Consider the following 98,059-nt stretch of genomic DNA (forward strand, 5'->3'; position numbering starts at 1 on the left):
CGCGTCCTCGCTCTGCTCGTGCTGGCGGAGCTGGGCGCGGATGCGCGCCAGCAGCACGGCAAACTTGAACGGTTTCGTCACATAGTCGTTCGCGCCGGCGTCGAGCCCGAGGATCTGGTCCGCATCGCTATCGTTGGCCGTCAGCATGATGATGGGGCTCTTGAAGCCGCCCTTGCGCAGGAGGCGCACCGCCTCGCGCCCGTCCATGTCGGGCAGTCCGACGTCGAACACGATGAGATCGTGATGCCCGCTCTTGGCCGCTTCGATGCCCTTGCCGGCGGTGCCGGCGACCGACACGTCGAACTCCTCGTGCAGGGCCAGTTGATCCTGCAGAGACCCACGGAGATCCTCGTCGTCGTCGACGAGAAGGATCTTGCGCGCAGTGCTCATTCTAGACGGCTCCCAATCTTAAGTCGCACCAGAGCCCGATCGTTCGGGATATGAGCTTGCCGGAGTGGCCAGTAGAAAAGCTCGCATCAAGACCGTGGCTCAGGCGCCTGGACAAAGACCTGGAGCGCGTTTACGCGGCCGGATTGGAACCCGGCAAGGAAAAGCGCTCCAGATGCATCCTCTTAGCATCTGCGTCCGGCCTGAGGTAGGGTGCCGTCCGCCGCCTGAGGGAAACCCCGTCGCCGAGGGAACTTTGCCATCATCGCCCGTAGAATAGTGGTCAGAAGCCTCAACGCCCGCAGCACCACAGGCCGGCTCACCTGCGGACATCTCGTCGTGCCATGTGCCCTTGGCCGTAGCGGGATCGGCGCCTTGAAACGCGAGGGCGACGGCAAGACACCGCGCGGCCGGTTTCGCCTCGAAAATGCGCTGTTCCGGACGGATCGGCTGATACGGCCGAAGACCGGCCTGCCGGTTAACGCCTCGGCTCCGGATGATGGCTGGTGCGATGCAGCAAGCGATCGCAATTACAACCGCCGCATCCGCCATCCCTATCCCTCGAGCGCCGAGCGCCTATGGCGGGACGACGGCCTTTACGACGCCCTCGTGGTCATCGATTACAACCGTCGCCCCCGCCGCCGCGGAGCCGGAAGCGCCATCTTCCTGCATGTTGCCGAAAAGGGCCTGAAGCCCACGGAAGGCTGCGTCGCGCTGCGGCGCAGCGATCTTCTCAAGGTGATGGCCCGCCTCGGACGGCGCACCCGCCTCGTGATTGTCTGACGCCGCGCCTAGAGTGCTTCCGGAAAAGTAGGAACCGGTTCTCCGAAAAGAAGCACGACGAAATAAGTACTTAGAGCCGTTCCCCGTTTCCACTTAAACCGGAACGGCTCTAAGAGCCTTGCGCCGCGCGGCGCCAGCGCGGCTCACCCGCCTACTGCACGACCTCGCCATGCAGGCTGATGTCGAGGCCTTCGACCTCCTCGGCCGCCGTCACGCGCAGGCCCATCACCATTTTGATGAGCATGAGGATGACGAACGTCGCCACCGCGCACCAGACCACCGTGGCCAGCACGCCGTAGATCTGGATCCACACCTGCCCCACGTTGCCCTCGATCGCGCCCGCCGTGCCGCCGACCGCAGCCCGGGCGAACACGCCGGTCAACACCGCGCCGACGATACCGCCGACGCCATGCACCCCGAACACGTCGAGGCTGTCGTCGTAGCCGAACGTCCGCTTCACCGCCGTCGCAAAAACATAGCAGATGACGCCGGCCGCGACGCCGATGACGAGCGCGCCCACCGGATCGACGAAGCCGGCTGCCGGGGTGATGGCGACAAGGCCGGCGATGGCGCCGGAGGTGGCGCCGAGCACGGTGGGCTTGCGGTGCACGATCCATTCGGCCGCGAGCCAGCCGAGCACGGCCGCGGCGGTCGCGACCTGCGTTACGAGCGCGGCCATGGCGGCCGAGCCATTCGCCGCCGCTGCCGATCCCGCATTGAAGCCGAACCAGCCGACCCACAGCAGCGAGGCGCCGATCAGCGTCAGCACGAGGTTATGCGGCGCCAGGTTCTCGGTACCGTATCCCTTGCGCTTGCCCAGCACGAGCGCCGCCACGAGCCCCGCGATACCGGCATTGATATGCACCACCGTGCCGCCGGCAAAATCGAGCACGCCATCCTTGCTGAGGAAGCCGCCGCCCCACACCCAGTGGCAAACCGGCGCGTAGACCACGAGGCTCCACAGCGCCAGGAACACGAGCAGGCTCGAAAACTTCATGCGATCGACGACGGAGCCCACGATCAGCGCCGGCGTGATGGCGAAAAAGGTCATCTGGAACATGACGAAGAGCGATTCCGGAATGGTCCCGGAAAGCGACTCCTTGGTGACGCCGGCGAGCAGAGCCTTTTCGACGCCCCCGATGTAGGACTGAAGGGGCCCGCCGTCGGAGAACGCGAGGCTGTAGCCGATCAGCATCCAGAGGACGGACTGCACCGCCACGGCGGTGAACACCATGGCCGTCGTATTGAGCACGTTCTTCTTCCGCACCATGCCCCCGTAGAACAGGGCGAGGCCGGGAATGCTCATCAAAAGCACGATCACGCTCGAGACGAGCATCCATGCGGTGTCCCCGGAATCGAGCACCACCGTGGCCGCTGCGGGTGCGGCTTCGGCGGCGACCTCCTGGGCGAGCGCCGGCAGCGTGGTGAGCAGGATCGCGGCGATGGCGGCGAGACCGGCTGTGGAGCGCATAAGCAGGCTGGGCTTCATTTCGTGAACTCCCCTTGGTTTCAGGATCAAAGCGCCGCGTCGTCGGCCTCACCCGTGCGGATGCGCAGGGTGTGCTCGATCGGAGAGACGAAAATCTTGCCGTCGCCGATCTGGCCGGTTTTCGCCGCGGTCGCGATGGCGTCCACGGCCCGTTCGGCGAGCGCGCTCGCAACGGCCACCTCGATCTTGATTTTCGGCAGGAAGCTCACGGCGTACTCGGCGCCGCGGTAGATCTCCGTATGGCCCTTTTGCCGGCCGTAACCTTTCACCTCGGTCACGGTCATGCCCTCGAGCCCCATATCGATCAGGCTGGATCGGACTTCGTCCAGCTTGAAAGGCTTGATGATGGCAGTGATCAGTTTCATGGAGCGCACCCCTTGAGCTTGGTCTCGATGTCCTTTCGGAAGCGCGAGACCGTCCGCCGACCACCGCCGGGTAGCGCCCGACAACGGTCAACGAACGAGAGTCAAAAGGTGTGCCAAGCGACGGCTTGCCACCTACTTCATTGAGATAAAAACGAATTCCTACCTATGCACTTGGAAAGCAGGCAGCGGAGCCCGGCAGAAGCGCATAGATTTCGGGCAATGCATGCAAGTTGCTGATTATTTAATCACGTAAGCCGTCTGTCGTTTGCGGATCAGTCCTTCCTGCACCGTCGAGGCCACGAGCCGCCCATCACGGGTGAAGAAACTGCCGCGGCAGAGACCTCGGGCGCCCGAGGCGCTCGGGCTATCCTGGGCGTAGAGCAGCCATTCGTCGGCCCGGAACGGCCGGTGCAGCCATAACGCGTGATCAAGGCTCGCGAGCTGGATATCGCGGTCGAACAACAGCTTTCCATGCGCGATCAGCGCCGTGTCGAGCAGCGTGAAATCGGAGGCGTAGGCCAGCACGCACTGGTGTTGGCGGAGGTCGTCCGAAAGCCGTCCGTTCGCCTTGAGCCAGATATGCTGCACGGGCGGATGCTGCGGCTCGCGGCTGAGATAGCGAGACACGTCCACGGGCCGGAGCTCGATGGGGTTCTCCCGCTGCCAATAGCTGCGCATGTCGGGAGGGAGCGCCTCGATCAGCTCCGCAACCCGCTCCGCCGCCGAAGGCAGCGCTTCGGGCGGCGGCACCTCGGGCATCTCTGTTGCGTGCTCATACCCGTCCTCGTCCTTCTGGAACGAGGCGCTCATGGCAAAGATCGCGCGGCCGTGTTGGATGGCCTTCACTCGCCGCGTGGTGAAGCTGCCGCCATCCCGGAGGCGCTCGACCTCGTAGATGATGGGATGAGCCGGATCGCCTGGCAGCAGAAAGTAGGCGTGGAGCGAATGGGCTGTGCGCGGCTCCTCCACGGTGCGCCCCGCCGCCGTCAGCGCCTGTCCAAGCACCTGCCCACCGTAAACGCGCTGCCACCCGTTCTGCGGACTGATGCCACGGAACAGATTGACCTCAAGCTGCTCGAGATCCAGCACCTCCAGCAGTCCCGCGAGCGCACGGCACGGTTGCTCTCGTCCATTGGACATGCGACGGTCTCCGGAAAAGCAGCCTCTGATCAAGGGGATGAGAGATGGGGCGCTCCGGCTGGCCGGTCAAGGCGACCGGATGCCGTCAAGCTGGCCAGAAAATTTTAGAGCGTTTCACACTACAAAGACGCGACCATCACGTGTGAACGCGCTCGAGAGACACATGGCCTAGAGCCGTTCCGCTTTAGGTGGAATCGGGGAACGGCTCTAAGTTTTTGTTCCTTCGTGCTTCTTAACGGAAAACCGGTTCCCACTTTTCCGGAAGCACTCTAGACACCTGAAACCGACACTGCGGACTGCCATGACCGACATGCGAGCAACCCAGCGCTTCGACATCGTCATCTCGGGAGCGAGCTTCGCCGGCCTCGCGCTTGCTCGTGCCCTGGCGCGGGGCTCTAACGGCGCCGTCCGCATCGCCATCGTCGATCGCGCCATCCGCAAGGAAACGGCAACGCCGGACGCCCGCGCCTTTGCGCTCTCCGCCGGCGCGCGCCGCATGCTGGACGCACTCGGCATCTGGTCCGAGATCGCCGGCGAAGCCCAGGCCGTGAGCGAGATCGAAATTACGGACTCGAGCCTCGAGGCAGGCATCCGCCCGGTCCTGCTCCGCTACGATAACCGCATCGGCGAGGCGAAGAGCCAGGGCAAGCTCGCGGAGCCCGCAAGCCATATCGTCCCGGCCTCGGCCTTCGAAGCAGCCCTTTACCGCGCCGCGACCGCGGATCCAAGCCTGACCCTGATCGCCCCTGCCGAGATCGCGCGCTTTACCGATATCGGCAGCGCCATGGCCATCACGCTCGCCGATGGGACCAGCGTCACCGCGTCGCTTCTCGTCGGCGCCGAAGGCCGCCGCTCCGCATCGCGCGACGCGGCGCGCATCAAGACGGTTGGCTGGCGTTACGGCCAGACCGCGATCGTGACCACCATCGCTCACGAGCGCCCGCACGGCGGCCGCGCCATCCAGCATTTTCTACCCGGTGGCCCGTTCGCCATCCTGCCGCTTCCAAACAACCGCGCTTGCCTTACATGGACCGAGGACGCGGAAGAGGCCAAACGCATCCTCGCCCTCGATGACGCGGGCTTTCTCGCTGAGGTGGAAACGCGCATCGCCGGCCGCCTGGGCGCGGTCGAGGTCGTCGGCCCGCGCCAGTCCTGGCCCCTCGAGATGCACCTTGCGCGCGCCTACGTCGCGCCGCGCTTTGCGCTCATCGGCGACGCCGCCCACGGCGTGCACCCGATTGCCGGCCAGGGCGTGAACCTCGCCTTCCGCGACGTCGCCGCGCTCGCGGAGGTGATCGTTGACGCCCTCCGCCTTGGCCTAGATCCCGGCAGCATGCAGAGCCTCGAACGCTACGAGCGGTGGCGCCGGTTCGACAGCTTCGCGTCTGCCGCCGTCTTCGATGGCTTGAACCGATTGTTCTCGAACGACGTCCTGCTCATTCGCGCCGCGCGTGAGTTCGGACTCGGCCTCGTCGACCGCCTGCCGAGCTTGAAGCAGCATCTGGTTGCGGAAGCCGCCGGCCTCACCGGCGAGCCGCCACGCCTGTTCCGATCCGAGCCGCTCTGACCCGACGAGGCGCCTGCAACGGAGGCGCGCTCAAGCCTCATCCGTCCCGGCCGCGGCCCGGTCACCCGCGTCCACCTCCTCTGGCGGCACCAGAACGATTATACCCTGGTCGAAATCGATGCGGCGCACGACCGCTTCCATCATCGGATAGAGCACCGTCCGCGTGGCGCCTGCGGGTCTAACTTCGAGGATATCGCCGGCCCCGAAATTGAGCACGCCGACTACGCGGCCGAGCGGCTTCGTCTCCTCCGTCACAGCGGCAAGCCCGACCAGATCCGTGTGGTAGTACTCGCCCTCCTCAGGATCCGGCAACTTATCCCTCTCGACGTAGAGCGCCGCGCCCTTGAGCGCCTCCGCCTGTGTGCGGTCTCCAACGCCGGCGACGCGGCAAATCAGCCCCTTCCCCGTCGCCCCCTCCACCTCGAGCTCGAAACGGGCACCGCCCCCTTCGTCCTCGAGCGCCCCGTAGCCGGCGATCGCTTCGGGATCTTCCGTATAGCTGCGCACGAGCACGGCGCCCTTCACGCCATGCGCGCCCACGATATGGCCGAGCAGCACCCGCCGCTTGCGTCTCTGTTCGTCCGCACCAACGTCAGTCATCGTAAAGCGCCATCATCCAGCCGTTGCTGTTCATGCCAGAGAACCGAGATACCGAAGCTCGACCATGATCATCTCTCCCCCGATCTCGACCGTCGTGGTCGAAACCGGCGGCGATGGCGAAAAGCGTGCCGAGAGGTCGAGGAGCGCGCCCTCCGGTCCCGCTTCGTGCCCGGTGAGCAACGCACCATAGGGAGGAACGGCGAGGCGCACCTCTACGATGGCCTCGCGCCTCGCGGCATCATAACTGAAGCAGCCCTTGAAGACACCTCCGTGCCGGTCCGAGCCAAGAATACGCCCCTCCCGGAGCACGGCGAGGCCATCGCTGCGCAGGCTTCCGCTCCCTCCGCCAGCCGCCTCGCCATGTGCAAACACGAGCCCATACACGCCATCGTCCAGCATCACGCAACCTATGGTATTCACAGCTCGAAGCCATCAGACTTGCGCTGGGCGAGCGTTCCGTTTTCTCGCCCGTACCGTTCTTTTTTACCCGCACGCTACCATCGATTGCACAGTCTCACCCGCCCCAGGCGGCCTGCATCCTTAAATTGTATGAAACGTTACGAATTGCGTTGGCCGCGCGTGGGACTAGCGGCGAGCCTAGCCATGCGGCTCCGCGCCTTCATCGCCGCGCCGCCTCGAAGTAGGCGGCCAAAAAGCGCTGATAGATGGCGGTCAAGCGTGTGAGGTCCTGCACCGCCACATGCTCGTCGACGGCATGGATGGTCGCATTGACGAGACCGAATTCCACCACCTCGCAGAGGTCTTTTATGAACCGCGCGTCCGAGGTGCCGCCGCCCGTGGTGAGCACAGGTGTGCGTCCCGTCTCGGCGGCAACTGCGGCGCTCAGCGTTTCGACGAGGACGCCGGGCTTGGTCAGGAACACCTCGCCGGTGCCGGAAAATGCAAGATCGTAGCTGGCGCCGCAGGCAACCGCCGCCGCATCACAGTGACCACGCACCCAGGCCTCGATCGTCGGGCGCCGCCAGGCGTCGTTGTAGCGAACGTTGAGCGTCGCGCGTGCTTCACCCGGAATGACGTTCGCCGCGTGATTTGGCACCGAAAGCACCGTCACCTGCAAGTTCGACGGCTCGAAATGCTCGGTCCCCCGATCGATCTCGGCCGATATGAGCCGGTCGAGAATGCGCACCAGCTTGGGGATCGGATTATCGGCCTTTCGCGGATACGCGGCGTGCCCCTGCTGGCCATGCACGACGATGTCCGCCGTCAGCGAGCCCCGCCGCCCGATCTTGATTTCATCACCGAGCGCAGTCGGGTTCGAGGGCTCGCCTACGAGGCAGCCATCCAGCGCTTCGCCACGGGCGTGCAGCCAGTCGAGCAGCTTCGCAGTGCCGTTAATGGACGGCCCTTCCTCATCACCGGTGATCAGGAGCGAGATCGAGCCCGCAGCCATACCATCGCCCCGCGCGAGGTAGCGGAGGGCCGCCGCCACGAAGCAGGCGATCGCCCCTTTCATGTCCGCCGCCCCGCGGCCATAGAGGCGGCCATCGCGGATGTCTCCGCCAAACGGCGGCACCGACCAGGCGCTGATATCGCCCGCCGGAACCACATCCGTGTGTCCGGCGAATGCAAGGTAAGGAGCGCTGTCACCGATCCGCGCGTAAAGGTTTTCGACATCCGGCGTGCCCGGCTCGCTGAACGTCACGCGGTGGCACGCAAAGCCTGCGCCGGCGAGCACGCCTTCGAGAAGCGTCAGCGCCCCGCCCTCCGCCGGCGTCACGCTCTCGCAGCGGATCAAAGCCTGCGCGAGCGCGATCGGATCTTGCGGGTCGAGGGCCATGTATCCGCCTTTCGGCGTATCGCTGGAATGGGCTTCAGTCTCGCAGAAGCTCGTTGATGGATGTCTTGGAGCGCGTCTTCTCGTCGACACGCTTCACGATGACGGCGCAATAAAGGTTCGGTCCCGGCTCTCCGTTGGGCAGCGATCTGCCGGCCATTGAGCCCGACACGACCACCGAATAGGGCGGCACGCGGCCGAAGTGCTTCTCGCCTGTTGTCCGGTCGACGATGGTCGTGGAAGCGCCGAGATAGACGCCCATGGAGAGCACCGAGCCCTCGCCCACGATCACGCCCTCGGCCACCTCCGCCCGGGCGCCGATGAAGCAGTTGTCCTCGATGATGACGGGTGCCGCCTGCAAGGGCTCGAGCACGCCGCCGATGCCGGCGCCGCCGGAGATGTGGCAGTTCTTGCCGATCTGAGCGCAGGATCCGACGGTCGCCCACGTGTCGACCATGGTTCCGGCATCGACGTAGGCGCCGATGTTAATGAATGACGGCAGCAGCACTGCTCCCGGCGCGATATAGGCAGAGCGGCGCACGTAGGCGCCCGGCAACACACGGAAGCCCGCGGCCTTGAAACTCTCGTCGGACCAGCCAGCGAATTTGGGCGCCACCTTGTCCCAATAGAACGAACCGGCCGGGCCACCGGAGATCCGTTCCATGTCGTTGAGGCGGAATGAGAGCAGGAGCGCTTTCTTGAGCCACTGGTTGACGATCCAGTCGCCGTCCACCTTCTCGGCGACGCGCAGCTTGCCCTTATCGAGGCGATCGAGCGCGGCCTCGACAGCATCGCGCACTTCGCCCTTGGTGGCCGAGCTGACGCCGTCGCGGCGCTCCCAGGCCTGCTCGATCGTCGTCTGGAGGTCGCTCATGCGATCACCCGGTCCTTCGCATCCGGCAGGCGTTCATGAAGGTCTTGCGAAAAGCTGTCAATGCATCACCGCGACACGTGCGCCCCCGGCGCCTGCACCGACATTTTGACGCCCGCAGCAAACCTCACGTTAACAGGATCCGGTTAATCTTAAGCTGCGCGCCCGTTCGCGATCCCATTGCGGCGTTCATGCACGATCAGTCGACAGTAATGCGTAACGGAGGTCTCCGTGGGCAGGATCCAGGAGCACGGCCCCGGCGGCGCCGTCACGGCCGGACCGTGGGGCACAAGAGACAGCTTCGTGGCGGAGACCGCCATTTCGCTCGACAGGCTCGCGGCAAAGATCGAACGCCTCGAACGGCGGGAGGAAGCGCTGCGGGCAGAAGTGGCCGAGCTTGCTGAACACGCCGCGCACGCCAACCGTCTCCACGCGCTTGCCGAGAGCCTCAGAAACTCGCGCGACTTCAAGCTCGACGAAATGAGCCGGACAATGAAAAGCGTCCGCTCGCGGCTTGACGCCATCGAAGGGCCGCGCGCGGAATTCAACGGCCTTGCCTGCAAAAGCTTCATTACCGTCGACCGCAGGCTGGCGGAGCTTGCGGCCATCGGCGCGCGGGAAGCCCGTCTCGCCTGGCGCGCCCACGCGGGCATCGCGCTCGCAGGTGTCCTCGCAATCCTGCTTCTGGCGACGGCCGGCGGCTTCACCGCTTGAACCGTCGTTTCAGTTCGAGGCCGCGGATGTTTTGAGCGCGTCCTCGATCAGCGCTTTCGCATCCGCTGAATCCCATTCCGCCGGCCCCGGCAGGCGGCCGATCTCCCGACCTTCCGGATCGATCAGGATCGTCGTCGGCAAGCCGACCGTCTTGAGCGCCGAGCCCGACCGCGTGCTCGGGTCGGCATAGAGCTTGAGCGACTTGACGCCGATCTCGTCGAGAAATTTCCGCGCTGCCTCGAGGCCGGTGCGATCCACCGCCAGAGCGACGACCTCGAAAGCATCCGACCCAAGCTCGGTCTGTAGCCGGTCGAGCGACGGCATTTCCTCCCGGCAGGGGGCGCACCAGGTGGCCCAAAGGTTGAGAAGAATGGTCTTGCCGCGGAAGCTCGACAGCGTTGTGTCTGCGCCCGCCGCATCGACGAACCCCACGTTAGCCAGCGGCTCCGGCGTGCTTTTGTAGACGAAGGCCGGCATGCCCGGGGCGCGCCGGCGCGTGGCGGATGAGCTGGCTCCAGAGTCGCTGGCTGTTGGTGCGGCAGGAAGGCCGGTGTTGTCAGGCCGGCCAAGCGTGACGTATACCGCCGCAAAGCCGGCAACGGCCGCGATCGCGGCCAGGGCAACGACGGCCGCGAAGCTTCGTCTGGGTACGGGGGGCGTAGTGTTCATTACCTGTTTTCGATCCTTCGAGGGAATGTCGTTGGCCTTTGTCGCGCTTGCGCCCTAGTCCTTGCATCCCCTAGTTCTTGCATCTTTGAGCCTCCTCATCGGAAGGCCGGCCGGTTCTTCCTCATCCGAACGCACACCAGGGTCTTGCGGAGGGCCCCTTCCGTGACAGAAAAAAAAGCCAATAAAATGTGGGGCGGCCGCTTTGCCGCCTCGCCGGCTGAGATCATGGAGGAGATTAATGCCTCCATCTCATTCGACAAGGTGCTGGCGCCGCAAGACATCCGCGGCTCGAAGGCGCACGCAGCGATGCTCTGCGAAACCGGCATCATCACCAAAAGCGACGCGCGCGAGATCCTGCACGGGCTCGATCAGGTGGCGGCCGAGATCGCCGACGGAAGCTTCAAATTCTCCCGCGCACTCGAAGACGTACATATGAACGTCGAGAGCCGCCTCAAGGACATCATCGGCGCGCCGGCTGGGCGGCTGCACACTGCGCGCTCGCGCAACGATCAGGTGGCGACGGACTTCCGGCTCTTCGTTCGCGACGCGGCCGATGCCCTGATCGATGCCATCGGCGCGCTTCAGGGCGTCCTCGTCGCCAAGGCGGAAGCGCATGCCGCCACGGTCATGCCCGGCTTCACGCATCTCCAGCCGGCCCAGCCGGTGACGTTCGGACATCATCTCCTCGCTTACGTGGAGATGCTGGGCCGCGACAAGGGCCGTTTCGCCGATGCCCGCAAGCGTCTCAACGAATGCCCGCTGGGCTCGGCGGCGCTCGCCGGCACGTCTTTCCCCATCGATCGGGCCAAGACGGCGGAAGAGCTGGGCTTCGACCGGCCTATGGCCAACTCGCTCGACGGCGTGTCAGACCGGGATTTCGCTCTCGAGGTGCTGGCCGCGGCCTCCATCACGGCCGTGCATCTGTCCCGCTTCGCCGAAGAGATCGTCATCTGGATGACGCCCCAGTTCGGGTTCATCCGTCTCTCCGACCGGTTCACGACCGGCTCGTCGATCATGCCGCAGAAGCGCAATCCGGACGCGGCCGAACTGGTCCGAGCCAAGGCGGGGCGCATCGCGGCGGCGTTCCACGGGCTGCTCATGGTCATGAAAGGGCTGCCGCTCGCCTACTCTAAGGACATGCAGGAGGATAAGGAGGCGACCTTCGACGCGCTGGCGTCCCTCCGCCTCGCGCTCCTCGCCATGACGGGTATGGTGAAAGATCTCGAGCCCGCCGAAGAGGCCATGCGCGCCGCGGCGGGCCGCGGCTACTCGACGGCCACGGATCTCGCCGACTGGCTCGTCCGCGAGCTCAAAATGCCCTTCCGCGACGCCCACCATGTGACGGGAAGCATCGTGAAGGAGGCCGAGGAGCGGGGGCTTGAGCTTGAGAGCATGCCGCTTGAGGTCATGCAGGCCGTGGAGCCGCGGATCACGAACGGCGTCTTTTCCGTGCTGTCGGTCGAAAATTCCGTCAAATCCCGCCGCAGCTATGGGGGAACTGCGCCACAGAACGTCGCGAAAATGGCCCGAGCCTGGGCGCGACGCTTGGAAAAGGAGGCGGCGGGGCGCTAAAATCGGCCTGTTTTTCCGCCTAAGCGTTGAATGCTGGCGCCGCGCCGGCCGAGGGCTAGATCGAAGGCTTGATTGAATGATGTCTTTTGCTCGCGCTGCTCTGGTTGCCTCCGCGCTCGCGTTAACGCTTGCGGGATGCGGCGTGCGTGGCGGGCTCGAGGCTCCGCCCGAGGCGAAGGCACAACCGACGGCCACGGCCCAGTCCGGCGAAGGCAAGCCCGAAGGCGCCGCGCCGAAGCCTCACAAGGGCTTCATCCTGGATGGTCTGCTCCGCTAGCGCCTGATCGTTTGAGGTGGGTGCGGACGCGCCCCCACCGAGAACGTGAATCAGTCTCTTAAACAAAGACGTAGAGAGCGCCCGCACCATAAAAAATGGGTCCATCAAGCGTGAACGCGCTCCAGGGCGTTCCAGTTTAAGCAATTATGGAACGCGTTTAAGGGTATAGGTGCGTTCGCCACTCTGTTTCGGACGACCATCGCTCATGCACCACTTTGCCTACAAGAACGGCGCGCTCCACGCCGAGGACGTCAGCCTGCCACAGCTCGCGGCCGAGATCGGGACGCCGTTCTACTGCTACTCCACGGCGACGCTCGAGCGTCATTACCGCGTGCTCGCCGAGGCCTTCGAGGGCCAGGACGCCGTCATCTGCTTTGCTGTCAAAGCCAACTCAAACCAGTCCGTCCTGGCGACGATGGCACGCCTCGGCGCCGGCATGGACGTCGTCTCCGAAGGCGAGCTTCGGCGGGCACGGGCCGCGGGTGTTGCAGCCGGCAAGATCATTTTCGCAGGCGTCGGGAAGTCGCGCGAAGAGATGGCCTATGCCCTTCGCGAGGGCATCTTCGGCTTCAATGTGGAGAGCGAGCCCGAGCTTACACTTCTCTCGGAGGTGGCCTCAGGGCTTGGCGCGACCGCGCGTGTGGCCCTGCGCGTCAACCCGGACGTCGACGCCAAGACACACGCCAAGATCTCGACCGGCAAGAGCGAGAACAAGTTCGGCATCCCCTATCTGGACGCCGTGCGGCTCTACGATGTGGCCCGTGGCCTGCCGGGCCTCGAGGTCTCCGGCATCCATATGCACATCGGCAGCCAGATCACGGACCTGGCGCCGTTCCGCGATGCGTTCCGGCTGATGCGCGATCTTGCCTTAGCGCTACGTCGTGAAGGGCACCGCATTCTCCACCTCGACATCGGCGGCGGACTGGGCATCCCCTACCGTAGTGACGAGGACGCGCCGCCGCATCCTGAAGCTTACGCCGCGCTCGTGAGAGAGGTCCTCGGCGATCTCGACGTGCGGATCTATCTCGAGCCGGGTCGGATGATCGTCGGCAACGCGGGCATCCTCGTGACGCGCGTGCTCTATGCCAAAGCCGGGGCCGGCAAGCGGTTCACCATCGTCGATGCGGCGATGAACGATCTTCTCCGCCCGACCCTCTACGAGGCTCACCATGAGATCTGGCCCGTGATGGAGGAGCGCGCCTCCGGCACCACAGGGCTGCAGGACATCGTCGGGCCCGTCTGCGAGACCGGCGACTATCTCGCCGTCGAACGCACGCTTCCCATCTTCGAGCCGGGCGATCTCCTGGCCGTGATGTCGGCCGGCGCTTACGGCGCGGTGATGTCGTCGACCTATAACACCCGGCTGCTCGTGCCCGAGATTCTCGTGCGTGGCGGCGAGCACGCGCTGGTGCGGCCGCGGCCCTCCTACGAGGCTCTCATCGGCCTCGACCGACCCGCACCCTGGCTCGCCGGGGGCTGACACTCGGCGAGCGTGGCAATCCGGTCGTCCTCGTATCGAAAGGAGCGGCCTCTCAGTTGGGCTTGCCCGTAGCCGTCGCGGCGGCAAGCTCATTCTTCCGCCGCACGAAGAGCTGCCCAAAGTCGATCGGATCGAGCAGCAGCGGCGGGAAGCCGCCCTCGCGCGTGAGATCGGCGACGAGCCGGCGCAGGAACGGGAAGATCAGCGTCGGGCAGTTGATGAGCAGGAACGGCTCGAGCGCCTGCTCGGGCATGTTCTTGAGCTGGAACAGGCCCGCATAGACGAGTTCGAGATCGTAGATGGTCCCCTCGGCGTTCGAGGCCACCGCCTTGAAATCGATGGCGCTCTCATAGAGATCCGGCTTCAGCCGCTTGGCCGCGACATTAATCTCGAGCTTGACGTTCGGCGCATCTCCCGGCTGCTCGAGCAGCTTTTCAACGTTCGGATTTTCGAACGACAGATCGCGGATGAACTGGCCGACGATCCGGGCTTCCGTCGGGGTCTGCTCCGTCTGGTTTCCGGGCTCGGCACCCTGGGCGGCAGTCTTGTTTTCGTCTGTCATCTCTGGGCTTTCGCTATGTTTAAGGGAGCGCGAACAAGGCAGAGCCCGGGCCAGCGCGGGCTTGGAAATTCGTGTGCTGGCTAACATGGCGCGCGGGGCCCTGCAATCCGCCAATGCCCCAAAAGCACGTGGCAAACCTTCCCGAGCAAGATTATTGGCTTCTCCCTCGTTGTGGCCTAAGTTGAAGCCCATGCTCTTACTCTCTGGGCGCGGCCTTACCGCCGCAGGGCGCGATACGCCTGGACGGATCTCACGAGCGATCTTACATCAGGGCAAGCTCCCCTTTCCCCTTTGGGGCCTTTTGCCGGAAAGCTGCCGATAATGAATGGCGAAATCAATCTTCTGACGCTTCTGTCTCTCATCGTCGCGGTGGTTGCGATCGTGAAGCTCAGGAGCGTCCTGGGCCGCCGCACAAGCGAGGATGACGCGCGCGTGGAAAAACGCCGGCGCGAAGCCCAGCTCCAGAAAACAGCGCCCGTCGCTCAATCGGGCAAGGTGGTAACCCTGCCGCGGCGCGAGCGCGAGCCGGAGGCCGTGGAATCCGCCGTTTCGGTGGCAGAGGTGGAGGAGCGCATCAAGTCCTTCGCCGGCACCGACACCGCGCTCGCCAACGGCTTGACCGCCATTCTGAGGCTCGATGCCAAGTTCGATCCCGAGCATTTTCTAAAGGGCGCGCGCCAAGCCTACGAGATGATCGTCACCGCCTTTGCGGAGGGCAACCGCCGCCTCCTGCGCGATCTCCTCAGCGCCGACGTTCTCGACAGTTTCAACCGCGCCATCACCGATCGCGAGCAGCGCGGCCACGTGGTGGACCAGAGCTTCGTCGGCATCAACAAGGCAGACATGATCGAAGCGGAGGTGAGCACAAAAGGCATCGCCAGCATCACCATACGCTTCGTCAGCCAGTTGATCAGCGCCACGCGCGACAAGGCAGGCAACGTCATTGACGGCGACGAGCAGCGCGTGCGGGACGTGACCGACATCTGGACCTTCTCGCGAGACATCTCCTCCAAGGAGGCGCTCCGCAACGTCAACTGGAAGCTCGTCGGCACCCAGGCGCCGAACTGATCCGCTCCCGCCAGCGAATGTTGCTCGACCATGCCGCTCGGAGCGAGCACGTCAGAGATGGCCCCGGCCGACGTAACCCTGGCCCGGATCGCCTTTGGCGAGCTTCCCGGCTGGGAGGCTGACGATCATCTGGCCGCCTTCCAGGCATTCGCGCGCTCGGCGCATGTCCTGGTGCGCTCGTCTTCCGCAGCCCTCCCGACACGGACGCAGACAGCCGATCGCGCGTTAGTACGTGCAGCCGCGCTTGCGCTGGCCTCGCCTGTCCGGGACGCTGGCGCCGCCCGCACATTCTTCGAAACGAATTTTGCGCCCCATCGCATCCGCCATACGGGAGCGGAGGGCCTGCTCACGGGATATTACGAACCCGTGCTGGCGGGACGCCGCCGGCCGGAGGCGGCATTTCGCATTCCCATCTACCGCCGGCCGCCTGATCTCGTGGCCCTCGTGCGCGAGGAGGAGCGCGGTGCCCTTGCCGATCGCCTGACGCATGCCCGCAGAACGGAGGCCGGCGTTGCCCCCTACCCGACACGCGCCGAGATCGAGAACGGCGCCCTCGCCGGCCAGAACCTCGAGCTCGTCTGGCTCGCGGACGCCATCGACGCCTTCTTCCTCCACGTCCAGGGCTCGGGCCGTATCCGCCTCCCCGACGGCGAGACGATCCGCATCTCCTACGATGGCAAAAACGGACATCCCTATACGTCGATCGGGCGCGCGCTCATCGAAGCCGGCCAGATCATGCCCGAAGCCATGACGCTCGACACATTGCGGCAGTGGCTCGCCGCGGACCCTGAGCGCGCTCGCCAGGCGATGCAGCAGAACCGCTCCTTTATCTTCTTCCGCGAACTCGAGGAGGAAGCGGATGGCCCACTCGGCGCCCAGTCGATTCCCCTTTCGGAGGGGCGCAGCCTCGCCGTCGACACGGCCTATCACGCCCTCGGAACGCCCATCTACGTCAGCGCGCCGACACTTGACCTTATGAGCAGCCCCGGCGCGCCGGGGTTTGCACGGCTGATGATCGCCCAGGACGTCGGCTCCGCCATCCGCGGCCCTGAGCGCGGCGATCTCTATTGCGGATCGGGTGCAGAGGCGGGGGCGCGTGCCGGCATCACGAAGCATCCGGGCTCGTTTGCTGTGCTTGTCGCACAAGGGGGCGGGAGCCTGCCATGAGCAAGCCGCCATCACCCCGGCGCCGGCGCCACCTGAGCGCGGAGGACGAAGCCCTTTGGTCACACACTGCGTCCACGCTCCAGCCCATCCAGGGAAAGAAGCCGCGCCATCATCCAAGCGTTGCCGGGATCGACGATGCCCCGCCCTTCGCGCCGAAAACGAAGGGGACCGGAAAGCCCACGGTGACGCCGTCACCGGGCGCCGCCGCCGCGTATCAGGCTCCTGCCACGGCGGCCCGGCCGAAACCTACTCCCGAGCTCAGCACCTTCGACCGCAAGGCCGCACGCAAGCTCCGCCACGGCCATATCGAGATCGAGGCACGCATCGATCTCCATGGCCTCCGCCAGCACGAGGCGCACAGCGCGCTCCGCCAGTTCCTGACATCCTGCTCGGGACGCGGGCTCCGATGGGTTCTTGTCATCACCGGTAAGGGCGGCGCACCCTTACACAGCGACGATGGCTTCGGCCGCTCTGAGCGCGGCGTCCTGCGCAAGAATGTGCCGATGTGGCTCGCCGCGCCCGGGCTGCGCGCCATCGTCGTGAGCTTCACCACGGCCTCCACCCCGCACGGCGGAGAAGGCGCCCTCTACATCCAGCTCCGCAAGCCGGGACGAATTTAGAACCGTTTCAGCAGGCGCTCGAGATAGTCGAGCTCGACCGGCGCGCGCCTCGCTTCACCGAGCCTCCGCCGCAGTTCCTCGAGAATCTCCCTGGCCCGCTGCACGTCGATCTGATCCGGCACCTTGACCGAGGTGCCGAGATCCGGCCCTTGCGTGCGCTGTGGCCGCCCTAGCGGGTCGCGCGGCGTGTCTCCACCGGATTGCCCATAGCGTTGCGGCATGTTGCGCATCATTTCCTGCGCCATGCTCTGCGCGCCCTGCCGCATCTGGTCGAGGGCACGGCCCTGCTGCTCGGTGGCGTCAGAGAGATCACCGCGCTCAAGCGCCTGCTCCGCGCTCTCCATAGCCGTTTCTGCGTCGCGAAGCTGCGGACTCGATGCGGCACCCTTCCCGCGCATCTCCTCCTGCAGACGGCCGAGGCGATCCTTCAGCTCGCGCTGGCGCTCGGTCAGCGAGTCGAGACCTTGGCGCCGGTTGCCCTGGCCGAGCTGATCGCCGCGGCCTTGCTGTCCCTGGCCCTGCTGGCCCGCTTGCCCGCGGCCGCTCGGAGCCCGCTCGGACTGGCCGGGAGGCGCGCCCCCCTGTCCTTCGTCGCCATCCCCGCCCATGCCCTTCATGCCGGGCGGCGCGCTCTGCCGTTCGCCGTCTCCGCCCTCTTCCTTGTCGCCCTGCTGGCGCCGCTCGCCGAAGGTTTCATCCATGAGCTGCTGCTGGTCGCCGACCATGTTGCCCAGCTCCTGCATCATCTTCATCATTTCGCGGTTGCGCTCCGCCTGGGCCGGGTCCTGGCGGCCCGCCTGCAAGCGCTCCATGAGATCCTGCATTTCGGACAAGAGCTGCTGGGCCTGCTCGCGCGAGCCGCTTTTCGCCATCTCCTCGAGATTGCGCATCATGCGCTCGAGATCATCCTGCGCCAGCATCTGCTCGTCCGGATTCTGGCCCTCCTGCTGGTCGCCCTGATTCTCCTGCGCGAGCTGGTTCAAAAATTCATTCAGTGCCTGGCGCAGCTCCTGCATGAGCTGCTTGATCTCTTCCTCGGAGGCTCCGTCCTCAAGCGCTTTGGCGAGCTTATCCTGCGCATCTCGGAGCGCCCGCTCGGCGTCGGACAGGTTTCCGTCCTCAATCCTGAGTGCGATCTGCCAGAGCTGATCGACTGCGCTCTTGAAGGCTTCGCGCGACTGATCGCTCATCAGACGGTGGCGCACCGTACGCAAGCCCAGATAAATACGCGCATCCTCGATAAACATCTCGGGCGCGAGGGTGAGCGCATCGAGCGCCGAGACGACGCTCGGCCGGTAACGGCTGTCATCGAGCAGCTTCTTGCGCTGTTCGACCACCGCGCGGGCCAACGGCTTCGAGAACTGCCGTTCCGGCAGGATCATCTCGAGCCCCGGGCTGCGGCCCACTTGCCCGGCCACGTCCGTCGCCTCGAGCGACAGGATAACCTTGCGGCCCGCCCACGGGTGGGATGCTGTCTCGAAATACGTGTGCGCCTCGACCGTCGTCGCGTTGGGCTGCGGCAGCCGCAGCGTGAGCTTGGGCGGACGCATCAACGGCGCCCGCGGACCGGTGGGACGCTCCGGCGCTGCCCAGGCCGTCTTCGGATTCTTCGGCGGATCGGGCAGCCGCTTCAGCTTCGCTTCCGCGGAGGCGACGCCATAATCGTCCTCCACCGCATAGGTGAGCTTGAGCGAGCCGCGCGGCGTGAGTTCGGGCGGGCGGGACAGCGAGATCCTGGGCGGCGCATCGGGCGTGATCGCAATCTGCCAGCGCGCAAGCTCCGATCCACCGGCGAGCGCCCGTACGCTGGCCGAGCGGGCCATTTCGTAGCGCACTTCCTGCAGATCGCTCGCCGCATCCCCATCGCGCTTTGCTTCGATGCGTTCGGCAGGGTGACCTTCGCTGCCCGGCTCCGTTGGTGTGATCTCTACGGAAAGCGGCGTCGTGCCCATTCCGCCGACACGCACGATGAGGACGCTCCTCACCGGTACGTCCGCGATCGCCGCTTTATCGGTCGCATCCGCCCCGGCAGCTGGCTGGGCCTTGGCGCCCCCAGCCCCGTCCGCCAGCATGACAGGCGGCCGCCCCGTGTACGTCGGTGGCGTGAGCCAAGCATCGAGCCGGACATCGGATGCCGACACCGACGGGCCGAACGTGAATGCTCCGCGCACGCGGTCGGCCACGCCATCTCCCAGCAAGACGGTCAAGCCGATGATGCCAAGCAGCCCTGCCGCGCGGATCGCATAGGGATCGAGCCTGTCCGTTCGCGGATGGGGTTTACCAGGCCTCAGCGTTTCGAGAAGCCGCGCCATGCGCGCGCGGTGCGCCTGCCAGATGGCGCCGGTCGCCGGGTCGGATGACGGCGCGCTCACCGTGTCCTCGTAGGAGGACGCCGGCCGATGCGGCACACCGGACGCGCGCTCGATCCGGCGGATCGCCTCGTCGCGGCTCGGCCACACGATCCGCGCCATCGAGGCTAGGGCAACGACCAGCGCGACGCCGAAAAGGGCGAGCAGCGCCACATGCGCGAAATTGGGCAAAAAGCGCCAGAGGCCCGCATAGGAGACGATGAGAAACGCCCCGAGCACGGCCAGCACCAGCCATAGCTTCCGCCATAGCTGTTCGAATGCTGCGGTCAGTCGCGCACGCAGGATCTTGTGCTCGAACGAGCGGTTTCCCGCTCCCGGTGCTTGGTCCGTCTCCATGGGCCAGAGCCTAGCATGAGCCCCTAGGGCTATTCATTACAAACCGCTAACGTTCACCCCGCCATGAGGGATCCCGCGCCGACCCCAGCGGGCGCCGCCAGTCCAGAAAACTGAGGCTACGAGCGCGGCTTGGCAAGCTCGAGCAGCATGGCGTGCACGATCTGGATCTGCGGGGCCTCGCGCGTCAGGTAATCGGAACCGGTATAGCCCCACCAGTCCCAGCACCCCTGCGGGTTGACGGCAGATGCGGCCGCTTCCGGATAAAGGATGATCAACGCGTTGGCGTCGGCCCAGTTGGCGAATCCGGATTGGCGGATGAACGCATCGCCGGCCACCGCGCGCCCCTGGGAGCAGCCATGATACGCCACGTGTACGCGGCAGGTCGCGGTTTCGGCGCAAGCGGGCGGAATATAGACAACGCCGCGCTTTTCCATGCCGTGCTCCGCGTGGCCGGCCAGAAACGGGCGCTGATCGAACTCGAGAAACGTGCCCCGGGGCTCGGCCGCGCGTGGAGAAAGCGGGCCATACATGCGCTTCAGGATCTCGCCCGCCTGGTCATAGCCGCAATTGACGACGAACGGCTTGGCAGTCGCATCGCAGGCCAGCCCCTGATGGTCGGTGACGAAAGCGTGGCCTGCCGGCAGATCCGTCACGTAGGTCAGGTTCTCCGCCGGCACGCCGAGCCGCTCGTAAAACGCGTAGGCGGCGTCCACGATGGCTGGAACGACGGTGCGGTCGTTGGAGCCTGAGAAGAGATAGACGTGATCGTCGCGCAGGCTCTCCAGCGGATCGATCCGGCCCGCGCCCGCGAGCTTACGCGTCCTCTCAGCAAGCAGATCCACATCCGGAACGCCCCAGAACGCCAAGCCGTTCAGCATGCAGCCATTGACGGCTTTGGAGAGGTTGAGGAACGCCAGTCCCGGCCCCGACATGACATCGGCGAACGCGCTCTCGGCGCACCCATAGGGGCCACCCGCAATGATGGCCGCGCCGACGACGATCTTGGAGTGGGCGATCTGAAACTGCCCCGCCATATAGGCGCCAGACGAAATACCCGAGACGGACGTGTGCGATATGTCAGCAGCGAGTGCCGGCAGCCGGGCGGCAGGCACCTCGGCCTGGGCCGGCCGCGTGAGAACGACGGCCAGCGTCGAAAAAACCGCAAACATCGCGAGCGTTACGCGCATCGACATGCCACCATCGGGATCCGGAACACCCGCCAGCTTAGCCGGCCGCATGCGCCTTTGCCATGATGCCGATACCGACACCCTCACCGCAGGCGCACCGTGACGCGATCCGCCCGGCCCTTGGCATCGATGACGGTGAGCTTGGCGAAGCCGCGCCCATCCGGCTGCCACTCCACCTCGCGGCGGCGCGGATCGGATACCATCGGGCTGCCGTCAATCAGCCAGGTCAGCGGCAGCGCGCCACCTTCGGCCTTGATGATCAGCGGCTCGTCATCGCGCTCGGCGATATCGAGCTCCGCGCGGTCAGGCGGAAACGCGATGAGAACCTGCGGCTCGAGGTAGGGGCCGGCAGCGACGGCGTCTTCGCCCGCCTCGCGGAAGCGCTTGAGCGGGGGCGGCAACGAGCCTGTAGTGGCCCGCACGACGCCATGCGGTGCCGCGCCGAACGGCGTCGGCCGCTCGGCAATGCGCTTCATGGCATGGAACAGGATCGGCGCGGCGCTGAGCCGGCCCATGAGGCCCGGCGTCGAGGTCCCATCCGGGCGGCCGACCCAGACGGCCACCACGTAGCGTCCGTCGTAGCCAATGGCCCAGGCGTCGCGATAGCCGTAGGACGTGCCCGTCTTGTAAGCGATGGCGCCGCCGCGCGCGGACGGCGGCGGCGGCGCATCCTTGAGGATGTCGGTGACGTACCACGCGGAGACCGGAGACAGCAGGCGCGCCTGCGAGCCGGATCTGGCTTTCTCCGCCGCCTCACCTTTGCGCCAAGACAACGCGATCGGCTCTCCACCGCGGGCGAGAGCGGCATAGAGCGTCGCGAGGTCCTTGAGCGTCAGGCCGGCACCACCAAGCGCCACCGCAAGCGACGGCTTCGTGTTGACAGGAAGCTCAGGCGTGACGCCAACGCGACGGAAACGTCCCATGAGGCGGCCGGGACCAACCGCCGCCAGCACCTTCACCGCCGGTACGTTGAGCGAATTGCCGAGCGCCTCCCGGATGGTCACCGTTCCGTAGAACGCCTCGTCGAAATTTTCCGGGCGATAGCTGCCGAAGCGCGTCGGCCGGTCCTCGATTAGCGTCTCAGGATGCGCGAGGCCCTGCTCGAACGCGAGGCCGTAGATGAACGGCTTCAGCGTCGAGCCCGGCGAGCGGACGGCGCCCGTCATGTCGATGGCGCCGTGACGCTCGCCATCGAGATAGCCGGCCGAACCGACATGCGCCAACACCTCGCCCGTCGCGTGCTCGACGATGAGCACCGCCGTCGAGAGCTTGGGACCGAGAAGCCTCGCCTCCTCAGCGGCGAGCTTTTCCACCGAGGTCTGGATATCGCGGTCGATAGTGAGTCGGTGCACGTGCTGCGTGGGATGCGTCACCATCTCAGCCTCGGAAAGATGAGGCGCGAGCTTCAGAACCTCCAGGCGCTCCCGCGGGACGCGTTCGCGCTTCGCACGCTCGGCTTCAGCCCTCGCAAGAACGCCTTCCTCCACGGCCCGATCGAGCACGCGGTCGCGTGCCTTGCGTGCCGCCTCGCTATGGCGATCGGGCCGGCGCCGCTCCGGAGACTGCGGCAGCGCCACCAGAAGCGCTGCCTCGCCCGCCGAAAGGTGGCGCGGCTCCTTGCCGAAATAGGCGAGCGAGGCAGCGCGCACGCCTTCGATGTTGCCGCCGAATGGGGCCAGCCTGAGATAGAGGCGCAAGATTTCAGCTTTCGAAAGCTGCGCTTCGAGCTGCAGCGCCCGCGCGATCTGGCGCAGCTTGCCGGCGCCCGTCCGTTCGTGCTTGCCGTCGAGCAGGCGCGCGACCTGCATGGTCAGCGTCGAGCCGCCGGAGAGGATCTCGCCATAGCGCACGAGAAGAAAGCTCGCCCGCGCCACCGCGAAGAGATCAACGCCGCCATGCTCGTAGAAACGCTTGTCCTCGTAAGCGAGAAGCATTTCCAGATAGCGCGGATCGACCTCGTCCACCTCCACCGGCAAACGCCAGCGTCCGTCCTTCGTCGTGAAGGCACGCAGGAGACGATGGTTGCGGTCGAGCACCGTGACCGACATCGCCTCGGCCGCTTCGAACGGCACCGGGCCGATGCTGCGCTTGGTGATCTCGAGCGTGATGCCGACGGCGGCCAGCGCGAGGATTGCGGCCGCAAGCACAAAGGCCGCGGCCCGCCACGGAAGCGAGAGCCCCAACCGCGAGGTGCGATCGGATGGAGAGAGAACAGCCTCTGCCGCGGCGCGCCGGTCTGTGAGGAACGAAAGGGACAAACGCATCTCCGTTCCTAGTTCATCGGTGTCACGACGAGCGTTCCAGCGCCTGAGCGCGCATGACGCTCCGGCCGGTACATATCTTCAACCGTCGCCGCTGGATGAACGAACGTGCCCGGCGTAACCGCACGCACGACATAGGCGACGGTCGCGGAGATGCCGGACGCAGGGCCAGCCTCGGGCGCGACGTTGCCATCCTCGTCTTGGTAGCCGGCTTCGAGCCCGTGGCTTCGCGCCGCCTCCCAAAGGTCGAAAGCCGCAACGAAGTGATCGTCACGAAACTCCGTATGCACCGGGCGGACGGTTGTCTTGAGCCAGTCGAGGGTCTTGATGTCTCCGGAGTCGACGAGGCGTGGGTTCTCGATCTCGAGACCGGCCGGAAGGCGGTCCACCAGCAGCGGCCGGCCGGCCGATTCATCGCTCTCGACTGTCAGCACGGCGACGAGCCGGTCGTTTTGGGCGATCTCGCTCTTGCCGCCATTCGCGCTTTCGAGACTGACTTCCTTGCCGTCGAGCGTGTAGTAGCGGCGCGTGACGGTAAAACCCTTGGCCACCGGAGGCTCGCCCGCAAGCGAGGCGCCGATAACAGTCACGACAGCCGTCGTCTCACTCTCGCCGTCGTTGGTGACGGTGACGCCGCGCTCCAGATCTTCCGCTGAAAACGCGTGCGCCACCGCACCCTCAACCGGTGCCCCATCAAGAGAAAGCCGTGCTGCCTTCGTCTCCTCGCCAATGGCGTGCGCCGCAAGCAACATCCACGCCTGCTCCTGTGTGGAGGTAGAGGTGCGTGCGAGATACGCCTTGGACACCACCGCGACGAGACGCGGTGTCTCGTCGTGTACGATGCCGGCTTCCGACGCGAGCGTAACGAGCGCGGCGCCGTCGCGGATCTCAGACCCGTAATCTGGCCGCGCGATGTTGAGCTTGTCCTGATCGCCGAACGCATCGAGCGCAGCGCGGAACGCACTCTCGGCACGCGCCTTGTCACCCACCATTGCGAGCGCGGCACCGAGCTGCGCTTTCGCAAGCGGCGTCGTAAAACGGTCGAGCCGCGTGTCGGCGTAGTAGCGCAACTCGCCGATTGGCGCACGCCCGTTGCGGGCCAGCACATAGAGCGCGTAGGCACGGTCCTCGCCGCCCTGCTTGAAGTCCTCGCCGTTGAGCGCGAAGTTCTGCAGACGGTCGAGCGCCTGGCCGAACGGGATCTGGCGCACCTCGTAACCGGACTCACGGGCCCGCGTCAGAAAGTCGGTGACGTAGCTCGTAAGCCAAAGGTCGCCGCCCCTCGGGCCCCAGCTTCCGAACGCACCCGAAGCGTCCTGCATCTCGAACACGCGCCCAATAGCCTGCTGCACACGCTCCTTGAGCGCCGCATCCCCGCCGATGCCGATACGGGCGGCGACCGCGTTGGCATAGAGCAGCGGCAGCGCGCGCGAGACCGTCTGCTCGGCGCATCCATAGGGATAGCGGTCGAGCGCCGTCAGCAGGCCCGGCACGTCCAGCGCAGCCGCGGGCCCAACTGAGAGATTGATGCGCGTGCGATTAGGGATCAGTCCCGCAATGAGATCGTCCGACAGCGTGAGCTTGCCGCCCGCTGCGAGCTTGGCGACGGTGGTGCGCTTGATGTCGCCCGCCGGCGGCTTCACGTCGAATTGCAGGCGGCGCGAGAAGAACAGGCCCTCCGGTCCCGTCACGCTGACATCGTAGACAAAAGTGCCGATGTCATGCGGCTTGAGGATCACGTGCTCGGACTTGCGCTCGCCAACCTCCAGCGTCACCGCCGTCTCGGCGAGCGGCACGCCATCGCCGACGATCTCGCTGAGCCGCGCCGTGTAGGTGCCGGCCGGTCCGTCGACATTGTGCAGGGAGAGATCCACGCGTGCCTCATCACCGAGCGTCATGAAGCGCGGCGCCGAGGCCGTGAGAGCGACCGCGTCGCGGACAATGACGTCGCTGGTTCCATGACCCACCTTGCTCTTGGTCCAGGCGACCGCCATCACGCGGACGGTGCCATTGAAGCTCGGTAACGCAAAGCGCACAGTCGCCGTTCCGTCTGGGCCGACGTTAACGATACCGGAAAAATAAGAGACGGTTTCTTCGACAGGCGGGCTGCCCTCTAAGCCCATCCCGTCCATGCCGTCGCCGCCGGACCGCAACGTGCCGCGTTCGGCGCGCATGCCGTCGATGAGTCGGCCGTAGAAGTCGCGCAGCTCAAGCGCCAGCTTCTGCTGCGCGTAGAAGTGCGTCTCCGGCGCCGGCGCTTGATAGCGCGTGAGGTTCAAGATGCCGACGTCCACGGCGGCGATTGTGACGCGCGCCTCCTCGCCAGGATCGAGGCCTTCAATCTGCACCGGGATCGCAAGTTCGGAGGCTCCCTTGACCTTGGCTTCCGTCGCAACCGCAACCTTGAGCGTGCGCTTCGCCTGATCGACACCGATCCAGCGGACGCCGATGGCCCGGCTCGGCATGCGCTTCGCGGTCTCGTCGAGCGGGCGATAGACGAGCGCCGTCGCGTAGGCGCCAGGTCCCCAATCATCGCCGACCGTGATCTCGACGTCGCCGCCGCCTTTTGGCAGCTCGATCTCTTCGGCCGAGATGAGATCGCGCCCGAGCACGGCGACGAGCGCCTTGCCGCCCTGCTTGGAAGCAATCCTCAGCTTCGCCGTCTCGCCGGGCTGATAAGTGGCTTTGTCGAGTGCGACGTCGAGCATTTCGGGGCTCTCCGCCGTTTCGCCGCCCGTATACCAGCCGGCGTTGAAGACGACGCTCGTGAGCGCTCCTCCCGCATCGGCCGAGCTGACCTCCAACCGATAGCGGCCATAGTCCACATCGGCAGAGACGGTGGCAGGCGCGTCGACGGCAGCATCGACAATACCGTTCGCCACCTTGCGCGTGATGGTCTGGCTCTCATAGGTCCAATAGCCGTCGCGGCGATACCACTGCCAGGAGGTATCCAGGCGCACGAGGGTCCAGTCGAGCACGCCTGCTGCTTGCTTGTCCTCGGCGTCGAGCAGCACGACATCGAACCGCGCCGTCTCCCCTTCGCCCAGCGCCGATGCGTTGAACAGCGGCTTGATGCCGATACGCGGCGTATCGAGGCTCACGGGGAGCACGATCGAGCGCTCGATGGTGCGTCCGCCGGCCTCGCGCAGCCGCACGATGACGTTGGCTTCGAGCGGTCTCGCGGTTTTTGTCACGGCAGGAAGCGCGATGGCGAGCGCGGCCTTACCGGCATCGTCCGTCGTGGGCAGGCCCTCGAGCGGCTGGCGAACGGGACTGACGCTCTCGTCAGCCTCGCCAAAGCGATAGCCCTCATAGCCTGCAAGATCCTTGGCCGACGGACGCACGATGACGTCACCTTCAATCGCCATGCCGGCAGCCGGCGGCCCGTAAAGGAAGCGCCCTGCGATATCGACGGTCTTCGTTTCCTCGGGTGCGAGGCGCCCTCTCCCCTCCGTCAGCGTCAGATCGAGGCGCTCGGGAACATAATCCTCGACCAGGAACGAAACCTGCGTGATGGCGTCCGCCTTGGGGTCGGCATGGAGCCGCGCCCGCCACGTCCCCGTCATGGCGCCACCGCCGAGTGGCAGGCGCAGCGCGTGTCCTCCGAGCTCGCTATCCGTCAAGGGAAAGCGTCCATACTCGACCCCGTCCGGACGCACGACGATCAGCGTCATGGGAAGCGTCGCGGCCGCACCCGTAGCATCGCGCGCGAGTGCGGTGACGTTGACCTCCTCCCCCAGCCGATAAACGCCGCGCTCCGTGTAGAGGAAGCCGTCGAGCGGCCCCGGAGCGTCGCGCCCTTTGACACCGCGGTCGGAGAGGTCGAACGCGTTGCTCGTCAGATCGAGGAAGGCATATTCGCCGGCGCCCGTCTCGGCGACGAGAATGGCCGGCGCGTTGCCGCCCTCCCCCTTCGCATGGCCGGCGTCGAAGCGCACGTAGCCGTTCCGATCAGACGTAGCGGTAGCAAGCACCTCGTTGTTGCGGGCGACGAGGCGGACGCTCGCGCCGCCGATCGGATTGGCGCTGGCGAGCGAACGCACGAACGCATGCACGCCGTCGTCCCCCGAGAAAGCCGTGAGGCCCAAGTCCGAGACGATGAACCATTGCGTGGCCTGCTCCCGCCAGTGATCATCCCCACCGCTCTGCTCGGCGGGCCTCGCGATCATTGCGTAGGCGCCGGGCTTGAGCTCGCCGATGGCTTCGCTGACCGGGAAGGCGACCGCCACCTCAGCGTTGAGCTTGCTCGCGACCTCGAGCGCACCCTTATAGACGAGGCTGCCCGACCGGCTCTTCAGTTCCTCGAGCTGATAGCCCTGAAGCTGGCGGTCGAGATCGCCATTGCCGAGGGCGTTGGCGAGGCTGCGGTCACCGATGCGGTAGACCTCGATATCGACGCTCTTGGTGTTGACGACGACGAGCGGAATGCCGTTCTGGCCGCGCGCCGGCAGCACGTAGCTCTTGCCGGTGAAATGCACCATCGGCTTGCGGTCGGGAACGTAGACAGCGAGCGTCACTGGTTTCTCGAGCGGCTCGTCGACGTCGGACGGCAGGCCGGCGCGCACCTGGATCTCATAGCGCTCGCCATGCTCGACACCGTCGATGCAGAGCTGGCTGCCTTCGGCGGAGACGGACTGCGGATCCCCTCCGTTGACGGACACGAACTTGGCGAAATCCACCTGGCCCCGCGATAAACTTTCCGAGAACTGGATGCAGACCCGCGGCGTCGCCGCGTCACCATCGGCCGTGTAGTCGGTCATGCGGAAGCCGTGCTCGACACGAAGCTTCTCGTAAGTATCGCGGACGCCCGCATCGTCGACGAGCGCCAGGCTCGATTTCAGCGCCTCGATCGCCGGCCGCCAGTAGGAGCGCCGCTGCATCGCCTCGCCGAGGACGGCGAGCGCGCGCGCCTTCATGGCTGGATCCTGCGCCAGCATGTAAGCCCGATAGGCGGCACCGGATGCATTGACCGGCAGGTCATAGGATTCGGATTTGTTGGGATCAGGTGCGATCGCGAGCAGCGCCTTGGCGAGGCCGATCCAGCTTTCCGGGCTCGTCGCATCGGTTGCAACGGCGATTGCGAACGTGCGCGAGGCAGCGCGTGGATCGGAGCCGAGCAGCCGCTCGCCAGCCTGGCGCACATCCGGCCCCGCGCGTCCGTCAGGCCGCCATGTGTTGCGAATGTAAGTCTCGTATCGCGCGGCGTCTGCAGCCACCCCCTTGTGCGCAAAAGGCCGCTCCGCGGCGGCCAGGGAAATATTCAGTCCGGTGATTAGGAAAAGACTTATGAGAAAATATCTGAGGGCGCACATAGCGGATCATCCCGTGAGCTCAAGGCACACCTGGCCGGCGGCCTTATTCAACCGCTGGGCATTATCAGCGTGCGGCCCAGCCGGGTGAAGCCCAACAGACCCGAATGATCAAACGTTGGCAGCAAGGTGGAACTTACCGGCAAGTTCCGCCCGATGCCGAAGCTTCACCAAAGGAGGGCGCCGCGACCGAGCGGCATAGCTGTGATGATCGCGTTGTAGAGTCATTGAGAAAATGAAAACCGGCCCGCCCCCGCTCGAGACCGAGACCGCGCATTTCCGTTTTCATCTAAAAAAATGCTGACCGCTCCCGCCCGATGAGACCATCGCCCTCTCGAACGGGCTCAGTGACGAACAGGTAGCGCCTGAACTGCCATCATGGCTTCCGCGCCGGCGATCAGAGATGGATCGAACAGGCTCGTCTGGCGCATACCCGACCACTGGCGCTCGAGCGCAAGGCTACCCCCTGGGCCCGCAGCCTTCCAGATCTGCGCGAAGGACTGGGCGGCATAGCCGGCCGTCACGGGGCTGTCGGAATAGCGCTCGTAGGCGTCGCGCTTCATGGGGTCGCGGCGCATGCAGTCGCCGATCCAGACGGTCGCCCGATCGAGCACGAGTTGCTCATGCGCATCGAGCAGGCGCACGTCGCGCACGACGCGGCAATCGAAGCCTTCGGGTAATGCGCCGGACGCACGCTGGACGAGGAGCGCTTCGACCTTGATTCCGGCCGCCGCAAGATCGGATGCGAGTTCCGCCAACGCATGGGCAACAGGGCTCTCGGCGGAAAGTGCGAGAAGCCGGTAAGTCGTGACACCGGCCGCGATTCCCGATGCCCGGTGGGCTTCCACGTGTTTCGCAACGAACGCTTTGAGCCGCGCCTCCTTCTCCTCCCTGGCAATGACGTTCGGTCGGGCATTTGAGGAGAAGCGCATTCGTATTGTCCTTGCTTGGGACCGGGCCCGACGGCCTCGGTCCAACGTCTGGTCGTGGTGGCCATTTAGGCGCCAAGACGGTTAAGCAAGTGTTTCGGTTCGTACACGTCTGATCGAGCGCGATCCCGCCGCGGCAGAGCCGCGCATTTTAGCAATCCGATAAGACGATCCCGACGCGGAGGTGGTGCACGTTCGCGCCGCGAAGACATGTCCAAGCGTAAACGTGCACTTTAGCTGCTGTTGCGTTCGCCGAACACATAGCCCGAGCCGCGCACGGTGCGGATTGGGTCGCGTTCCTTGCCACGAATCAAAGCCTTGCGCAGGCGCCCCACGTGAACGTCGACCGTGCGCTCGTCGATGTAGGCATCCCGGCCCCAAACGCCATCCAGCAGTTGCGAGCGCGACAGCACGCGGCCCGGGCTCTCCATCAGGAACTCGAGGAGTCGGAACTCGGTCGGGCCGAGATGCACCTCGCGCAGACCGCGCATCACCTTGTGAGCCGGCCGGTCGAGCTCGATATCGGCGAACCGCAGGACATCGGCCATGCGGTCCGGCGCAGAGCGGCGCAGGATCGCCTTCACCCGCGCCATCAATTCGGGCAGGGAGAAGGGCTTCACCACATAATCGTCAGCGCCGGTCGAGAGACCGCGGATGCGGTCACCCTCCTCACCCCGGGCCGTCAGCATGACGATCGGGATGGAGCGGGTCTCCATCCTAGCCCGCATGCGCCGGCAGATTTCAATTCCGGAGACACCGGGCAGCATCCAATCCAGCACGAGAAGATCCGGCTTCTCTTCTGCGACCAGGATTTCCGCCTCCTCTCCGTTCTCGGCGTGCGAGACGCGGAAGCCTTCCGCCTCCAGGTTGTAGCGCAGCATCTCTGCCAGCGGCGCCTCGTCCTCGATTACCAGTATCTTTGCCGTCATCGTTCATTTGCTCATGCAAGGAAGGCACTCAATCCCCCGAGAAGAGGGTCGAGCTGGTCTTGTCGCCCTTGGGGCGGTCGTCGGTGATGTTCACGCCCTTGACGAGAAAGTGGATCGTCTCAGCGATGTTCGTGGTGTGATCGCCGACGCGCTCGATGTTCTTGGCGCCAAACAGAAGATGGGTGGAAAGGCCGATGTTGCGCGGATCCTCCATCATGTAGGTGAGCAACTCGCGGAAGAGAGAATTGTACATCGAGTCGATCTTTTCATCCCCGAGCCAGACCGCGAGCGCGCGATCGGCGTTGCGCGCCGCATAGGCGTCGAGCACGTCCTTGAGCTGTGCCAGCGCCAGTTCGCCCATATGACGTAAGCCGGTCATGAGCGGCTTCGGATGCGATTCGTGCGCGATCGCGAGCGCGCGCTTGGCGATGTTCTTGGCGAGATCTCCGATGCGCTCGAGATCGCCGGTGATGCGCAGCGCGCCCATCACGTGACGGAGATCGATGGCTAGCGGCTGCCGCCGCGCCACCATCGAGATCACCTGCTCCTCGATATCGCGCTCGAGCTGGTCGATCTGCTTGTCGGCCTTCACAACCTGCTCGGCAAGCTGCGGATCGCGGCGTTCGAGCGCGTCGAACGATTGGCCGAGGATGTGCTCGGCAAGGCCGCCCATCTGGGCGATCTTCCGATCCAGGAGTGCAAGCTCCTCCTCATAGGACTTAACGATGTGCTCGTTCATCGGTTCTGTTGCTCCTCTCGGCCTTCCGGCCCAGGAAATTCCGGGGGCGATGTTCGTCGAAGCGGCTATCCGAAGCGGCCGGTGATGTAATCCTGCGTGCGCTTATCCTTGGGGTTGGTGAATATGTCGGTGGTCGCGCCCTCCTCGACAAGAACGCCGAGATGGAAGAACGCCGTACGCTGGGAGACGCGGGCCGCCTGCTGCATCGAGTGGGTGACGATGACGATGCAGAAGTTCTTCTTCAACTCGTCGATAAGCTCCTCGATCTTGGCGGTCGCGATCGGGTCGAGCGCCGAGCATGGCTCGTCCATCAAGATCACCTCCGGGCTCACGGCGACGGCGCGCGCGATGCAGAGGCGCTGCTGCTGCCCCCCCGAAAGGCCGGTGCCCGGCTCGTGCAGGCGATCCTTGACCTCATGCCAGAGCGCCGCCTTTTCGAGGCTCCCCTGCACGATGCCGTCCAGATCTGCCTTGCTTGCGGCAAGGCCGTGGATGCGCGGTCCGTAGGCGACATTCTCATAGATCGACTTCGGGAACGGGTTCGGCTTCTGGAACACCATGCCGACGCGAGCCCGCAACTCCACCACATCAAGCGAGGGCTCATAGATGTCCTGCTCATCGATGGTTATCGAGCCGGAAATGCGAGCAATGGGGATGGTGTCGTTCATGCGATTGAAACAGCGCAGAAACGTGGACTTGCCGCAGCCGGACGGGCCGATGAAGGCCATCACGCCCCGATCGGGAATATCGACCGTCACGTCCGTCAGCGCCCGTTTCTCGCCGTAGAAGACGTTCACGTCACGGGCCACGATCTTTGGCGGAAACACCGCGTGGGCGGAAGACGAGGCGTCGGTGCTCCTAGGCTCCATCAGCATCTCAAAGTCTCCTTGTATCAGATCCTACCAGCGCCGTTCGAAGCGGCGACGCAGGATGACGGCCAAGAGGTTCATGCAGATCAGCACCGCCACCAGCAGCAGCGCGGCACCCGACGTGCGCTCGACGAAGCCGCGCTCCGCTGACGTTGCCCACATATAGATCTGGACCGGCAGCGCCGTTGCGGGCTCGAGCGGCGTCGTCGGAATCTCGACGACGAAGGCCACCATGCCGATCATCAGAAGCGGCGCCGTTTCGCCGAGCGCCTGCGCCAGGCCGACGATGGTGCCGGTCAGGATACCGGGAACGGCAAGTGGCAGCACGTGATGTGCGATGGTCTGCATCTTCGAGGCGCCGATCCCGTAAGCCGCTTCCCGGATCGAGGGCGGCACCGCCTTGAGCGCCGCGCGGGTGGCGATGATGATGGTCGGCAGCGTCATTAGCGTCAGCACCAAGCCACCGACCACGGAGGCCGACCGGGGAAGCCCTGCCAGATTGATAAAGATGGCGAGACCCAAGAGGCCAAACACGATCGACGGCACCGCAGCCAGATTGTTGATGTTCACCTCGATAGTATCGGTCCACACATTCCGCGGCGCGAATTCCTCAAGATAGACGGCGGCCCCCACACCGAGCGGAACGGCGAGCAGCAGCACGATCAGCATCATGAACATGGAGCCGACCACGGCGACGCCGATACCCGCGGTCTCCGGGCTGCTCGAGGCCCCGTTGACGAAGAGGCCCGTGTTGAAACGCTTGGCGAGAAACCCTTCGGCAGCGGCTTTATCCAGCCAAGCGAGCTGCCGGTCCGAGACCTTGCGCACGGCGGCCGGCAAGTCGCGATCGAGCTGGCCTTTCATGAGCGAATCGACGCGGCCCTGCGCCAGCACCCAAATCGGCAGCGTCTGCCCGATCAGCGAAGGATCGGCGAGCACCACGCGCCGGATCTCGAGATCGACGTCACGCGAAAGAAGGCCGCCGATCTCGCGCATGGCCGGCCTGTCGCTCGTCTCGACGCCGAGCTGCGCCGCAAGCGCCCGTCGGGCGAGAAGCCCATAGTCCGCCGAGCGCAGCTCGCTCGCCTTGCGCTCGCCTGACGGATCAATCACAGAGGCTTCGAGCGGCACATCGAGCCGGAACGACGTCTGCAAGAACGCCGTGTAGCCGTTGGCGACGATGCTGCCGAACAGGAAGAGCAAGAACGCGATGCCGAACACAATGGCGGCGACGCCGAAGATACGGAATCGGCGCTCGGCTGCGTAGCGGCGCCGAAGGCCTTTGCGGATGAGGGCTGCGTGCGCGCCGAGGTGGCTGTCCGGAAGGGTCTCGATAGCCATTATTCGTATTGCTCCCGGTATTTCCGCACGACATAGAGCGCGTAGATGTTCAGCCCCAGCGTGATCGTGAACAGGGTCAGGCCGAGCGCGAAGGCAACCAGCGTCTGCGGCGAGTTGAACTCGAGGTCACCCGTCAGCTGGCTCACGATCTTGACCGTAATCGTCGTCACCGGCTCCATGGGGTTGATGGTCAGGTTGGCCGCGATGCCGGCTGCGAGCACCACGATCATCGTCTCACCGATGGCGCGCGAGACAGCCAGCAGGATAGCGCCGACGATGCCGGGCAGCGCCGCCGGGAACACGACGCGCTTGATGGTCTCGGACTGGGTGGCGCCAAGCCCGTAGGACCCATCGCGGAGCGACTGCGGCACGGCGTTGATGATGTCGTCCGAAAGCGATGACACGAACGGGATGATCATGACGCCCATGACGATGCCGGCGGTAAGCACGCTGTTGGCCGAGATATTGAGACCGATCGCGCCGCCAGCATCGCGCAGAAAGGGACCGAACGTAATTAGCGCGAACAGGCCGTAGACGATGGTCGGGATGCCCGCGAGAATTTCGAGGAGAGGCTTCGCCACGGTGCGCACAGGCCGGCTCGCATACTCCGACATGTAGATCGCGCTCATGAGCCCGACAGGAACGGCCACGAACATCGCAACGGCCGATATGAAGAGCGTGCCCCAGAACAGCGGCAGGAGGCCGAACTGGCCTTCGGTAGCGCCCACGGCCCCGGAGGCCGAGAAACGCGGGTCCCAGACGGTGCCGAGGAAGAACTCGAGCGGCGGAACGAAGCTGAAGAAGTGGATCGCCTCGAACAGCATCGAGAAGACGATCCCCACCGTGGTCAGAATGGCGATCGTCGAAGCGCCGATGAGTCCGCCGAGGACGACCGTTTCCACGGCATTGCGGGCCCGCAGCCTCGCCGTCATGCGCGAAAATGCGTAGACGAAGCCGCCAAACGCAAGCACGGCGGCGAGCCCCGCCATGGCGCGTCGGCTCAGAATTTCATTCCGCACCTGATCATAGGCAGCGGTGATCATGTAGGCTTCAGGCGCTGAGCCAAGGATCACGCCGCGCTCCTGCAGGACACGCTGCGCTTCCGCGATGGGAGCAAAGCCATACCGGACACGATTGAGGACTTCCAGGTCAGCATCCGAAAGGCGGGCCACGCCGCGCGTCACGGCATTGATCCTGCCGATGATCAGCGACTGCTCGGCGGGGGATAGGCTTTGCACAGTCTCCGGCAGAGATGCGCTCACGAAGCTCTGCAAGACCGGGCGTTCGGCGACGCTCCAGATCAGGGTTGCAAAGAGCGCTGGCAGCGTGACCCACGCTGCTAGATAGCCGCCGAAGTATCCCGGCCGCGAATGGAGCTTCGCCTCGCTTTTTCGCGCCAGCACTTTGGCACGCCAGATTCCGATTGCGTAGGAAACGAGGCCCGCGACGAGCAGTCCCAAGACGATGACGGACATGGACACCAAATAGCCCTCTCATCCGGCCACTGTTCGGCGCGGTCGGCTGTGTTGCGCGCGGCGCTCATCGGCGTTTTGGCCGATGGCCCGTTTGAGGATGGTCCGGACCCCTTGCAGAGCCCGGGCCATACCTTGTCTCGTCTGGCGCTGGGAAAACCAGCGACCAATTACATCGTCTTCGCGGCCTTCACAGCTTCCTGCAGCGCTTTACGCTCTGCGTCAGGGGCCGGAACCAGACCGTACTCGGCGAGCGGACCCTCCGGTCCGATGACCTTGTCGGAGACGAAGTACTCAACGTACTCCTTGAGGCCGGGGATTGTGTCCATGTGCGCCTTCTTCACGTAGAACTGAAGCGGACGCGACACCGGATACTCGCCGGAAGCGATCGTCTCAACCGAAGGCACGATGCCCGAAAGCGTAGCCACCTTCAGCTTGTCGGTGTTGTTCTCGTAGAACGACAGACCGAACACGCCAAGCCCCTGCGGGTTCGACGTCAGGCGGGCAAGCGTTTCCGTATAGTCACCATCGATATCCACCGCGGCGCCATCCTTGCGAACCTTGAGGCAGGCTTTGTCGGCGGCCTTCTTCTTGGCCGCGTCGTCACCCTCGACCTTCGCGGCCAGGAGCTTGTCGGCGCCCGTCGCGGCGCAGCCGCCATGGAGAACCTTCTCCTCGAAGACTTCGCGCGTGCCGTGTTTCTCGCCAGGGATGTAGGCGACGATCGGCCACTCGGGCAGCTTGTCGTTCACGTCCTTCCAGGTCTTGTTCGGGTTGGCGACGAGCGCGCCGTCCTTCGGCACTTCGGCCGCAAGCGCCAGGAAGAGATCCTTGGGCTCGAGCGCCCATTCGCCGGCCTTGGCATCGACTGCGAACACGATGCCGTCATAGCCGAACTGAATCTCGATGATCTCCTTCACGCCGTTCTTCTGGCATTCGGCGAGCTCGGACTCCTTGATCTTGCGCGAGGCGTTGGCGATGTCGATCGTGCCCTCACCGAGCCCTTCGCAGAAGCGCTTGATCCCCGCGCCCGATCCGCCCGACTCGATGATCGGGGTTTTCAGGTTCTCATGGGACTTGCCGAACTGCTCGGCGACGATGTTCGCATAGGGCAGGACCGTCGAGGATCCCGCAATCTGAACCTGGTCGCGCGCCAATGCCGCGCAGGCGAACGCGGCCACACCAACGGCAGCGACCGTTGTATGGGCGATGAACTTGCTGCTCACGCTGATCTCCATTGTCTCGTGGGCGATGCGCCGAGCGCGGCCCTCTGACTGCGCCCTTGTGTCCGGGGCGTGTGCCCCGGCGCCTTTCTTCTAGACCTCCGACGCTTAGGATTTATGACATTGTAGCGGATTGATAATCATCATTTTATCCATCGCCCGCGGCGTTGCCTTCCGCAGCCTGCCGATCAGGAAAAGGTGGAGACCGAAGGGTGCGAGCGGCGCCGGGCACCTTCGCGCGGTCTTACATCCCCGCCCTTCCAGGGTCTCCCGTCACAACATCGCATGGCCCTTGGTAGCCGTTGACAGCCCTGCCCTGCAGTCTCATGAACGATGTGCTCCCACGTCCCTCTTCGAACGCGAGGCATGGCATTCCATGGTTCAGCTCACGCTACCCAAGAATTCCAAAGTCAAGGCGGGAAAGACCTGGAATGCGCCGGATACGGCCTCCGGCACGTGGCGCGAGTTCCGCATCTATCGCTGGAACCCCGATGACGGCGGGAACCCGCACTTCGATACCTATTGGATCGACGAGACCCAGTGCGGGCCGATGGTGCTCGACGCGCTCATCAAGATCAAAAACGAGATCGATCCCACGCTGACCTTCCGCCGCTCGTGCCGCGAAGGCATCTGCGGTTCGTGCTCGATGAACATCGACGGCACCAACGACCTCGCCTGCCTGAAAGGCATCGAGGAGGTGCGCGGCCCGGTCAAGATCTATCCCTTGCCGCACATGAAGGTGGTGAAGGACCTCGTGCCCGACCTCACCAATTTCTACGCGCAGCACCGCTCCATCGAGCCCTGGCTCAAGACGGAGACGGCGACGCCCCCCAAGGAGTGGCGCCAATCGCACGAGGACCGCGAGAAGCTCGACGGCCTCTACGAATGCATCCTCTGCGCCTGCTGCTCGGCCTCGTGTCCGAGCTACTGGTGGAACTCCGACCGCTATCTCGGTCCGGCCGCGCTGCTGCAGGCTTACCGCTGGGTGATCGACAGCCGTGACGAGGCGACGGGCGAGCGCCTGGACAACCTCGAGGACCCGTTCCGCCTCTATCGCTGCCACACGATCATGAACTGCGTGAAAGCCTGCCCGAAGGGGCTAAAGCCCGCGCTTGCCATCGCCGAGCTCAAGAAGCTCATGGTGCAGCGGCGGGTCTAAAACAAACTTTCGGAGCGCCCGCCCGCCCAGCGCGCGAACGCGTATCGCCCTCTTCAAACAAAAAAGCAGATACCAGACGGGCGTCCGGTGTCTGCTTCGATGGATCCGGCTGATGCGGACGTGACGACGGGCTTACGCCTCGCCGCCAGCTCCGGCCTCGCCAGCTTCGGCCTGTGCGGCCTCCTCGGCAGCCTTTGCCTTTGCAGCGGCCCGCTCCTGCGCCTTCTTCTTCGGCTTCGCCTTCTCAGGATTGGTGCGCGCCTCGCGCTTCAGAAGGCCGGCCGCGTCGAACAGACGTGCCACGCGGTCCGTCGGCTGGGCGCCGACTGAAAGCCAATGCTTGCAGCGGTCCTCGATGAGGCGGACTCGCTCGGGATGGTCCTTCGGCACCATCGGGTTGAACGTGCCAACCTGCTCGATGTAGCGCCCGTCGCGCGGAGACGCGCTGTGCGCGACCACCACGTAGTAGTAGGGGCGCTTCTTCGCGCCTCCGCGTGAAAGACGGATCCTGGCTGACATACGTTAAAGTCCTTTCTCTCTTTCTGAATGCAATCGGCCCTGCCTGCCGGTTCCCGGCACGGCGTGGCCTTATTTCTTCTTCCTCGGCAGGCCGGGGAATTTTGGAAGCGGCCCGCCAAGTCCAGGCAAGCCGCCACCGCCAAGCCCGGGAAGCCGCGGCACGCCGCCGCCCCCAAGGCCGGGCAATCCTTTCGGCAGCGCGTCCTTAAGATCGGCCGGCAGCTGCTCGAGCGCTTTCGGATCGAGCTTTGCAAGCTCGCCCTGCATGTCCGCGAGCTCCGCTTCGGAGGGTCCCCCTCCACCGCCGCCCATGCCGAACATGCGCGCCATCATTCCGCGGTTCTTGCCCATGGCCCGCATCATGTCGGACATCTGGCGATGCATCTTGATGAGCCGGTTGACGTCCTCGACCTTAGTGCCCGATCCGGCCGCGATCCGCCGCTTGCGCTTGGCGTCGAGAACTTTCGGCTGGCGCCGCTCCTTTGGCGTCATCGACGAGATGATGGCGCGCTGCCGCTTCAGGATACGGTCGTCGAGATTTGCCGCGCTAATCTGGTTCTTGATCTTGCCGACGCCGGGCAGCATGCCGAGCACGCCGCCCATACCGCCGATCTTCTCCATCTGCTTCAGCTGCTCGGCCAGATCCTCGAGGTCGAACGACCCCTTCTTCATCTTCTCGGCGATGGAGCGCGCCTTATCGACATCGATCGTCTGCGCCGCTTTTTCGACGAGGCCCACGATATCGCCCATGCCGAGGATGCGGCCGGCGACACGCGTCGGATCGAAGTCCTCGAGCGCATCCCACTTCTCGCCGGTGCCGAGAAGCTTGATCGGCTTGCCGGTCACGGCGCGCATCGAGAGCGCCGCGCCCCCGCGCCCGTCGCCATCGGCCCGCGTCAGCACCGTGCCCGTGATCGCGAGCCGGCTATCGAACGCCTTCGCCGTGTTGACCGCGTCCTGACCCGTGAGGCTGTCGAGCACGAGGAGAATTTCGTGCGGATTGGTGGCCGCCTTGACCTCGGCGACCTCGGTCATCAGCTCTTCGTCGAGTGTCGTGCGGCCGGCCGTATCAAGCAGCACCACGTCATAGCCGCCGAGCCGTGCCGCCTCCATCGCCCGATTGGCGATCTGAAGCGGCGTCTGCCCGGGAACGATCGGCAGCGTCGGAACCTCTGTCTGCTCGCCGAGCACGCGAAGCTGCTCCTGCGCCGCCGGCCGCCGCGTGTCGAGCGACGCCATCAGCACTTTTTTCTTGTCGCGCGTCTTGAGCCGCCAGGCGATCTTGGCCGTGGTGGTGGTCTTGCCGGAGCCCTGCAGGCCCGCCATCAGGATGGCGACGGGCGGCGCCGCGTGCAGATCGATGGGCTCGGCCTCGGAGCCGAGCATCCTCACGAGCTCGTCGTTGACGATCTTGACGACCATCTGGCCCGGCGTCACCGACCGCAGCACTTCCTGGCCGATCGCCTTTTCTTTCACGCGATCAATGAAATCGCGCACGACGCTGAGCGCTACGTCCGCCTCGATCAGCGACCGGCGCACCTCGCGCATGGCCTCGTTGACGTCGGCTTCCGACAGCGCCCCGCGCTTGGTAAGCTTTTCGAAAACCTGACCCAGGCGATCTGTAAGCGATTGAAACATTTAGATCTTTCTACAAGCACCAAGCGCATCCGAGGGCGCGACGCGCTGTCGGATGTTGACCCCCCTGCCTCCCGGTTGCTCCGGAATGAGGATCCGGGCACCATGTGCAGGGCGGCGGCTCTGAAGGACAAAGCCGTCTGGATTTCGGCGCACAATCTCCTATCGGCCAACGCCTGTCAACGTTTTGCCCAAGAATGTGGGCGATTGGCGCATTAACGTTGCGACCCACGCAGGCGTTGCACCATAATTCGGCCGCATCGGTCTGGACCCAAGGACCGGAGGCCGGGGGGCCTCGAGGGGAGAGCAATCTGATGATCGAGTGGCGCACGCTTCGCACGTGGGCGTGCCTGGTGATTTTGCCGGGCGCTATTGCGGGCGGATGCGCGTCCTCCGGCAATCCCTTCAACAACACGTCCGACTTCGACCGAACCTTCATCGCCGCGGCCCAAACCTGGGACCTCGACAAGGACGGCACCGTGACTTGCGACGAATGGGTCCAGTATGTGACCGAGGGTTTCCGTCAGGCGGACGCCAATGGCGATGGCGCCCTTGACGCTGAGGAATGGAAGAAGCTGATGGCGAGCGACCGCCTCTTCGAGATCGCGAACCTCGCCTATTATGACGCCAACGGTGACGGCCGCGTCACGCTCGAGGAAATGACCGGCAAGCAGAACCTCGCCTTCAAGCTTCTCGACCGTAACAACGATTGCCAGATCGACCGCACGGAATCGGTCCAGGTGCATGGCGTCGATCGCACCAAGCCGAAGGATACGGGAGCCGATCAGCAGATGCCCCGGGCTGGCAGCCCCGGAGGCAGGTAGCGGCGCCCGCAGGCACCGGGTCTTCCCGCGCTGCGAATTTGCGGAAAGACCCGGCTTTGTTGTGTCCGCCTTACTTCTGCGGCGCCATGCGCACGATACGGCCCTCGTTATCGGTAACGAGGTAGACGGCCCCGTCCGGACCTTGCTTGATGTCGCGCACCCGGTCGCCGATGTCGGCGGCCAGAACCTCATGCGCGACCACCTCCCCATCCTTCATGACCAGGCGCTGCACCTGCATGAACTTGAGCGCACCGGCGAGGAAGTTGCCCTTCCACTCCGGAAAGAGATCGCCCGTGTAGAGTTCGAGCGAGGAGGCGGCAATCGAGGGATTCCAATAGTAAACCGGCTGCTCGAGGCCTTCCTTGGCCGTGATGCCCTCGCCGACCGTGGCACCCGAGTATTCCTTCCCGTAGACGATGATCGGCCAGCCGTAGTTCTTGCCCCGCTCCGGCTGGTTGAGCTCATCACCGCCTTGCGGACCGTGCTCGAGCGTCCAGAGCTTCCCCGTCGCCGCATCCAGCACCGCGCCCTGCACGTTGCGGTGGCCGATCGACCAGATGAGCGGATCCCAGCCCTCATGTGCCGGGGGCGACATCGCGGGTGATCCATCAGGCTTGATGTAGACGATCTTGCCGAGGTGATTTTTCGGGTTCTGCGCCTCGCCCCGGATCTCGGGAAGGCTCCGCTCTCCGAGCGTCACGAACAGGTTCCCCTCAGGCGTAACAACGATGCGCGAGCCGAAATGCAGATCGCTCTTGTAAGCCGGCTGCTGGCGGAAGATGACCTTGAAATCCTCCAACGCGCCGCCATCCGCCGCAAGCACGAGCTTCGCGCTGGCCACGCTGGTTCCGTTCTTGCCATCCTCCCGCGGCTCCGAGAACGAGAGGAAGATTTGGCCGCTATCCGAAAAATCATTGGCGAGCGCCACATCGAGCAGGCCACCCTGATTTTGCGCCACCACCTCGGGCACGCCCTTGATCGGCTGCCCGAGCTTGCCGTCCTTCTCGATCACCCTGAGGCGGCCTGGCCGTTCGGTCACGAGCATCCGCCCGTCGGGGAGAAACTCGAGCGCCCACGGGTTTGTGAGTCCCGTGGCCACGGTGGAGAGCGTCACCGCGGTTTTCGGCGCCTCTGGCGCGTTGGTCTGCGCTGCAAACGCCGCACCCGTCATTAGGAACAAAAGGGGGGCGGTAATTGCCATCGCCGGTCGTAAGCTCATTGGAAACCTCATCTCTTTTCGACGCGTTGCTCGCCTTATGTAAGTGTTATCCGGCATTTGCCGAGGGGCGCACGGAGCGATACCGCTTTTCAGGGTCGCAGCCGGGCCCGGCTCAATTGTTTTTTGCGCTCCGTTCGCTCATATACTCCGCTGATGAATGCCCCTGCCTGCCTCCGCTACGTGAAGATGAATGGGCTCGGAAACGAGATCCTCGTCGTCGATCTGCGCCAGGGCGGGCAGCTTCCCAGCGTCGAAGGCATCCGCCACATCGCAGGCCAGCCCGCGACATCGTTCGACCAGATGATGGTGCTCGCGCCGCCGCGCACACCGGGCACCGACGCGTGGGTGACGATTTTCAACGCCGACGGGTCGGAAGCCGCCGCCTGCGGCAATGGCACGCGCTGCATCGGATGGTTCGAGCAGGAGCGGACGGGCAAGCGTAGGCTGATCTTCGAAACACACGCCGGAATGCACACCGTGTCCGTCAAGGATATCGCAGCGATCACCGTCGACATGGGCGAGCCGCGCTTCGGCTGGGCCGACATCCCGCTTGCGGAGCCTTTTCACGACACGCGCGCCATCGAGCTGCAGATCGGCCCCATCGACAATCCCGTCCTGCATTCGCCCTCCGTCGTCAACGTCGGCAACCCGCATGTGATATTCTGGGCCGAGAAGCCGATCGCGAGCTACGATCTCGCCCGCTTCGGCCCGCTGATCGAGAACCATCCGCTTTTTCCCGAGCGGGCCAACGTTACCCTCGCCGAAGTCACCTCGCGATCCACGATGGCCATCCGCACCTGGGAGCGGGGCGCCGGCCTGACGCAGGCTTGCGGCACCGCGGCCTGCGCCGCCGCCGTCTCGGCCATGCGCAAGCGGCTCGTGGATCGGAACGTGACCGTAGCTCTTCCAGGCGGACCCCTGGCCATAGAATGGGCAGACGACAATCATATTCTCATGACCGGCCCCGTGGCGTTCGAGCACGAGGGCAGCCTGCCGGCCCTGCCCGCCGCGGCAGCGATCCCGGAAAATGAGACCGCCTTGTCCCCCAGGGCAGTTTGACCTAAGAGCCGATGACTGTTCCCGCAGAAATTCCGAATGACGCAATGCCTGAACCGCTGATCGTCACGCTTGGCTGCCGGCTCAACGCTTATGAGTCCGAGGTCATGCGCCGCCATGCCTCCGAGGCCGGTCTCACAGACTGCGTCATCGTCAACACGTGCGCGGTCACCGGCGAAGCCGTGCGCCAGGCCGAGCAGACGATCCGCAAGCTCTCCCGCGAGCGGCCCGGCGCGCGCCTCATCGTCACCGGCTGCGCGGCCCAGATCGAGCCCGGACGCTTCGCCCGCCTCGATGGCGTGGACCACGTCATCGGTAATGCCGAAAAACTGGCGCCCGGCACCTTCCGCGCCCTCGCAGACGCGACACTCGCACGCGTCGTCGTCAACGACATCATGAGCGTGCGCGAAACCGCCCCGCACATGATCGACGGCTTCGGCTCGCGCGCCCGCGCTTACGTCGAGATCCAGAACGGCTGCGATCACCGTTGCACCTTCTGCATCATTCCGATGGGCCGCGGACCATCGCGCTCGGTGCCGGCGGGCGAGGTCGTCACTCAGATCGAGAAGCTCGTCGCCGCTGGCTATCCGGAGATCGTGCTGACCGGGGTCGACATCACCTCTTATGGCGCCGATCTTCCCGGCACGGCGTCGCTCGGCCGCCTCGTGAAGCAGATCCTCCTGCGCGTGCCAGAGCTGCACCGCCTGCGGCTTTCATCGATCGACCAGGTGGAAGCCGACGAGCACCTGCTCGATGCGCTCGCCACGGAGCCGCGTCTAATGCCGCACCTGCATCTTTCCATGCAGGCCGGCGACGACATGATCCTGAAGCGCATGAAGCGGCGCCACCTGCGCGACGACGCCATCCGCTTCTGCGAGACGGCGCGTCGGCTGCGCCCCGATATCGTGTTCGGCGCCGATCTCATCGCCGGCTTTCCGACCGAGACCGAGGCCATGTTCGACAACACGCTCGATCTGGTCGACGCCTGCGGCTTGACGTACCTCCACGTCTTTCCGTTCTCGCCCCGCAAGGGCACGCCGGCGGCCCGCATGCCCCAGCTCGACCGCGCCCTCATCAAGGAGCGCGCGCGGCGCCTCCGCACCAAAGGCGAGGCCGCGCATGCGAGCTACCTGGATCGCCTCGCCGGCACCCGCATCGAGATCCTCATGGAGCGCGAGGATCTCGGCCGCACGCCGCAGTTCGCAGAAGTACGGGTCGATCGCAAGGCGGCCATCGGCACCCTGCAATGGGCCACACTCGGCCGCCACGATGGCCGCCGCCTCAATGGAATGGTCGAAGCGTGAGCAACACCGATAAGAAACGCAAAGGCTTCTTCAGCCGCATGTTCGGCGCGGGCGAGGCCTCTCCGGAGCCAAGCCCCGCCGCGCCGCCACCTTCCGACGCGCCCGTAACGCCTCCCGAAGAGCCGGAGATCGAGGCGGTTGACGCGCCGGCTCCTCCGCCCGCACCGGAGCCCGAGACCCCGGCGCCCGAGACAGCCGCGCCTGACGCCACCCCAGCGCCGGTCCGCAAGAGCTGGTTCGAGCGCCTCAAGTCCGGCCTCGCCAAGACGTCGTCGCGGCTGACGGAAGGCATTACCGGCCTCGTCGCCAAGAAGAAGCTTGACCAGGATACGATTGACGAGCTGGAGGAGCTTCTGCTCGCCGCCGACCTCGGTATCGAGACCTCCGAGCGCATCACGACAGCTCTCGCCAAGGGCCGCTTCGACAAGCAGGTCTCGGAAGAGGAAATCCGCGAGACGCTCGCCAGCGAAGTGGCTCAGGTGCTCGAGCCGCTGGCCCAACCGCTGACGATTGATCCAGCGCGCAAGCCCCACGTCGTTCTCGTGCTCGGCGTCAACGGATCGGGCAAGACGACGACCATCGGCAAGCTCGCCGCCAAGCTCTCCCGCGAAGGCCGCCGCGTGATGCTGGCCGCCGGCGACACCTTCCGCGCCGCCGCCATCGACCAACTCAAGGTCTGGGGCGAGCGCACGGGCGCGCCGGTCATCGCCCGGGATGTCGGCTCGGACGCCTCGGGCCTCGCCTTCGATGCCGTGAAGGAAGCGCAGGCCAACGGCTCGGATGTGCTCCTGATCGACACGGCCGGCCGCCTTCAGAACAAAGAGGGGCTGATGGCGGAGCTGGAGAAGGTGGTGCGCGTTATCCGCAAAGTGGACGAGACGGCGCCCCACGACGTCGTTTTGGTTCTGGATGCGACAACCGGGCAGAACGCCATGCAGCAGGTCGAGGTGTTCCGCGAGCGCGCCGGCGTCACGGGCCTGGTCATGACCAAGCTCGATGGCACCGCCCGCGGCGGCATCCTGGTGGCCATCGCGGCGCGGCATGCGCTGCCGATCCACGCCATCGGCGTCGGTGAAGGCGTCGATGATCTCGAAGCTTTTTCAGCCAAGGATTTCGCCCGCGCCATCGCAGCAACGTAAGGATACCCGCGGCGGTGAACGCATCGGCCGCGCCTGCATCAAGCCAAAACTTCAAGGTCAGCCTGAGATCATGAGCCCCCGCAGACGTCTCTATCCGTTCAACGCCGAGCAGACCGTCAACATCCTGAGCGAGTTCGGCCCGCTGGTGACGATGTTCCTCGTCAATGCGCTCTATGGCATCAACGCGGGCACATGGGCACTGATCGTCACCACCGTGGCGGCCATCATCGTCATGCTTTACATGTTCCGGCGCCCGCCGATCTTTCCCCTGATTGCCTCCACGGTGACCATCGTGTTCGGCGCTCTGACGCTGATCACGCACGACGCGATGTGGATTCAGATCAAGGTCACCATCTTCAACGCGCTGTTTGCGGCCTTCCTGTTCTCTGGCCTCTGGCTCAAGCGCAACTTTTTCCAATACGTGTTCGAGAAGACCTTCCACTACACGCAGGAGGGCTGGGATTCCTTCACCCGCAGCTTCGCCTGGTTCTTCCTGATCACCGCGGGCCTCAACGAGTTCGTGCGCCTCTACTTCAAGGACGATCACATCTACCATGTCCTTGGCTACGCCATGAACGGTGTCGACGTCTGGATCGCCTTCAAGTTGTTCATCATCCTGCCCTTGAGCGGCATCTACGCCTGGGTGCTCACGAGATGGATGAGCAGGCACCATCTTTGATGTGTTATCAGGGGCGCTCCGATGCGTCCGGCCACGGGCCCGACACGCATCAGCAGCCACGATTAGATCAGGACCGAATTCCTATGAGCGAAGCAAAAACGAACACCGGATCGAACGAAAAGAGCGCGCAGCAGCTCTTGAAGTTCGTCGTGGAGCTCGGCCCGCTCGTCGTGTTCTTTCTCGTCAATGCGCGCGCCGGCATCTTCTGGGGCACGGGCCTGTTCATCGGCGCCACGCTGATCTCGCTCGGCGCCTCGCGCCTGCTGTTCGGACGCATCGCCGTAATGCCGCTCGTCTCAGCCTTCGTGGTCGTGGTGTTCGGCGGCCTGACTCTCCTTCTGCAGGACGAGCTTTTCATCAAGCTGAAGCCCACCATCGTCAACGCCATCTTCGCCGCGATCCTGTTCGGCGGGCTATATTTCCGCAAGTCGCTCCTCAGCTATCTCTTCGGCGACGTCTTTTCGCTCACGGAAGAGGGCTGGCGGAAACTTACGTTCCGCTGGGCCTGCTTCTTCATTTTCCTGGCGCTCTTGAACGAGCTGGCCTGGCGCCTGCTCACCACCGATCAGTGGGTCACGTTCAAGGTGTTCGGCATCATGCCGGTGACGATGCTCTTCGCCATCTCGCAGGTCGGCCTCCTGCAGCGCCACGCGCTCGACAAGCCCGCGGGCGAATAGAGCCTGATCGTTTGAGGTGGATGCGGAGACGCATTCACCGAGAACGTGAATCAGTCTCTCAAATAAAAACTTAGTCGAGAGCACGCCTTCCCGTCTGCCCTATCCTCGCTGATCCAAAAGAAAGAGCCGGACGCGATGATGAGATCGCATCCGGCCCAAAACCTTCCGACATGACTCCAATTTACGCCGCGGCCTTCCCCTTGAGGAGATCGCGCTCGATCAGCGCCTCGGCGATCTGCACGGTGTTGAGCGCCGCGCCTTTGAGGAGGTTGTCCGCCACGATCCAGAGCGCGAGCCCATTCTCGACAGTGGTATCCTCACGGATGCGGGAGACATAGGTCGGATATTCGCCCGCTGCTTCCACGGGCGTGACGTAGCCGCCGGGCTCCCGCTTGTCGACGACGAGAACGCCGGGAGCGCCCCGCAGGATCTCACGCGCCTCATCGGCAGAGATTGGACGCTCGAACTCGATGTTGACGGATTCCGAATGCCCGACGAACACCGGCACGCGCACGCACGTCGCCGTCAGCTTGATCTTCGGATCGAGGATCTTCTTCGTCTCGGCGAGCATCTTCCATTCCTCTTTCGTGAAGCCGTCTTCCATGAAGACGTCGATGTGAGGAATGCAGTTGAACGCGATCTGCTTGGTGAACTTGTTGGGCTCCACCTCTTGACCCGGCACGTACTTGGCCTTGGTCTGCGCCCACAGTTCGTCCATCGCGTCCTTCCCGGCGCCGGAAACGGACTGATAGGTGGAGACGACGACGCGCTTGATGCCCGCCGCATCATGTAGCGGCTTCAATGCGACGACGAGCTGCGCCGTCGAGCAGTTCGGGTTGGCGATGATGTTCTTCTTCGTGAAGCCGGCGAGCGCGTCGCCGTTGACTTCGGGCACGATGAGCGGGACGTCCTGATCGTAGCGCCAGCACGAGGAGTTATCGATCACCACCGCGCCCATGGCCCCGACTTTCGGGCTCCAGGCTTTGGACACGGACGAGCCGGCCGACATCAGGCAGATGTCCACCTTCGAAAAATCGAATTGCTCGATATCCTGGCATTTGAGCGTCTTGTCGCCACATGAAACCTCGGTGCCGAGCGAGCGACGCGACGCAATCGCGTAGATCTCGTCCGCTGGAAAGCGCCGTTCGGTGAGCACGTTCATCATCTCGCGCCCGACATTCCCGGTCGCGCCGACGACAGCGACTTTGTAGCCCATGGTGGTTGTGTCCTTTGACAAGCGTTTGCGCGGAGGCGCCAAAACACCCTGACTGGAGCGATCTTCCAAACACGTGGAAATATCTCCAGGCGCGCTTGACTTACGCGCGCAGGGCCCTCCTTTCAAGGAGCAAATCGCCCCCTTCCGCTTATGGAAGGCGCGCCCGGCCGCGCATCGGCCAAAGCCCAGCGCCCTCTTTTGACACCGGCGCCTGTATCACTTTAGCTCGTAGCCCCCGTCTCCGGTCAAAAGGTTGCTCGTGCAAACACCAGTTCCGACCACCCTCGCGCCAGATTCTCCCGATTCCGCATGGCCGGAAGGCATCGTGCCCACCGAGGAATACCGCACCGCCCTCGACTTCATTCGCGAGGGCGACGGCCACCTGTTCGTCACTGGGCGTGCCGGCACAGGCAAGTCGACGCTCCTTCGCGCGCTTCGCTCCGCTGTCGACAGCGAACTTGCCGTCGTCGCGCCCACCGGCTTGGCCGCTGTCAATGTGGGCGGCCAGACCATCCATTCCTTTTTCGGCCTGCCACCGCGCCTGATCCGATCGGACGATATCCGCCGCTCCCGCAACGGCCAAGTCATGCGCAAGCTGTCCTTCCTCGTCATCGACGAGGTCTCGATGGTGCGCTCCGACCTGATGTGGGCCATCGACCAGTCCCTACGCGTCAATCGCGGCCGGCCGCGCGAGCCGTTCGGCGGCGTTCGCCTCGTTCTCTTCGGTGACTTGCATCAGCTTCCGCCCGTCGTTCAGGAGGCCGAGGTGGCCAGCCACCTGGAAGAGGAATTCGGCGGCCCCTTCTTCTTCTCGGTGCCGGCCTTGCGCGAAGGCGCGGGCACTTTGCGTCTCGAGCTGACGCAAGTCTTCCGCCAAAGCGACGAAGCGCTGATCACGGTCCTCAACCGCATTCGCGACGGCGAGGCTGACGCCGAAGACCTCGAGGAGCTGAACCAGCGTGTCGCCCCGATCCGCACGCTCAGCGAGGGCGAGAAATTCGTCATTCTCACCCCGACCAACGCCGCCGCCCATCGCATCAACACTGCTTATCTCGATGCGCTTCCGGGCCAGCCGCTGACCTATGAGGCCGGGATAACGGGCGATTTCACGCAGGCCGCACATCCGACCGACAGCGCGCTCACGCTCAAGGAAGGCGCCAAGGTCATTCTCCTGCGCAATGATCCGGAGCGCCGCTGGGTCAACGGCACGGTCGCCCGCATCTCGCGTCTCGAAGACAAGCGCGTTTTCATCGAAGTAGAGGGCCGTGAGCATGAGCTCGAACCCGTAAGCTGGGAGCAGCGGCGTTACGCGTACGACAACGAGCAGGAAAAAGTCGTCGGCACCGTAGCCGGCACGTTTCGCCAGTTCCCTGTCCGGCTCGCCTGGGCGCTCACCATTCACAAGGCCCAGGGTCTGACGCTCGACAATGTCTATATCGACCTCGGCCGCGGCACCTTTGCCCACGGCCAGGCCTATGTCGCTTTGTCGCGGTGCCGCTCTCTCGAGGGCCTGGCCCTCGCCCGCAAGCTCGAGCCCCGGGACATCCTCTTCGATCCCGCGGCGATGGGATACCGTAACATCTTTTCGCTTCTTCAGTCCTAAGACGATGATAGATTTGCAACTTTTTGCACGTGCGAAATAACGGAACCCTTCAGCGCTCCTTATCGGGATCGGCGATCCCGCCGAGGAAAGCTGAAAGGTCCCACAATTACTAGGTCAAACGACCCATATCGAGCGGCAATAGTTTTATATTGCACTGCAGCAAACCTTTGCTATTCTGCCTGTGAAAAGCGGCCGTCGCGGGCGTGGATAGAGCCGGGACGCCCTTTCATGCGTCCCCATATTTCGGTTTTCCCATAGGAGCCCCCCGTGAACGACTTCACTCGCCAAACTCAGGAGTTCTTCTCGGCCGCCAAGAACGCCCGCATTCCCGAGCAGGTGCAGGCCATGGCAGAGGACAGTGTCTCGAAGGCACGCGAGACCTACGACAAATTTTCCACCGTCGCCAAAGACAGCGCCAGAGCGATGGAAGAAGTGACCGCCGCCGCATTCGCCGGCGCCAAGACCATCGGCGACAAGGTTCTGAAGAACACTGAAGCAAACACCGAAGCCGCGTTTGAAGCGGCCCAGGCGTTCGCCCGCGCCAAGACGCTTCCTGAGTTGATGCAGCTTCAGACGGGATTCGTGCAGCAGCAGTTCGCCCTTGCCGGCGCACAGTCGCGGGAGCTGTTCGAGCTGTCGGCCAAGGTTGCCCAGCAGACGTTCGCGAACCTGAACAGCGCCGCCACCCGCACCTTCGAGCAGATCAAGAAGACGAACTGACCCGTTACGTCAGCTCCGCAGCGAATGCCCGGCGCTTCTCGCGTGCGGGCATTTCTTTTTTTTCAGCCGACCGCTCGGATCTGCTTTCGCGCCTCAGAATTCCAGCTATATTGGATGGATGTTGGGGTCGCGTTCCGATATCAAAATCCGCAAGGGCAAGCTGGCCGATGCCCCGGCCGTTGCCGACACCTTTCGTCAGTCCTGGCTACAGGCCTATCGCGGCATTCTTCCCCACAGCCATCTCGAGAACATGATCCGCCGGCGCGGCGCCGATTGGTGGGCAAGCGTCATTCGTAGCGGCGACAGCCTCATGGTCCTCGAGCGCGGCAACACCATCATCGGTTATGCGACGCTCGGCTTCTCACGCACGCGCGGCCCTTATCAGGGCGAGATCTACGAGCTTTATATTTCTCCCATTTATCAGGGCCTCGGCTTCGGCGAGCACCTCTTCGAGGCATGCCGTCATGGACTTGACCAGCGCCGCCTGAAGGGTCTGATCGTCTGGGCGCTTGCCGAAAATACCATTGCGACAGATTTCTACTGGCGCCGCGGCGGCCGTCCCGTGAAGCTGGGCTTCGAGACCATCGGCGGCCAAAAGCTCGAGAAGATCGCGTTCGGCTGGTCATCCTGACCTCCGGTTAGCAACGTGCTCGGCCACCGCGTTGCCACGCTTTCCTTTCCGCATCACATCGGGCTCTGCCCGTGCACCCCATCGATACGAGGCCGGTCCGGACAAGGCTCGGAACGCGCCACCGTGTCGGCGATCCTTCGCGCCCGCACGATGGCGTCCGGATTGGCGAGTGCATCGATGTAGGCGACGTGGCAGGCGTCACGTTCGGTGACCCGCATGACCACGAGCACTTCTCCGGAATTCGTCCGGCTGCGCGTGCGATAGCGCACGATGGTGGCATAGGGCACCGTCTTGCCGTCGCGCACGATGAACCGCCACTCGACCGTCGGCCGCTGACCATTCTTCTCGAAAAGAGTGTTGACCGCGCCAAGTGTCTGCTGGGCGGCCCGGCGCGCCTCCGGCTCCGGACCGACGCTGAGAAAGACTCCGCGGTCTCCCTCCGCCACATAGACAGGATAGCCCGGCAATCCCTCGCAGACCCGCGCAACGCCGCGGCCCCTGGCCGGCACTGCCCGGCATGCCGCGGGATCGAGCGCCGTGTAAAGGCTTTTCACCGGTTGCACGGCCAGCGCCCCGCCGCTGCACAGGACGGCTGCGGTCGCAATGATCCGGGCCGAAAGCATGCCCATAAGATCCCTCTCGCGCAGCCCCAAGGAGATTTCCGTCCTTTATACGGCCTCCCGAGCCAAAATTCGAAAACTTCGAAGCAGATAGCGGTATGAGAGGCCGAAGTTCTGCGGAGAAGTCTCTCAGGCGGAAGGGCCGCACTTCCTCTAAGCTGCCAGCATTGCTATATCGGCGCCCAGCTGAACCTACCTGAGGACGTGATGAGCGAAATCCGGATCGCGGTGACGGGGGCTGCGGGGCGCATGGGCCGCGAGCTCGTCCGCGTGATCTCAGCCACCTCCGGATGCACTCTTGCCGGCGGCACCGAAACGTCTGGCTCGCCTCACGTCGGCTCGGATCTGGGCGTGTTGGCGGGATTGCCGCCTCTCGGGCTCGCCGTGACGTCGGACCCTCTCGAGCTCCTAGCCCGGAGCGACGCCGTCATCGATTTCACGACGCCCGCCGCGACTGTCGAGATCGCCGGGCTGGCCGCCAACGCCCGCATCGTGCACGTCATCGGCACCACAGGGCTTTCCGAAAGCGACGAAGCGGCGATCAAAGCCGCCGCCCGCCATGCGACCATCGTCAAAGCGGGTAACATGAGCCTCGGCGTCAACCTGCTGACCGCCATCACGCGGCGCATCGCCGAAACGCTCGACGCAGACTTCGACATCGAGATTGTGGAGATGCACCATCGCCACAAGGTGGATGCGCCATCCGGCACGGCGTTGATGCTGGGCGCGGCGGCGGCCGAGGGCCGCGGCATTGACCTCAAGGCGAAAAGCGTAAGATCCCGCGACGGACACACCGGACCGCGCGAGCGTGGAGACATCGGCTTCGCAACGCTGCGCGGCGGCAGCGTGGTCGGCGACCATACGGTCGTCTTCGCCGGCGAAGGCGAGCGCATCGAGATCACGCATCGGGCCGGAGACCGGAGCATTTTCGCGCGTGGCGCCGTCAGGGCCGCGCAGTGGGGCCAGGGCAAGGAACCCGGCCTCTTCACCATGATCGATGTGCTAGGGCTTTAGATGTCAACTTTGCAGCGAACGAAACGGATTTCCGTGATGAACAACAAGCTCGTTCTCGTGCGACATGGCGAGAGCGAGTGGAACAAGAAGAACATCTTCACCGGCATCCGCAATCCGGACCTGACGGACAAGGGTGTGATCGAAGCGGTATGGGCTGGCCGCGTGCTCAAGGCAGAAGGCCTGCGCTTCGACATTGCGTTCACGAGCAAGCTGAAACGTGCCCAGCACACGCTCGACATCATCCTCGGCGAGATGGGCGGCGAGACGCCGGAGGTGATTGAGAACGCAGCGCTGAACGAGCGCGACTACGGCGAGCTTTCCGGTCTCAACAAGGATCAGGCGCGCGAGAAGTGGGGCGAAGAGCAGGTCCTGACCTGGCGTCGCAGCTTCGATACGCCGCCTCCTGGGGGCGAGAGCCTCAAGGACACGGCCGCCCGCGTTCTGCCCTTCTATCGCGACCATATCTGGCCGCATCTCGTTGCCGGAAAGGACGTCATCGTCTCGGCCCATGGCAACTCGCTGCGCGCGCTCATCATGCACCTCGAAAAGCTTTCCGGCGAGGAGATCATCGCGCGCGAGCTGGCGACGGCCGCACCGCAGGTCTACAGCCTCACCGATGACGGCGACGTCGCCGAGCGTCGCGAGCTGGTGCGCTCTGAAGGCCGCGACGACGGCATTTGAGCATCTGACTGCCTCGCCGCAAGATGCGTAATCCTCGTCTTCGATGACGGCTGGGACAGAGTGCTTCCGAGAAAGTGGGAACCGGTTTTCCGGCAGGAAGCACGAAGAAACAAAAATAGAGCCGTTCTCGGATTCCACTTAAACCGGAACGGCTCTAGGCTTTCGCCGCTTTTCCTGACACGAGAGTCCGTGCCCGGCGCCTGCGCGGCAACGAGCGCTATTCCCCCCTCGCACGTCCTCTCATGATCTGCATGGATCGCGCCGAGTAGCACAGGCATCCGCATAGCTCAACGCATCGTGTTAGCTGCCCCATTCGCGCGTGATCTGCCGCCCCGTCCCGGCCGGACCGCTTGCCCACAGTCCGTCAGCGCGCTACTACCGCGCCACGATATCCCTCCAGACGGACATCCCAGATCATGACGACGCACAAGCTGCTCCTCTTGCCGGGCGACGGCATCGGCCCCGAGACCATTGCCGAGGTCGAGCGCATCATCGCGTTCTTCAATAAGCGGAGCGGCAAAGCGACGTTCGAGACCGACCGCGATCTCGTGGGCGGCGCCGCCTATGACGCGCACGGCGTGGCCGTGACCGACGAATGCGTCGCCAAGGCCAAGGCAAGCGACGCTGTGATCTTCGGCGCCGTCGGCGGCCCGAAATGGGATCCCGTTCCCTACGATGTCCGTCCTGAAGCCGGCTTGCTGCGCCTGCGCAAGGATCTCGGCCTGTTCGCCAACCTGCGCCCGGCCGTCTGCTATCCCGCGCTTGCCGATGCGTCGTCTCTGAAGCGCGAGCTGGTCGAGGGCCTCGACATCATGATCGTGCGCGAGCTGACCGGCGGCGTCTACTTCGGCGAGCCGAAGGAAATCGTCACGCTCGAGGACGGGCAGAAGCGCGCCGTCGACACGCAGATCTACACCACGCATGAGATCGAGCGCATCGCCAAGGCGGCCTTCGACCTCGCGAGGAAACGCGGCAACAAGGTGCACTCCGCCGAAAAGCGAAACGTCATGAAGACCGGTGTGCTTTGGAATGAAGTCGTCACCGCGGTCCACAAGTCCTACGCGCCCGACATCGAGCTGCATCACATCCTCGCCGACAACTGCGCCATGCAGCTCGTCCGCAACCCGAAGCAGTTCGACATCATCGTCACCGACAACCTATTCGGCGACGTACTGTCCGACGAAGCCGCGATGGCGACAGGCTCGCTCGGCATGCTGCCGTCCGCCTCGCTGGGCACCACCGACCCGAAAACCGGCAAGCGCCTCGCGCTATACGAGCCCGTCCACGGCTCGGCTCCCGACATCGCCGGCAAGGATCTCGCCAACCCGATCGCTACGATCGCGAGCTTCGCCATGGCGCTCCGCTATTCGTGCGACATGGCTACCGAGGCGGATCTGCTTGAGAAGGCCATCGCCGGAGTCCTCGCCGAGGGCTACCGCACAGGCGACATCATGCAGGACGGCATGCGCCAGGTCGGCACGAGCGAGATGGGCGGCGCCATCCTCGCAAAGCTCGAGCAGCTCGTCGCCTGACGAGCCCGCGACGGCATCGCGCAATAGGACCGGCGTCACAGCGAAGGCTCGTGCCGAGAGCGTAGCTCCGTCCCTCGAATAACGAGCGTGCACAAAATAGAAAAGGCGGCTCCGCGAAAGAGCCGCCTATGATCGTATCCGCCCAGGGAGGCGGATGATCTGAGAGTGCTTCCGGAACCGGTTTTCCGAAAAGAAGCACGACAAAATAAATACTTAGAGCTGTTCCCGGATTCCACTTAAACCGGAACGGCTTTAGTCCTTGGTGATCACGAACACCTTGAAGTCTTTGTCGAGGCGGAAATCATACTGGCCAGCCTTGCATTTCACATCCTCGGCCTCGTAGACGCCCGTGCCTTCGGTCTCCTTCTCGTAGCTGCCGCCTTCGCAGCCCCACTCGGCAACCGCCGCCTTGATCTTTGCAACCTCGTCGTCCGTCGGCTTATCGTCGGCGAATGCCGCGCTCGTGGCGGCCCCGGCACAAAGTGCGACAGCGGCGGCGACTGCGAAAATGCGCTTCATCGATCTATCTCCTTAAAAAGAAAGGTTGCGTGGGGATCAATTCCCTATGTCGTTACCGATATGGAATACGTCCATAGGGAACTTTTCCCGATTTAATCCGGGAACGCCCAAATGGTTCTCTGTTCAGGGATATTTTTTCATTTCGCTTGGTCGTCAAAACGTCGCACGTCGAAGGCAGCCGGAAATTCGAGAACATTTTGCCTGAAATAGCACGCGTGCCGTCAAAGCTTCCGCAGCGAGACGCGACTCACGCGATGGTCCGCGTCCTTACGCAGGATGAGCCGCGCGCGAGGACGCGTCGGTAGGATGTTGTCCATGAGATTCTTCAAGTTGATGCTGCGCCAGATCTCGAGCGCACGCGTCACTGCATTGTCATGCGTCAGCATTGCGTAGCGGTGGAAGAACGCTGCTGGATCTCGGAAGGCCGTTGCCCTCAGCCGCATGAACCGCTCGACGTACCAATTCTCGATCGTCTCAGGATCGGCATCGATGAAGATCGAAAAATCGATGAAATCGGAGACGAAGTGCCCGGATTCACCCGCGCCCCCGAGCGTGGCGGGCTGCAGCACGTTGAGCCCCTCGACGATCAAGATGTCCGGGCGCTCGACGAGGCTGGTCTGCCCCGGCATGATATCATAGTGGAAATGGGAATAGACCGGCGCCTCGTTATGCTCTTTGCCGCTCTTCACATCCGCAAGGAATCGGATCAGCCGTCCGGTATCGAAGCTTTCCGGAAATCCCTTCCGGTTCATTAGGTTGCGCGCTTCGAGCTCGCGGTTAGGATAAAGGAATCCATCCGTCGTCACGAGATCCACGCGGGGGTGATCCGGCCACCGCGCAAGCAGCGCCTCGAGCACGCGCGCCGTCGTGCTCTTGCCGACAGCGACCGATCCCGCGACCCCGATGATGAAGGGCACCTTGCGATCTGTGCGTCCGAGAAAGGTCGAGCTGACGGCGTGGAGCTTCTGCGCCGCGGCCACGTAGAGATTTAAGAGCCGCGAGAGGGGGAGATAGATCATCTCCACCTCCTCGACCGAAAGCTCGTCAATAATCCCCGAGAGGGCCTCGAGCTCGTGGGGCTCGATGGTCATCGGTGTATCGGCCCGCAGCTTCGCCCACTGCTCGCGGGTGAAAACCCGATACGGAGAGAACTGAAGATCGAGGTCCTGCGTGTCCACGAGCTCAAGCCGGCGAGCTTCCCGCGCCGGCAAAGCCTTGTCCCGCATCGTCATGGGCGATCACCTGAAAGCTTTTCAGCCCTCTCCACCACTTCGGGCTGCCTTTTCCGCCAGTCCCGATTGCCCTGAGCGTTTGTCCAGAACAGCCAGCACGTCGTCGAGCGCGATGTTTCGCGCTTCGAGCAGGACCAGCAGATGATAGAGTAGATCGGCAGCTTCCGCACGCAGCGCATCGTCGCTCTGGCACGCCCCTGCAATTGCGACCTCGACCGCCTCTTCCCCCAGCTTTTTGGCGCAGCGCTCAGCTCCCGCATCGAGGAGCTGGCGCGTATAAGACTTATCCGCCGCCTCCGCCCGGCGCGCCCGGATCGTTTGCGCCAACCGGGAAAGAACGTTGTTATTCATAGACTTAGCCTTCGTTACTTAAAGCGCATGAAGCCAGGGTCATAGCAAGACCAGGGACAGGTTCGAGCGATAGCAAACCCGGCGCGACAAAAGCTTAAAGCTCTACCCTCAAAAGAGCTTAACGGGCCGCGGCGCGGCGCCCGCATCGGGTCTACGCTAAGCCCACGCTGTCAGCCTCCGGACACGCCCGTGAGGCGCATGCGGATGTAGTCAAGCTGATCGAAGTTGCCGTATTTGATGATCAGGTTTCCGCTTTCCCCGGAACCGCGCTTGACCTCGACCTTGAGCCCGAGCGTGTCTGCCAGTTCCTTTTCGAACGCCTTGGTATCGGCATCCTTCTCGCGCGCCTTGCGCCCGCCGCCCGTCGGGCCCGGCACACCGATCGGCCCGGCCTGCGTCAGCGCTTCGGCCGCGCGGACATTGAGGTTCTGCTCGATAATCTGCTGCGCCAACGCTTCCGCGTCCTCGCGTCCCACGAGTGTGCGCGCATGGCCCGCCGTAAGCTTGCCCTCCTGCACATAAACCTGGAGGGACGCCGGCAGCTTGAGCAGCCGCAGCGTATTGGCGACATGACTCCGGCTTTTGCCGATGATCTCGGAGACCTGCTCCTGGCTGTAGTCGAAACGCTCGACCAGTTCTCGGTAGCCGTTCGCCTCCTCGATGGCATTGAGATCGGCCCGCTGCACGTTCTCGATGATCGCGAGCTCCAGCACCTCCCGGTCCGAAAGCTCACGCACGATGACCGGAACCGTATGCAGGCCGGCCTTCTGCGACGCGCGCCAGCGCCGTTCGCCGGCTACAATTTCAAACGCGTGGGCCTCTTCCGGATGCGGGCGAACGACGATTGGCTGGACGAGCCCCTTAGTGCGGATGCTTTCGGCCAGCTCAGCGAGATCCTGGTCGGCAAAATCCTTGCGCGGGTTGAAGCGTCCGCTCCGAAGCTGGGCCACGGGCAGCATCCGCTGCTCGCCCTCGGTCGCCACTCTCGGTTGGCTGGCGTGCGGCGCATCCCCCATCAGCGAAGCCAAACCCCGGCCCAGCCGGCTCTTGGGTAGCGCAGAGTTCATGGACCTGACCCGTTATTCCCTGAGTTGTAGCTGTTACGCAGCCTTCGTTTGACGCTCTCGCTCGATGATTTCCGTGGCCAACCGGATGTAGGCCTGGCTGCCCGCGCAATCGTAATCGTAAAGCAGAATCGGCTTCCCATGGGACGGCGCCTCGGCCACGCGCGTGTTCCGCGGAATGACCGATTCGTAGACCTTCGAGCCGAAGAAGCCGCGCACCTCCTGCGCGACCTCGCGGGAAAGCGTCGTGCGCGCATCATGCATGGTGAGCACGACGCCCTGGATCTCGAGACTTGGATTGAGCGTGGCGCGGATCTGCTCGATGGTGTCCTTGAGCTGCGAGATACCTTCGAGCGCGAAAAACTCGCATTGCACCGGCACCAGCACGGCGTCCGCCGCGGCAAGCGCGTTGAGCGTCAGGATGTTGAGCGACGGCGGGCAGTCGATCAGCACATAGCGGAAGCTTTGGTCGGCGGGTCTCGTCTCCGCTTGCGCGGCCAACACCGCAACCGCATCCCGGAGCTTGTAGGCCCGGCTCGCATCGCCCGAAAGATCGGCCTCGAGTCCCACGAGGTCGGAATTCGCCGGCACGACGCATAAGCCCGGGATGGCCGTCTGCACGGCCGCTTCTGCGAGGCTCACGGCCCCCACCAGAGCGTCGTACATCGTTCGGTCCCGAGCCTCGGGCGGCACGCCCAACCCCGTCGAGGCGTTGCCTTGCGGATCGAGGTCGATGACAAGCACGCGCTCGCCGATCGCGGCCAGCGCGGTGCCGAGATTGATCGCCGTCGTCGTTTTGCCGACGCCGCCCTTCTGGTTGGCGATCGCCAGAGTCCTGAGCTTGGATCCTGGGCCTGTCACTGGGCTAACCCTCCGGCCTCGCGGCCAAATTCCGAACGATCACGACACGCGCGCTAGCTTCGGTCAAGCTTGGCGCCAGCGCACAAGTGAAATCGAATCGCTTCTTCGCCTCCTCTACTTCTACCTCCGCTTCACGGCCCTTTGGAAACAGGGCCACGGTGCGGGGAGAAAAAAACGGCAAAGCGAGCCCCAGAAGCTTAGGCAGCGGCGCCAGGGCGCGCGCCGTGATCACATCTCTTATCAGAGAGTTAGCCTGAGTCGCGGCCCTTTCGCTCCGCTCGGCCCGAATCTCCACAACAACCCCGGTCTTTCGGGCCACCTCCGCAAGAAACGCCGCTTTCCGCGAATCGCTTTCGACGAGGGTCATACGCGCGCCCGGGTCGCGCTCGGCCAGCATGATCGCCAGCACGAGACCGGGAAAGCCGCCGCCGGAACCGAGGTCGAGCCAGATCTTTCCCGGTCCAATCTCTTGCGCCTGGCTCTGTTGCGCCCCGCTCGGCCCGGCGGCGCCGGAAAGATTGGCTCCAGCCGGATTCTGCGAACACCCTAGCCCCGCATTCGAGCCAGCTTTCTCTCTAGTACCCGGAAGTAAAGCTTCGAGCGGCGCGAGACCCAGCCCCAGGAGCTGAGCCGAATCCGCAAAGTGCCGATGCCATATCTGGTCCAATGTGCCCGGCGAAACCAGATTGATGACCTTTTGCCACTTTTTGAGCAGCGCCTCGTAAGTCCTCAGCCGCTCGAGAGTTTCACGTGAAACGGCAAAGGCGTCCTGAAAAGCCTCAGGGGTATCGATTGGGCGGGAAAGGGCTGTCACGACGCTCGCTTTCGCGCCGGTTTTTTAACTGCCGAGAGGAGGAGCATTAAGGCCGCGGGCGTCATGCCCTCGATGCGGCCCGCCTGAGCCACCGACACAGGCCGGTGCTGCTCCAATTTCTGGCGCAGCTCCGATTTAAGTCCCGGAAGGCTTGAATAATCGAAAGTTAGCGGAATTTCAGCGCCTTCATCCCGGCGCAGCGCCGCGACGTCGATCTCCTGCCGCTTGACGTAGGCATCGTACCGAGCGTCATTTTCTACTTGCGCTGCGATCGCGTCGTCAAAAGATTTGAGTTCAGGCCAAATCTGAGCCAAATGCCCGAACGTTACGCTTGTATATGACAGAATTTCGAATGCAGTTCGCCGCCGCCCATCCTTGTTAAGTTCGATTCCGTTTCGTTCTGCTTCTTTCGGTGTGAGCGTTTTCTGAGAAAGTACATTAGCAAGTTTAGATAACGCGTTGTTTTTATTAGAATACGCAAAAGAACGAATCGTGCCCACACAGCCAAATTTCTCGCCGATCGGCGTTAAGCGCTGATCCGCGTTATCGGCGCGGAGTCGGAGCCGGAATTCGGCGCGGGACGTGAACATTCGATAGGGTTCCGTCACGCCGCGCGTCACCAGATCGTCGATCATCACGCCCAGATAAGCGTCCGCGCGGGAAACAATGAACGACTCCTGCCCCCCCGAGGCTGCCAACGCAGCATTAACCCCGGCGGCCAGGCCTTGCGCGCCGGCTTCTTCGTATCCCGTCGTCCCGTTGATCTGGCCCGCAAGAAACAGACGCTTGAGCCGCTTTGTCTCGAGGGTTGGCAGAAGCTCGCGCGGATCCACGTAATCGTATTCCACCGCGTAGCCAGGACGCTTTAAGATAACATTCTCAAGCCCTTGAATCGTCTTGAGAAAATACTCCTGAATATCAGCCGGAAGAGAGCTCGATACACCGTTTGGATAAACCGTATCGTCGCTCAGCCCTTCGGGCTCGAGAAACACCTGATGCGCCTCCCGGTCCGTGAAGCGCATCACTTTATCTTCGATGGCCGGGCAATAGCGCGGGCCGCGCGAGGCGATCTGGCCTGAATACATGGGCGCGCGGCGGATGTTTGCGCGAATGATCTCATGCGTTGCCGCATTGGTCGCCGTGATCGCGCACGAAACCTGCGGGTTCGTAATCTTTTCGGTGAGGAACGAAAACGGCACCGGCTCCGCATCCGCTTCCTGCTGCGGAAGGCGATCCCAATCGATGGAGCTGCGCGCGAGCCGTGCCGGCGTTCCCGTCTTCAAGCGGCCCATCCTGAGGCCGAGCCCATAGAGCCGCTCCGACAGCTTGAGAACTGGTGCGTCCCCAACGCGACCTGCCGGATGAGTCTGCTCGCCTATATGTATGAGACCATTGAGGAAAGTACCGGTGGTCAACACCACGGCCCCGGCCCGAATCATCGCGCCACTTTGCGTGATCACGCCTCCGACCACGCCGTCTTCGACGACGAGATCCTCAACCGATCCTTCGATCACCGTAAGACCGGCCGTGTCGCGCACCGCCTGCTGCATTGCCTCGCGATAAAGCTTTCGATCCGCCTGCGCGCGCGGGCCCTGGACCGCCGGTCCACGCGATCGGTTGAGCAGGCGAAACTGGATGCCGGCAGCATCTGCGACGCGGCCCATAAGGCCGTCGAGCGCATCGATCTCGCGCACGAGGTGACCCTTGCCGAGACCGCCGATCGCAGGATTGCAGGACATTTCACCGATGGTCTCGAACCGGTGCGTCACGAGCGCCGTGGACGCACCCATACGCGCCGCAGCCGCGGCTGCTTCCACACCCGCATGTCCGCCGCCCACGACGATCACATCGAAGATCTGCCCGGCCATCCGCCGCTCACCCAAGCTGATTTTGATCGGAGAAATACAGGACCGCCGCCGTCCGGTCAAAGCGCGGCCGAGCACTCCAACGCCTCTCGGTCATCGTTCGTCCGCTTCTGCGCCCGCGGCGCCGCGATCATGGATTCACGTGAAACGTCTGATGCCGTTTCCGGTTTCTCTCGGGCCAAGCCAAAGATCGCAACGAGCAGAAATGCACGAGCAAAAACCAAAAGACCCGCCTGGATCTCCGCACAAAAGCGGCACCAGAAGGTAATATATTTTAGCCGCGAGAGTGCGACTAGACATCGAGAAAAATCACATCGCACGGCTCGGAAGGAACTCGCGCATTCAATTCCAAAAAGGCAAAAGCCTTAGCGCCGCGATCACCGCACCTCGTTTCTTCAAATGAAGATCGACGGCAGTGCACGCCTCTGCTGCATCCCAAGTCGAGCGCGGAACCCCCTGCCGTGATTCACGTGAAACATCGCCCAACATCGCTACATCACGCCGCCCTGTCGCATGAGAAAGGATTCACGTGAAACAGCACATGCCGTTTTCGCACCCCCTGCGCGCCGAACCTGCATCACTCAAAGGGATCCAACAACCCCAGCGGCAGCCAAGATACCGCATGCATCTGAGAATGCCGCCGAAACATGGGAGCACGTCATGGCGGAACCATGCAGTGCCCGGTGCCGGCCAACACGCGCGACCGAACGCAACCCCAAACCGCTTTCAAACTTCCCCTTAAACCAGCTCAGCTCTAAACAGCGGCACGGTTACTCAGAATTGCATCCTTCAAATCCGAATAGTGTAAGGGAATGGATTCACGTGAAACACGTGATGCCACCTTTTGGAAAAAGGATTCACGTGAAACATCGGATGGTGGAAATTTCCGGCCCAGTCACTTCCCGATGCAAAAGCGGCCGAAGATGTGATCGAGCACATCCTCCACATCCACACGCCCCGTAATGCGCCCGAGCGCATCGGCCGCGAGCCGGAGGTCTTCCGCCCTGAGCTCCACATCGCGCTGTGAGCTCTTGAGAAAGGTCTCGAGACCGTCGCGGCAGGCCTCCACCAGCCGCCGGTGACGGACCTGCGTGAGCACCGTCTCTCCCGGGTGACCGATCCGCTCGCCAGCGATCACCGTCAGCCGCTTGATGAGGTCATCGAGACCCGCTCCGGTTTTCACAGAAAGCGGAACCATGTCATCCGGCAGCGTGGGCGCCCCGTTGCCGTTCGACAGAAGATCGATCTTATTGAGCACGAGCAGCGTCCGATCCGCCACCGCGGTGAGCGCCGCCGGCAGCATGGTCTGCGGTGCATTCGCGTCGGTGAGCCAGAGGACGAGATCCGCCGCTTCCGCGACGGCCTGGCTGCGCCGCATTCCTTCGCGCTCGATCACGCCTTCGGTTTCGCGGAAACCCGCCGTATCGGAAACGATCACCGGCAGCCCGCCAAGATCGAGGCGCACCTCGATCACGTCGCGCGTCGTCCCGGCCTCCTCGGAGACGATGGCCACGTTCCGCCGTGCGAGCGCGTTGAGCAGGCTCGACTTGCCCGCGTTTGGAGGTCCGGTCAGCGCCACGCGAAATCCTTCACGCAGGATCTCGCCCCGATGACCGTCTGCGAGATGATGGTTCACCGCCTGCGCCAGCACCTTCACGATGGCGGTCGCATCGGCGAACGTCTTCGCTCCAATGTCGCCTTCGTCCGCAAAATCTATTCCGGCTTCGATCAGGCCAAGGGCCTCGATCAACTGCTCGCGCCAACCATCATAGAGATCGGAGAGCGTGCCCGAGGCCTGCGCCAGCGCCTGCCGCCGCTGGGCTTCCGTCTCGGCATCGATAAGATCCGCCAGCCCCTCGACCTCCGCCAGATCGATCTTTCCCGCCTCGAAGGCGCGCCGCGCGAACTCGCCAGGCTCCGCCATGCGCAGCCCTGGCAAGAGAGAGAGCGCCGAGATCACCGCATGCACCACCGCACGCCCGCCATGAAGGTGAAGCTCCGCCACGTCCTCGCCGGTGAAGCTCTTCGGCGCGGGGAACCACAGCACGATGCCATAATCGAGCTTCTCTCCGCTTTCTGGGTGGCGGATGAAACGGCCCTCGGCACGGCGCGGCTTCGGACGGGGTGCGGCCATAAACTCAATCGCGCGCCCTGCGCCTTCTCCCGAAATCCGCACGACGGCAATGCCGGCACGCCCGGGCGCGCTCGCAAGCGCGAATATCGTAGACTTGTGATCGTGCGGCATGACGCGCCTTTAATCGGGAACACCTTCGGACGCGTTGCGGGTTATCAAAGACACGCACGCGATGGAAATATCAGCAGGACAGTAGCATGAGCCACAACCGCCTTGGCGACGAGACAAGCCCCTATCTGCTCCAGCATCGGACCAACCCGGTGCACTGGTGGTCCTGGGGTCCGGAAGCGCTCGCCGAAGCGAAACGGACCGGCAAGCCGATCCTTTTGTCCATCGGCTATTCCGCCTGCCACTGGTGCCATGTCATGGCGCACGAGAGTTTCGAGGACGAGGTGACGGCACGGGTGATGAACGATCGCTTCGTAAACATCAAGGTGGACCGCGAGGAGCGACCCGATATCGACGCCATCTACATGGGCGCGCTCCATCGGCTCGGTCAGCAAGGTGGATGGCCGCTCACCATGTTCCTTGACAGCGACGCGCACCCCTTTTGGGGCGGCACCTATTTTCCAAAAACCGCCGCCTATGGCCGCCCATCGTTCGTCGAGGTGCTGGAGCGCATTTCAAATATCTATAGGCACGAGCCCGACAAGGTCGCCGGCAACGCCAAGGCGCTGATGGCATCTCTCGCCCAGGAACCCGAGGGCGCCGGTGGCCCGCGCCTGACCGACCAGATCTTGCGCGAGGTGACGACGCGCCTCGCCCGGGCCGTCGATCCCGTGCACGGCGGTATCACTGGCGCACCGAAATTTCCGCAGTGGAGCTTCTTCTGGCTGCTCTGGCGCGGCGCCATTCGCTATCGGAATGACGCTGCGAAGGCGGCGGTGGTGAAGACGCTCGAGCGGGTGACCATGGGCGGCATCTACGATCACCTCGGTGGAGGCTTCGCCCGCTACTCGGTAGATGAGCTGTGGCTCGTCCCTCACTTCGAGAAGATGCTCTACGACAACGCGCTTCTGATCGACCTCATGACAGAGGTCTGGCGCGAGACCCAGAGCCCGCTTCTCGCCCAGCGGATCGCCGAGACGGTCGACTGGATGGAGCGGGAGATGACGGCCGCGGGCGGCGGCTTCGCATCCGCTCTCGATGCCGATTCCGAGGGCGAGGAGGGAAAGTTCTATCTCTGGACCGCCGAAGAAATCGACGAGGTCCTTGGCGCCACCGATGCGGCGATGTTCAAGGAGGCTTACGGCGTCACGCCGGAGGGGAACTTCGAGGGCCGCTCGATCCTGAACCGCCTGCATACCGACGGCCTCGCCGCCCCGGAGGAGGACACAGGGCTCGCGGGGCTCCGCGCCAAGCTGCTCGAGGCCCGCGCCCGGCGGATCCGCCCCGGATGGGATGACAAGGTTCTGGCGGATTGGAACGGTCTTGCAATAGGTGCGCTTGCCCGTGCAGGTGTGGTGTTCGATCGGTCTCACTGGGTGACGATGGCGCGCAGAGCCTTCACCTTCGTCACCGAAAAGATGACGGTATCGGGCCGCCTCCTTCACTCCGTCCGCAATGGTAGCGGACGCTCTCCCGCCACCGCCGGCGATTACGCCAACATGATCTGGGCGGCGCTGCGCCTTCACCAGGCCACCGGGGAAAGCGGCGATCTCGCCCAGGCGATCCGCTGGCTCGACGTCCTCGACAGGCACTACTGGTCGGCCACGACGGGCGGCTATTTCACCAGCGCGGATGATACGGACGACGTCATCGTGCGCCTGAAGTCCGCATCGGACGATGCGACCCCCAGCGCCAATGCGATGATGGTGAGCAATCTCGTCGCACTTGGAACACTCACCGGCGAGACGCGTTACCTTGCTCGGGCTGAAGCAATCCTCGAGGCATTCTCGGCGGACATATCCCAGCGCCTCGGTGCATACACGGGCTTGCTCGCCGCCGCCCTCGATCTCTTGTCGCCACAACTCGTCGTCCTGATCGAAAGCACGACGGAGGGGGACGAGGCTCTCAGCAAGGCGCTGAAACATCTGTCGATGCCGGGCGCCATCGAGCTCAGAGTAAAGGATATGGTGGGAGAGACCGGTCCACCAGCGGTGCGAAACAAAAAGGCGGAGGACGGACAGTCAGCCGCCTACGTTTGCGTCGGCACGCAGTGCTCGCTTCCTGTCGCCACCTCAAGCGCCCTGAGACAGCTTGTGCTCGACCAACGATCGGTTGCTTAGAGTGCTTCCGGAAAAGTAGGAACCGTTTTTCCGACAAGAAGCACGAAGAAACAAAAACTTAGAGCCGTTCCCCCGTTTCCGCTTAAATCGGAGCGGCTCTAGGATCAAGGTTTCTGCCATGAGCGATAATAAAAAACGGCGTGAATAAGGCGTTTAGCATAGCTAGACTAACAGCGAGCATACCATGCGCATATAAGCGTATGAAACATCCACGATTTAAGACGAGACGAGGTGTGTTCATGACGCCGGCCCTGATACGCAACATTGTTCGCTACTTCTATTTTCCGTTCATGTTCCTCGGACTGAACGGCGCCGCGTATTATGTCGTCGTGAACGGCCACTCCTATGCGTGGATCGGATTGCTGCTCGTGATCGCAATCGGCACGGCTTTCGCCGCCGAGCGGGTTCTTCCGTGGTATGAGGAGTGGAACCACTCGCATGGGGACGAGCATACGAATGTCGTGCATGCAATCGTCTATGAGTTGCAGAACCTCAACGGCATTCTGACCATTCCGCTCATGGGCTGGCTGTTTTCCGGCGGCCTCAACGCGGGCATTTGGCCGCGCGATTGGCCGATCTGGGCGCAGCTTCTCCTCGCCATCGTACTCGCCGATTTCGCGCTCATGTATCTTCATTACCTGAGCCACCGCTTCGCGTTCCTCTGGCGCCTGCACGCGGTGCATCATGGCGCGTCGCGCCTGTACGGGTTCAACGGTCTCGTACGCCATCCGCTGCACCAGATCATCGACATGGTTCTCGGAACGGCCCCGCTCGCCATCGCCGGCATGCCGGTGGAAGTTGCCCTCCTCCTGGGCTTTGCCATTTCCGTGCAGCTCATCATCCAGCACTCGAACGTGGCCTATGCCTTGGGGCCTTTCCGCAATCATCTGTCGATCGGCCAGATCCACCACCTGCACCATGTCAATTGGGGCAAGGAGGGCGACTGCAACTTCGGCCTGTTCCTAACGCTGTGGGATCGCCTGCTCGGCACATTCCATCCCGAGCCGCCGCGCCCCATTACAGCCGCCGATATGGGCATCGACGAGGTCCCCCAATTCCCCAAGGGCTACGTCGAGCAGCTCGTGTTCCCTATTCTCTACAAGCCCGGCCAAGGGCAGCCTAAGCCGCTGACCGCCGCTGCCAAGGCTCGCGCCATCCACGACGCGGCAGAGTAGACACAACCTAAAACGCCACGTGGCCCAGCGCGAAGTGACATCCCACCGACAAGAAAGGCCGCCTCGAAGGGCGGCCTTTTTCGTTCTGCAAACGCCAGACGCAACCGGGCGTCAGGTGTTCATCGATTGGAAGAACTCGCCGTTGGTCTTGGTCGAACGCAGCTTGTCGATGAGGAACTCGATGGCGTCCATCGTGCCCATCGGGTTGAGAATGCGCCGGAGCACATACACCTTCTTGAGCTGATCCTTCGGCACCAGGAGGTCTTCCTTGCGCGTGCCGGAGCGGGCCACGTCGATCGCCGGGAAGACGCGCTTATCGGAAACCTTGCGGTCGAGGATGATCTCGGAGTTACCGGTGCCCTTGAACTCTTCGAAGATGACCTCGTCCATGCGGCTTCCGGTATCGACCAGCGCGGTGGCGATGATCGTCAGCGAGCCGCCTTCCTCGATGTTGCGCGCCGCACCGAAGAACCGCTTCGGCCGCTGGAGAGCGTTCGAGTCGACGCCACCCGTCAGCACCTTGCCGGATGAGGGCACGACGGTGTTATAGGCGCGGCCGAGGCGCGTGATGCTGTCGAGCAGGATCACCACGTCACGCTTATGCTCGACGAGGCGCTTCGCCTTCTCGATCACCATTTCCGAGACCTGCACGTGCCGCGAGGCCGGCTCGTCGAACGTGGACGAGATCACCTCGCCCTTCACGGAGCGCTGCATGTCGGTGACTTCCTCCGGCCGCTCGTCGATGAGCAGCACAATGAGGTAGCACTCGGGATGGTTGGAGGTGATCGAGTGGGCGATGTTCTGCAAGAGCACCGTTTTACCGGTGCGCGGAGGTGCCACGATCAGCGCGCGCTGGCCTTTGCCGAGCGGGGCGACGATATCGATGACGCGCGCCGAGAGATCCTTGATGGTCGGATCCTCGATCTCCATCTTGAGCCACGACGTCGGATAAAGCGGCGTCAAGTTGTCAAAGTGGATCTTGTGCTTGACCTTCTCAGGGTCCTCGAAATTGATCCGATTGACCTTGAGCAGCGCGAAATAGCGCTCCCCTTCCTTGGGACTTCGGATCTGTCCTTCGACAGTATCGCCGGTGCGCAAAGCAAAGCGGCGGATCTGGGAGGGCGAGATGTAGATGTCATCCGGCCCCGGCAGATAGTTGGCATCAGGCGAGCGCAGGAAGCCGAACCCGTCCTGAAGGACTTCGACGACACCGACTCCGGTGATCTCGATGTCTTTCGCGGCGAGTTGTTTGAGAGTGGCGAACATCAGCTCCTGCTTGCGCATGGTGCTGGCGTTTTCGACACCGTTTTCCTCGGCAAAGCTTAGGAGCTCGGTTGGGGACTTTAGCTTAAGGTCCTCGAGCTTCATTTCGGTCATGGAACCGCTCCATGGCGGCAACGGCAAGCAAGGCGGGATGAGAAAATGCCGGGCCGGGTGGGGGATATGTGGGTGTGTGGCTGAGAGCAGCTTGGCTGAAGCGGCGATGCGCCTGCCAGCCAAGACCCCGGTCGGAGAGACCGGGGGTCGATAGGTCTCGGCCTTTTATAGCAAAGGAATCGAATCAGCGAAAGCGTCTCCAGCGTCTTCGACGAAACGCGATCCCCTTAAAACGGTTTCACGATGACGAGAACGACAATGCCGACCATGAGCACGGCGGGCACTTCGTTCCAGATCCGCCACTGCCGGGCCTCCACCGTATTGCGATCCTCGCTGAAGCGGCGCGCGGCCATGGAAAAGTAACCGTGCACGCCGGAGAGCCCAAGCACCAGGGTCAGTTTGGCATGCAGCCAGCCCGATGCGAAATACCCGCCCTGCCAAGCGAGCCACAGGCCCAGCACCCAGGTGATGATCATGGCCGGATTGATGATGATCCGGAGTAGGCGCTGCTCCATCACCTTGAAGGTCTCGCTCATCTGGGACCCCGGCGCCGCCTCGCAATGATAGATGAAAAGTCGCGGCAGATAGAGCATGCCCGCCATCCATGAGATGACCGCGATGACGTGCACCGCCTTGAGCCAGAGATAGGCGGCAGGCCCCGCCAGCACAGCGACGGCGAGGCTCAACGCCACCGTTACCGCCAGCGCGATCGCCGCCCGCTTCGCCGGCGATCCTTCGGCGCGGGCCTCAGCCATGAGCCGAGCCCTCCCGCGCCGGTGCCTTTCCTTCCACAGCGCGGGGGACGGGAGGGAAGAATTCCAGGACACCGAGAGAAAGATCTCTCAGTCCTGCCCTCTTCCCGCCAAAGCAGCCGGAAGCCCGGTCTGCCGCTGCTCTTCGCGTGCCCATCCTCTCCATCGCAAAGCTCAAGCTCCTGCACGAACCCGCGCAACCAGCTGCGCCACGTTCTCAGGTGGGGTTTGTGGCACGATTCCATGCCCCAGGTTGAATATGAATCTTTTCCCGCGCATGAGATCGAGGATTTCATCCACACGCTCGTCGAGCCGGCTTCCACCTGCGACCAGAAGCAATGGATCGAGGTTGCCCTGAACGACCACATCCTCCTCGTCGAACGCCTCACTCATGATGAACGGCGGCGTCGCCGTGTCGCAGCCGATACCGTCAACCCCCGTCTCGGAAACGTACCAGACCGCCGTCGGCCCTGCTCCGCGTGGAAAACCGATGACCGGAATGCTCGGGTGCAGCTCCCGGATGGCATCACGAATCTCACGCGTCGGCCCCACGACCCAGCGGTCGAACTCGTCATCCGGCAGCGAGCCTGCCCAGCTGTCGAAAATTTGCAGGCAATCGGCACCGGCCCGCACCTGCCGGTCGAGATAATCGATCGATGATGCAACCAGAAGATCAATCAGAGCCTGAAATCCCTCCGGATCGCGGTAGGCCCAAAGCCTGGCCTCCGTCTGGTCCGCGGAGCCCTGGCCCTGCACCATGTAGGTGGCAACCGTCCAGGGCGCGCCGCAAAACCCGATGAGCGCCGTCTCGCGAGGAAGATCCTGCTTCAGCCGCGCCACCGTCTCGGCCACGATGTCGAACTTTGCAACCGCCGCTCCGGCGTCAAGCTGCGCTAGCCCCTCAGCGGATCGGATCGGATCAAGCCGCGGCCCCTCGCCTTCCACAAACCGCACGCCCTGTCCAAGTGCGTCCGGTACGACAAGAATATCCGAGAACAGGATCGCGGCATCGAAGCCATAGCGCCGGATAGGCTGCAGCGTGACCTCCGCCGCGAGCTTCGGCGTGTAGCACAGCGTCAGGAAATCTCCCGCTTCAGCGCGCGTCGCCCGGTATTCCGGAAGGTAGCGCCCGGCCTGGCGCATGAGCCAGATCGGCGGCACGTCGAGCGCCTCGCCATGGAACGGCGCGAGGAACCTTTTCTGGCTGGCGGCCACGTCCTGTCCACGTTCACCCATCGTCTTTCCTTCAATCAAAAATTAAGAGTCACTTCGTTGTTGTTATTGTTTTTAGGCACGTGGGTAACGGGCATGACGGCCTTGTCCCGCGTCTTTCCAAAGCATCCTGAGCTCTGGGCAAGCCTCTCGCAAACCCTTGCGGCTCTTCAGAAGGCGAAGCCACTAGGCCCGCCGGAGCCGAGGAGAGTCAACCACTTGGTCGACGCACCCGCCGGACCGGCCCTGGGGACAGCATGTGGATTGGCTCCAACAGCCTGTCGATGACCGCGGCATCCACGGGGATACGGGTTTCATAAGAAAAATGGTTCACATCGGTGATATTCGGGGTATCTCGGTGGATAACCGGTACATCTTGCCCACCGCTTGCCGGGTGAGCGTCTCCATCCCGGCATAACCAGGCTCCCGATCCACAGATGGCCAACAGCCAGCCGAGCTACTTTCATCTTCACCTCGTGTCGGATTCCACCGGCGAGACGCTGACCACCATCGCCAAGGCGGCGGCGGTCCAGTACGCGCAGTTCCGGCCCATCGAGCACGTCCATCCCCTGGTACGCACACCGCGTCAGTTGAAGCGGGTGCTGCAGGAGATCGAGCAGGCCCCAGGCATCGTTCTCTATACAATCGTCAACCTGGATCTGATCGCCGAACTCGAGCTGCGCTGCAATGAGCTGAAAATTCCGAGCCTCGCGGTTCTGCAGCCCATCATGCAGGTGTTCGAATCCTACCTCGGCGCCCCCCAGACGCCGACGGTCGCCGGCCAGCATGTCTTGGACGCGGACTACTTTCGCCGCATCGATGCGCTGAATTTCACGATGGCGCATGACGATGGCCGGCTTCCGGACGACCTCAACCAGGCCGACATCATCCTGCTCGGCATCTCACGCACGTCGAAGACGCCGACGAGCATTTACCTCGCCCAGCGCGGCTACAAGACGGCCAACGTACCAATCGTGCCGTCACTGCCGTTTCCGGTGGAGATCACGGGCCCGCACTCGGCGTTTGTCGTGTGCCTGATCGCGAGCCCAGACCGCATCGCCGAAGTGCGCCGCAACCGTGCTCTGCTGCTCGGCGATCGCGATCTCGACGATTACGTCGACCGCAGCCAGATCGCGACCGAGATCGCCTACACGAGGAAGCTCTGCGCCACGTACGGCTGGCCGATCATCGACGTCACGCGCCGGTCGGTCGAGGAGACGGCTGCGGCAATCATCCGCCTGATGCAGGATCGGGACGCCGACAAGGAGGATGAAGAGGCCGACGGCCTGACGACGGATCAAGGCAATGGCGGATGAGGCTCGCCTGATCCTCGCGTCCGGCAGTGCGGTCCGGCGCGCCATGCTGGCCGCGGCAGGTGTGGACGTGGAGATCCGGCCTGCGGATATCGACGAACACGCGATCCGCGACCGGATGCTGGCAGCGGATCCCGATGTTTCACATGAATCCATCGCCGGGGCGCTTGCCGCCGAAAAAGCCCAGGCGGTGAGCCGGAATGCGCCCCGAGCTGTCGTTATCGGCGCCGATCAGGTTCTGTCGTTCGAAGGCCGGATGCTCAATAAGCCGGCGTCCATTGCGGAGGCGCGTGCGCAGCTTCTGGCATTGCGCGGAAAAGCCCATGCCCTGCATTCAGCTGTCGCGCTCGCCCGGGGCGGAACGGTGCTGTGGCGGCACACGGCCACGGCGCACCTGAGGTTTCGTGCATTCAGCGAGACGGCGCTCGAAGCTTATCTCGCCCGCGCTGGGGATGTTGTGATGACCTCGGTCGGCGCCTACCAGGTCGAGGGACCGGCGATCCAGCTCTTCGAAACGATCGACGGCGATCATACGACAATTCTCGGGATGCCGCTGCTGCCGCTCCTTGCGGAACTGAGGCGAAGGGAGGTGCTGCTCACATGAGACGAGCCTGCGTGATCGGCTGGCCGATCGAGCATTCGCGTTCGCCGGCCATCCATGGATACTGGCTGAAGCGCTATGAAATAGAGGGCAGCTATACGAAGCGCGCCGTGCCGCCGGCCGAGATCGAACGTGTCCTGAGATCGCTTTCGGCAGAGGGCTTTGCGGGCTGCAACGTCACCATCCCCCATAAGGAAGCAGCCTTCCGGCTCGCCGACGTGCGCGAGGCCTCCGCGACGGCTGTCGGCGCCGCCAACACACTCTGGCTCGATGCCGAAGGTCGGCTCTCGGCAGCCAACACCGACACCTACGGTTTCATGGCCTATCTTTCGCATAGCGCCGAGGATTGGAGCCGCCGCGACGCTCCCGTCTCGATCCTTGGAGCGGGTGGCGCAGCGCGCGCGATCGTCTATGGATTTCTCGAAGCCGGCGTTGCCGAAATTCGCCTTTTCAACCGGTCGGCATCACGGGCGGAAGCGCTCGCCCGCGATTTCGGACCGCGCGTGACCGTATTCCCCTGGGATCAGCGTTCGCGCGCCTCCACGGAAGCGGCCGTGCTCGTCAACACCACCTCCGTCGGTCTCAAGGGCGAAGGCGCGCTCGACATGGATTTCATGGACTTCCACCCTGATTGCATCGTCTCCGATATCGTCTATGTGCCGCTCGAGACGGGCCTGATCCGCGCCGCCCGCCGCCATGGTCTGCGCACGGTCGATGGCCTCGGCATGCTGCTGCATCAGGCCGTGCCCGGGTTCGAGAAATGGTTCGGCGTCCGCCCCGAGGTTACAGTCGAGCTTTATGACCTGATCGCCGCCGACATCGAGGCGGCTTGATGCTGATCGTCGGGCTCACCGGTTCCATCGGTATGGGAAAGTCCACCGTGGCGGGCATGTTGAAAGCGCGCGGCATCGATGTCTTCGATGCCGATGCCGAGGTGCACCGTCTTTACGGCGGCGCGGCTGCGCCCCTTGTCGAAGCGGCCTTTCCTGGCACGGTCGTGAACGGTGCGGTGGACCGCGCCAAGCTCGCTGCGGCGCTCGCGGGCGATGCGGAGCGATTCCGCGCGCTCGAGGCGATTGTGCATCCGTTCGTGGCCGACGCCGAGCGGCGTTTCCTGCAAGACGCGTTTCGCCGGGGCGATCGCCTCGCCGTGCTTGAGATTCCGCTGCTGCTCGAGGTTGGCCGGCATGTCCACGTCGATGTCGTTATCGTCGTCTCGGCACCGGCGGAGCATCAGCGAGCCCGCGTGCTCGCACGGCCCGGCATGACGGACGCGCGCTTCGATGCTCTGATCGAACGGCAGATGCCGGACGTGGAAAAGCGTCTTCAGGCCGACTTCGTTGTGGATACCGGCGGCTCTCTCGCCGACACCGAGGTGCAGATCGATACAATTCTGGATGAGCTCGCATCGCGTCCTGCTCAAGCCTACGCGCGCCACTGGCGCTGAGGCCCGTTCTCCAAGCTCATCGAACAGCCGGAAGACCCTGCAATGCTGCGCGAGATTGTCCTCGACACGGAAACCACGGGCCTCGATCCCCGCAAAGGCGACCGCCTGATCGAGATCGGCTGCATTGAGCTCGTGAACCGCATTCCCACCGGGCAAGAGTTCCACCGCTACATCAACCCGCAGCGTACGGTTCCGGCGGAAGCCGAGGCCGTGCACGGGCTTTCAACCCAGTTTCTGCTCGACAAACCGCTTTTCGCCGAGGTTGCGGAAGAGTTTCTCGACTTCATTGCGGGCGACACGCTGGTCATTCACAACGCGGTGTTCGACGTCGGCTTCCTCAACGCTGAGCTCGAGCGCCTGGGCCAGGGCCCGCCGATCTCCATGAGCCGCGTCGTCGATACGCTCCAGCTCGCGCGGCGCAAGCATCCTGCCGGCCCGAACAGCCTCGATGCGCTCTGCAAGCGCTACGGCATCGACAACTCGAAGCGCGTCAAGCACGGTGCGCTGATGGACTCCGTGCTCCTTGCCGATGTCTATGTCGAGCTTCTTGGCGAACGGCAGGCGAGCCTTGGCCTCGGGAGCGAACGCGCAGGCGCGGGACGCGGACGGACTATTGCGGCTGCCGCCGTGCGCGGGCCCCGGCCCGCGCCCTTGCCGGTGCGCCTGACGGAGGAGCTGATCGCGGCCCACCGCGCCTTCGTCGAGACACTGGGCCCCAAGGCGCTCTGGAAGCGCTACTTCGCGCCTGAAGACCCGGCCTGACGGGCTTTTTGGGTCAGCTCAAAGGCCCATGCTCTACGGACACTCCGTGGCGACCGCTTCGAGTGCGCGGCTGAGGCCGTTCAGCGAATAGGTGTCCGTCGTCAGGGTGCCGCGTGTCGAGGTCGCCTTGACGACCATGGTCGATCCCTTGCGCATGGCCTCGACCAGCTTCAGCTCCGCTGTCGCATCGGCCACGTACGCGCGATCCTCATCTGCGAAGAGCTCGAACTCGTCGGCCCCAATCGTCGCGGCAACCGGCCGATCGGGATTGACCGGATAGCCGAGCTTGATCGAAACCTCCGATTTGACGCCCTCTTTGGGCCACGCCGAGATATAGAGCACGATCTTGGAGCGGTTTGCGCCTGCGGGCTCCTTGGCCTTTGGCTGGGAGGCGGCGAAGCAGACCTTTGGGCCGTCTCCCGTGTTTTTGTGCACAACCCAGTCGCCGAAAGTCCCGGTCCTGACGGACTCTGTCTCCGTGGTCTGCGCCGCCGCGGTTGTGAGCGCGGCGAGGAGAAGCGGGATCGAGAGAAGGAACGGTCTCATGCGATTCTCGTCAGCCCCCTATTCCGAATCCGGCCCCTTATAGAGTCTGATGCGCCGCTCTGTCACCCGCCGGTGTCTCCCCTCCGGTGATGATCTGCGCGGACGGCACCGGCATCCCGCCCGGGCCCGCCTTCGGAAAGCGGCCGATCGGCGAACGGTGCGAGGCTTTTCACGCGATCGTACATCACGATCGCGCCGGCCATGGCGACGTTCACACAGAAGCTGGTCGGGATCTTGACCGTATAATCGCAGAGCGCCAGCAATTCGTCCGACAGCGATCCTTTTTCGGGACCGAGCACGTAGGCGGCTTGCAGCGGGTGGCGGAAGCTCGGTAGCGCGACGGCGTCGTCGAGAAGCTCGATGCCGACGAGCTTGCATCCTTTCGGCAGCACCATCTGATTCGGGTTGTCCCAATTGTAGTGCGGGAGGTGCAATTCTCCTTTCGATGTGTCGGCGCGGGCTTCGAGCGCGCGGTACTGTGCACCGATCGTGAAGGTAAAACTTGCACCGAACGCATGCGCCGAGCGCATGAGATTGCCGAGATTGAGGGCCTTTGAGGAGCGCTCGGCGCCAATGGCAAAATAGCCGCGCGCTTTCGGGGGCCAGGCTTTTGGAGGCATGGTCATGATGAATAGGCTCGCGTGAAGGCCGCCGTGCCGGTAGAGAGGCGGCGAATGTTCGATGCCGGGAGGTCACACATGAAGGCGGCGCTTTGCAAGAGCCTCGACGGTCCGGCAGCCGTGGTTGTCGAAGAGATCGACGATCCGGTGCCCAGCGCAGGCGACGTTATCGTGCGCGTCCACGCGGCGGCGCTCAACTTCTTCGATACGCTGATCACCCGCGGAGCCTATCAGACCAAGCCATCGCTGCCCTTCTCGCCGTCAGGTGAAATCGCGGGCGTCGTGGAGAGCTTCGGCCCTGGCGTCTCCGGACTCAAGATCGGAGATCGTGTGGTCGCCGCGGTCGGCTACGGCGGCGCCCGGGAGAAGATTGCGGTGCCCGCAGCGGATCTCGTTCCGGTCCCGCCGTCCGTTTCGGAGGTCGTCGCGTCCGCGGTCAGCATCACATTCGGCACGGCGATCCACGGACTGAAGGATCGCGGCAGCGTGAAGCCGGGCGAGACGGTGGCGGTGCTCGGCGCGTCTGGCGGCGCCGGCCAGGCTGCAGTCGAGATCGCAAAGCTTCTCGGCGCCCGCGTCATCGCCGCAACATCCGCGGGCAAGGCCGATGTCTGCCGCGCGCTGGGTGCGGACGAGGTGGTCGACTACGATGCGCCCGATCTGAAGCAAAGGCTGAAGGACCTGACGGGCGGCCGTGGCGTCGACGTCGTCTACGATTGTGTCGGTGGAAAATATGCCGAGCCGGCCGTGCGCGCGCTCGCATGGGAGGGGCGTTTCCTCGTGGTCGGCTTCGCGGCTGGCGAGATCCCGAAGCTGCCGCTGAACCTCCTCATGCTGAAAGGCGCGGCCGCCATCGGCGTTTACTGGGGAGAAGCCGTCCGCCGCACGCCCGACCGCCATCGCGCCAACATGATCGAGGTGCTCGACTGGATCGCAGACGGCAAGCTTACCCCGCGCATTCACGGCACCTATCCGCTCTCTGAGATCCGCGAAGCGATCAGCGTCCTCGATCGCCGCGAAGCCACCGGCAAGGTGGTGCTGACGCTGACGTAGCGGCCGTGCCTATTCGGGCACGTCCATCGCGGCTGCGTTCCTTTGCTCGACCTGATCGACATTGTATTCGGTTGTCTGCTGGCCAGAAATGCTTCGCAGATTGACCCTGTCGTCGCGCTTCGAAGGCATAGCGAGAATATCGGCTGGAGCTCCAAGGCGCAGCCATTGGGCAGCCTCAGATAACCCTGTGCTCGCTCCAAAGCCTGGATCGAAGGCTTTTCGTCCACGCATAGCACGATAGCCTTGTCAGGCAGAGCGACGTAGAGGCCGATGTGGCTTTGGCCGTGAAGTTCGAAGGCAGTTATCCCATATCGCGCCTGTCTTGGACGGCGTCTGTCTAGCCTTCGCTGCCCAATCTACGCCACGGCACAGTCAATATTCCCTGATTGGGCGAACGGCGCCGGAGGCAAACCGCACTCGGGAATGGCGCGTATTCTTATGGAGAAGGTATCACCGTCGTCGCTCGTTGAGGCTCTGAATTTTCGGGGTTGTCAGGGAACAGATAGGCGCCGGGTTCGTTACGCTCGGAGGAGCGTGAAGCTTACGCTGCCTGAGGGGAGGAGCGCGTATGAGTCATTTCCTCGATCGCCTGAGCTATTTCCGCCGTCGCCAGGACCCCTTTTCGAACGGCCACGGCATCACCACGAACGAGAGCCGCGACTGGGAGGATGCCTACCGCAAGCGCTGGGCAGCAGACAAGATCGTGCGGTCCACACACGGCGTGAACTGCACCGGCTCGTGTTCCTGGAAGATCTATGTGAAAGGCGGGATCGTCACGTGGGAAACACAGCAGACCGATTATCCGCCCACGCGCCCCGATCTGCCGAACCACGAGCCGCGTGGCTGCCCGAGAGGCGCGAGCTATAGCTGGTATCTCTATTCTGGAACGCGCATCAAATATCCGCTGATCCGCGCGCGATTGCTGCAAGCGTGGCGCGACGCACGCGCGACCATGACGCCTGTGGCCGCATGGCGCTCGATCGTTCAGGATGCGACGAAGCGCGCGAGCTGGGTGACGCGGCGCGGCCGTGGCGGGTTCGTCCGGGCGGGCTGGGACGAGGTCACCGAGATCATCGCGGCCGCCAATGCCTACACGATCCGCGAATACGGCCCCGACCGCATCGCCGGTTTCTCGCCGATTCCGGCGATGTCGATGATCTCCTATGCCGCCGGCAGCCGCTATCTGTCGCTGCTCGGCGGAACCCTCCTCAGTTTTTACGACTGGTATTGCGACCTGCCGCCGTCCTCGCCGCAGACCTGGGGCGAGCAGACCGACGTGCCCGAAAGCGCCGACTGGTACAATTCCAGCTTCCTGCTGGTCTGGGGCTCCAACATCCCTCAGACCCGCTCACCCGACGCCCATTTCTACACCGAGAGCCGATATCGCGGGACGAAAAGTGTCGTCATCTCGCCCGACTACAGCGAGGCGTGCAAATTCGCCGATCTGTGGCTGCATCCGAAACAGGGCACCGATGCCGCGCTCGCGGTCGCCCTCGGCCACGTTATCCTGCGGGAATATTACGTCGAGCGGCAGGTGCCGTATTTCACCGACTATGTTCGTCGCTACACCGATTTCCCGTTCCTGGTGAAACTGGTCGAACGCGACGGGCGGCTCGTGCCCGACCGGCTCGTGCGCGCGGCCGACTTCGAGGACGTGCTGGGGGAAGCCAACAATCCCGACTGGAAGCCGGTGGCGATCGACGAGAGCAGCGGCAAGATCGTCTGCCCGCGCGGCTCGGCGGGTTTTCGCTGGGGCGATCCCGGCAAGTGGAGCCTCGAGGAAAGAGACGGTGCGGGCAATGAGGTGCGTCTGGCGCTCAGTCTCGACGGCATAAAGGACGCGATCAGGTCGGTCGCGTTTCCGTATTTCGGCACGGTCGCTCCCGAAACATTCATCGCCACCGACCACGACGAAATTCTGCTGCGGAACGTCCCGGTCAAGGAAGTGGAATTGACCGGCGGGAAAGCCTTCGTGGCTTCGACCTTCGATCTCTTCCTCGCCAACTACGGCGTCGATCGGGGCTTCGGCGGCGAGAACGTCGCCGCGAATTACGACGACGACGTGCCGTTCACGCCCGCCTGGGCGGAGAAGGTGTGCGGCGTGCCGCGCAGCGCCATCATTCAGGTCGCGCGCGAGTTCGCCGGCAACGCTGAGAAAACCGAAGGCCGCTCGATGGTCATTCTCGGGGCCGGCATCAATCACTGGTATCACATGGACATGAGCTACCGTGGCATCATCGCGCTGCTGACGATGTGCGGCTGCGTCGGCAAGTCGGGCGGCGGCTGGTCCCACTATGTCGGGCAGGAGAAGCTGCGGCCGCAGACCGGCTGGTTGCCGCTCGCTTTCGCAACCGACTGGCTGCGGCCTGTCAGGCAAATGAACGGCACCTCGTTCTTCTACGCACACAGCGATCAGTGGCGCTACGAAACGCTCAAGGTCTCGGACATCCTGTCGCCAACCGCACCGCCCGGCGACTGGTCCGGCACGATGATCGACTACAACGTCCGTGCCGAGCGCATGGGCTGGCTTCCCTCCGCGCCGCAGATCGAAACCAATCCGCTCGATCTCGGCCGCACCATCATTGAAAGCAGCGCCGATCCGCAGAAGGCGGTGCCGGAAGGATTGAAATCGGGGGAGATCAAACTCGCCTGCCACGATCCCGACAATCCGCGGAACTGGCCCCGTAACATGTTCTTCTGGCGCTCCAACGTGCTGGGCGCGAGCGGCAAGGGCCACGAATATTTTCTGAAACATCTGATCGGCTCGCTGCACGGCGTCATCGGCACCGACGACCAGCGCGGCGGCGTCCAAAAACCCGACGACGTCGTCTGGCGCGAGAATGCGCCCGCGGGCAAGCTGGATCTGATGGTCAACATCGATTTCCGCATGTCGACCACCAGCAATTATGCCGACATCGTGCTGCCCACCGCCACCTGGTATGAGAAGCACGACCTCAACACCTCCGACATGCATCCCTTCATCCATCCGCTGACGGCGGCCGTGGACCCGGTTTGGGAATGCAAAAGCGACTGGAACATCTTCCGCGCGATCGCAAAGAAGTTCTCGGAGGTGGCCCCGGAAGTGCTCGGCGTCGAGCAGGATCTGGTGATGACCCCGCTCATGCACGACACCAAGGCCGAGCTCGCCCAGCCTTACGAGCCGCGTGACTGGAAGAAAGGCGAATGCGAGCCGATCCCCGGAAAAACGATGAGCAGCATCGCCATCGTCGAGCGGGATTATCCGGCGACCTATGCCCGATACACTTCTCTTGGACCGCTCTTGGAGAAGGCCGGCAATGGCGCCAAGGGCCTCAATTGGGATGCAAGCGAGGAAGTCCGCTCACTGGCCGCCCTCAACGGAACCGTCGAGAACGGGCCCGCGGCCGGACGGCCGAAGATCGAAACCGACATCGATGCCTGCGAGACGATCCTCATGCTCGCGCCCGAGACCAATGGCGAAGTGGCGGTGAAAGCCTGGAGAACCTTGTCGAAGGTAACTGGCCGCGAGCACGACCATCTCGCCGGGGGGAAAGAAGAGGAAAAGATACGCTTCCGCGACGTCGTCGCGCAGCCGCGCAAGATCATTTCCTCGCCGATCTGGTCGGGTCTGGAAAGCGAGCATGTCTGCTACAACGCCGGTTACACCAATGTGCATGAGCTCATTCCCTGGCGAACGCTGACAGGCCGCCAGCAACTCTACATGGATCATCGCTGGATGCTGGCTTTCGGCGAGGGCTTCGTGACGTGGCGGCCGCCGATCGACACGCGTTCGGTCAAGCAGGTGCTCGGAAAGCTTCCGAACGGCAACCCGGAGATTCAGCTCAACATTCTGACGCCGCATCAGAAGTGGGGCATCCATTCGACCTATACCGAGAACCTCATCATGCTCAGCCTCAATCGCGGCGGGCCGACCGTTTGGATCAGCGAGGTCGATGCCAGGCAAGCCGGAATAGAGGACAACGACTGGATCGAGGCATTCAACGTTAACGGCGCGCTCACCGCCCGCGCTATCGTCTCGCAGCGCATCATGCCGGGATCGGCGATCATGTATCACGCGCAGGAGAAGATGGTGAACACGGTCGGCTCCGAGATCACCGGCCAACGTGGCGGAATTCATAACTCCGTCACGCGCATCAACATGAAGCCGACCCACATGATCGGCGGCTACGTCCAGTTCGCGTACGGTTTCAACTATTACGGCACGGTCGGCGCCAACCGCGACCAGTTCGTCATCATCCGCAAGATGAGCGAGATCAACTGGTTCGATAAGCGCGTGGACGACAGCGCCAGCAAGCAGGCGACGGCGGACTGGGGCACCGGCATTGTCAAGAAGACGGGATGAGCGGAGGTGGCACGATGAAGGTTCGCGCGCAGATCGCCATGGTGCTGAATCTCGACAAGTGTATCGGCTGCCATACCTGCTCGATCACCTGCAAGAACGTCTGGACCAATCGCGAAGGCGTCGAATATGTCTGGTTCAACAATGTGGAGTCCAAGCCGGGCGTGGGCTACCCGAAGGACTGGGAGAACCAGAACCGCTGGAAGGGAGGCTGGGTCCGCAAGAAGAACGGCCGGATCGAGCCGCGACAGGGCTCGAAGTGGCGAATTCTTTCGAAGATCTTCGCCAATCCCGACCTGCCCGAGATCGACGATTTCTACGAGCCCTATACGTTCGAATATGAGTGGCTGCAGAAGGCGCCTGAGGTCGAGGCGCAGCCTTCCGCCAAGCCGCGCTCGCTTGTCACCGGCGAGGTTCTGACGAAGATCGAATGGAGCGGCAACTGGGAGGACGATCTCGGCGGCGAGTTCTCAAAGCGCTCGCGCGACTATAATTTCGAGGGCGTCGAGAAAGAGATTTATGGCCAGTTCGAACAGACCTTCCTGATGTATCTGCCGCGGCTGTGCGAGCACTGCCTCAACCCGTCGTGCCTCGCTTCCTGTCCGTCCGGGGCGATCTACAAGCGCGAGGAGGACGGCATCGTCCTGATCGATCAGGAAAAGTGCCGCGGCTGGCGCATGTGCGTGTCCGGCTGCCCCTATAAGAAGATCTATTATAACTGGTCGACCGGCAAATCCGAGAAGTGCATCTTCTGCTACCCGCGCATCGAGACCGGCCAACCCACGGTGTGCTCCGAAACTTGTGTCGGCCGCATCCGCTATCTCGGCGTGGTTCTTTACGACGCCGATCGCATTCAGGCAGCCGCCTCTGTGGAGGATCCGAAGGACCTCTACCCGGCCCAGCTCGGCGTTTTCCTCGATCCCTATGACCGCACCGTGCAGGAACAGGCCCGGCGCGGCGGCGTGCCGGAAGCATGGATCGAAGCCGCCACCCGCTCGCCGGTCTACAAGATGGCGATGGAGTGGAAGGTCGCCTTCCCGCTGCATCCCGAATACCGCACGCTGCCGATGGTCTGGTACGTGCCCCCGCTCTCGCCGATCCAGTCGGCGGCCGAGGCCGGCAAGATGTCGGTCAACAACGGCATGCCCGACGTTCGCAGCTTGCGCATCCCCGTGCGCTACCTCGCCAACCTGCTTACCGCCGGAGCCGAAGAGCCGATTGTCATCGCGCTGGAACGGATGCTGGCGATGCGCGCCTACATGCGCACCAAAACCGTGGAAGGACGTGAGGATGCACGCATCGCCGAAGGCGTCGGCCTGACGACGCGCGTGATCGAGGAGATGTACCGCTACATGGCGCTTGCATCCTACGAGGACCGCTACGTTATCCCGACGACGCATCGCGAGGTCAACGAGGACGCCTATCTGCTGCGCGGCTCGGCCGGCTTCGGCTTCAAGGAGCCGACCGACGGTTCCAGCAAGCTCAACCTGTTCGGAGGCGCAAAACGCACGCCACGCAAGCCCTACATGGACATCCCGACATGAAGCTCACGCTGCGCGCCTTGTCAGCCCTGCTGGGTTATCCTTCCGCCGATCTCAAGGACAATGTCGGCGAGATCCGCGCGGCGCTTTGCGCGGAAAAAGCCCTTTCCGCCGAGGCCCTCGCACAGCTCGAGCCATTGCTATCCTCCCTGGAAACGGAGGACCTGCTTGACCTTCAGGCTGCCTATAGCGGGCTGTTCGACAGTTCGCGCGCCTTGTCGCTGCATCTGTTCGAGCATGTTCACGGTGATAGCAGGGAACGCGGCCAGGCCATGATCGATCTCGGCCAGCAATATCTCGATCGCGGCTTCATTATGCGGGCGGGAGAATTGCCCGATTTCCTTCCAATGTTCCTCGAATTCCTGTCCTGCGCACCGGTGGAAGAAACTCGCGAATGGCTCGCGCAGCCGTCCCATGTCCTTGGCGTGCTGGAGCAACGGCTGCGCGAACACGGCTCCCCCTATTCGGCTATTTTCCATGCGCTGATCGTTCTGGTCGGAACCCGGCCCGACCCCGCGGCGATCGCCGAATTGCGCGAGCGCACCGATCCGACGCAAGGCAAATCTCTGGACGAGGAATGGGAGGAAGCTCCGGTCAATTTCGGAGCGCCGATTCCGAACAGCGGAGGGCCCGGGATCGTGGCGCGAATCCGCGCCGCACGCCGATCGGTGACGAAGCTCTCAAAATCTGAGGGACGAGGCCATGCGTGAATTCATCAACTACATGCTTTTCGGCTGGTATCCCTACATCGCCATCACGGTGCTCATCGTGGGGAGCATCATACGCTTCGACAAGGGTCAATATACATGGCGCTCGCAATCGTCTCAGTTTCTGCGACGCCGGCAGATGATGATCGGCTCCAATCTGTTTCATCTCGGCGTATTGATTCTGTTCGTAGGTCATTTCGTCGGCCTGCTCACCCCGGAAGCCGTGTTCAACTTTGTTGGTGTCAGTCATGGATTCAAACAGGTCACGGCGCTTGCCGTGGGAGGCATTGCCGGAATTTTTGCTTTTATCGGCTGCTCGCTGCTTCTGCATCGTCGGTTGTTCGAACCCCGCATCCGACGCTCCTCGTCAATCGGCGACATTCTCGTTCTCGTGCTGATCTGGTTCCAACTTGTTCTCGGACTTTCCACGACTCTCTGGACTGTGAACGCACTCGACGGACATGAGATGGTGCTCTTCATGGGATGGGCGAGCGGGCTTACTCAGCTTGATCCAGGCGCATCGGCGCTGATCATCGACACGGCGCTTGTCTATAAAATGCACATCGTGCTCGGCCTGACGCTGTTCCTGATCACGCCCTTTACACGCCTAGTTCACATCTGGAGCGCGCCCGTCTGGTATCTCATGCGTCCGGGCTACCAGATCGTGCGGTCGCGCACGAAGGTCGGCGCCAGCACGACGCCGACACGCGGTCCCGCCGGCCTTGCGCCAAGCTTCGGCGGCGACGCCTTTTCCCGATCGCACAGCGAGAGCGCGCAATGACCCATACCATTATCGATGCACGAGCGCCCGCTCATCCACGACAGACACATCCGGCTGCCTCCATGCCAGACGCTTGCCGGAGCGGAGGCTGCGGTTCTTCCTCGCCTGACCCGAGACTGCGCCCCGCGCCGCCGAGCTTCGGAATCGTCGTCGTCAACGGGACCGAGATCGAGCCCGAGGCGATCGCTCAGGAAATCCAGCACCATCCCGCGCCTGACGGCGAGACGGCCTGGAAACAGGCGGCAACAGCGTTGGCGCTGCGCGAGCTTCTTCTACAGGAGGCGCGTCGGCTGAATCTTGAGCCGGACGTGGAGCAAGACGAAAGCGGCCGGAGCGAGAGTCGCGAGGACGCCGCCATCCGCGTGTTGCTGGCGCGCTGCGCGGAGCCGGCAAAAGCCGGGGAGCAGGAATGCCGTCGCTATTATGAAAGTCGCATCGATCGCTTCCGCACGCCGGATCTGTTCGAGGCCGCACACATTCTCATCGAGCCGGAAGGGCGAGACGAAGCCGCCTGGGCGGATGCTGAAGCCGAGGCTTCCGCCATCGTCTCAGAACTGGGCGACGATCCCGAAGACTTCGCCGAAGCCGCGCGTGCATTCTCCAAATGCCCCACCGCGCATCAAGGAGGGTCGCTCGGGCAGGTGCGTCGCGGCGAACTCGTGCCGGCCGTCCAGGACGCGCTGGAACGACTTGCGGAAGGCACGACGGCCCGTAAGCCTGTGCGCTCTCGTTTCGGTTGGCATATCTTGCGTCTGCAACGCAAGATCGAGGGCCGCACGCTGCCGTTCGAGATCGTCAGACCGAAGATCGTCGACATGCTCGACGCCCGCGCATGGACCATCGCCAGCGCGCGCTATGCGGCGGAGCTGGCGAGAAAGGCCGATATCGAGGGCATTCTGATAGATCCGAATTCGATCGGGATGATCTGATGGCGACGCTCGGCGACATTCTCGGTTCGGCACGGCGCTCGACGGCGACGTTTGAAACATGGGCCACAGCCGTCGATCCCGGTTTTGCTGCGACGATGAAAACGACGGCTGCGGCCCAAGGCAGCTCCTTGAATGGCTTTCTGCGCGCAGCGGTTGCCGATTTCAGCCACTTCGCCGATGAAGAGGCCTGGGCGCAGCTTAGCAGGACCGTACGCGACAGCGAAGATCCCGGAATGGCGTGCCTGAGAGCCATGGTGCGTTGGCGGATGGCTGCTCCGGCATGCGAGGATCACGATTGTGACACTGCGACGAGGGATAGACCATGAGCAATGTTACGCCGCCTCCGGAGAGCCGCATCCCTGACGATGCGCCCCTTAATCCTGCACTCAAGCGGGTACACGACGGGACCTATAGCCAGGATCACGAAGGCACCGATCCCATGGCGACTGTTTCCGTCAAGAAAGATGAGGGACGCTATTGGCCGGCTATCTGGGCAATTGCCACGATCATCTGCGTGATCGTGGCAATTGTCCTGATAGTTTTCTGAGGCGGCGGCATGCCGGCATCCGCCAGCGAGCGCGGGGACTTCACCGTACTGTTTATCACTTCGCATGCTCGCGCGTGGCGGATATCATGGAATCCCGCCAACAGGGCGATTGTCACCCAGATCGACAATGATGATTTTGGCAGAGCGGCCGCCCTGGGGGGCCGTGTTCGCGTCGCTCGCGGAATTGCTGTTGCGACAAAATAAATGGACTCGAAGATCAACGATATCCAATGCCCATAACGTACTCACGAAGAAGATCTTCCTCATGCTCGACTTCACCGAGCAACCCTTGAAGCACGTCGCGGGCATAAAGAATGCCCACGGGTCGGCCTTCCGGATCAACGATCGGGATGTGCAAGACGCCTTTTTTCTCTATCAGACCATGCCTGATGCAATTGATCGCTCGGGCGACAGCACGCGACGTCCCGCGTCATGACGGAAGCAACCATCGTGGTGCAAGCGCTTCCCCGGCAGTGGTCGGACATGCCCGTTTGCAATTCAGGATCGTGGCCAGATTTTGCCAGGACGAATACGCCGTGAAGCACCTTGTCTATTACGAGATGCATCGCTCGATGGACGAAGCAATCCGGCGCGAGAAGCGCCTGAAGGATTGGCGCCGCGCATGGAAAGTGCGGTTGATCGAGACCATGAATCCAGAATGGTGCGACCTCTTCGATCCTGAAACCGGGGAAATCGCCATGGGCCCAGCCGATGTCGCACGAGGATCCGGCTGACGTTATGCCCGTGGAGATTGGCGTAGACCCCGACCTTCGTCGGGGTGACGTTTCCTGGGAGTGTTCGGCTTCCACAAAATAAACGTCATGCCGGCGAAGGCCGGCACCCACGCCAGTTTCCAAAAAACGCGACGTCAGCCGGATCCTCGTGCGACGTCACCCAAACGGACTCACAGCGTATCGAGAACGATGAGATGGTCGGGCAGCTCGTTGGAATCGCGCGAGCCGGGCGGAAAATGCGTCGCCAGATGGCCGCCCACCTCTTCGATGGCGACGATGAACCCATCCGTATGCTGGCCGGCGCTGAAGGCGGCGGTGAGCCGGTTCACGATCTCCTGCCACGTGCCCTTCGGAACGCGCGCCTCGATGGCCGCGTCGGCGACGATTTCCGCGTGACGCTCTGCGGCCGAGATGAAGATGAGGACGCCGGTGCGGCCGGAGGTCGTGTGCAGATTCTGAACCAGGAACTGCTCGAGCGCCCGCCGATGCGCGCGCGCCCGTTTGATCCGTCGCGGCACCAGCCAGTATCGCACCGGGCGGGGCAGCGCCAGCGCAAGCACGAACGCGAAGGTCGCGACCTGTGCCAGGTAGATCCATGCCGATGGCCACCACGTCCATAGGATGAGCGGCCAGGGCACGAGAAGCGCAATAACCGATGCCCAAAGGAACGGCGCGTAGAGATAGGTGCTGCTCTCCGGCGCCACGACGGCGACGATTTCACCCGATGTGGCGGCTTCCGCCGCTGTGATGGCCTCAGCGATACGATGCTCGTCGCTTTCCGAAAACATGAGCCGTCCCATCGCGTACACCTTCACCAGCTGCCTGAGCTGCCGCCGCCGCCGAAGCCGCCGCCGCCGCCGGACCATCCGCCACTGCCTCCCGACCATCCGCCGCCGCCCCAGGAGCCATTGCCTCCGCCGGGGAAGATCACGAAGCCATCGTCACGCGCGCGTCCGCGACGAAGTTGGCGGCGTCCGTCGCGGCTGACGGATTGTGGCGCCTGGGCAGCGTAGCGCGCCTGGGCGTAGACGATATAGACGACGATCGCGATCCAGAAGGCGATCATCACAAGCCCCATCCAATCCGGCCCGTCGCCCTTATCGAGACCGCGCGCACGCTCCTTCACGGCCTCTGCATCACCGAGCAGCGTATCCTTGAGATCGCGCACGCCGGCGCGGATTCCGGCGCCGAAATTTCCACCGCGGAACTCTGGCAGGATGGCGTTCTCGATGATGATCTTGCTCATGAGGTCGGTGACGACGGGCTCGAGGCCACGTCCAACCTCGATCCGGACCTTGCGCTCGTTGGGCGCCACGATCAGCAGCACGCCGTTGTCCTTGCCGGCTTGGCCGATGCCCCAGTGGCGTCCGAGCTGATAGCCGTAGTCCGCGATGTCGTAGCCATCGAGCGACGGCACGGTCACCACGACGAGCTGATCGGTCGACTGGGCCTCGAGCGCCTTGAGTTCGGCCTCGATGGCCATACGGTCCTCGGCGGACAGCAGGCCCGCGTTATCGACGATCTGCCCTGTGAGTGGCGGAAACGTCGGCGCGGCGATGGCAGCGGCGCAAAGGACAAGCGCTGCCGCAAGCACCGAAAGCGCCGCCGCCATGCGCATCGCCAAAGCCCGGACCGTTGCCGTTGTCACTTGCTCGTGCCGAAATCGACCTTGGGAGCCGTCTGCTCCTCGGCGGGAATCTCGAACGTCGCCATCTCCTGCGCCGACGGATAAAGCACCATCTTCCAGAGCCGGCCGGGGAACGTGGTGATCTCCGTATTGTACTGGCGCACGGACTGGATGTAGTCGCGCCGGGCAATGGCGATGCGGTTCTCGGTGCCCTCGATCTGGCTTTGCAGCGCGAGGAAGTTCTGCCCTGACTTGATGTCGGGATAGCGCTCGACGACGGCGAGAAGCTGACGCAAAGCGCCGCCCAGCGTGTTCTGCGCGTCTTGATACCGCTTCATGGCCTCGGGGTTGGTGAGGATATCGGCCGGTACCTGCACGCTCACCGCCTTGGCGCGTGCCTCCGTCACGTCGGTCAGCACCTTGCGTTCCTGGTCCGCAAAGCCCTTCACGCTCTCGACCAGGTTCGGGATGAGATCGGTGCGCCGCTTGTACTGATTCTGCACCTCGGCCCAGGCAGCCTTCGCGCTCTGCTCGTAGGTCGGGATGGTGTTGATGCCGCAGCCGCCGAGCGACAGGGCCGCGAAGGCGGCTGCAAGGAAAACGAACGGCCGAAAGGCATGCAGGGGGAGCGCGCGGAGCATGGCAGAACCTCGTCAGGATGAGACGGCGAGACGCAACGTTTAGCAGAGGACGCCGAGGCAGGAAATTGCAGGCTGTCGGCAGGGCTTTGATGCTTTCTCGAGAAAGTTATTAAAACGTCCGCTATTTCAAAGCGTTGTCCTTAACCAACGCGGGACGTTGCGAGGCCGTTCCCTGATGGTCTGGGTTAAGCTTACGGCTCCTACCTGGAGCGTTTTGCCTGATGTCCCTGCGTGGTTGTTCTGCTGCCCTCATTGCCATTCTTTCGATTGCGTACATGGCGTCACCCGCCTCGGCTTGCCGCGGCGAGTGTTACGACAAGGTACGTCTGCCCGACGTTTACCGCACCGTGGACCGGCCCGTCGTCGTGCGCTCGGGCTATCGTGAGGTGGTCGAAACCAATCCCGTCGTCGTGATGCGGGCCGAGCGCGTGCTCGTGTCGCCCCGCCGTGTCGACTATGTCATGACACCGCCCGTCACGCGCACCGTGATGCAAGAGGTGGTGGTGCGGCGCGCCGGCTGGCGCTGGGAAACGACCTATGGCCCTTATGGCGAACGCCGTTGCAAGGTGCGCGTGCCGGCCGAGGTGAAGGTCGTGCCGCGCGAGGTTGTCGTCTCGCCGGGCCGGCGGGTGCGGGTGGTTTCGCCGCCAGTCTACGCCCTGCGCGAGCGCGCTATCGCGGTGCGGCCCGCCATGCGTATGGTTTATGATTATCCGCCCGTTGTGGCGAAGGAGAGGTCACGGGTGCTCGTCCGCCGCGGCGGCACGGCCTGGGTGCGCTCCACGGGCTGGTAGCGCGGGAAATTGGCGCCGCTTCGCGAGGCTGCCACAATCCCGACGCACATCGGGAGCGGAAAGTCGCACGTCGACAAACATTGGGCGATGTTCGCGGTCTCATATGAGCTGGAACGGCCGGGCAGCAGGGGAGGTCACGCATCGTCATGCGCAACGCGATTGCCGTGATGAACACGAAGGGCGGCGTCGGCAAGTCGACGCTGGTGCTCGCCGTGGCCGAGACGCTCTCGGCGTATCATGGCAAGAACGTGCTGGTCATCGACAGCGACGCGCAGGCGTCCGTCTCCAGTATGCTGATGACGATCCCGCATTTGCATCGCCTGCAGCAGAACGGGTTGACGCTGGTCGATTTCCTGGTCGCGCGCGTGCTCCAGGATGCGCCGGCCGACTGGCTCCGCCTCGTGGTGCGCAACGTCTCCGACGTGGATGATGCGCGCAGCGTCTTCCTCATTCCGAGCGATATGCAGCTCACCCTCTTCGAGCGCGAGGTCTCGAAAGCCGCGCAGCATGGGCGTTTGCGTGCGGTGATCGGCGAGCTCCTGCGTGAGGCGCGCCGCGTGTTCGATATCATTCTGATCGATTGCCCGCCCGGCCTCTCAGTGCTCACCGAGAGCTGGCTCAGGGAAGCCGATTTCCATATTTCGCCGACCAAGGCGGATTACATTTCCGTCTGCGGGCTGGAGGTCTTCCGCCGCTTCAAGGCGCTCAATCCGGAAATGGGCTTCGCCGAAAATCTCGGCGTGCTGGTCAACATGAAAGACATCGGCTCGCCGACCGAAGAGGATTATCACGCCTGGCTCTTGGGCAATGCGGACAACCGTTGCTTCACGCAGGTGATCCCGCGTGCCATCGCCCTGCAGGAGGCGGCCTACTTCCATTCGCCTGACCGGTCTTATTTCGCCAAGTATCCGGGCGAGACGGGCCGGGCGGTCCGCCGCCTTTGCGAAGAGATCCTGGAGCGTATGGGATTGGCACCTGCGGCAACGGGCGTGCCCGCGGCGGCGCCGCAGCTTCCCGACGTGCCCGAGGGGCGGCTGGAGACACCCCTTCCCGCGCTCCGGACAGGCAAGCGGCTGGCTGATCTAGCCTAAGATAATCGCTAGGAAGGAAAAATTGGAGCGGGCGATGAGATTCGAACTCACGACCCTCACGTTGGCAACGTGATGCTCTACCCCTGAGCTACGCCCGCGTCCATCATGGGGTAATGTGCGGCGCCAAGCGGCGCGCCCGGTCTTATTGCGCAACCGCTGCGCCATTGCAAGTCTCTTCGCTGCCTCCCCCGCCGAGTTTTCCGCCCCCGCGATAAAAGGCGGCGCCACTCGTCTTTTCGCAGTCCCGGCCGCCGCCAGGCCCTCAATGGGGAAACCTCGAAAAGGGCTCGCATATTTGCGGCATGCTCACCATATTGCCACCTTGGCAGGGGCTTGCGAGGCTCCGCAGGTCGTGGTGCAGCATTTCGAGGAGTGATGGAATGGATCTGGGAGGACTGAAGCTCGGTGGGGCATCCTCAGATGCGCAGGCCCTCGTCAAGGACGCGACCTCGGCGAGCTTTGCCAAGGACGTCATCGATGCCTCCCGCGACGCGCTGATCCTCGTCGATTTCTGGGCGCCGTGGTGCGGTCCCTGCAAGCAGCTCACCCCGATCCTGGAAAAGGTGGTGACGAGCTACAAGGGGAAGGTGCGTCTGGTGAAGATCAACACCGATGAGCATCCCGCCATCGCCGGGCAGCTCCGCATCCAATCGCTACCGACGGTCTACGCCTTCCGCGACGGCCGCCCGCTGGATGGGTTCATGGGGGCGCTGCCCGAAAGCCAGATCCGCTCCTTCGTCGACCGTCTTCTGGGGGAGGACGCCGAGGCCGATATCGCGGGCGTGCTCGAGGCGGCGGAGGCTGCCCTGGCCGAGGGCGATCTGCAGACGGCTGCGGGAACGTTTGCTGCCGTGTTGCAGGAGGATCAGCAGAATGCGCAGGCCCTCGCCGGCCTAGCCCGCTGCTATCTCGCGAGCGGCGACTCGGCGCGCGCGGAGCAGACCCTGGCGCTCGTGCCACCCGATAAGCAGGCGAGCGCGCCGGTGCAGAGCGCCCGCGCCGCGCTCGAGCTGGCCAAAATGGCCGGTGAGTCCGACAACAGCGCCGAGCTCGAGCAGCGCCTTGCCGCCGATTCGGCCGATCATCAGGCCCGGTTCGACCTCGCGGTGGCGCTCGCCGCGCGCGGCAAGAAGGCCGAGGCGCTCGACCACCTTCTCGAGATCGTGCGGCGCGACCGGGGCTGGAATGACGAGGCGGCGCGCAAGCAGCTCGTCCAGCTTTTCGATGCGTGGGGGCCGAAGGACGCCAGCACGATGGATGGCCGCCGCCGCCTGTCCTCGATCCTGTTCAGCTAAAGCAGATCGCATTCGGGCGGATCCGCCCGAATGGGTGAAGATGCTCGCTCAAACAAATAACTAGAGAATTTGCAGTGAGCGCACGCGAACGGAAAATGCTCTAGTCTCGACACGCCTCGCCGCAGACGCTCACCCCCAAAAGCATAGAGGAGCCTTACGTGGCCTTTGCAGACCAATACAGGCATCCGTCCGATCTTCCGACCCGCCTGCCGCTTTTTCCGCTGAGGGGTGCGATTCTGCTGCCGGGTTCGACGCTGCCGCTCAACATCTTCGAGCCGCGCTATCTGGAGATGATCGATGACGTCATGAGCGGGACGCGTATGCTCGGCATCGTGCAGCCGGTCGGCTCGGATGACGATGAAAGCCCGCCCGGCAAGTCCGTGCCGTTGCGCCGGATCGGCGGCGCGGGGCGTGTGACGAGCTACCAGGAGCTGGACGACGGGCGCCTTGCCATCGCCCTGACCGGCATTTCCCGTTTCGAGATCGTGAACGAGGCCGAAAGCGGTCGCTCCTATCGCACGGCGACAGTGAGCTACGAGCGTTTCGCGGCCGATCTGACCCGAGGCCTCGGCGAGAATGACGTCGATCGGCCACGCCTGATCGAGGCCTTGCGCACCTACCTCGACGAGCACAATCTGAAGACCGACTGGTCCGTGATCAACCGCGCGCCGAGCGAGTTTCTCGTCAACGCGCTCTGCGTCATGTGCCCCTACGGACCGGAGGAGAAGCAGGCGCTGCTCGAGGCCGATGACCTCAAGACGCGCGCCGAGGTGCTCGTGGCCTTGGCGGAGATGGAGAGCGCGACGCGCGGCGGCTCCGGCGGCACGCTTCAGTAGGAGAACGGCCGATGAGCGACGACATGCGGCACGCGGCGGGGGAGCCCGATCCGAAACTGCTCGAGCTTCTGGTTTGCCCCGTGACCAAGGGCCCGCTGACGTACGATCGCGCGGCGCAGGAGCTGATCAGTCCCAAAGCCAACCTTGCGTTTCCGATCCGCAACGGTGTGCCGTTGATGACGGTGGAAGCGGCGCGATCGCTCGGCGATTCGTCCTCGACGCCCGGCGGTGACTGAGCATCGCATTGTCGTGAAAATGTCTCCGAATGATGCTTGAGTGCCGTTGCCCGGTTCCTGGAGTTCTTGGACATCGGTTCGGTGGTAGTGAGTGCTCGTGCTTCCGGAAAAGTGGAAACCGGTCATGGCGGAGCCGTGCAAGAGAAAGACCGGGCGGAGCCATGCAAGTTAAAGTGTCCGAGAAGAAGCGCGAGGAACCAAAAGCTTAGAGCCGTTCCTCGATTCCACTCAAATCCGAACGGCTCTAGACCGCGATCGCCAGTGTGTCGGGTCCGGAAAACCCGGATCGAGAGAGGCGCTGGTCGGCATGTGATTTCGGACGGGACCCATGAGCATCGCACGGCAGGAGAGGATGCGCCGATTGACCAAGCGCATCACGGGCCCATGGCAGGAAAATATCCTGGGCCGTGCCGTACCGGGCAGCCTTCTCGCCTTTGAAACGCCGGAGGCAAGGCTCCACAGTGGCGGGCTTCTCTCGCCGCGCCAGCCTCCCGCGAAAGTTTACGGCCGCATCGGTGATCTCGAGGTGCGGCTCGCGCAGGGGCGCAAGGACATCCTCCGCGCACAGCGGCTGCGCTATTCCGTGTTCTACGAGGAGATGAGCGCCACGCCGAGCGTGATCGCCGGCATGCGCCGCCTCGACCAGGATCCTTACGACGCCATCTGCGATCACCTCCTCGTCGAGGACCGCAGCGCCGTCCGCTCCGGCGCTGGAGCCTGGGTGCGCACACGCCGTCCCCACGTGGTGGGAACGTACCGCGTGCTCCGGCAGGAGGTGGCCCAAAGGTCGCTCGGCTTCTATACGGCGAGCGAGTACGACATCGCACCGCTGATCGCCGCCCGCTCGCCGCGGTACCGCTTCATGGAACTCGGCCGATCGTGCGTGTTGCGCCCTTACCGTACCAAGCGCTCGGTAGAGCTGCTGTGGCACGGCCTTTGGACGTACATTCGCGAGCACAAAGTCGACGTGATGATCGGCTGCGCGAGCTTCGAGGGTACGGATCCCGAGGCCCACGCCATGGCGCTGAGCTTCCTGCATCATAATGCGCTGGCCCCGCCCGAATGGCGCTGCCGCGCGCATGACCACCTCTACGTCGCCATGGACCGCCTGCCGCGGGAAAAAGTGGATGCGAGAGCAGCTTTGCGGGCGCTGCCCCCACTGATCAAGGGCTACTTGCGCCTCGGCGCGTTCGTCGGCGACGGTGCAGTGATCGACCGCCAGTTCGGCACTGTCGACGTTCTGGTCGTGCTTCCCGTGGAAAATATCGACCCCCGCTACTTCGAGCACTTCGGCGCCCCCGACGAGCTCAAAAGCCGCGTTGCCGTGGAGGCATAGATCATGGCCGCCTCGGGCCCTTGTCCGTCCGTAGCGTGACTCATCGGTCGCGTTGCAGAGCGGTGGAGGAGGGCCCACCGGGAAGCCGGCTGGATTTGTCCCTGCTTTTTCCCGCCTTGATGACCCGAGGATTTCCAATCCTGCCGCCGACCGGCTATGCGTTGGCCGAGGAATGGGAGGGAGCGGACGGGCGGCATGGCAGGGGCAAGGCGACATCGCAAGGACGGCGCGGCAGGGAGCGGGGCGGCCACCGACGGCCCGTCCGTCTCGCCGAGTCCCGCGCCGGCCGCTGCCGGCGAGGTTACGCCCTCGATGGCGCAATTCCTCGAGATCAAGACCGCCAATCCGGATAGCCTTCTTTGGTACCGGATGGGCGACTTCTACGAGTTGTTCTTCGAAGATGCGGTGGTTGCCGCCGATGCGCTCGGCATCGTGCTCACTAAGCGCGGCAAGCACCTGGGCCAGGACATCCCCATGTGCGGCGTGCCGATCCATCGCGCCGACGAATACCTGCAGCGGCTGATCAAGCTTGGCTACCGCGTCGCCGTCTGTGAGCAGCTCGAAGATCCGGCGGAAGCGAGAAAGCGCGGGGCCAAGGCCGTCGTGCGCCGCGACGTGGTGCGGCTCGTCACCCCCGGCACCCTGACCGAGGAAACGCTGCTCGACGCCAGGAGCCGAAACTATCTGACCGCCCTCTTTCGTGCACCCTCCGAAGCGGATTCGCCGCTCATCGGTTCGGACGCCGGCGTGGCGCTTGCCTCCCTCGACATCTCGACGGGAGAGTTCGAGGTGGGCGAGACCACCGGGCGCGACCTGCCGGGCGAATTGGTCCGGTTGGCACCGGGCGAGGTGATCGTGGCCGACAGGCTCATCGCCGAGGCTGAGCTCAAGGCGTGGATCGAGCGCGTCGGCGCCGCGGCGACGCCGGTGCCGCCAGCCTCCTTCGACAGCTTAGCCGGCGAGCGCGATTTAAAAGCACGCCTCGGTGTCGCCGATCTCGGGGCGTTCGGCACCTTCAGCCGCGCCGAGCTTGCGGCCATCGGCGCGCTTCTGCGCTATGTGGACCTGACACAGATTGGCAAGAAGCCGATCGTGCGCCCGCCGCGGCGCATGGGACGGGGCGCGACGCTCGTCATCGATGCGGCGAGCCGCGCGAGCCTAGAGCTCACCCGCTCGACGTCGGGTGACAAGGCGGGAAGTCTTCTCGACGCCATCGACTGCACCGTGACGGGCGCCGGAGCCCGCGAGCTTGCCGCGCGCCTCGCCGCTCCGTTGACCGATCCACGCGCCATCGAAGCACGCCTCGACGCCGTGGCGCTGCTCGTCGACGACGCGCCGTTGCGCGAGGCCTTGCGCGCAACGCTCAAAGGCGCGCCCGACCTCGCCCGCGCTGTGTCCCGGCTCGCCTTCGGGCGCGGCGGCCCTCGTGATCTTAAGAGCATCGCCCAGGGTCTGGCGGCCTCGGCCGAGCTGGCGCGCCTGCTGCGGTCCAAGGCGGAGAGCATCGCGTTTCCCGGCGAGATGGCGGCGCTCCTGGCGCGCATCGACGGCCAGGGTGCGGAGCTTCTCTCCATTCTGGACGCGGCGATCGTCGATGAGCCGCCGCATCTGCGCCGCGACGGTGGCTTCGTGCGCCGCGGCTTCCGCCCGGCTCTCGACGAAGCAATCGCGCTGCGCGACGATAGCCGCCGCGTCATGGCCGAGCTCGAGGCGCGCTATGGTGCACTCACTGGCATCAAGACGCTCAAGATCCGTCACAACAACATCCTCGGCTATTTCATCGAGGTGACGCAGGCGAACGCCAAGCCCCTCACCGAGCCGCCGCTCGACGATACCTTCCGCCATCGCCAGACCATGGCCAACGCCATGCGCTTCACGACGGTCGAGCTGTCGGAGATCGAAGGGCGTATCGCCTCGGCTGCGGAGCGCGCGCTCGCCATTGAGCAGGAGATTTTCAACGAGCTTGCGGCCGCTGTCGCGCGCGAGGAACAGATGCTGACCGACGTCGGCGCGGCCCTCGCGGAACTGGACTATACGGCAGCGCTCGCGCACCTCGCCCATCACGAGCGCTATGTGCGCCCGGTCGTCGATGCGAGCCAGGCTTTCGAGATCCGCGGCGGCCGTCATCCGGTCGTCGAGCAGGCGCTGAAGCGCGCCAGGGGCACCCAGTTCGTTGCCAACGATTGCATCCTCGGGTCAGCCGTTGGAATCGAACGGCCGCCGGGGTTCGATGAGATGCCCGAGGCGCGCATCTGGCTCGTCACTGGCCCCAATATGGCCGGTAAATCCACCTTCCTGCGCCAGAACGCGCTGATCGCCATCCTGGCGCAGATCGGCTCCTTCGTTCCGGCAACAGAGGCGCACATCGGCGTGGTCGATCGGCTGTTCAGCCGCGTCGGTGCCGCCGACGATCTTGCACGCGGCCGCTCGACGTTCATGGTCGAGATGGTGGAGACGGCGGCCATCCTGAACCAGGCGACGAACCGGTCGCTCGTCATCCTCGACGAGATCGGGCGCGGCACGGCGACGTTCGATGGCCTCTCGATCGCCTGGGCTGCCGTCGAATATCTGCACGAGGCGAGCGCGGCACGAGTGCTGTTCGCCACCCACTACCATGAGCTGACGGCGCTGGCGGGGCGGCTTGCCTCGGTTGCCAACGTCACCATGGACGTCAAGGAGTGGCATGACGACATCGTGTTCCTGCACCGGGTGAAGGCCGGCGCCGCTGACCGGTCCTATGGCATCCAGGTGGCGAAGCTCGCGGGGTTGCCGCCGCCCGTCATCGCTCGCGCCCGGGAGGTGCTGAGCCTGCTCGAGAAGGCCGACCGGCGCCGAGGCCAGGCCAGCGGCCCGCTCGATGAGCTGCCGCTTTTCGCGGCCGCGCGCCCGGTGAGCGTGCCGGAGCGAAGCGGTCCCTCGCCCGTTGAGGTCGCGCTCGATGGCCTCGAACCGGACGAACTCACGCCCAAGGCGGCCTTGGAAGCGCTCTACGAACTGAAGCGGCTGCGATCACAGAAGACGGACAAATGAGCCGTTCGCAGCGAATGCTGCGATGTCTTAAAATGCTTCAGAATGCTTCCGGAAAAGCGGAACAGCTCTAAGATCGGGCGATGGACAAATCTCAGTTTCCGCCGGCGCCCTACTTCGACCCGCAGGACCTGCGGGAGAGTCTGAGCGCGCTGTTTCACGCTCATGGCAGCGCCGCCGACGCGCGCCCCGAGATCGTTGACCGTTTGAAGGTTCTGATCAAGGCGGCCCGGGGAACGGCGCGCCTTCAGCTCGAGGCGGACGGCAACGGGCGGCGCTGTGCCATGGGTCTTGCCCGCTTCCAAGACGAGCTGGTGCGCCTCCTTTACGACTACACCGTCTCGCACGTCTATCGCGCGACCAACCCGTCCGATGCCGAGCGCATGGCTGTGGTGGCCACGGGCGGCTACGGGCGCGAGATGCTGGCACCGGGCTCCGACGTCGATCTCCTGTTTCTGCTTCCCTATAAGCAGACGCCCTGGGGCGAGAGCGTCGCCGAGTACATGCTCTATCTCCTGTGGGATCTCGGCTTCAAGGTGGGGCACGCCACGCGCACGGTGGACCAGTGCATCAAGCTCGCGGAAGCCGACACGACGATCCGCACCGCGCTGCTCGACATGTGGCTGATCCACGGCGACGCGCATCTTTTCGCGGAACTCGAGAACCGCTTCCGCAACGAGGTCATTCGCGGCTCTGAGCGCGGCTTCATCGACGCCAAGATGCTCGAGCGCAGCGAGCGCCATCGGCGCGCCGGCGCAAGCCGCTATCGTGTCGAGCCCAATGTGAAGGACGGCAAGGGCGGCCTGCGCGATCTGCACACGCTGCACTGGCTCTCAAAATATCTGCTCGGCAGCGAGGTGGGGCCGGAAACCGTCGCGCGGGGTGTGTTCACCAAGGAAGAGGCGGCGACGTTCCGCAAATGCGAGAACTTTCTATGGACGGTCCGCTGCTTCATGCACTTCTACACTGGCCGCGCGGTGGAGCTGCTCTCCTTCGAGCTGCAGCCGGTGCTCGCCGAGAAGCTCGGCTATCGCGATAAGCACGGCCTGCGCGCTGTCGAGCGCTTCATGAAGCACTACTTCCTGATCGCCAAGGACGTGGGCGACCTGACGACGATCCTCTGCTCGGCGCTCGAGATCCAGCAGCTCAAGAGCTCGCCGGTGTTCGACGGCATGTTCAATCCGCTCTCCTGGATGACACGCCGGCAGATCCGCGAAAGAACGGATTTCCGCATCGACAACGGCCGCATGAACATCGCCGACGCGGATGTCTTCAAACGCGATCCCGTCAACCTCATCCGCTTCTTCGCGCAGGCCGAGAACACCAACACGTTCCTGCATCCGAACGCCATCCG

Annotated in this window: 88 protein-coding genes, 1 tRNA gene and 2 pseudogenes; 47 read left to right on the forward strand and 44 right to left on the reverse strand. The window is 64.0% G+C overall.

Annotation, left to right across the window (positions count from 1 at the left end; translation table 11 throughout):
- A partial coding sequence (locus tag V7P99_RS06820; RefSeq protein WP_333794047.1) for a response regulator transcription factor occupies positions 1-390 on the reverse strand: 390 nt, incomplete at its 3' end.
- Positions 391-726: 336 nt separating this feature from the next.
- On the opposite strand from V7P99_RS06820, the gene V7P99_RS06825 reads away from it, so the two are divergent.
- Positions 727-1,170, forward strand: a complete 444-nt coding sequence (locus V7P99_RS06825; protein ID WP_442909881.1) for a L,D-transpeptidase family protein — start codon at positions 727-729, stop codon at positions 1,168-1,170.
- Between the two features lie 151 nt (positions 1,171-1,321).
- Here V7P99_RS06825 and V7P99_RS06830 read toward each other — a convergent pair whose 3' ends face one another.
- The 3 genes from V7P99_RS06830 to tesB all read right to left on the reverse strand — a co-directional run bounded on the left by V7P99_RS06830 (position 1,322) and on the right by tesB (position 4,164).
- A complete protein-coding gene (locus V7P99_RS06830) occupies positions 1,322-2,659 on the reverse strand; it encodes an ammonium transporter (protein ID WP_333794048.1) in 1,338 nt (445 codons plus the stop codon).
- Between the two features lie 26 nt (positions 2,660-2,685).
- Entirely contained in the window at positions 2,686-3,024 is a 339-nt protein-coding gene (locus tag V7P99_RS06835; RefSeq protein ID WP_333794049.1) for a P-II family nitrogen regulator, read from the reverse strand.
- 237 nt (positions 3,025-3,261) lie between these two features.
- Complete coding sequence (gene tesB / locus V7P99_RS06840) at positions 3,262-4,164, reverse strand: acyl-CoA thioesterase II (protein WP_333794050.1); 903 nt, start codon at positions 4,162-4,164, stop codon at positions 3,262-3,264.
- Positions 4,165-4,465: 301 nt separating this feature from the next.
- Here tesB and V7P99_RS06845 point away from each other — a divergent pair, with 301 nt between their 5' ends.
- On the forward strand, positions 4,466-5,731 hold the full coding sequence (locus tag V7P99_RS06845; RefSeq protein WP_333794051.1) for an FAD-dependent monooxygenase: 1,266 nt from the start codon (positions 4,466-4,468) through the stop codon (positions 5,729-5,731).
- A 30-nt stretch (positions 5,732-5,761) separates the two neighbouring features.
- On the opposite strand, the gene rimM is transcribed toward V7P99_RS06845, so the two are convergent.
- From rimM to dapD, 4 genes are all read right to left on the reverse strand, one after another.
- On the reverse strand, positions 5,762-6,331 hold the full coding sequence (gene rimM, locus V7P99_RS06850) for a ribosome maturation factor RimM (protein WP_333794052.1): 570 nt from the start codon (positions 6,329-6,331) through the stop codon (positions 5,762-5,764).
- Positions 6,332-6,361: 30 nt separating this feature from the next.
- Positions 6,362-6,730 (reverse strand): hypothetical protein, encoded by a 369-nt coding sequence (locus V7P99_RS06855; RefSeq protein WP_333794053.1) that lies wholly within the window; start codon positions 6,728-6,730, stop codon positions 6,362-6,364.
- Positions 6,731-6,950: 220 nt separating this feature from the next.
- The gene (gene dapE / locus V7P99_RS06860) at positions 6,951-8,129 is read right to left on the reverse strand and encodes a succinyl-diaminopimelate desuccinylase (protein WP_333794054.1); all 1,179 of its coding nucleotides are present in this window, start codon (positions 8,127-8,129) and stop codon (positions 6,951-6,953) included.
- A 34-nt stretch (positions 8,130-8,163) separates the two neighbouring features.
- The gene (gene dapD, locus V7P99_RS06865; protein ID WP_333794055.1) at positions 8,164-9,000 is read right to left on the reverse strand and encodes a 2,3,4,5-tetrahydropyridine-2,6-dicarboxylate N-succinyltransferase; all 837 of its coding nucleotides are present in this window, start codon (positions 8,998-9,000) and stop codon (positions 8,164-8,166) included.
- A gap of 228 nt (positions 9,001-9,228) precedes the next feature.
- Between dapD and V7P99_RS06870 the strand changes: the two genes are divergently transcribed.
- Positions 9,229-9,711, forward strand: a complete 483-nt coding sequence (locus V7P99_RS06870; protein ID WP_333794056.1) for a hypothetical protein — start codon at positions 9,229-9,231, stop codon at positions 9,709-9,711.
- A gap of 9 nt (positions 9,712-9,720) precedes the next feature.
- On the opposite strand, the gene V7P99_RS06875 is transcribed toward V7P99_RS06870, so the two are convergent.
- On the reverse strand, positions 9,721-10,380 hold the full coding sequence (locus V7P99_RS06875; RefSeq protein ID WP_333794057.1) for a TlpA family protein disulfide reductase: 660 nt from the start codon (positions 10,378-10,380) through the stop codon (positions 9,721-9,723).
- Positions 10,381-10,566: 186 nt separating this feature from the next.
- On the opposite strand from V7P99_RS06875, the gene argH reads away from it, so the two are divergent.
- The 3 genes from argH (at position 10,567) to lysA (ending at position 13,709) form a co-directional block, all read left to right on the forward strand.
- Entirely contained in the window at positions 10,567-11,952 is a 1,386-nt protein-coding gene (gene argH / locus V7P99_RS06880; protein ID WP_333794131.1) for an argininosuccinate lyase, read from the forward strand.
- 76 nt (positions 11,953-12,028) lie between these two features.
- Positions 12,029-12,229 carry an LPS translocon maturation chaperone LptM gene (gene lptM / locus V7P99_RS06885; RefSeq protein WP_333794058.1) on the forward strand — a complete coding sequence of 67 codons (201 nt, stop codon included), beginning with the start codon at positions 12,029-12,031 and terminating at the stop codon, positions 12,227-12,229.
- A gap of 205 nt (positions 12,230-12,434) precedes the next feature.
- Positions 12,435-13,709 carry a diaminopimelate decarboxylase gene (gene lysA / locus V7P99_RS06890; protein WP_333794059.1) on the forward strand — a complete coding sequence of 425 codons (1,275 nt, stop codon included), beginning with the start codon at positions 12,435-12,437 and terminating at the stop codon, positions 13,707-13,709.
- A gap of 52 nt (positions 13,710-13,761) precedes the next feature.
- Here the strand turns inward: lysA and secB are convergent, their stop codons facing one another.
- Positions 13,762-14,271 (reverse strand): protein-export chaperone SecB, encoded by a 510-nt coding sequence (gene secB / locus V7P99_RS06895; protein WP_333794060.1) that lies wholly within the window; start codon positions 14,269-14,271, stop codon positions 13,762-13,764.
- Between the two features lie 321 nt (positions 14,272-14,592).
- Here secB and V7P99_RS06900 point away from each other — a divergent pair, with 321 nt between their 5' ends.
- From V7P99_RS06900 to V7P99_RS06910, 3 genes are read left to right on the forward strand one after another with little or no spacing between them, the layout of a single operon-like run.
- A complete protein-coding gene (locus tag V7P99_RS06900; protein WP_333794061.1) occupies positions 14,593-15,339 on the forward strand; it encodes a Tim44/TimA family putative adaptor protein in 747 nt (248 codons plus the stop codon).
- Positions 15,340-15,396: 57 nt separating this feature from the next.
- The gene (mltA, locus tag V7P99_RS06905) at positions 15,397-16,506 is read left to right on the forward strand and encodes a murein transglycosylase A (RefSeq protein WP_333794062.1); all 1,110 of its coding nucleotides are present in this window, start codon (positions 15,397-15,399) and stop codon (positions 16,504-16,506) included.
- A complete protein-coding gene (locus V7P99_RS06910; RefSeq protein ID WP_333794063.1) occupies positions 16,503-17,126 on the forward strand; it encodes a Smr/MutS family protein in 624 nt (207 codons plus the stop codon). Before mltA ends, V7P99_RS06910 begins: the two co-directional genes overlap by 4 nt.
- Here the strand turns inward: V7P99_RS06910 and V7P99_RS06915 are convergent.
- The 11 genes from V7P99_RS06915 to V7P99_RS06965 all read right to left on the reverse strand — a co-directional run bounded on the left by V7P99_RS06915 (position 17,123) and on the right by V7P99_RS06965 (position 36,105).
- The gene (locus V7P99_RS06915; RefSeq protein ID WP_333794064.1) at positions 17,123-19,831 is read right to left on the reverse strand and encodes a TIGR02302 family protein; all 2,709 of its coding nucleotides are present in this window, start codon (positions 19,829-19,831) and stop codon (positions 17,123-17,125) included. The two genes, V7P99_RS06910 and V7P99_RS06915, sit on opposite strands and share 4 nt — an antisense overlap.
- A 116-nt stretch (positions 19,832-19,947) precedes the next feature.
- Positions 19,948-21,069: an extracellular catalytic domain type 2 short-chain-length polyhydroxyalkanoate depolymerase gene (locus V7P99_RS06920; protein WP_333794065.1), complete on the reverse strand. Its 1,122-nt coding sequence runs from the start codon at positions 21,067-21,069 to the stop codon at positions 19,948-19,950.
- Between the two features lie 32 nt (positions 21,070-21,101).
- Positions 21,102-23,282, reverse strand: a complete 2,181-nt coding sequence (gene pbpC, locus V7P99_RS06925; protein WP_333794066.1) for a penicillin-binding protein 1C — start codon at positions 23,280-23,282, stop codon at positions 21,102-21,104.
- Between the two features lie 8 nt (positions 23,283-23,290).
- Positions 23,291-28,591: an alpha-2-macroglobulin family protein gene (locus V7P99_RS06930; protein ID WP_333794067.1), complete on the reverse strand. Its 5,301-nt coding sequence runs from the start codon at positions 28,589-28,591 to the stop codon at positions 23,291-23,293.
- A 341-nt stretch (positions 28,592-28,932) separates the two neighbouring features.
- Complete coding sequence (locus V7P99_RS06935; RefSeq protein ID WP_333794068.1) at positions 28,933-29,520, reverse strand: hypothetical protein; 588 nt, start codon at positions 29,518-29,520, stop codon at positions 28,933-28,935.
- Positions 29,521-29,750: 230 nt separating this feature from the next.
- Positions 29,751-30,446: a phosphate regulon transcriptional regulator PhoB gene (gene phoB, locus V7P99_RS06940; protein ID WP_333794069.1), complete on the reverse strand. Its 696-nt coding sequence runs from the start codon at positions 30,444-30,446 to the stop codon at positions 29,751-29,753.
- 28 nt (positions 30,447-30,474) lie between these two features.
- A complete protein-coding gene (phoU, locus tag V7P99_RS06945) occupies positions 30,475-31,185 on the reverse strand; it encodes a phosphate signaling complex protein PhoU (protein WP_333794070.1) in 711 nt (236 codons plus the stop codon).
- A 65-nt stretch (positions 31,186-31,250) separates the two neighbouring features.
- On the reverse strand, positions 31,251-32,054 hold the full coding sequence (pstB, locus tag V7P99_RS06950) for a phosphate ABC transporter ATP-binding protein PstB (RefSeq protein ID WP_442909882.1): 804 nt from the start codon (positions 32,052-32,054) through the stop codon (positions 31,251-31,253).
- 30 nt (positions 32,055-32,084) lie between these two features.
- Complete coding sequence (gene pstA / locus V7P99_RS06955) at positions 32,085-33,395, reverse strand: phosphate ABC transporter permease PstA (RefSeq protein WP_333794072.1); 1,311 nt, start codon at positions 33,393-33,395, stop codon at positions 32,085-32,087.
- Entirely contained in the window at positions 33,395-34,870 is a 1,476-nt protein-coding gene (pstC, locus tag V7P99_RS06960; protein ID WP_442909880.1) for a phosphate ABC transporter permease subunit PstC, read from the reverse strand. The genes pstA and pstC overlap by 1 nt, the downstream gene beginning before the upstream one ends.
- Positions 34,871-35,037: 167 nt before the next feature.
- Positions 35,038-36,105, reverse strand: a complete 1,068-nt coding sequence (locus V7P99_RS06965; RefSeq protein WP_333794074.1) for a substrate-binding domain-containing protein — start codon at positions 36,103-36,105, stop codon at positions 35,038-35,040.
- Positions 36,106-36,466: 361 nt separating this feature from the next.
- Between V7P99_RS06965 and V7P99_RS06970 the strand changes: the two genes are divergently transcribed.
- Complete coding sequence (locus V7P99_RS06970) at positions 36,467-37,249, forward strand: succinate dehydrogenase iron-sulfur subunit (protein WP_333794075.1); 783 nt, start codon at positions 36,467-36,469, stop codon at positions 37,247-37,249.
- Positions 37,250-37,381: 132 nt separating this feature from the next.
- On the opposite strand, the gene rpsP is transcribed toward V7P99_RS06970, so the two are convergent.
- Together rpsP and ffh are read right to left on the reverse strand one after the other, a co-directional pair.
- A complete protein-coding gene (rpsP, locus tag V7P99_RS06975) occupies positions 37,382-37,768 on the reverse strand; it encodes a 30S ribosomal protein S16 (RefSeq protein WP_333794076.1) in 387 nt (128 codons plus the stop codon).
- Between the two features lie 69 nt (positions 37,769-37,837).
- Positions 37,838-39,406: a signal recognition particle protein gene (gene ffh, locus V7P99_RS06980; protein WP_333794077.1), complete on the reverse strand. Its 1,569-nt coding sequence runs from the start codon at positions 39,404-39,406 to the stop codon at positions 37,838-37,840.
- A 311-nt stretch (positions 39,407-39,717) separates the two neighbouring features.
- On the opposite strand from ffh, the gene V7P99_RS06985 reads away from it, so the two are divergent.
- Complete coding sequence (locus V7P99_RS06985) at positions 39,718-40,227, forward strand: EF-hand domain-containing protein (RefSeq protein ID WP_333794078.1); 510 nt, start codon at positions 39,718-39,720, stop codon at positions 40,225-40,227.
- Positions 40,228-40,297: 70 nt separating this feature from the next.
- Here the strand turns inward: V7P99_RS06985 and V7P99_RS06990 are convergent, their stop codons facing one another.
- Positions 40,298-41,428, reverse strand: a complete 1,131-nt coding sequence (locus V7P99_RS06990; protein ID WP_333794079.1) for a PQQ-dependent sugar dehydrogenase — start codon at positions 41,426-41,428, stop codon at positions 40,298-40,300.
- 204 nt (positions 41,429-41,632) lie between these two features.
- Between V7P99_RS06990 and dapF the strand changes: the two genes are divergently transcribed.
- The 5 genes from dapF to V7P99_RS07015 all read left to right on the forward strand — a co-directional run bounded on the left by dapF (position 41,633) and on the right by V7P99_RS07015 (position 46,301).
- Entirely contained in the window at positions 41,633-42,505 is an 873-nt protein-coding gene (gene dapF / locus V7P99_RS06995; protein WP_333794080.1) for a diaminopimelate epimerase, read from the forward strand.
- Between the two features lie 44 nt (positions 42,506-42,549).
- Positions 42,550-43,806 carry a tRNA (N(6)-L-threonylcarbamoyladenosine(37)-C(2))-methylthiotransferase MtaB gene (gene mtaB, locus V7P99_RS07000; protein ID WP_333794081.1) on the forward strand — a complete coding sequence of 419 codons (1,257 nt, stop codon included), beginning with the start codon at positions 42,550-42,552 and terminating at the stop codon, positions 43,804-43,806.
- On the forward strand, positions 43,803-44,945 hold the full coding sequence (gene ftsY, locus V7P99_RS07005; protein ID WP_333794082.1) for a signal recognition particle-docking protein FtsY: 1,143 nt from the start codon (positions 43,803-43,805) through the stop codon (positions 44,943-44,945). The genes mtaB and ftsY overlap by 4 nt, the downstream gene beginning before the upstream one ends.
- A 70-nt stretch (positions 44,946-45,015) precedes the next feature.
- Positions 45,016-45,624: an inner membrane-spanning protein YciB gene (locus tag V7P99_RS07010; RefSeq protein WP_333794083.1), complete on the forward strand. Its 609-nt coding sequence runs from the start codon at positions 45,016-45,018 to the stop codon at positions 45,622-45,624.
- A gap of 83 nt (positions 45,625-45,707) precedes the next feature.
- Complete coding sequence (locus V7P99_RS07015; RefSeq protein WP_333794084.1) at positions 45,708-46,301, forward strand: septation protein A; 594 nt, start codon at positions 45,708-45,710, stop codon at positions 46,299-46,301.
- Between the two features lie 181 nt (positions 46,302-46,482).
- Here the strand turns inward: V7P99_RS07015 and V7P99_RS07020 are convergent, their stop codons facing one another.
- Positions 46,483-47,517, reverse strand: a complete 1,035-nt coding sequence (locus V7P99_RS07020; RefSeq protein ID WP_333794085.1) for an aspartate-semialdehyde dehydrogenase — start codon at positions 47,515-47,517, stop codon at positions 46,483-46,485.
- A 325-nt stretch (positions 47,518-47,842) separates the two neighbouring features.
- Here V7P99_RS07020 and V7P99_RS07025 point away from each other — a divergent pair, with 325 nt between their 5' ends.
- The 3 genes from V7P99_RS07025 to V7P99_RS07035 all read left to right on the forward strand — a co-directional run bounded on the left by V7P99_RS07025 (position 47,843) and on the right by V7P99_RS07035 (position 50,471).
- Positions 47,843-49,120, forward strand: coding sequence for an ATP-dependent DNA helicase (locus V7P99_RS07025; protein WP_333794086.1), 1,278 nt, complete (start codon positions 47,843-47,845; stop codon positions 49,118-49,120).
- Between the two features lie 267 nt (positions 49,121-49,387).
- Positions 49,388-49,840, forward strand: a complete 453-nt coding sequence (locus V7P99_RS07030) for a phasin family protein (protein WP_333794087.1) — start codon at positions 49,388-49,390, stop codon at positions 49,838-49,840.
- A 118-nt stretch (positions 49,841-49,958) separates the two neighbouring features.
- Positions 49,959-50,471: a GNAT family N-acetyltransferase gene (locus V7P99_RS07035; RefSeq protein ID WP_333794088.1), complete on the forward strand. Its 513-nt coding sequence runs from the start codon at positions 49,959-49,961 to the stop codon at positions 50,469-50,471.
- Positions 50,472-50,524: 53 nt separating this feature from the next.
- Here V7P99_RS07035 and V7P99_RS07040 read toward each other — a convergent pair whose 3' ends face one another.
- A complete protein-coding gene (locus V7P99_RS07040) occupies positions 50,525-51,094 on the reverse strand; it encodes a hypothetical protein (protein ID WP_333794089.1) in 570 nt (189 codons plus the stop codon).
- 204 nt (positions 51,095-51,298) lie between these two features.
- Between V7P99_RS07040 and dapB the strand changes: the two genes are divergently transcribed.
- From dapB to leuB, 3 genes are all read left to right on the forward strand, one after another.
- On the forward strand, positions 51,299-52,105 hold the full coding sequence (gene dapB / locus V7P99_RS07045) for a 4-hydroxy-tetrahydrodipicolinate reductase (RefSeq protein WP_333794090.1): 807 nt from the start codon (positions 51,299-51,301) through the stop codon (positions 52,103-52,105).
- Between the two features lie 36 nt (positions 52,106-52,141).
- Positions 52,142-52,786 carry a 2,3-bisphosphoglycerate-dependent phosphoglycerate mutase gene (locus V7P99_RS07050; RefSeq protein ID WP_333794091.1) on the forward strand — a complete coding sequence of 215 codons (645 nt, stop codon included), beginning with the start codon at positions 52,142-52,144 and terminating at the stop codon, positions 52,784-52,786.
- A gap of 416 nt (positions 52,787-53,202) precedes the next feature.
- On the forward strand, positions 53,203-54,318 hold the full coding sequence (gene leuB, locus V7P99_RS07055) for a 3-isopropylmalate dehydrogenase (protein ID WP_333794092.1): 1,116 nt from the start codon (positions 53,203-53,205) through the stop codon (positions 54,316-54,318).
- Positions 54,319-54,570: 252 nt separating this feature from the next.
- On the opposite strand, the gene V7P99_RS07060 is transcribed toward leuB, so the two are convergent.
- From V7P99_RS07060 to mnmE, 8 genes are all read right to left on the reverse strand, one after another.
- Positions 54,571-54,837 (reverse strand): hypothetical protein, encoded by a 267-nt coding sequence (locus V7P99_RS07060; protein WP_333794093.1) that lies wholly within the window; start codon positions 54,835-54,837, stop codon positions 54,571-54,573.
- A gap of 221 nt (positions 54,838-55,058) precedes the next feature.
- Positions 55,059-56,063: a type I pantothenate kinase gene (coaA, locus tag V7P99_RS07065; RefSeq protein ID WP_333794132.1), complete on the reverse strand. Its 1,005-nt coding sequence runs from the start codon at positions 56,061-56,063 to the stop codon at positions 55,059-55,061.
- A 27-nt stretch (positions 56,064-56,090) separates the two neighbouring features.
- Positions 56,091-56,420 carry a phosphoribosyl-ATP diphosphatase gene (locus V7P99_RS07070; protein WP_333794094.1) on the reverse strand — a complete coding sequence of 110 codons (330 nt, stop codon included), beginning with the start codon at positions 56,418-56,420 and terminating at the stop codon, positions 56,091-56,093.
- Positions 56,421-56,590: 170 nt separating this feature from the next.
- Positions 56,591-57,487: a ParB/RepB/Spo0J family partition protein gene (locus tag V7P99_RS07075; RefSeq protein ID WP_333794095.1), complete on the reverse strand. Its 897-nt coding sequence runs from the start codon at positions 57,485-57,487 to the stop codon at positions 56,591-56,593.
- A gap of 33 nt (positions 57,488-57,520) precedes the next feature.
- A complete protein-coding gene (locus V7P99_RS07080; RefSeq protein WP_333794096.1) occupies positions 57,521-58,345 on the reverse strand; it encodes a ParA family protein in 825 nt (274 codons plus the stop codon).
- Positions 58,346-58,349: 4 nt separating this feature from the next.
- Positions 58,350-59,159 (reverse strand): 16S rRNA (guanine(527)-N(7))-methyltransferase RsmG, encoded by an 810-nt coding sequence (locus tag V7P99_RS07085; protein ID WP_333794097.1) that lies wholly within the window; start codon positions 59,157-59,159, stop codon positions 58,350-58,352.
- A complete protein-coding gene (gene mnmG / locus V7P99_RS07090) occupies positions 59,156-61,027 on the reverse strand; it encodes a tRNA uridine-5-carboxymethylaminomethyl(34) synthesis enzyme MnmG (protein WP_333794098.1) in 1,872 nt (623 codons plus the stop codon). Before mnmG ends, V7P99_RS07085 begins: the two co-directional genes overlap by 4 nt.
- 892 nt (positions 61,028-61,919) lie before the next feature.
- Positions 61,920-63,269, reverse strand: a complete 1,350-nt coding sequence (gene mnmE / locus V7P99_RS07095; protein ID WP_333794099.1) for a tRNA uridine-5-carboxymethylaminomethyl(34) synthesis GTPase MnmE — start codon at positions 63,267-63,269, stop codon at positions 61,920-61,922.
- A gap of 86 nt (positions 63,270-63,355) precedes the next feature.
- On the opposite strand from mnmE, the gene V7P99_RS07100 reads away from it, so the two are divergent.
- Together V7P99_RS07100 and V7P99_RS07105 are read left to right on the forward strand one after the other, a co-directional pair.
- On the forward strand, positions 63,356-65,386 hold the full coding sequence (locus tag V7P99_RS07100) for a thioredoxin domain-containing protein (protein WP_333794100.1): 2,031 nt from the start codon (positions 63,356-63,358) through the stop codon (positions 65,384-65,386).
- 239 nt (positions 65,387-65,625) lie between these two features.
- Positions 65,626-66,561 carry a sterol desaturase family protein gene (locus tag V7P99_RS07105; RefSeq protein ID WP_333794101.1) on the forward strand — a complete coding sequence of 312 codons (936 nt, stop codon included), beginning with the start codon at positions 65,626-65,628 and terminating at the stop codon, positions 66,559-66,561.
- Positions 66,562-66,672: 111 nt separating this feature from the next.
- On the opposite strand, the gene rho is transcribed toward V7P99_RS07105, so the two are convergent.
- From rho to hemE, 3 genes are all read right to left on the reverse strand, one after another.
- Positions 66,673-67,938, reverse strand: coding sequence for a transcription termination factor Rho (gene rho, locus V7P99_RS07110; RefSeq protein ID WP_333794102.1), 1,266 nt, complete (start codon positions 67,936-67,938; stop codon positions 66,673-66,675).
- Between the two features lie 227 nt (positions 67,939-68,165).
- On the reverse strand, positions 68,166-68,693 hold the full coding sequence (hemJ, locus tag V7P99_RS07115) for a protoporphyrinogen oxidase HemJ (protein ID WP_333794103.1): 528 nt from the start codon (positions 68,691-68,693) through the stop codon (positions 68,166-68,168).
- 171 nt (positions 68,694-68,864) lie between these two features.
- A complete protein-coding gene (gene hemE / locus V7P99_RS07120) occupies positions 68,865-69,926 on the reverse strand; it encodes a uroporphyrinogen decarboxylase (RefSeq protein ID WP_333794104.1) in 1,062 nt (353 codons plus the stop codon).
- A gap of 413 nt (positions 69,927-70,339) precedes the next feature.
- Here hemE and V7P99_RS07125 point away from each other — a divergent pair, with 413 nt between their 5' ends.
- From V7P99_RS07125 to dnaQ, 5 genes are read left to right on the forward strand one after another with little or no spacing between them, the layout of a single operon-like run.
- Positions 70,340-71,218, forward strand: coding sequence for a pyruvate, water dikinase regulatory protein (locus V7P99_RS07125; protein ID WP_333794105.1), 879 nt, complete (start codon positions 70,340-70,342; stop codon positions 71,216-71,218).
- Entirely contained in the window at positions 71,208-71,819 is a 612-nt protein-coding gene (locus V7P99_RS07130) for a Maf family protein (protein WP_333794106.1), read from the forward strand. Before V7P99_RS07125 ends, V7P99_RS07130 begins: the two co-directional genes overlap by 11 nt.
- A complete protein-coding gene (locus tag V7P99_RS07135; protein WP_333794107.1) occupies positions 71,816-72,649 on the forward strand; it encodes a shikimate dehydrogenase in 834 nt (277 codons plus the stop codon). Before V7P99_RS07130 ends, V7P99_RS07135 begins: the two co-directional genes overlap by 4 nt.
- Entirely contained in the window at positions 72,649-73,263 is a 615-nt protein-coding gene (gene coaE, locus V7P99_RS07140) for a dephospho-CoA kinase (protein ID WP_333794108.1), read from the forward strand. Before V7P99_RS07135 ends, coaE begins: the two co-directional genes overlap by 1 nt.
- 45 nt (positions 73,264-73,308) lie before the next feature.
- Positions 73,309-74,025 carry a DNA polymerase III subunit epsilon gene (gene dnaQ / locus V7P99_RS07145; RefSeq protein ID WP_333794133.1) on the forward strand — a complete coding sequence of 239 codons (717 nt, stop codon included), beginning with the start codon at positions 73,309-73,311 and terminating at the stop codon, positions 74,023-74,025.
- Positions 74,026-74,058: 33 nt separating this feature from the next.
- Here dnaQ and V7P99_RS07150 read toward each other — a convergent pair whose 3' ends face one another.
- Positions 74,059-74,571, reverse strand: coding sequence for an invasion associated locus B family protein (locus V7P99_RS07150; protein WP_333794109.1), 513 nt, complete (start codon positions 74,569-74,571; stop codon positions 74,059-74,061).
- Positions 74,572-74,633: 62 nt separating this feature from the next.
- Positions 74,634-75,197 (reverse strand): RNA methyltransferase, encoded by a 564-nt coding sequence (locus tag V7P99_RS07155; RefSeq protein WP_333794110.1) that lies wholly within the window; start codon positions 75,195-75,197, stop codon positions 74,634-74,636.
- A gap of 72 nt (positions 75,198-75,269) precedes the next feature.
- On the opposite strand from V7P99_RS07155, the gene V7P99_RS07160 reads away from it, so the two are divergent.
- The gene (locus V7P99_RS07160) at positions 75,270-76,244 is read left to right on the forward strand and encodes an NADPH:quinone oxidoreductase family protein (RefSeq protein WP_333794111.1); all 975 of its coding nucleotides are present in this window, start codon (positions 75,270-75,272) and stop codon (positions 76,242-76,244) included.
- Positions 76,245-76,396: 152 nt separating this feature from the next.
- On the opposite strand, the pseudogene V7P99_RS14765 reads toward V7P99_RS07160, so the two are convergent.
- A pseudogene (locus V7P99_RS14765) lies at positions 76,397-76,516 on the reverse strand (IS630 family transposase); the annotation flags it as partial.
- Between the two features lie 296 nt (positions 76,517-76,812).
- Between V7P99_RS14765 and V7P99_RS07165 the strand changes: the two are divergent.
- From V7P99_RS07165 to V7P99_RS07205, 9 genes are all read left to right on the forward strand, one after another.
- Positions 76,813-80,586, forward strand: coding sequence for a nitrate reductase subunit alpha (locus V7P99_RS07165; protein WP_333794112.1), 3,774 nt, complete (start codon positions 76,813-76,815; stop codon positions 80,584-80,586).
- A gap of 14 nt (positions 80,587-80,600) precedes the next feature.
- On the forward strand, positions 80,601-82,127 hold the full coding sequence (gene narH / locus V7P99_RS07170; RefSeq protein ID WP_333794113.1) for a nitrate reductase subunit beta: 1,527 nt from the start codon (positions 80,601-80,603) through the stop codon (positions 82,125-82,127).
- Positions 82,124-82,834: a nitrate reductase molybdenum cofactor assembly chaperone gene (narJ, locus tag V7P99_RS07175; protein ID WP_333794114.1), complete on the forward strand. Its 711-nt coding sequence runs from the start codon at positions 82,124-82,126 to the stop codon at positions 82,832-82,834. The genes narH and narJ overlap by 4 nt, the downstream gene beginning before the upstream one ends.
- Entirely contained in the window at positions 82,827-83,612 is a 786-nt protein-coding gene (gene narI / locus V7P99_RS07180) for a respiratory nitrate reductase subunit gamma (RefSeq protein WP_333794115.1), read from the forward strand. Before narJ ends, narI begins: the two co-directional genes overlap by 8 nt.
- On the forward strand, positions 83,609-84,541 hold the full coding sequence (locus V7P99_RS07185) for a peptidylprolyl isomerase (RefSeq protein WP_333794116.1): 933 nt from the start codon (positions 83,609-83,611) through the stop codon (positions 84,539-84,541). Before narI ends, V7P99_RS07185 begins: the two co-directional genes overlap by 4 nt.
- On the forward strand, positions 84,541-84,867 hold the full coding sequence (locus tag V7P99_RS07190) for a hypothetical protein (protein WP_333794117.1): 327 nt from the start codon (positions 84,541-84,543) through the stop codon (positions 84,865-84,867). The genes V7P99_RS07185 and V7P99_RS07190 overlap by 1 nt, the downstream gene beginning before the upstream one ends.
- Positions 84,864-85,088 (forward strand): hypothetical protein, encoded by a 225-nt coding sequence (locus V7P99_RS07195; protein WP_333794118.1) that lies wholly within the window; start codon positions 84,864-84,866, stop codon positions 85,086-85,088. Before V7P99_RS07190 ends, V7P99_RS07195 begins: the two co-directional genes overlap by 4 nt.
- Before the next feature lie 127 nt (positions 85,089-85,215).
- A complete protein-coding gene (locus V7P99_RS07200) occupies positions 85,216-85,524 on the forward strand; it encodes a hypothetical protein (protein ID WP_333794119.1) in 309 nt (102 codons plus the stop codon).
- A 70-nt stretch (positions 85,525-85,594) separates the two neighbouring features.
- Positions 85,595-85,822, forward strand: a complete 228-nt coding sequence (locus V7P99_RS07205) for a hypothetical protein (RefSeq protein ID WP_333794120.1) — start codon at positions 85,595-85,597, stop codon at positions 85,820-85,822.
- A 170-nt stretch (positions 85,823-85,992) separates the two neighbouring features.
- Here V7P99_RS07205 and V7P99_RS07210 read toward each other — a convergent pair whose 3' ends face one another.
- Genes V7P99_RS07210 through V7P99_RS07220 form a run of 3 tightly spaced genes read right to left on the reverse strand, consistent with a single transcriptional unit; the run spans position 85,993 to position 88,090 of the window.
- On the reverse strand, positions 85,993-86,622 hold the full coding sequence (locus V7P99_RS07210) for a TPM domain-containing protein (protein WP_333794121.1): 630 nt from the start codon (positions 86,620-86,622) through the stop codon (positions 85,993-85,995).
- An 11-nt stretch (positions 86,623-86,633) separates the two neighbouring features.
- On the reverse strand, positions 86,634-87,470 hold the full coding sequence (locus tag V7P99_RS07215) for a TPM domain-containing protein (protein WP_333794122.1): 837 nt from the start codon (positions 87,468-87,470) through the stop codon (positions 86,634-86,636).
- A complete protein-coding gene (locus tag V7P99_RS07220) occupies positions 87,467-88,090 on the reverse strand; it encodes a LemA family protein (RefSeq protein ID WP_333794123.1) in 624 nt (207 codons plus the stop codon). The genes V7P99_RS07215 and V7P99_RS07220 overlap by 4 nt, the downstream gene beginning before the upstream one ends.
- A gap of 221 nt (positions 88,091-88,311) precedes the next feature.
- Here V7P99_RS07220 and V7P99_RS07225 point away from each other — a divergent pair, with 221 nt between their 5' ends.
- Positions 88,312-88,884 carry a hypothetical protein gene (locus V7P99_RS07225; RefSeq protein WP_333794124.1) on the forward strand — a complete coding sequence of 191 codons (573 nt, stop codon included), beginning with the start codon at positions 88,312-88,314 and terminating at the stop codon, positions 88,882-88,884.
- Positions 88,885-89,030: 146 nt separating this feature from the next.
- Positions 89,031-89,975, forward strand: a complete 945-nt coding sequence (locus tag V7P99_RS07230) for a ParA family protein (protein WP_333794125.1) — start codon at positions 89,031-89,033, stop codon at positions 89,973-89,975.
- Positions 89,976-89,998: 23 nt separating this feature from the next.
- On the opposite strand, the gene V7P99_RS07235 is transcribed toward V7P99_RS07230, so the two are convergent.
- Positions 89,999-90,073, reverse strand: a tRNA-Gly gene (locus V7P99_RS07235).
- A 282-nt stretch (positions 90,074-90,355) separates the two neighbouring features.
- Here V7P99_RS07235 and trxA point away from each other — a divergent pair.
- The 6 genes and pseudogenes from trxA to V7P99_RS07265 all read left to right on the forward strand — a co-directional run.
- Positions 90,356-91,270 carry a thioredoxin gene (gene trxA, locus V7P99_RS07240; RefSeq protein WP_333794126.1) on the forward strand — a complete coding sequence of 305 codons (915 nt, stop codon included), beginning with the start codon at positions 90,356-90,358 and terminating at the stop codon, positions 91,268-91,270.
- A 158-nt stretch (positions 91,271-91,428) separates the two neighbouring features.
- Complete coding sequence (locus tag V7P99_RS07245; RefSeq protein WP_333794127.1) at positions 91,429-92,106, forward strand: LON peptidase substrate-binding domain-containing protein; 678 nt, start codon at positions 91,429-91,431, stop codon at positions 92,104-92,106.
- Positions 92,107-92,117: 11 nt separating this feature from the next.
- Positions 92,118-92,342, forward strand: coding sequence for a Trm112 family protein (locus tag V7P99_RS07250; RefSeq protein ID WP_333794128.1), 225 nt, complete (start codon positions 92,118-92,120; stop codon positions 92,340-92,342).
- Between the two features lie 352 nt (positions 92,343-92,694).
- Entirely contained in the window at positions 92,695-93,678 is a 984-nt protein-coding gene (locus V7P99_RS07255) for a GNAT family N-acetyltransferase (protein ID WP_333794134.1), read from the forward strand.
- A 195-nt stretch (positions 93,679-93,873) separates the two neighbouring features.
- A complete protein-coding gene (mutS, locus tag V7P99_RS07260) occupies positions 93,874-96,708 on the forward strand; it encodes a DNA mismatch repair protein MutS (RefSeq protein ID WP_333794129.1) in 2,835 nt (944 codons plus the stop codon).
- 80 nt (positions 96,709-96,788) lie between these two features.
- Positions 96,789-98,059 (forward strand): annotated as a pseudogene (locus tag V7P99_RS07265) ([protein-PII] uridylyltransferase); the annotation flags it as partial.

This window comes from Hyphomicrobium sp. (assembly GCF_036780825.1).
Lineage (GTDB): Bacteria > Pseudomonadota > Alphaproteobacteria > Rhizobiales > Hyphomicrobiaceae > Hyphomicrobium_C.

Coding starts and splice junctions, on each gene's coding strand:
- V7P99_RS06965 (WP_333794074.1), bottom strand. CDS start 36,105: ATGGAGATCAGCGTGAGCAGCAAGTTCATCGCCCATACAACGGTCGCT.
- dapE (WP_333794054.1), bottom strand. CDS start 8,129: ATGGCCCTCGACCCGCAAGATCCGATCGCGCTCGCGCAGGCTTTGATC.
- V7P99_RS06985 (WP_333794078.1), top strand. CDS start 39,718: ATGATCGAGTGGCGCACGCTTCGCACGTGGGCGTGCCTGGTGATTTTG.
- V7P99_RS07010 (WP_333794083.1), top strand. CDS start 45,016: ATGAGCCCCCGCAGACGTCTCTATCCGTTCAACGCCGAGCAGACCGTC.
- V7P99_RS07050 (WP_333794091.1), top strand. CDS start 52,142: ATGAACAACAAGCTCGTTCTCGTGCGACATGGCGAGAGCGAGTGGAAC.
- V7P99_RS06835 (WP_333794049.1), bottom strand. CDS start 3,024: ATGAAACTGATCACTGCCATCATCAAGCCTTTCAAGCTGGACGAAGTC.
- V7P99_RS07225 (WP_333794124.1), top strand. CDS start 88,312: ATGTCCCTGCGTGGTTGTTCTGCTGCCCTCATTGCCATTCTTTCGATT.
- mtaB (WP_333794081.1), top strand. CDS start 42,550: ATGCCTGAACCGCTGATCGTCACGCTTGGCTGCCGGCTCAACGCTTAT.
- phoB (WP_333794069.1), bottom strand. CDS start 30,446: ATGACGGCAAAGATACTGGTAATCGAGGACGAGGCGCCGCTGGCAGAG.
- V7P99_RS07100 (WP_333794100.1), top strand. CDS start 63,356: ATGAGCCACAACCGCCTTGGCGACGAGACAAGCCCCTATCTGCTCCAG.
- V7P99_RS07255 (WP_333794134.1), top strand. CDS start 92,695: ATGCGCCGATTGACCAAGCGCATCACGGGCCCATGGCAGGAAAATATC.
- V7P99_RS07060 (WP_333794093.1), bottom strand. CDS start 54,837: ATGAAGCGCATTTTCGCAGTCGCCGCCGCTGTCGCACTTTGTGCCGGG.
- pstB (WP_442909882.1), bottom strand. CDS start 32,054: ATGGAGCCTAGGAGCACCGACGCCTCGTCTTCCGCCCACGCGGTGTTT.
- V7P99_RS07075 (WP_333794095.1), bottom strand. CDS start 57,487: ATGAACTCTGCGCTACCCAAGAGCCGGCTGGGCCGGGGTTTGGCTTCG.
- trxA (WP_333794126.1), top strand. CDS start 90,356: ATGGATCTGGGAGGACTGAAGCTCGGTGGGGCATCCTCAGATGCGCAG.
- mnmE (WP_333794099.1), bottom strand. CDS start 63,269: ATGCCGCACGATCACAAGTCTACGATATTCGCGCTTGCGAGCGCGCCC.
- V7P99_RS06900 (WP_333794061.1), top strand. CDS start 14,593: ATGAATGGCGAAATCAATCTTCTGACGCTTCTGTCTCTCATCGTCGCG.
- pstC (WP_442909880.1), bottom strand. CDS start 34,870: ATGTCCGTCATCGTCTTGGGACTGCTCGTCGCGGGCCTCGTTTCCTAC.
- V7P99_RS07150 (WP_333794109.1), bottom strand. CDS start 74,571: ATGAGACCGTTCCTTCTCTCGATCCCGCTTCTCCTCGCCGCGCTCACA.
- V7P99_RS07230 (WP_333794125.1), top strand. CDS start 89,031: ATGCGCAACGCGATTGCCGTGATGAACACGAAGGGCGGCGTCGGCAAG.
- V7P99_RS06915 (WP_333794064.1), bottom strand. CDS start 19,831: ATGGAGACGGACCAAGCACCGGGAGCGGGAAACCGCTCGTTCGAGCAC.
- V7P99_RS07040 (WP_333794089.1), bottom strand. CDS start 51,094: ATGCTTTCGGCCCGGATCATTGCGACCGCAGCCGTCCTGTGCAGCGGC.
- V7P99_RS07135 (WP_333794107.1), top strand. CDS start 71,816: ATGAGACGAGCCTGCGTGATCGGCTGGCCGATCGAGCATTCGCGTTCG.
- V7P99_RS07220 (WP_333794123.1), bottom strand. CDS start 88,090: ATGCTCCGCGCGCTCCCCCTGCATGCCTTTCGGCCGTTCGTTTTCCTT.
- secB (WP_333794060.1), bottom strand. CDS start 14,271: ATGACAGACGAAAACAAGACTGCCGCCCAGGGTGCCGAGCCCGGAAAC.
- V7P99_RS06970 (WP_333794075.1), top strand. CDS start 36,467: ATGGTTCAGCTCACGCTACCCAAGAATTCCAAAGTCAAGGCGGGAAAG.
- V7P99_RS07160 (WP_333794111.1), top strand. CDS start 75,270: ATGAAGGCGGCGCTTTGCAAGAGCCTCGACGGTCCGGCAGCCGTGGTT.
- rimM (WP_333794052.1), bottom strand. CDS start 6,331: ATGACTGACGTTGGTGCGGACGAACAGAGACGCAAGCGGCGGGTGCTG.
- tesB (WP_333794050.1), bottom strand. CDS start 4,164: ATGTCCAATGGACGAGAGCAACCGTGCCGTGCGCTCGCGGGACTGCTG.
- V7P99_RS07105 (WP_333794101.1), top strand. CDS start 65,626: ATGACGCCGGCCCTGATACGCAACATTGTTCGCTACTTCTATTTTCCG.
- V7P99_RS06875 (WP_333794057.1), bottom strand. CDS start 10,380: ATGAACACTACGCCCCCCGTACCCAGACGAAGCTTCGCGGCCGTCGTT.
- V7P99_RS07165 (WP_333794112.1), top strand. CDS start 76,813: ATGAGTCATTTCCTCGATCGCCTGAGCTATTTCCGCCGTCGCCAGGAC.
- V7P99_RS07200 (WP_333794119.1), top strand. CDS start 85,216: ATGATGATTTTGGCAGAGCGGCCGCCCTGGGGGGCCGTGTTCGCGTCG.
- V7P99_RS07250 (WP_333794128.1), top strand. CDS start 92,118: ATGAGCGACGACATGCGGCACGCGGCGGGGGAGCCCGATCCGAAACTG.
- mnmG (WP_333794098.1), bottom strand. CDS start 61,027: ATGGCCGGGCAGATCTTCGATGTGATCGTCGTGGGCGGCGGACATGCG.
- hemE (WP_333794104.1), bottom strand. CDS start 69,926: ATGGGTGAACGTGGACAGGACGTGGCCGCCAGCCAGAAAAGGTTCCTC.
- V7P99_RS07125 (WP_333794105.1), top strand. CDS start 70,340: ATGGCCAACAGCCAGCCGAGCTACTTTCATCTTCACCTCGTGTCGGAT.
- V7P99_RS07015 (WP_333794084.1), top strand. CDS start 45,708: ATGAGCGAAGCAAAAACGAACACCGGATCGAACGAAAAGAGCGCGCAG.
- V7P99_RS06855 (WP_333794053.1), bottom strand. CDS start 6,730: ATGCTGGACGATGGCGTGTATGGGCTCGTGTTTGCACATGGCGAGGCG.
- rpsP (WP_333794076.1), bottom strand. CDS start 37,768: ATGTCAGCCAGGATCCGTCTTTCACGCGGAGGCGCGAAGAAGCGCCCC.
- V7P99_RS06920 (WP_333794065.1), bottom strand. CDS start 21,069: ATGCGGCCGGCTAAGCTGGCGGGTGTTCCGGATCCCGATGGTGGCATG.
- V7P99_RS06930 (WP_333794067.1), bottom strand. CDS start 28,591: ATGTGCGCCCTCAGATATTTTCTCATAAGTCTTTTCCTAATCACCGGA.
- V7P99_RS07185 (WP_333794116.1), top strand. CDS start 83,609: ATGACCCATACCATTATCGATGCACGAGCGCCCGCTCATCCACGACAG.
- dapF (WP_333794080.1), top strand. CDS start 41,633: ATGAATGGGCTCGGAAACGAGATCCTCGTCGTCGATCTGCGCCAGGGC.
- dapD (WP_333794055.1), bottom strand. CDS start 9,000: ATGAGCGACCTCCAGACGACGATCGAGCAGGCCTGGGAGCGCCGCGAC.
- V7P99_RS06845 (WP_333794051.1), top strand. CDS start 4,466: ATGACCGACATGCGAGCAACCCAGCGCTTCGACATCGTCATCTCGGGA.
- V7P99_RS06990 (WP_333794079.1), bottom strand. CDS start 41,428: ATGGCAATTACCGCCCCCCTTTTGTTCCTAATGACGGGTGCGGCGTTT.
- V7P99_RS06830 (WP_333794048.1), bottom strand. CDS start 2,659: ATGAAGCCCAGCCTGCTTATGCGCTCCACAGCCGGTCTCGCCGCCATC.
- lysA (WP_333794059.1), top strand. CDS start 12,435: ATGCACCACTTTGCCTACAAGAACGGCGCGCTCCACGCCGAGGACGTC.
- V7P99_RS06910 (WP_333794063.1), top strand. CDS start 16,503: ATGAGCAAGCCGCCATCACCCCGGCGCCGGCGCCACCTGAGCGCGGAG.
- mltA (WP_333794062.1), top strand. CDS start 15,397: ATGGCCCCGGCCGACGTAACCCTGGCCCGGATCGCCTTTGGCGAGCTT.
- argH (WP_333794131.1), top strand. CDS start 10,567: ATGTGGGGCGGCCGCTTTGCCGCCTCGCCGGCTGAGATCATGGAGGAG.
- narI (WP_333794115.1), top strand. CDS start 82,827: ATGCGTGAATTCATCAACTACATGCTTTTCGGCTGGTATCCCTACATC.
- V7P99_RS07190 (WP_333794117.1), top strand. CDS start 84,541: ATGGCGACGCTCGGCGACATTCTCGGTTCGGCACGGCGCTCGACGGCG.
- pstA (WP_333794072.1), bottom strand. CDS start 33,395: ATGGCTATCGAGACCCTTCCGGACAGCCACCTCGGCGCGCACGCAGCC.
- V7P99_RS06935 (WP_333794068.1), bottom strand. CDS start 29,520: ATGCGCTTCTCCTCAAATGCCCGACCGAACGTCATTGCCAGGGAGGAG.
- narJ (WP_333794114.1), top strand. CDS start 82,124: ATGAAGCTCACGCTGCGCGCCTTGTCAGCCCTGCTGGGTTATCCTTCC.
- hemJ (WP_333794103.1), bottom strand. CDS start 68,693: ATGGCTGAGGCCCGCGCCGAAGGATCGCCGGCGAAGCGGGCGGCGATC.
- leuB (WP_333794092.1), top strand. CDS start 53,203: ATGACGACGCACAAGCTGCTCCTCTTGCCGGGCGACGGCATCGGCCCC.
- pbpC (WP_333794066.1), bottom strand. CDS start 23,282: ATGCGTTTGTCCCTTTCGTTCCTCACAGACCGGCGCGCCGCGGCAGAG.
- lptM (WP_333794058.1), top strand. CDS start 12,029: ATGATGTCTTTTGCTCGCGCTGCTCTGGTTGCCTCCGCGCTCGCGTTA.
- V7P99_RS07070 (WP_333794094.1), bottom strand. CDS start 56,420: ATGAATAACAACGTTCTTTCCCGGTTGGCGCAAACGATCCGGGCGCGC.
- ffh (WP_333794077.1), bottom strand. CDS start 39,406: ATGTTTCAATCGCTTACAGATCGCCTGGGTCAGGTTTTCGAAAAGCTT.
- coaE (WP_333794108.1), top strand. CDS start 72,649: ATGCTGATCGTCGGGCTCACCGGTTCCATCGGTATGGGAAAGTCCACC.
- V7P99_RS07195 (WP_333794118.1), top strand. CDS start 84,864: ATGAGCAATGTTACGCCGCCTCCGGAGAGCCGCATCCCTGACGATGCG.
- narH (WP_333794113.1), top strand. CDS start 80,601: ATGAAGGTTCGCGCGCAGATCGCCATGGTGCTGAATCTCGACAAGTGT.
- V7P99_RS07035 (WP_333794088.1), top strand. CDS start 49,959: ATGTTGGGGTCGCGTTCCGATATCAAAATCCGCAAGGGCAAGCTGGCC.
- coaA (WP_333794132.1), bottom strand. CDS start 56,063: ATGCGGGACAAGGCTTTGCCGGCGCGGGAAGCTCGCCGGCTTGAGCTC.
- dapB (WP_333794090.1), top strand. CDS start 51,299: ATGAGCGAAATCCGGATCGCGGTGACGGGGGCTGCGGGGCGCATGGGC.
- rho (WP_333794102.1), bottom strand. CDS start 67,938: ATGACCGAAATGAAGCTCGAGGACCTTAAGCTAAAGTCCCCAACCGAG.
- V7P99_RS07020 (WP_333794085.1), bottom strand. CDS start 47,517: ATGGGCTACAAAGTCGCTGTCGTCGGCGCGACCGGGAATGTCGGGCGC.
- V7P99_RS07155 (WP_333794110.1), bottom strand. CDS start 75,197: ATGACCATGCCTCCAAAAGCCTGGCCCCCGAAAGCGCGCGGCTATTTT.
- V7P99_RS07210 (WP_333794121.1), bottom strand. CDS start 86,622: ATGGGACGGCTCATGTTTTCGGAAAGCGACGAGCATCGTATCGCTGAG.
- V7P99_RS07130 (WP_333794106.1), top strand. CDS start 71,208: ATGGCGGATGAGGCTCGCCTGATCCTCGCGTCCGGCAGTGCGGTCCGG.
- mutS (WP_333794129.1), top strand. CDS start 93,874: ATGGCAGGGGCAAGGCGACATCGCAAGGACGGCGCGGCAGGGAGCGGG.
- phoU (WP_333794070.1), bottom strand. CDS start 31,185: ATGAACGAGCACATCGTTAAGTCCTATGAGGAGGAGCTTGCACTCCTG.